The 115,343-nt window shown below is 55.7% G+C and carries 97 protein-coding genes, 2 rRNA genes and 2 pseudogenes (2 of these 101 only partly in view); 32 read left to right on the top strand and 69 right to left on the bottom strand.

Annotated features, from left to right (window positions below; all coding sequences use genetic code 11):
- From QMQ05_RS05325 to argH, 7 genes are all read right to left on the bottom strand, one after another.
- Nucleotides 1-1,969: ribosomal RNA gene (locus tag QMQ05_RS05325) — 23S ribosomal RNA — on the bottom strand; it reaches 1,157 nt to the left of the window's first position.
- A 612-nt stretch (nucleotides 1,970-2,581) separates the two neighbouring features.
- Nucleotides 2,582-4,107: ribosomal RNA gene (locus QMQ05_RS05320) — 16S ribosomal RNA — on the bottom strand.
- The 16S and 23S rRNA genes sit together here, the layout of an rRNA operon.
- A gap of 521 nt (nucleotides 4,108-4,628) precedes the next feature.
- Nucleotides 4,629-5,948, bottom strand: coding sequence for a tyrosine--tRNA ligase (tyrS, locus tag QMQ05_RS05315; RefSeq protein ID WP_345473602.1), 1,320 nt, complete (start codon nucleotides 5,946-5,948; stop codon nucleotides 4,629-4,631).
- Nucleotides 5,949-6,124: 176 nt separating this feature from the next.
- Nucleotides 6,125-8,377 (bottom strand): HelD family protein, encoded by a 2,253-nt coding sequence (locus tag QMQ05_RS05310; protein ID WP_345473600.1) that lies wholly within the window; start codon nucleotides 8,375-8,377, stop codon nucleotides 6,125-6,127.
- Between the two features lie 272 nt (nucleotides 8,378-8,649).
- Nucleotides 8,650-9,198, bottom strand: a complete 549-nt coding sequence (locus QMQ05_RS05305; protein WP_345473598.1) for an adenine phosphoribosyltransferase — start codon at nucleotides 9,196-9,198, stop codon at nucleotides 8,650-8,652.
- Nucleotides 9,199-9,281: 83 nt separating this feature from the next.
- Nucleotides 9,282-10,022, bottom strand: coding sequence for a maleylpyruvate isomerase family mycothiol-dependent enzyme (locus QMQ05_RS05300; RefSeq protein WP_345473596.1), 741 nt, complete (start codon nucleotides 10,020-10,022; stop codon nucleotides 9,282-9,284).
- A gap of 104 nt (nucleotides 10,023-10,126) precedes the next feature.
- Entirely contained in the window at nucleotides 10,127-11,542 is a 1,416-nt protein-coding gene (argH, locus tag QMQ05_RS05295) for an argininosuccinate lyase (protein WP_345473594.1), read from the bottom strand.
- Nucleotides 11,543-11,759: 217 nt separating this feature from the next.
- On the opposite strand from argH, the gene QMQ05_RS05290 reads away from it, so the two are divergent.
- A complete protein-coding gene (locus tag QMQ05_RS05290; protein ID WP_334123902.1) occupies nucleotides 11,760-12,311 on the top strand; it encodes a macro domain-containing protein in 552 nt (183 codons plus the stop codon).
- A gap of 145 nt (nucleotides 12,312-12,456) precedes the next feature.
- On the opposite strand, the gene QMQ05_RS05285 is transcribed toward QMQ05_RS05290, so the two are convergent.
- The 7 genes and pseudogenes from QMQ05_RS05285 to argC all read right to left on the bottom strand — a co-directional run bounded on the left by QMQ05_RS05285 (nucleotide 12,457) and on the right by argC (nucleotide 20,328).
- Nucleotides 12,457-14,256, bottom strand: a complete 1,800-nt coding sequence (locus QMQ05_RS05285) for an HNH endonuclease signature motif containing protein (RefSeq protein WP_345473592.1) — start codon at nucleotides 14,254-14,256, stop codon at nucleotides 12,457-12,459.
- 96 nt (nucleotides 14,257-14,352) lie between these two features.
- Entirely contained in the window at nucleotides 14,353-14,856 is a 504-nt protein-coding gene (locus QMQ05_RS05280) for an arginine repressor (RefSeq protein ID WP_334123904.1), read from the bottom strand.
- A gap of 1 nt (nucleotide 14,857) precedes the next feature.
- Nucleotides 14,858-15,817 carry an ornithine carbamoyltransferase gene (gene argF, locus QMQ05_RS05275; RefSeq protein WP_345473589.1) on the bottom strand — a complete coding sequence of 320 codons (960 nt, stop codon included), beginning with the start codon at nucleotides 15,815-15,817 and terminating at the stop codon, nucleotides 14,858-14,860.
- Nucleotides 15,818-15,868: 51 nt separating this feature from the next.
- Complete coding sequence (locus tag QMQ05_RS05270) at nucleotides 15,869-17,086, bottom strand: acetylornithine transaminase (protein ID WP_434063192.1); 1,218 nt, start codon at nucleotides 17,084-17,086, stop codon at nucleotides 15,869-15,871.
- Nucleotides 17,087-17,133: 47 nt separating this feature from the next.
- Nucleotides 17,134-18,074, bottom strand: a pseudogene (gene argB, locus QMQ05_RS05265) (acetylglutamate kinase).
- Between the two features lie 11 nt (nucleotides 18,075-18,085).
- Nucleotides 18,086-19,300: a bifunctional glutamate N-acetyltransferase/amino-acid acetyltransferase ArgJ gene (gene argJ, locus QMQ05_RS05260; RefSeq protein ID WP_345473585.1), complete on the bottom strand. Its 1,215-nt coding sequence runs from the start codon at nucleotides 19,298-19,300 to the stop codon at nucleotides 18,086-18,088.
- On the bottom strand, nucleotides 19,297-20,328 hold the full coding sequence (gene argC / locus QMQ05_RS05255; protein ID WP_345473583.1) for an N-acetyl-gamma-glutamyl-phosphate reductase: 1,032 nt from the start codon (nucleotides 20,326-20,328) through the stop codon (nucleotides 19,297-19,299). The genes argJ and argC overlap by 4 nt, the downstream gene beginning before the upstream one ends.
- 175 nt (nucleotides 20,329-20,503) lie before the next feature.
- On the opposite strand from argC, the gene QMQ05_RS05250 reads away from it, so the two are divergent.
- From QMQ05_RS05250 to ppk2, 4 genes are all read left to right on the top strand, one after another.
- Entirely contained in the window at nucleotides 20,504-21,472 is a 969-nt protein-coding gene (locus tag QMQ05_RS05250; protein WP_345473581.1) for a quinone oxidoreductase family protein, read from the top strand.
- A gap of 248 nt (nucleotides 21,473-21,720) precedes the next feature.
- A complete protein-coding gene (locus QMQ05_RS05245; RefSeq protein WP_345473579.1) occupies nucleotides 21,721-25,656 on the top strand; it encodes a Pls/PosA family non-ribosomal peptide synthetase in 3,936 nt (1,311 codons plus the stop codon).
- 12 nt (nucleotides 25,657-25,668) lie between these two features.
- Entirely contained in the window at nucleotides 25,669-26,970 is a 1,302-nt protein-coding gene (locus QMQ05_RS05240; protein ID WP_345473577.1) for a M1 family metallopeptidase, read from the top strand.
- Between the two features lie 74 nt (nucleotides 26,971-27,044).
- On the top strand, nucleotides 27,045-27,941 hold the full coding sequence (gene ppk2 / locus QMQ05_RS05235) for a polyphosphate kinase 2 (RefSeq protein ID WP_345473574.1): 897 nt from the start codon (nucleotides 27,045-27,047) through the stop codon (nucleotides 27,939-27,941).
- Between the two features lie 6 nt (nucleotides 27,942-27,947).
- On the opposite strand, the gene QMQ05_RS05230 is transcribed toward ppk2, so the two are convergent.
- Together QMQ05_RS05230 and QMQ05_RS05225 are read right to left on the bottom strand one after the other, a co-directional pair.
- Complete coding sequence (locus QMQ05_RS05230; protein WP_345473572.1) at nucleotides 27,948-28,625, bottom strand: 4'-phosphopantetheinyl transferase family protein; 678 nt, start codon at nucleotides 28,623-28,625, stop codon at nucleotides 27,948-27,950.
- A gap of 9 nt (nucleotides 28,626-28,634) precedes the next feature.
- Complete coding sequence (locus QMQ05_RS05225) at nucleotides 28,635-30,149, bottom strand: DUF5129 domain-containing protein (RefSeq protein WP_345473570.1); 1,515 nt, start codon at nucleotides 30,147-30,149, stop codon at nucleotides 28,635-28,637.
- Between the two features lie 324 nt (nucleotides 30,150-30,473).
- Between QMQ05_RS05225 and QMQ05_RS05220 the strand changes: the two genes are divergently transcribed.
- Both QMQ05_RS05220 and QMQ05_RS05215 read left to right on the top strand, forming a co-directional pair.
- Complete coding sequence (locus QMQ05_RS05220; protein ID WP_058255151.1) at nucleotides 30,474-30,992, top strand: phosphoribosyltransferase; 519 nt, start codon at nucleotides 30,474-30,476, stop codon at nucleotides 30,990-30,992.
- 100 nt (nucleotides 30,993-31,092) lie between these two features.
- Nucleotides 31,093-31,542 (top strand): GNAT family N-acetyltransferase, encoded by a 450-nt coding sequence (locus QMQ05_RS05215; RefSeq protein WP_345473567.1) that lies wholly within the window; start codon nucleotides 31,093-31,095, stop codon nucleotides 31,540-31,542.
- Here QMQ05_RS05215 and QMQ05_RS05210 read toward each other — a convergent pair.
- The 9 genes from QMQ05_RS05210 to infC form a co-directional block, all read right to left on the bottom strand.
- Nucleotides 31,539-31,766, bottom strand: coding sequence for a hypothetical protein (locus QMQ05_RS05210; protein WP_345473565.1), 228 nt, complete (start codon nucleotides 31,764-31,766; stop codon nucleotides 31,539-31,541). The two genes, QMQ05_RS05215 and QMQ05_RS05210, sit on opposite strands and share 4 nt — an antisense overlap.
- A 153-nt stretch (nucleotides 31,767-31,919) precedes the next feature.
- A complete protein-coding gene (gene pheT, locus QMQ05_RS05205; protein ID WP_345473563.1) occupies nucleotides 31,920-34,460 on the bottom strand; it encodes a phenylalanine--tRNA ligase subunit beta in 2,541 nt (846 codons plus the stop codon).
- A 3-nt stretch (nucleotides 34,461-34,463) separates the two neighbouring features.
- Nucleotides 34,464-35,543, bottom strand: a complete 1,080-nt coding sequence (locus tag QMQ05_RS05200) for a phenylalanine--tRNA ligase subunit alpha (RefSeq protein ID WP_345473561.1) — start codon at nucleotides 35,541-35,543, stop codon at nucleotides 34,464-34,466.
- Nucleotides 35,544-35,685: 142 nt separating this feature from the next.
- Nucleotides 35,686-36,327, bottom strand: a complete 642-nt coding sequence (locus QMQ05_RS05195) for an LppM family (lipo)protein (RefSeq protein ID WP_334123284.1) — start codon at nucleotides 36,325-36,327, stop codon at nucleotides 35,686-35,688.
- A 78-nt stretch (nucleotides 36,328-36,405) separates the two neighbouring features.
- On the bottom strand, nucleotides 36,406-36,843 hold the full coding sequence (locus QMQ05_RS05190; protein WP_345474645.1) for a (deoxy)nucleoside triphosphate pyrophosphohydrolase: 438 nt from the start codon (nucleotides 36,841-36,843) through the stop codon (nucleotides 36,406-36,408).
- Between the two features lie 12 nt (nucleotides 36,844-36,855).
- A complete protein-coding gene (locus QMQ05_RS05185) occupies nucleotides 36,856-37,755 on the bottom strand; it encodes a TrmH family RNA methyltransferase (RefSeq protein ID WP_334123286.1) in 900 nt (299 codons plus the stop codon).
- A gap of 109 nt (nucleotides 37,756-37,864) precedes the next feature.
- Nucleotides 37,865-38,515: a 50S ribosomal protein L20, sunset domain variant gene (rplT, locus tag QMQ05_RS05180; protein WP_334123287.1), complete on the bottom strand. Its 651-nt coding sequence runs from the start codon at nucleotides 38,513-38,515 to the stop codon at nucleotides 37,865-37,867.
- 104 nt (nucleotides 38,516-38,619) lie between these two features.
- Nucleotides 38,620-38,814, bottom strand: a complete 195-nt coding sequence (gene rpmI, locus QMQ05_RS05175; protein WP_013348480.1) for a 50S ribosomal protein L35 — start codon at nucleotides 38,812-38,814, stop codon at nucleotides 38,620-38,622.
- A gap of 169 nt (nucleotides 38,815-38,983) precedes the next feature.
- Nucleotides 38,984-39,634 carry a translation initiation factor IF-3 gene (gene infC, locus QMQ05_RS05170; RefSeq protein ID WP_058255160.1) on the bottom strand — a complete coding sequence of 217 codons (651 nt, stop codon included), beginning with the start codon at nucleotides 39,632-39,634 and terminating at the stop codon, nucleotides 38,984-38,986.
- 326 nt (nucleotides 39,635-39,960) lie between these two features.
- Here infC and QMQ05_RS05165 point away from each other — a divergent pair, with 326 nt between their 5' ends.
- Both QMQ05_RS05165 and QMQ05_RS05160 read left to right on the top strand, forming a co-directional pair.
- Nucleotides 39,961-40,326, top strand: a complete 366-nt coding sequence (locus QMQ05_RS05165; protein WP_058255598.1) for a DUF1844 domain-containing protein — start codon at nucleotides 39,961-39,963, stop codon at nucleotides 40,324-40,326.
- Between the two features lie 131 nt (nucleotides 40,327-40,457).
- Nucleotides 40,458-40,901, top strand: a pseudogene (locus tag QMQ05_RS05160) (GNAT family N-acetyltransferase).
- A 104-nt stretch (nucleotides 40,902-41,005) separates the two neighbouring features.
- Here QMQ05_RS05160 and QMQ05_RS05155 read toward each other — a convergent pair.
- From QMQ05_RS05155 to QMQ05_RS05120, 8 genes are all read right to left on the bottom strand, one after another.
- Nucleotides 41,006-42,343 carry an MFS transporter gene (locus QMQ05_RS05155; protein ID WP_334123289.1) on the bottom strand — a complete coding sequence of 446 codons (1,338 nt, stop codon included), beginning with the start codon at nucleotides 42,341-42,343 and terminating at the stop codon, nucleotides 41,006-41,008.
- Between the two features lie 40 nt (nucleotides 42,344-42,383).
- Nucleotides 42,384-43,265, bottom strand: a complete 882-nt coding sequence (locus QMQ05_RS05150) for an SseB family protein (RefSeq protein WP_345473556.1) — start codon at nucleotides 43,263-43,265, stop codon at nucleotides 42,384-42,386.
- A 224-nt stretch (nucleotides 43,266-43,489) separates the two neighbouring features.
- Nucleotides 43,490-44,227, bottom strand: coding sequence for a bifunctional 1-(5-phosphoribosyl)-5-((5-phosphoribosylamino)methylideneamino)imidazole-4-carboxamide isomerase/phosphoribosylanthranilate isomerase PriA (priA, locus tag QMQ05_RS05145; RefSeq protein WP_058255164.1), 738 nt, complete (start codon nucleotides 44,225-44,227; stop codon nucleotides 43,490-43,492).
- Nucleotides 44,228-44,252: 25 nt separating this feature from the next.
- On the bottom strand, nucleotides 44,253-44,402 hold the full coding sequence (locus QMQ05_RS05140; RefSeq protein WP_176715362.1) for a hypothetical protein: 150 nt from the start codon (nucleotides 44,400-44,402) through the stop codon (nucleotides 44,253-44,255).
- 2 nt (nucleotides 44,403-44,404) lie between these two features.
- Nucleotides 44,405-45,040 (bottom strand): imidazole glycerol phosphate synthase subunit HisH, encoded by a 636-nt coding sequence (gene hisH / locus QMQ05_RS05135; protein WP_058255165.1) that lies wholly within the window; start codon nucleotides 45,038-45,040, stop codon nucleotides 44,405-44,407.
- Nucleotides 45,041-45,661: an imidazoleglycerol-phosphate dehydratase HisB gene (gene hisB, locus QMQ05_RS05130; RefSeq protein WP_058255166.1), complete on the bottom strand. Its 621-nt coding sequence runs from the start codon at nucleotides 45,659-45,661 to the stop codon at nucleotides 45,041-45,043.
- A 22-nt stretch (nucleotides 45,662-45,683) separates the two neighbouring features.
- Entirely contained in the window at nucleotides 45,684-46,790 is a 1,107-nt protein-coding gene (locus tag QMQ05_RS05125; protein WP_345473552.1) for a histidinol-phosphate transaminase, read from the bottom strand.
- 80 nt (nucleotides 46,791-46,870) lie between these two features.
- On the bottom strand, nucleotides 46,871-47,224 hold the full coding sequence (locus tag QMQ05_RS05120; RefSeq protein ID WP_058255168.1) for a LysM peptidoglycan-binding domain-containing protein: 354 nt from the start codon (nucleotides 47,222-47,224) through the stop codon (nucleotides 46,871-46,873).
- A 258-nt stretch (nucleotides 47,225-47,482) separates the two neighbouring features.
- Between QMQ05_RS05120 and lexA the strand changes: the two genes are divergently transcribed.
- Nucleotides 47,483-48,202 (top strand): transcriptional repressor LexA, encoded by a 720-nt coding sequence (lexA, locus tag QMQ05_RS05115; protein ID WP_058255169.1) that lies wholly within the window; start codon nucleotides 47,483-47,485, stop codon nucleotides 48,200-48,202.
- Between the two features lie 150 nt (nucleotides 48,203-48,352).
- Here lexA and QMQ05_RS05110 read toward each other — a convergent pair whose 3' ends face one another.
- Complete coding sequence (locus tag QMQ05_RS05110) at nucleotides 48,353-50,350, bottom strand: ATP-dependent DNA helicase (protein WP_345473551.1); 1,998 nt, start codon at nucleotides 50,348-50,350, stop codon at nucleotides 48,353-48,355.
- Nucleotides 50,343-52,004: a GTPase HflX gene (hflX, locus tag QMQ05_RS05105; RefSeq protein ID WP_434063174.1), complete on the bottom strand. Its 1,662-nt coding sequence runs from the start codon at nucleotides 52,002-52,004 to the stop codon at nucleotides 50,343-50,345. The genes QMQ05_RS05110 and hflX overlap by 8 nt, the downstream gene beginning before the upstream one ends.
- Before the next feature lie 327 nt (nucleotides 52,005-52,331).
- Between hflX and QMQ05_RS05100 the strand changes: the two genes are divergently transcribed.
- Nucleotides 52,332-52,937 (top strand): class I SAM-dependent methyltransferase, encoded by a 606-nt coding sequence (locus QMQ05_RS05100; RefSeq protein WP_345473548.1) that lies wholly within the window; start codon nucleotides 52,332-52,334, stop codon nucleotides 52,935-52,937.
- Nucleotides 52,938-53,005: 68 nt separating this feature from the next.
- Here QMQ05_RS05100 and dapF read toward each other — a convergent pair whose 3' ends face one another.
- The 3 genes from dapF to miaB are packed head-to-tail and all read right to left on the bottom strand — an operon-like array spanning nucleotide 53,006 to nucleotide 56,329.
- A complete protein-coding gene (gene dapF / locus QMQ05_RS05095; RefSeq protein ID WP_345473546.1) occupies nucleotides 53,006-53,941 on the bottom strand; it encodes a diaminopimelate epimerase in 936 nt (311 codons plus the stop codon).
- Between the two features lie 26 nt (nucleotides 53,942-53,967).
- A complete protein-coding gene (gene miaA, locus QMQ05_RS05090) occupies nucleotides 53,968-54,876 on the bottom strand; it encodes a tRNA (adenosine(37)-N6)-dimethylallyltransferase MiaA (protein ID WP_345473544.1) in 909 nt (302 codons plus the stop codon).
- A 4-nt stretch (nucleotides 54,877-54,880) separates the two neighbouring features.
- Complete coding sequence (gene miaB, locus QMQ05_RS05085) at nucleotides 54,881-56,329, bottom strand: tRNA (N6-isopentenyl adenosine(37)-C2)-methylthiotransferase MiaB (protein WP_345474643.1); 1,449 nt, start codon at nucleotides 56,327-56,329, stop codon at nucleotides 54,881-54,883.
- Nucleotides 56,330-56,648: 319 nt separating this feature from the next.
- Between miaB and QMQ05_RS05080 the strand changes: the two genes are divergently transcribed.
- Complete coding sequence (locus tag QMQ05_RS05080) at nucleotides 56,649-56,885, top strand: hypothetical protein (protein WP_345473542.1); 237 nt, start codon at nucleotides 56,649-56,651, stop codon at nucleotides 56,883-56,885.
- Here QMQ05_RS05080 and QMQ05_RS05075 read toward each other — a convergent pair.
- The 14 genes from QMQ05_RS05075 to QMQ05_RS05010 all read right to left on the bottom strand — a co-directional run bounded on the left by QMQ05_RS05075 (nucleotide 56,882) and on the right by QMQ05_RS05010 (nucleotide 69,798).
- Complete coding sequence (locus QMQ05_RS05075; protein WP_345473540.1) at nucleotides 56,882-57,748, bottom strand: regulatory protein RecX; 867 nt, start codon at nucleotides 57,746-57,748, stop codon at nucleotides 56,882-56,884. The genes QMQ05_RS05080 and QMQ05_RS05075 overlap by 4 nt on opposite strands.
- Nucleotides 57,748-58,800, bottom strand: coding sequence for a recombinase RecA (recA, locus tag QMQ05_RS05070; RefSeq protein ID WP_058255177.1), 1,053 nt, complete (start codon nucleotides 58,798-58,800; stop codon nucleotides 57,748-57,750). The genes QMQ05_RS05075 and recA overlap by 1 nt, the downstream gene beginning before the upstream one ends.
- Before the next feature lie 242 nt (nucleotides 58,801-59,042).
- Nucleotides 59,043-59,267 (bottom strand): DUF3046 domain-containing protein, encoded by a 225-nt coding sequence (locus QMQ05_RS05065; protein WP_058255178.1) that lies wholly within the window; start codon nucleotides 59,265-59,267, stop codon nucleotides 59,043-59,045.
- Nucleotides 59,268-59,379: 112 nt separating this feature from the next.
- On the bottom strand, nucleotides 59,380-59,793 hold the full coding sequence (locus QMQ05_RS05060) for a helix-turn-helix domain-containing protein (protein ID WP_058255179.1): 414 nt from the start codon (nucleotides 59,791-59,793) through the stop codon (nucleotides 59,380-59,382).
- A 195-nt stretch (nucleotides 59,794-59,988) separates the two neighbouring features.
- On the bottom strand, nucleotides 59,989-60,474 hold the full coding sequence (locus tag QMQ05_RS05055; protein WP_345473536.1) for a CinA family protein: 486 nt from the start codon (nucleotides 60,472-60,474) through the stop codon (nucleotides 59,989-59,991).
- Between the two features lie 10 nt (nucleotides 60,475-60,484).
- On the bottom strand, nucleotides 60,485-61,087 hold the full coding sequence (gene pgsA / locus QMQ05_RS05050; RefSeq protein WP_345473534.1) for a CDP-diacylglycerol--glycerol-3-phosphate 3-phosphatidyltransferase: 603 nt from the start codon (nucleotides 61,085-61,087) through the stop codon (nucleotides 60,485-60,487).
- A gap of 5 nt (nucleotides 61,088-61,092) precedes the next feature.
- On the bottom strand, nucleotides 61,093-64,089 hold the full coding sequence (locus QMQ05_RS05045) for an FtsK/SpoIIIE family DNA translocase (protein WP_345473532.1): 2,997 nt from the start codon (nucleotides 64,087-64,089) through the stop codon (nucleotides 61,093-61,095).
- 99 nt (nucleotides 64,090-64,188) lie between these two features.
- Nucleotides 64,189-64,440 (bottom strand): hypothetical protein, encoded by a 252-nt coding sequence (locus tag QMQ05_RS05040; RefSeq protein ID WP_345473530.1) that lies wholly within the window; start codon nucleotides 64,438-64,440, stop codon nucleotides 64,189-64,191.
- Between the two features lie 102 nt (nucleotides 64,441-64,542).
- Nucleotides 64,543-65,034, bottom strand: coding sequence for a hypothetical protein (locus tag QMQ05_RS05035; protein WP_345473528.1), 492 nt, complete (start codon nucleotides 65,032-65,034; stop codon nucleotides 64,543-64,545).
- 53 nt (nucleotides 65,035-65,087) lie between these two features.
- The gene (mtr, locus tag QMQ05_RS05030) at nucleotides 65,088-66,488 is read right to left on the bottom strand and encodes a mycothione reductase (protein ID WP_345473526.1); all 1,401 of its coding nucleotides are present in this window, start codon (nucleotides 66,486-66,488) and stop codon (nucleotides 65,088-65,090) included.
- 172 nt (nucleotides 66,489-66,660) lie between these two features.
- A complete protein-coding gene (locus tag QMQ05_RS05025) occupies nucleotides 66,661-67,563 on the bottom strand; it encodes an ABC transporter substrate-binding protein (RefSeq protein WP_345473524.1) in 903 nt (300 codons plus the stop codon).
- Nucleotides 67,560-68,291 carry an ABC transporter permease gene (locus QMQ05_RS05020; RefSeq protein ID WP_345473522.1) on the bottom strand — a complete coding sequence of 244 codons (732 nt, stop codon included), beginning with the start codon at nucleotides 68,289-68,291 and terminating at the stop codon, nucleotides 67,560-67,562. Before QMQ05_RS05020 ends, QMQ05_RS05025 begins: the two co-directional genes overlap by 4 nt.
- Nucleotides 68,288-68,974 (bottom strand): ABC transporter permease, encoded by a 687-nt coding sequence (locus QMQ05_RS05015; protein ID WP_345473520.1) that lies wholly within the window; start codon nucleotides 68,972-68,974, stop codon nucleotides 68,288-68,290. Before QMQ05_RS05015 ends, QMQ05_RS05020 begins: the two co-directional genes overlap by 4 nt.
- Nucleotides 68,971-69,798, bottom strand: a complete 828-nt coding sequence (locus tag QMQ05_RS05010; protein ID WP_345473518.1) for an ABC transporter ATP-binding protein — start codon at nucleotides 69,796-69,798, stop codon at nucleotides 68,971-68,973. The genes QMQ05_RS05015 and QMQ05_RS05010 overlap by 4 nt, the downstream gene beginning before the upstream one ends.
- A 165-nt stretch (nucleotides 69,799-69,963) precedes the next feature.
- On the opposite strand from QMQ05_RS05010, the gene QMQ05_RS05005 reads away from it, so the two are divergent.
- Complete coding sequence (locus QMQ05_RS05005; RefSeq protein ID WP_345473516.1) at nucleotides 69,964-70,302, top strand: hypothetical protein; 339 nt, start codon at nucleotides 69,964-69,966, stop codon at nucleotides 70,300-70,302.
- Nucleotides 70,303-70,384: 82 nt separating this feature from the next.
- Here the strand turns inward: QMQ05_RS05005 and QMQ05_RS05000 are convergent, their stop codons facing one another.
- The gene (locus tag QMQ05_RS05000; RefSeq protein WP_058255190.1) at nucleotides 70,385-72,091 is read right to left on the bottom strand and encodes a ribonuclease J; all 1,707 of its coding nucleotides are present in this window, start codon (nucleotides 72,089-72,091) and stop codon (nucleotides 70,385-70,387) included.
- 19 nt (nucleotides 72,092-72,110) lie between these two features.
- Nucleotides 72,111-73,022, bottom strand: a complete 912-nt coding sequence (dapA, locus tag QMQ05_RS04995) for a 4-hydroxy-tetrahydrodipicolinate synthase (protein ID WP_345473513.1) — start codon at nucleotides 73,020-73,022, stop codon at nucleotides 72,111-72,113.
- Nucleotides 73,023-73,089: 67 nt separating this feature from the next.
- Here dapA and QMQ05_RS04990 point away from each other — a divergent pair, with 67 nt between their 5' ends.
- On the top strand, nucleotides 73,090-74,271 hold the full coding sequence (locus QMQ05_RS04990; RefSeq protein WP_345473512.1) for a heparan-alpha-glucosaminide N-acetyltransferase domain-containing protein: 1,182 nt from the start codon (nucleotides 73,090-73,092) through the stop codon (nucleotides 74,269-74,271).
- 168 nt (nucleotides 74,272-74,439) lie between these two features.
- On the opposite strand, the gene QMQ05_RS04985 is transcribed toward QMQ05_RS04990, so the two are convergent.
- The gene (locus QMQ05_RS04985; RefSeq protein ID WP_334123432.1) at nucleotides 74,440-74,892 is read right to left on the bottom strand and encodes a tetratricopeptide repeat protein; all 453 of its coding nucleotides are present in this window, start codon (nucleotides 74,890-74,892) and stop codon (nucleotides 74,440-74,442) included.
- The gene (gene dapB / locus QMQ05_RS04980) at nucleotides 74,889-75,647 is read right to left on the bottom strand and encodes a 4-hydroxy-tetrahydrodipicolinate reductase (protein WP_345473511.1); all 759 of its coding nucleotides are present in this window, start codon (nucleotides 75,645-75,647) and stop codon (nucleotides 74,889-74,891) included. Before dapB ends, QMQ05_RS04985 begins: the two co-directional genes overlap by 4 nt.
- 195 nt (nucleotides 75,648-75,842) lie before the next feature.
- Here dapB and QMQ05_RS04975 point away from each other — a divergent pair, with 195 nt between their 5' ends.
- The gene (locus QMQ05_RS04975; RefSeq protein ID WP_058255195.1) at nucleotides 75,843-76,253 is read left to right on the top strand and encodes a hypothetical protein; all 411 of its coding nucleotides are present in this window, start codon (nucleotides 75,843-75,845) and stop codon (nucleotides 76,251-76,253) included.
- A gap of 92 nt (nucleotides 76,254-76,345) precedes the next feature.
- Entirely contained in the window at nucleotides 76,346-77,080 is a 735-nt protein-coding gene (locus QMQ05_RS04970; protein ID WP_345473508.1) for an alpha/beta fold hydrolase, read from the top strand.
- Between the two features lie 69 nt (nucleotides 77,081-77,149).
- On the opposite strand, the gene QMQ05_RS04965 is transcribed toward QMQ05_RS04970, so the two are convergent.
- The 5 genes from QMQ05_RS04965 to QMQ05_RS04945 form a co-directional block, all read right to left on the bottom strand.
- On the bottom strand, nucleotides 77,150-78,520 hold the full coding sequence (locus QMQ05_RS04965) for a M16 family metallopeptidase (RefSeq protein ID WP_434063173.1): 1,371 nt from the start codon (nucleotides 78,518-78,520) through the stop codon (nucleotides 77,150-77,152).
- Between the two features lie 139 nt (nucleotides 78,521-78,659).
- Nucleotides 78,660-80,120 (bottom strand): PucR family transcriptional regulator, encoded by a 1,461-nt coding sequence (locus QMQ05_RS04960; RefSeq protein ID WP_345473506.1) that lies wholly within the window; start codon nucleotides 80,118-80,120, stop codon nucleotides 78,660-78,662.
- Between the two features lie 184 nt (nucleotides 80,121-80,304).
- Entirely contained in the window at nucleotides 80,305-81,813 is a 1,509-nt protein-coding gene (locus tag QMQ05_RS04955; RefSeq protein WP_345473505.1) for a peptide MFS transporter, read from the bottom strand.
- Between the two features lie 467 nt (nucleotides 81,814-82,280).
- Nucleotides 82,281-82,664: a hypothetical protein gene (locus QMQ05_RS04950; RefSeq protein WP_345473503.1), complete on the bottom strand. Its 384-nt coding sequence runs from the start codon at nucleotides 82,662-82,664 to the stop codon at nucleotides 82,281-82,283.
- Nucleotides 82,665-82,795: 131 nt separating this feature from the next.
- Nucleotides 82,796-83,287, bottom strand: coding sequence for an S-ribosylhomocysteine lyase (locus tag QMQ05_RS04945; protein WP_334123963.1), 492 nt, complete (start codon nucleotides 83,285-83,287; stop codon nucleotides 82,796-82,798).
- A gap of 124 nt (nucleotides 83,288-83,411) precedes the next feature.
- Between QMQ05_RS04945 and QMQ05_RS04940 the strand changes: the two genes are divergently transcribed.
- The gene (locus tag QMQ05_RS04940) at nucleotides 83,412-83,969 is read left to right on the top strand and encodes a purine-nucleoside phosphorylase (protein WP_334123964.1); all 558 of its coding nucleotides are present in this window, start codon (nucleotides 83,412-83,414) and stop codon (nucleotides 83,967-83,969) included.
- Nucleotides 83,970-84,176: 207 nt separating this feature from the next.
- On the opposite strand, the gene QMQ05_RS04935 is transcribed toward QMQ05_RS04940, so the two are convergent.
- Nucleotides 84,177-86,405, bottom strand: a complete 2,229-nt coding sequence (locus tag QMQ05_RS04935) for a polyribonucleotide nucleotidyltransferase (RefSeq protein WP_345473501.1) — start codon at nucleotides 86,403-86,405, stop codon at nucleotides 84,177-84,179.
- Between the two features lie 322 nt (nucleotides 86,406-86,727).
- Nucleotides 86,728-87,123 carry a hypothetical protein gene (locus QMQ05_RS04930; protein WP_345473499.1) on the bottom strand — a complete coding sequence of 132 codons (396 nt, stop codon included), beginning with the start codon at nucleotides 87,121-87,123 and terminating at the stop codon, nucleotides 86,728-86,730.
- A gap of 361 nt (nucleotides 87,124-87,484) precedes the next feature.
- Here QMQ05_RS04930 and QMQ05_RS04925 point away from each other — a divergent pair, with 361 nt between their 5' ends.
- The 4 genes from QMQ05_RS04925 to QMQ05_RS04910 all read left to right on the top strand — a co-directional run bounded on the left by QMQ05_RS04925 (nucleotide 87,485) and on the right by QMQ05_RS04910 (nucleotide 93,107).
- Nucleotides 87,485-88,732, top strand: coding sequence for an MFS transporter (locus QMQ05_RS04925; RefSeq protein ID WP_345473497.1), 1,248 nt, complete (start codon nucleotides 87,485-87,487; stop codon nucleotides 88,730-88,732).
- 246 nt (nucleotides 88,733-88,978) lie between these two features.
- Nucleotides 88,979-90,025: an NAD(P)-dependent alcohol dehydrogenase gene (locus tag QMQ05_RS04920; RefSeq protein ID WP_345473495.1), complete on the top strand. Its 1,047-nt coding sequence runs from the start codon at nucleotides 88,979-88,981 to the stop codon at nucleotides 90,023-90,025.
- A gap of 101 nt (nucleotides 90,026-90,126) precedes the next feature.
- Nucleotides 90,127-90,420 carry a DUF1883 domain-containing protein gene (locus QMQ05_RS04915; RefSeq protein WP_345473493.1) on the top strand — a complete coding sequence of 98 codons (294 nt, stop codon included), beginning with the start codon at nucleotides 90,127-90,129 and terminating at the stop codon, nucleotides 90,418-90,420.
- Between the two features lie 473 nt (nucleotides 90,421-90,893).
- Nucleotides 90,894-93,107: a hypothetical protein gene (locus tag QMQ05_RS04910; RefSeq protein WP_345473491.1), complete on the top strand. Its 2,214-nt coding sequence runs from the start codon at nucleotides 90,894-90,896 to the stop codon at nucleotides 93,105-93,107.
- Between the two features lie 143 nt (nucleotides 93,108-93,250).
- On the opposite strand, the gene QMQ05_RS04905 is transcribed toward QMQ05_RS04910, so the two are convergent.
- The gene (locus QMQ05_RS04905; RefSeq protein ID WP_345473489.1) at nucleotides 93,251-94,822 is read right to left on the bottom strand and encodes a glycoside hydrolase family 68 protein; all 1,572 of its coding nucleotides are present in this window, start codon (nucleotides 94,820-94,822) and stop codon (nucleotides 93,251-93,253) included.
- A 533-nt stretch (nucleotides 94,823-95,355) separates the two neighbouring features.
- Here QMQ05_RS04905 and QMQ05_RS04900 point away from each other — a divergent pair.
- On the top strand, nucleotides 95,356-96,765 hold the full coding sequence (locus QMQ05_RS04900) for a glycoside hydrolase family 32 protein (protein WP_345473487.1): 1,410 nt from the start codon (nucleotides 95,356-95,358) through the stop codon (nucleotides 96,763-96,765).
- A gap of 4 nt (nucleotides 96,766-96,769) precedes the next feature.
- Here the strand turns inward: QMQ05_RS04900 and QMQ05_RS04895 are convergent, their stop codons facing one another.
- Nucleotides 96,770-97,804, bottom strand: a complete 1,035-nt coding sequence (locus tag QMQ05_RS04895; RefSeq protein ID WP_345473485.1) for a LacI family DNA-binding transcriptional regulator — start codon at nucleotides 97,802-97,804, stop codon at nucleotides 96,770-96,772.
- A gap of 303 nt (nucleotides 97,805-98,107) precedes the next feature.
- On the bottom strand, nucleotides 98,108-99,073 hold the full coding sequence (locus QMQ05_RS04890) for a hypothetical protein (protein ID WP_345473483.1): 966 nt from the start codon (nucleotides 99,071-99,073) through the stop codon (nucleotides 98,108-98,110).
- 1,012 nt (nucleotides 99,074-100,085) lie between these two features.
- Between QMQ05_RS04890 and QMQ05_RS04885 the strand changes: the two genes are divergently transcribed.
- From QMQ05_RS04885 to QMQ05_RS04870, 4 genes are all read left to right on the top strand, one after another.
- Nucleotides 100,086-101,111, top strand: a complete 1,026-nt coding sequence (locus QMQ05_RS04885; RefSeq protein ID WP_334121731.1) for a 3-oxoacyl-ACP synthase III — start codon at nucleotides 100,086-100,088, stop codon at nucleotides 101,109-101,111.
- A complete protein-coding gene (locus QMQ05_RS04880) occupies nucleotides 101,108-103,696 on the top strand; it encodes an alpha/beta fold hydrolase (RefSeq protein ID WP_345473481.1) in 2,589 nt (862 codons plus the stop codon). Before QMQ05_RS04885 ends, QMQ05_RS04880 begins: the two co-directional genes overlap by 4 nt.
- Nucleotides 103,693-104,703 carry an NAD-dependent epimerase/dehydratase family protein gene (locus QMQ05_RS04875; RefSeq protein WP_345473479.1) on the top strand — a complete coding sequence of 337 codons (1,011 nt, stop codon included), beginning with the start codon at nucleotides 103,693-103,695 and terminating at the stop codon, nucleotides 104,701-104,703. The genes QMQ05_RS04880 and QMQ05_RS04875 overlap by 4 nt, the downstream gene beginning before the upstream one ends.
- Nucleotides 104,704-104,828: 125 nt before the next feature.
- Entirely contained in the window at nucleotides 104,829-105,689 is an 861-nt protein-coding gene (locus QMQ05_RS04870) for a prephenate dehydratase (protein ID WP_334121729.1), read from the top strand.
- A gap of 38 nt (nucleotides 105,690-105,727) precedes the next feature.
- Here the strand turns inward: QMQ05_RS04870 and QMQ05_RS04865 are convergent, their stop codons facing one another.
- Nucleotides 105,728-106,744 carry a LacI family DNA-binding transcriptional regulator gene (locus QMQ05_RS04865; RefSeq protein ID WP_345473477.1) on the bottom strand — a complete coding sequence of 339 codons (1,017 nt, stop codon included), beginning with the start codon at nucleotides 106,742-106,744 and terminating at the stop codon, nucleotides 105,728-105,730.
- Between the two features lie 158 nt (nucleotides 106,745-106,902).
- Between QMQ05_RS04865 and QMQ05_RS04860 the strand changes: the two genes are divergently transcribed.
- Together QMQ05_RS04860 and QMQ05_RS04855 are read left to right on the top strand one after the other, a co-directional pair.
- Complete coding sequence (locus QMQ05_RS04860) at nucleotides 106,903-107,838, top strand: dihydrodipicolinate synthase family protein (RefSeq protein WP_345473475.1); 936 nt, start codon at nucleotides 106,903-106,905, stop codon at nucleotides 107,836-107,838.
- 108 nt (nucleotides 107,839-107,946) lie between these two features.
- Nucleotides 107,947-109,242, top strand: coding sequence for an Nramp family divalent metal transporter (locus QMQ05_RS04855; protein WP_345473473.1), 1,296 nt, complete (start codon nucleotides 107,947-107,949; stop codon nucleotides 109,240-109,242).
- 157 nt (nucleotides 109,243-109,399) lie between these two features.
- On the opposite strand, the gene QMQ05_RS04850 is transcribed toward QMQ05_RS04855, so the two are convergent.
- Nucleotides 109,400-110,074: a response regulator gene (locus tag QMQ05_RS04850; protein ID WP_345473471.1), complete on the bottom strand. Its 675-nt coding sequence runs from the start codon at nucleotides 110,072-110,074 to the stop codon at nucleotides 109,400-109,402.
- A 10-nt stretch (nucleotides 110,075-110,084) separates the two neighbouring features.
- Nucleotides 110,085-111,692, bottom strand: coding sequence for a sensor histidine kinase (locus tag QMQ05_RS04845; RefSeq protein ID WP_345473469.1), 1,608 nt, complete (start codon nucleotides 111,690-111,692; stop codon nucleotides 110,085-110,087).
- 203 nt (nucleotides 111,693-111,895) lie between these two features.
- On the opposite strand from QMQ05_RS04845, the gene QMQ05_RS04840 reads away from it, so the two are divergent.
- The 4 genes in view from QMQ05_RS04840 to QMQ05_RS04825 are tightly spaced (each overlapping or abutting the next) and all read left to right on the top strand, a layout consistent with a single transcriptional unit that may run on beyond the window.
- A complete protein-coding gene (locus QMQ05_RS04840) occupies nucleotides 111,896-112,909 on the top strand; it encodes a Bug family tripartite tricarboxylate transporter substrate binding protein (protein ID WP_334121725.1) in 1,014 nt (337 codons plus the stop codon).
- On the top strand, nucleotides 112,906-113,409 hold the full coding sequence (locus tag QMQ05_RS04835; RefSeq protein ID WP_345473467.1) for a tripartite tricarboxylate transporter TctB family protein: 504 nt from the start codon (nucleotides 112,906-112,908) through the stop codon (nucleotides 113,407-113,409). Before QMQ05_RS04840 ends, QMQ05_RS04835 begins: the two co-directional genes overlap by 4 nt.
- Complete coding sequence (locus QMQ05_RS04830) at nucleotides 113,410-115,005, top strand: tripartite tricarboxylate transporter permease (protein ID WP_345473465.1); 1,596 nt, start codon at nucleotides 113,410-113,412, stop codon at nucleotides 115,003-115,005. It begins immediately after the preceding gene.
- Nucleotides 115,002-115,343: the 5' portion of a universal stress protein gene (locus QMQ05_RS04825; RefSeq protein WP_345473463.1), read on the top strand. The gene runs 60 nt beyond the window's last position; 342 of the gene's 402 nt are visible here — the first part of the coding sequence; the start codon lies at nucleotides 115,002-115,004; its stop codon lies off the right edge, out of view. Before QMQ05_RS04830 ends, QMQ05_RS04825 begins: the two co-directional genes overlap by 4 nt.

Genomic DNA, 115,343 nt, shown 5'->3' with positions numbered 1-115,343 from the left:
CCCACACCCGCTCACAACTGCAAGAGCTGATCACGAGGCAGGCCCCCCTTCTTCCGAAGTTACGGGGGCATTTTGCCGAGTTCCTTAACCATGATTCTCTCGATCGCCTTAGTATTCTCTACCTGATCACCTGTGTCGGTTTGGGGTACGGGCGGACTGGGACCTCACGCCGATGCTTTTCTAGGCAGCATAGGATCACCGAATCACCCCACAAATGGGGCGCCTATCAGGTCTCAGAAACATGAGTGGCGGATTTGCCAACCACTCTTCCTACACCCTTGGACCAGGTCAATTCCATTGCCTGGCTCGGCTACCTTCCTGCGTCACACCTGTTAATACGCTGACCTCACTGCATCGGTTCCCACAACACCACACAACAAACAACCCGAAGGTCATCACGCCATGATCCGTCATGGTTAGCATCCACAGCTCAGTATGGGCGGTCCTTCGCCGGTACGGGAATATCAACCCGTTATCCATCGACTACGCCTGTCGGCCTCGCCTTAGGCCCCGACTAACCCAGGGCAGATTAGCTTAACCCTGGAACCCTTGATCATTCGGCGGACGGGTTTCTCACCCGTCATTCGCTACTCATGCCTGCATTCTCACTCGTATAGCGTCCACCGCTGGTTTCCACCGCGACTTCACCCGCTATACGACGCTCCCCTACCCATCCAAACACCCAATCGAAACCGGGTTAATATTTGAATGACGCAACTTCGGCGGTGTGCTTGAGCCCCGCTACATTATCGGCGCGGAATCACTTGACCAGTGAGCTATTACGCACTCTTTCAAGGGTGGCTGCTTCTAAGCCAACCTCCTGGTTGTCACAGCAACTCCACATCCTTTTCCACTTAGCACACGCTTAGGGGCCTTAGTTGGCGTTCTGGGCTGTTTCCCTCTCGACTATGAAGCTTATCCCCCACAGTCTCACTGCTACGCTCTCACTTACCGGCATTCGGAGTTTGGCTAAGGTCAGTAACCTTGTAGGGCCCATCGCCTATCCAGTAGCTCTACCTCCAGCAAGAAACACGTAACGCTGCACCTAAATGCATTTCGGGGAGAACCAGCTATCACGAAGTTTGATTGGCCTTTCACCCCTACCCACAGCTCATCCCCTCCATTTTCAACTGAAGTGGGTTCGGTCCTCCACACGCTCTTACACGCGCTTCAACCTGGCCATGGGTAGATCACTTCGCTTCGGGTCTAGACCGTGCCACTCAAACGCCCTATTCAGACTCGCTTTCGCTACGGCTACCCCACACGGGTTAACCTCGCGACACAGCACTAACTCGCAGGCTCATTCTTCAAAAGGCACGCCATCACAACCACAAGTGGCTGCTCTAACGGATTGTAAGCACACGGTTTCAGGTACTATTTCACTCCCCTCCCGGGGTACTTTTCACCATTCCCTCACGGTACTGATTCACTATCGGTCATCAAGTAGTATTCAGGCTTACCAGGTGGTCCTGGCAGATTCACACAAGGTTTCACGGGCCCCGTGCTACTCGGGTATCAACACTAGAACGGCAGACACGCATTACACCTACGGGACTATCACCCTCTATGGTCCGGCATTCCAACCGATTCACCTATACGCCTGCACCTCATCCCACCAGCAAGATAGCACTGGTACATGTTGACCCCACAACCCCGATGATGCAACGCCTATCCGCTATCACACACCAACCGGTTTAGCCCCATCCGCGTTCGCTCGCCACTACTAACGGAATCACTATTGTTTTCTCTTCCTGCGGGTACTGAGATGTTTCACTTCCCCGCGTTCCCTCCACACAGCCTATACATTCAGCTGCAGGTCACACCACATAACATGGTGCGGGGTTCCCCCATTCGGAAATCCTGGTCTCAACGTCCGGTTATCGACTCCACCAGGCTTATCGCAGATTCCCACGTCCTTCATCGGCTCTTGATGCCAAGGCATCCACCGTGCGCCCTTAAAAACTTCAACACAAAATCAAAGTTCCCAAAAATAATTGAGCAATAAAACAATCTAACAAAATCACACAGACAAGACTCAAACACCCAACAACCCCAGGAAAAGGATCATCAGACTCATCTCATCTGCAAGATGCTCGCGTTCACTATACAGTTCCCAAACAACAACCCCACACCCCCACAACAACACCCCAAACCAACACCAACCCAAAGGCCAGTATCAATCCACCAGGACATCACCGCAGCAAACACAGGACAAACACCGAAACACCAAAACCCAACCCACAACAACAACCCCAAAGATCATCACCACGGTATTAGAGGCTTGTTGCCTCAAAACCCAACAGCATGCCAAACCATACAAACCACACACCACTCACACACCACGTTCCAACACCACCAACAACAACCCCCAAGAGGACCATCATCACCAGTGCGTACTAACAGCACACAAACACCATGCAGCCAGCCAGTACCCCACACACACCACACAACCCCCATATAAAGGACTGATCAGGCATGCATGCTTTCCAGTACTGAGTTCATTGATATTCCACCCATGAGCAACCCACCCGTACAACACTCGTGCACAGACATGGGCAACCAAAAATGGTTAGCTCCTTAGAAAGGAGGTGATCCAGCCGCACCTTCCGGTACGGCTACCTTGTTACGACTTAGTCCCAATCGCCAGTCCCACCTTCGACGACTCCCCCCACACAAGGTGGTTAGGCCATCGGCTTCGGGTGTTACCAACTTTCGTGACTTGACGGGCGGTGTGTACAAGGCCCGGGAACGTATTCACCGCAGCGTTGCTGATCTGCGATTACTAGCGACTCCGACTTCATGGGGTCGAGTTGCAGACCCCAATCCGAACTGAGACCGGCTTTTAGGGATTAGCTCCACCTCACAGTATCGCAACCCATTGTACCGGCCATTGTAGCATGCGTGAAGCCCAAGACATAAGGGGCATGATGATTTGACGTCATCCCCACCTTCCTCCGAGTTGACCCCGGCAGTCTCCCATGAGTCCCCACCACTACGTGCTGGCAACATGGAACGAGGGTTGCGCTCGTTGCGGGACTTAACCCAACATCTCACGACACGAGCTGACGACAACCATGCACCACCTGTGAACCAGCCCCGAAGGGAAAGACCATCTCTGATCCGGTCTGGCACATGTCAAGCCTTGGTAAGGTTCTTCGCGTTGCATCGAATTAATCCGCATGCTCCGCCGCTTGTGCGGGCCCCCGTCAATTCCTTTGAGTTTTAGCCTTGCGGCCGTACTCCCCAGGCGGGGCACTTAATGCGTTAGCTACGGCGCGGAAAACGTGGAATGTCCCCCACACCTAGTGCCCAACGTTTACGGCATGGACTACCAGGGTATCTAATCCTGTTCGCTCCCCATGCTTTCGCTCCTCAGCGTCAGTAAATGCCCAGAGACCTGCCTTCGCCATCGGTGTTCCTCCTGATATCTGCGCATTTCACCGCTACACCAGGAATTCCAGTCTCCCCTACATCACTCTAGTCTGCCCGTACCCACCGCAGATCCGAGGTTGAGCCTCGGACTTTCACGGCAGACGCGACAAACCGCCTACGAGCTCTTTACGCCCAATAAATCCGGATAACGCTTGCGCCCTACGTATTACCGCGGCTGCTGGCACGTAGTTAGCCGGCGCTTCTTCTGCAGGTACCGTCACTCTCGCTTCTTCCCTACTGAAAGAGGTTTACAACCCGAAGGCCGTCATCCCTCACGCGGCGTCGCTGCATCAGGCTTGCGCCCATTGTGCAATATTCCCCACTGCTGCCTCCCGTAGGAGTCTGGGCCGTGTCTCAGTCCCAGTGTGGCCGGTCACCCTCTCAGGCCGGCTACCCGTCGTCGCCTTGGTGAGCCATTACCTCACCAACAAGCTGATAGGCCGCGAGTCCATCCCCCACCGATAAATCTTTCAACAACCCACCATGCGGTAAGAAGTCATATCCGGTATTAGACCCAGTTTCCCGGGCTTATCCCAAAGTCGGGGGCAGGTTACTCACGTGTTACTCACCCGTTCGCCACTAATCCACCCTGCAAGCAGGGCTTCATCGTTCGACTTGCATGTGTTAAGCACGCCGCCAGCGTTCATCCTGAGCCAGGATCAAACTCTCCATAAAAAACAAAAAGCCACCGAAACCCCTCGGAAAATAAGGGAGAATCAATGAAAAAATCCTGGCGAATAAAAAACACTCAAGAACACTACACGGGGGTGTAATGCCTCAAGCAAATGTTATGTATTCACCAAATAAAAATAATTCGGTATCAACAAACTTGGCACACTATTGAGTTCTCAAACAACAAACACTCTCGACACCACAACCACCACAAAACCAGTGACTGCTTCGCTCCGGAGCAACTTTTCAAGCTTACCACCGCGTCAACCAAAGTCAACTCGACGTTTCCAGCTCGTTCACCCCACTGTTTCCTTCAGACCATTTCGGCCCGTCCGGATCAGCGGCGCGAGATAAAACTTTACACGGATTCCCACCAGAGGCAAAATCGGCAAACGTGTCGCAAATTCAGGCTAATTCCGTGGGTGACTTGGAGTTTTCGTTACCGGATACAACAAAACCACCAAAAAAGTGTGCTGGTTCACAACATTTTTTGGTGGTTTCGTGTAGTGCGTCGGTATTTATGGCTATTGAGCTAGCTCGACCACTGCCATGTTCTTCTTACCGCGACGCAGGATTGCGTATCGGCCGTGCAGGAAATCCGATTCGCTCAGAACAGTGTCGATGCCGTCAGCTTTTTCGTTGTTCACGTAGGCGCCACCCTCGGTGACAGTACGTCGAGCCTCAGACTGCGACTTGCTCAGACCCGAAGACTGCAGCACGTTCAAGATGCCGAGATCGTCGACGGTGACCTTTGCCGTTGGCAATTCAGCAATGACCGATTCCAAAGTTGGCAGGTCGATGGCGCTCAAATCACCATTGCCGAATACCGCTGCGGAGGCAGCGATAACCTGCTCGGTCGCCTGCTCACCGTGGACCAAGGAAGTCACTTCCCAAGCTAGGGTGCGCTGGGCAACGCGCTTGAACGGACGCTCGGCAACCTCGGTCTCCAGTTCGGCGATCTGCTCTCGGGTCAGGAACGTGAAGACCTTCAAGCGGTCGATCACATCGGCATCGGCAGTGTTCAACCAGAACTGGTAGAAGGTGTACGGGCTGCACATGTCAGCATCCAGCCAAATCGCATTACCCTCGGACTTACCAAACTTGGTGCCATCCGAGTTGGTGATCAGCGGGGTGCCATACGCATGTACGGAGTTGCCCTGAACCTTGCGGATCAGATCGGTGCCACTGGTCAGGTTGCCCCACTGGTCCGAACCGCCGGTCTGCAAAGTGCAACCGTACTGACGGTTGAGCTCCAAGAAGTCGTAGCCCTGAAGCACCTGGTAGGAGAACTCGGTGTAGCTGATGCCTTCGTCGGAGTTCAGACGCGCGGCGACGATCTCCTTCTTGACCATGGTGCCCACACGGAAGTACTTGCCAACATCGCGCAGGAAATCCAGAGCCGAAAGCTGTTGAGTCCAATCTAGGTTGTTCACCAGGCGCACTGCGTTGTCCCCCTCAGCGGAGAGGAAGCGGGAAACCTGAGACTGCAGCTTGGCGACCCATTCGTTCACGGTCTCTTTGGTGTTCAAGGTGCGCTCTGCGGTTTGGCGTGGATCGCCAATCAGACCGGTGGAACCGCCGACCAGAGCCAGTGGCTTGTGGCCGGCCAGCTGCAGGCGACGCATATTCAGCAACTGCACGAGATTGCCTAGGTGCAGGGAGGGCGCAGTCGGATCGAACCCGCAATAGTAAGTCACAGTCTCTTCGGACAGGGCTCGTTCCAGCTCGGTCTCATCGGTAGAAACGTGCACGAGGCCGCGCCACTTCAGTTCCTGCCAGACGTTCGGAAAAGATGCGTCGTTACTCTGTCCCGCAATCACGGGGTTCTGCTTGGTATCAGACATGCTCACTGTGACCATTTTCTGTCTTCGATCTGCCCCTAATACGTGTGATCAGCTCACACGCATCTGCTGGTGCGCCGAAAGTTGGGGTTGCCTCATCGGCGCGCAGTTTCCAGATTATCCCGTGGCCCTAGGCAAGTTCCAGTTACCGGTCTCAGCCCTTGGTCACATGTGGGTGTTCAGTTCATTCCCTGTGGCAACGCTTGGCTGTGCACCACATGAAGCCGCTGGGTGGTACGCGTCATGGCCACATACAAGTCGCCCACGCCACCATCAACTTCGGCAACTAGGGCCGCCGGTTCGAGAATCAGCACACCATCAAATTCCAAGCCCTTTGATTCGCGCGCGGAAATCACCACGATGTCCTGGCTCATACCGCCCGAACCGCTTCCCACACGATCGCCATAGACATCGGTGACCGCCGAACGGATCCGGGCAAGCTCGTGTTGCGGAACAATGACCGCTTGCAGACCACCGGCTGAATATTCCAGCTCAGTTGCCAGCGTTTCAAGGACCGTTGCTTCTAGATTGTCCGGCGTAGTTTTGGTGATGACCGGTGGCCAATCCCCTTCGCGCACCGCCTGCGGGGTGGTGATGCGCAAGCCGGCAGCCTGCGCTACGCGAACTGCAGCATCGGCGATCTGCGCCGGCGTACGGTAATTGACCGTCAATTCTTCTAGCTCAAAACGGTCGCCAAAGAAGGGTTCTAGGGCTTGGGCCCAGCTACTGGCGCCCGAAGCCGCAGAGGTCTGCGCAATATCGCCCACAATGGTGAAAGACTTCATCGGGCAACGACGCACCAATAGGCGCCACTGCATGGGCGAAAGCTCCTGCGCTTCATCAACGACGATATGCCCGTACGCCCAGGTACGATCGGCGACCGCGCGTTCGGCGGAGGTCAGTACAGCAGCTGTTTCCTGGTTCACCCCGGCCACCTGCTCGGCGGTGACGACCCCGTCGATCCCCGCGTTTTCCAACATGGTGTGCATGTTGTTCAACGCAGCCTTAGCGTTTTCGACATCTGCCTCGTACTGCGCGGTGTGGGCCGCCGCGTGCGGATCGGCGAAATCACCGAGCAATTGTGCCGCCTCATCAAGCAGGGGCACATCAGCTTCGGTGAACGGCTCGGTCCTGCGCCGGTACAGGGCGTCACGCTCAGACTCTTTGAGCTGCGGGGCGGCGGCCGCCAAAAGGTGCGGGGCGGCCAAGAGCTCGGCGACCAGTTGTTGCGGGGTCAGCGGCATCCAGCACAGGTTCAGCAGCACGCGCACGTCGTAGGACTCACGAACTTCCTGCGGCAAATATGAGCGGTCAGTGGTCGAAGACTGCCCGGCAGATTCTTCGAGTTTGCGACGTAGCTGTTCAGCTAGGTCACCCACGAGTACTTTCACGAAGGTTTCGCGGGCTTCGTTATACGGCTTGTGGGTGTGGCGGGCGCGTTCGCGGGCATTTTTAACCATTTTGGGGGTCACGGTCAGGCGGGTGCCCTCCACCACGACGATCCGGTCTTCGGGGATCAGTCGCTGGCGATTGCGCACCGCGTTAGCGATAACCTTGGCCATCGAAAGTTGACCCTTGAGCCGAGCCACCGTGCGGTTGGTTTCTGGCACCGCGTACACCCCGTGGTACAGCTCGCCCACCGAGGACATCACGACGCCGGTTTCGCCCAGGGATGGCAGCACGCGTTCGATATAGCGCATAAAAGAGTTTGACGGGCCGACGATCAGCACGCCGGCGTTTTTGAGCCGTTCGCGGTATTCGTAGAGCAAAAACGCCGCACGGTGCAGGGCCACCGCCGTTTTACCGGTACCCGGACCACCTTGGACGACCACCGCTCCGGGAAGTTCGGCACGGATGATGGCATCCTGTTCGGCTTGAATGGTGCCGACAATATCGCCCATGCGTCCGGTGCGCTTTTCGCGCAGCGCAGCCATCAGGGCGCCCTCACCGTGATGGGTATGCCCCTCATCCAGCCAGGTTTCATCGAGCACGTCGTCTTCGATCCCGGCCACGGATCGGCCTTTGAGCATCAGGTGGCGACGACGGCGCACCCCACGCGGGTTCAGCGCGGTGGCTTGGTAGAACGGTGCGGCCTCGGTGGCTCGCCAGTCGATCATCAGGCGGTTCAGGTCCTCATCGGACAGGCCGATGCGCCCGATGTAGCGTGGACCTTGCTCTTTGGCGGCCCCACCCATATCGAGTCGCCCAAAAACCAGCCGGTCCTGAACCGCATCAAGTTGGGCGATCCTATCCTCGTAGAGGGTGGCGAAGGAATCACGTTCGGACATATTCTGGAAGGTTCCGATCGCCCCCTGGGCGCGGGTACGTTCCAGCTGCTCAACCTTTTCGGCGCGCAACTCATCTAGACGCTCATACAAGCGCCCCACATATTCGGATTCAGCTAACAAGTCGCGTTCGATCGTCTCGGTCAACCTAGTTCCCCTCGCGCTCACAATCGGCTCCTGCGCAAAATCACAGGACAGATAATGATACGCGCCTTTAATCGCTGTCCGGTAATCTACCTACCGCGCCCGCACCGAGCAGTTAAGCCTGAGACACCGGCGGTTGGCCTGACTTCAGCCTGTTGCTCGCCCATTGTGCGCCACTGGGTCGAGGAATGTTCGTTCCGTGTTCCACTCGTGGTCGCAGGTTGTTCGCCAGAGGCGTGAAACACTGCGCACTATTACCGGGTTCGGCACTAGTTTTAGGAGTGTACGACCTGCAGTGAATGCACGCGGTGGCCTTCTAGCTTGCCGCGACCGTCCAGGCCGTCGAGCTCTAGCACCACGCCGATCCCAGCGACGGTGGCGCCGGTCTTTTCGATCAAACGTACCGATGAACCCACGGTTCCGCCGGTGGCCAAAACGTCGTCGAGGATCAGTACCCGGGTTCCGGGAGCGATTTCGTCTTTATGCACTTCGAGGCAGCTGGTGCCATATTCGAGGGTGTACTCATCGCGGTACACCTCGCGCGGTAGCTTGCCGGCTTTGCGGATAGTCAGCATGCCCTTGCCCGAAGCGTAGGCCGCGGCCGCAGCCAGGACGAACCCGCGGGCTTCAAGACCGGCGACAATATCGAACTGTCCTTCAAAAGGAGCGATCAGTTCATCCACCATGCGACGCAAACCCACCGGATCGGCGAAGACCGGAGTCAGGTCCTTGAAGGAGATTCCGGGCTGTGGGTAGTCCGGGACGATCTTGCTTAGTCGGTCCAGCAGGTCGCTAATGTTCTCAGAAGTAGTCACGCCTAGCAATTTTAGTCCTTTTGCGCCGCAGATGATGCGTCAGAGTGCATAATCATGAGCACACTTTGAGTCCAGCTCATGCAATCGAGTGGTTAACGTTGCATCAGTCGGTCGCTGGGCCAAGGTAATAATTCTGGATCGGCAGCCCCGTCGGCCGCGGCCGTGACGCGGATTGAACCTGGCATTTCTCGACCTGCGAGCCAGGCCGCCAGATCGAAATCGGTCCCCGAAAGCACCCAGGATTTCTCCCCTTCGCCCAAGACAATCCGGGGTTTACCATGAGGTTGCAGAACCAGACGCATGCTTTGAGGCACGCGGGCTTCAAGCGCCCGGAACAGGTGAGCGCAAAATTCAGCAGGCCACGAGGCTGCAGGGCGCACCATATGATCCAGATCGGTGGCGTGGATGAGCATTTCTCGCCAGGTCGCGTACACCAAGTCGGCCACTTGCGCTCCCGGACGATAGCCCACAGCAGCGTCCCATTTCTGTTGTGCAGACGGTAGCGTCAAGCGCAGTTGGCTCAGAGCATCGAGGGCTAAAGCTTGTAAAGACTCGGGGCGCATCAACGCTGTCATGTTGATAGCTTCGATCCGCCCCTCGGCTCCCCCGTCGTACATCGGCGGCAATTCTTGCTGCCCGGCGCTGTCAAATTGACGCACTGCAGCCTTGGCAAAGGACGCCAGATGGGCAACGAGCTGAGCCGTGTTCCATCCCGGCAATGAGCTGGGCTTGGAATAATCGGCTAGCGCCAGCTCGCGCAGCTGATCAGAAAGTTCGTCCAATGCAGTGGTGACTTGTGCAATGAGGTCCGCGGGAGCCAGAAGTTGTGCCATAGGACACACTTTAGCGTGGGTGGTCGGGTAATAAGCAAGCGGCCACCGCACAAAAGTCTTTGCACGATGGCCGCTAAGCTCAGGCGAAGCGCCCGAAGTAGTGTTTACTGTGCCCAGGATTTGATGTCAGCGAGCTGACGCTCGAATTCTTCAAGCTGAGCTGCTACAGCGCTTGGGGCGGTACCGCCCTGGCCATTGCGCGCATTCAGCGATCCTTGTGTGGAGAGCACTTCGCGAACCTCTGGGGTCAAATGTTCGGAAATACCGGCGTAGTCTTCGTCGGTCAAGTCCCACAATTCCACGTCACGCGATTCGGCCAGCTGCACCGCAGCCCCGGAGAGTTCATGCGCATCGCGGAACGGCACACCCTGTCGGACCAACCATTCGGCGATGTCCGTTGCCAGGGCGAAACCCTGCGGGGCGAGTTCGGCCATGCGTTCGGTATTAAACGTCAGCGTGCCCATCATGCCGGCAACCGCCGGCAGAAGAATTTCCAGGGTATCCGCAGCGTCGAACACCGGTTCCTTGTCCTCCTGCAGATCGCGGTTGTAGGCCAGCGGTAGTGCTTTGAGAGTGGCCAGCAAGCCGGTGAGATCGCCGATCAAACGCCCTGCTTTACCGCGAGCAAGTTCAGCGATATCCGGATTCTTCTTCTGCGGCATGATCGAGGAACCAGTAGAGAAGGAATCGTGGAGCTTCACGAAGCTAAATTCCTTGGTCGCCCAAAGGATGACTTCCTCGGAGACCCGCGAAAGATCGACGCCGATCATCGCGGCAATCCAGGAGAATTCAGCAAAAACATCACGGGCTGCGGTCCCGTCGATCGAGTTATGCACGGCCGAGTCGAATCCCAGCTCTGCTGCGACGAAGTTCGGGTCCAGACCCAGGGTCTGCCCAGCGAGTGCGCCGGAACCATACGGCGAAACTGCCGCACGCTTGTCCCAATCGATCAGGCGCTGCACGTCTCGCAGTAGCGGCCAGGAGTAGGCCAGCAACAAGTGCGAGAGCAGAATCGGTTGCGCGTGCTGCAGGTGCGTGCGTCCAGGCATGGGCGCATAAGGGTGAGCCTTGACCTGCTCCACCATGGCATCGAGGGTGTCGATCACGCCACGGGCAATGATGCGGGCATGGTCGCGCAAAAACATCCGACCCAGGGTGGCAATCTGGTCGTTACGTGAACGACCGGCACGCAATTTTCCGCCCAACGCGGTACCCGCGCGCTCTAGCAGTCCGCGTTCCAGCGAACCGTGCACGTCCTCGTCCGTTTCGGCAGCAACGTAGGCACCGGACTTCACATCGTCTTCCAGCTTATCCAGGGCGGCAATCATGTCGGCGAGCTCAACATCACTCAGCAGCCCAGCACGGTTCAGGACCTTGGCATGGGCGCGGGAACCGGCGATGTCGTAGCTGGCTAGTCGCCAATCGAAGTGGGTTGACTTGCTCAGCGCCGCCATTGCATCCGCAGGGCCGCCGGAGAAGCGACCGCCCCACAGCGATCCTTCATTTGTTGACGAGGCCATGGCCTGTTCCTTTCTGCCGGTAAAAATTGCACTGAACCCTACTCTAGCAAAGGTTTATGCAATGTTGCTCATAAATATTCATTCGGTTACCGATTCATGCAATTTTTTCTTTCCACTGCGACACGCAGGAAACTCGATGTTTAACCTCTTCCAGTCCACAGCACCCGGGCGTATGGTGTTGCCATAACCGAATCGGATCTAACTTCGGAGGTACGAAATGGAAATCCAGTTGTACCGGGGTGACATCACCACCCTGCACGTTGATGCCATTGTGAACGCCGCAAATCCTTCATTGCTCGGCGGTGGCGGTGTTGACGGAGCGATTCATGAAGCAGCTGGCCCTAGCCTGTTGGCTGCCTGCCGCGAAGTTCGTGCACAGCGCTATCCGGACGGTATCCCCTCGGGAATTGCTGTGGCAACGAAGGCCGGGGCCTTGGACGCGAAATGGGTCATCCATACGGCCGCACCTAATCTGGCGCTGATCAAGCCGAACCCAAAAATTCTCGGCGATTGCTTTGTGAACTCGCTGTACGTGGCTGCACGTCATGATGCGCATTCGATCGCGTTCCCCGCAATCGGGGCCGGGGCTTTCGGCTGGGATCCACAGCAGGTGGCCGACATTGCTCATGAAGCCATTGAACGGTGGATCGACACCAACAAGCATATTTCGCCGATCCACAAAATTGTGTTGGTCGCGCACACCGATGAAGTTCAGGCCGCTTTCGAGCGGGCCTTTGATCTAGACGCCATTGAAGAAGTGGCGGCCTGATGTTCGGAATGCTCTAGACACAAATGTTGCCGCGCCCCTTCATCAAGAACGGGCGCGGCAATTTTCTGCCTCCAGACAGTGTGATGCCGTGCGGAAGTTAGTCAGCGCGTGCAGTCAAACGCGTGCGCTCAAAAAAGGTGGCGTGCTATCCGGCGCGGGAGAAGTAGGTATTGCGCCGCGGTTGCTGATCGGGGTCGAGATGCTTGGGCAGTATGACGTAGGGCAATCCCTTGACCTTCACAAGCCTTAAATACCCGTTATGGACCATCACGTGATGACTCCTACACAACGGACAGCAATCCTGCAGGCGCGTATGCCCGCCTTTGGACCAGGGTTTGAAGTGGTGGTAGTCCAGTAGTGCTGGCTCCTCGGTACAACCGGGGACCAAACAGCCACCGTCTCGGTCACGAGCGGCCAGCTTCATCCAGCGTGGGAAGAGCCGGGCGTCTCGACCGATGTCCATGATGACCCCATCGGCGTTGTAGATCGGGCTTAAGACTTTCGCTTCGCATAGCATGATGCGTAGTTCGCCCGCGGAGAGTTTCACCCCGTGCGCGGTGACACCGCTCAGCGAGCCCAGATCGGCCAGGTCTTGATAGCTGGCATGCACCACAATTTCCGGAGTGATGCGTTTTGTGCTATTTTCCGGATCGATATTGCGTAGTACCGCGTTGAGCGCGTTCATTCTCCGCTGAGCCACGGTGCAGTTGCTTGGCATCGTTGGTGCGGGTCCTCCCGAAGCTGCTTCATCGGAGGCAGCTGCGGGGTCGGCAGGTGTTTGTGCTCCGCGCGCCCACTCAGGAATCGGCTGATCGCTGTGCCAGAGTTCGTCGACCTGAGGTTCGACCTCTGCGGTATCTTGCTCTGCGGTTGCTGCAGAAGTTTGTTCGGATTGTCCGGCCTGATCGGATGCTTCGGGCTGGGAGTTTTGCTCCGTTTGGCGGGCAGCTGCTCCGGCTTGGGTGCGCTTGTTATCGGCCTGAGCGATGAGCGAGTTCCACAGTTCGGCATCCAGGGAAGTTACGCGAACGATAAATTCGTGGACACCGTTGATGACCTTGCCTCGGAAAAGCCCCAGTGCTGGTGTTTGAGTCTCCTGGTGCAGGTCCTTGTATTCCTTAATGAGGGTGTTCAGGTGCTTTTGCCGGCTGCGCACCGAGGGTTCAAGCAGCATTTCGCTGGCGTGTTCTTCAAGTAGTACGCCGTCGGGCCCGGTAGCGGTGGCCGTGGTCGGCAGGCCGTCAAAGGTGGTGTCTTCGGGTTCGAACCTATCTAAGGCTCGCGCGGCTTTGAGCACTTCACGTGGGTCGCGCAGGTAGTGCAGGTCTGGTGGACTCCACGGCGCGGATGCGGAATCGGATGAAGAAGCCGAAACGTCAGTTGGAGCATCATCCTCCGGCGATGGTTGCGCGCCGGTGGCAAAATGTTCGGCCAAGAGCCCGAAGCGCGGGGCGCAGGGCGCAGAGTTCTGATCGCGTCGTGCGTGAAGCAAATGCGCATCCTTCACCCGGCGTGCGGCCTCAAAATAGTTCATATCCAGCAGGTTGGAGAGCACACTGGCAGCGTCTTGATAGACCGTGCGGCCGGCGGCGAAGCGTGGTTCTGCGCTGAAGTCGGTGCGACCAGCGTGCAGATCGTCAAATTCATCCAGATCCAGGCCGTGCGCGGCGGTGGTTTCAACCAGGCTGGCGGCGATGATGTTCGAACGGGTGGCTTGGTAGCTAAAAGCCTGCGCGAAATGGGCATAGGCCAGCGCGGCTCGCGGATCATTCAGGTGCTCGGCCTGGGCGGACAGTTGATTCAGCAGTTGCAGGCAGAGGGATTGAGCGTGCAGTAGTTCCGGCGCGGTCAGCTCTGACGCGTTCAGGTCCGGGCGCTGACCGGCGCGTTGGGCCACGTCGGTGGCCAGCTCGGTGAGCCGGTGCGAGAGCTGCAATAGATCCATGGGTCGATAGTGCGGCGGATTCGACCGGTTAAACAGCACACCGCCACGCACTGTGGATAAGTGCGTGGCGGATAAGCGCGGGGCCGGAGGCGGGTGCTAGCGCGGTTCGGCCAATTGCAGGAAGCGGGCGGCGACTTCTGCGCCACCGGCAACGTCACGGGTGGTCACCATGATGGTGTCATCCCCCGCGATGCAGCCTAGGATCGAGGGCATCTGCGAGTGGTCGATGGCCAGGGCCAGCAGGTTCGCCGCGCCCGGCGGGGTACGCAGCACCACGATGTTCCCGGAGGCTTCGGCGGTGACCAGCTGTTCGGCACAGATCTTCGCCAGTCGCGCGTCGAGCACTTCCTGGGTGATGGCGGTCTGCGGGGAGCGATCCCCACCTTCCTGGCGCACCGCGTAGATCAGCTGACCGGAATGGTCGCGGATACGCACCGCGCCAATTTCCACCAGGTCCCGAGAGAGCGTGGCCTGGGTGACTTCAAGACCGTCGTCTTTGAGCAACCCGAGCAACTCGGCCTGGGACTTGACCGAATTATTTCCCAAAAAGGCTCGAATGCGGGCCTGCCGGGCAGTTTTGGTACTTGGCTGGCTGGACATCTTAGAGCTCCACTCGCGGATCTTCGGCCAAGCCCGAGGCGACCATCAGCCAGGTCATGATGGCTTTTTGAGCGTGCACGCGGTTTTCGGCCTCATCGAAGACCACCGACTGTGGCCCGTCGATCACCTCGGCATCGATTTCGTAGCCGCGGTAGGCCGGCAGGCAGTGCAGCACGATCGCATCCTCCTTGGCCAGCTTCATCGCCTCGCTGGTCACCGAGTAATCGGTGAACAACTTCAGGCGTGCTTCCTTTTCATCTTCTTGCCCCATGGAGACCCAGGTATCGGTGACCACCACGTCGGCATCCTTCAGCGCGGCGGTGGCGTCGGTGGTGATGGTGACCGATCCCCCGGTGAGCTTCGCGCGTTCCTGGGCGGCGGTGACGATCGATTCGGCGGGCAGGTAGCCTTCGGGGCCGGCAATGCGCACGTGCATTCCGGCGGTGACCCCGGCCAGCAGGTAGGAGTTGGCCATGTTGTTCGCCGCGTCGCCCAGGTAGCTCATGGTCAGCCCGGCGGTGGCTCCCTTGTGCTCGCGCACGGTGAGTAGATCGGCGATCAACTGGCACGGGTGGTAGTCATCGGAGAGCGCATTGATCACCGGCACCGCAGAGTTCGCAGCCATTTCTTCCAGCCCGGACTGGGCGTAGGTGCGCCACACGATGGTGGAGACCATGCGTTCGAGCACCTTCGCGGAGTCTGAGATGGACTCCTTATGGCCTAGCTGGGATTCACCGGAGTTGATGATCAGTGGTGATCCGCCCAGCTCGGCAATGCCGGCGTGGAAGGAAACGCGGGTGCGGGTGGAAGTTTTGTCGAAGAAGACCGCGACGGTTTGTGGGCCGGCGAACGGGGTGAAACCGTACTTGTCGGCCTTCATCTTGGCGGCCAGATCGAGCACCTTGGACTGCTCGTCGGGGGTGAAATCCAGATCGGTCAAAAAGTGGCGGGTTGCGCTCATCGTGGGGATCCTTTTCGTACGTTAAGGTCGCAATCGGTGGCTGCGAATTTTTTAGGCGTTGGCGATCAGCTGTGGCAGGGCGGTGAGGAAAGTTTCCAGCTGCTCTTGGGTGATCACCAGTGGTGGGGCCAGGCGGATGGTGTTCTCGTCGGTGGCGTTGATGATGAACCCGGCATCCAGCGCCACCGAAACCAGCTTCGGCGCATTGGCTTCGGCCAGTTCAAAGGCCGTGAGCAGTCCTGCCCCACGCACCTGGCTGACCCCGGGGATCCCTGAGAGCTGTTCGCGCAGCCAGGTCCCGTTGGTTTTCACCGCTTCGAGCAGGTTCTGGGATTCGATGGTGTGAATCACCGCGAGCCCGGCGGCGCAGGCCATCGGGTTGCCGCCAAAGGTGGTGCCGTGATCGCCCGGGGTCAACCGCGCGCAGTTCTCTTCACCGAAGACGATCATCGCGCCGATCGGGAAGCCACCGCCCAACCCCTTAGCCAGAGTCATCACATCGGGAATGACCGGGGTGGAGGCGAAGAAGGAGCCGGTGCGGCCCATGCCGGTTTGTACCTCGTCGAAGACCAGCAGGGCGCCGGCCTCACGGGTGATCTCGCGGGCTGCCTGAAGGTACCGTGCCGAAAGCATTTTCACCCCGGCCTCGCCCTGGATCGGCTCGATGAACACCGCAGCAACGCTCTGATCTACCGCAGCGCGCAGCGCCTCGATGTCGCCGGCCGGGATCCAGGTGACGTTTTCGGGCAGCGGTGCGAAGGGTGCGCGGTACTTTTCTTTATGCGTCAGCGACAGTGCGCCGAGGGTTCGTCCATGGAAGGCCTGTTCTAGGGCGATCACCTTGGTGCGCGGTGCTTCAGGGGTACCGGTGTTGCGTCGAGTCAGCTTCAGTGCGGCCTCATTGGCTTCGGTGCCGGAGTTAGCGAAGAACACCTTGGAGCCGGCCGGGGCGCCGGAGATTTCGAGCAGTTTCTCGGCCAGGGCGATCTGGCTTGGGGAGGTGAAGAAGTTGGAAACATGCCCCAAGGTCGCCAATTGGCTGGTGATCACACTGGTCAGCAACGGGTTGGCATGGCCAAGGGTGTTGACCGCAATGCCGCCAAGCAGATCGAGGTACTGTTTACCGTCGGCATCCCACACGTGGCAACCGGCGCCTCGTACCAATACCCGCTGCGGGGTGCCAAAAACACCGAGCAGGGACTGCTGGTAGCGCTGTGAGAGGGCCGATGAGGAAAGCTGGGAGAGCTCATGGACCTCATCGCTGGCCAAATCGGCGGCCAAATCGGTGGTCTGTGGCGTGTGCGTCGCTGGATCGCTCACTGGTTTTCCTTAAAGTTGTGGTGGGAGGCCGGGAGCACCTGGGTGCCCACGCCGGCGGTGGTGAAGATTTCTAGCAGCATCGAATGCGGGGCTCGGCCGTCGACGATGTGGGCCTGGCCCACGCCCTCGTCGACGGCTTTGAGGCACGCCCCCATTTTGGGGATCATGCCGGATTCGAGGCTGGGCAGCATTTCGCGCAGCTCGTCGTTGGTGATCGAGCTGATCAGCGAGGACTTATCCGGCCAGGCAGCGTACAGTCCCTCCACGTCGGTGAGGATCACCAATTTGGTGGCGCCCAGGGCACTGGCCAGGGCGGCCGCTGCGGTGTCGGCGTTAACGTTGAGCACCGCGCCGGTGGGTTCGCCGGCTTCATCAAATTCCGGGGCGACCGTGGAGATCACCGGGATCATTCCGGCATCCACCAGCGAGTCAACCTGGTCGGTGCGCACCCGGGTGACTTCGCCAACCAGACCCAAATCCACCGGCAGGCCGTCGACGATGGTTCCGGTGCGGACCGCTTGCAAGGGTGGCCCCATCTTCACCGGACATGCCCACCGAGTACGGGCCGTGCGAGTTGATCAGGCCCACCAGGTCACGTTGCACCTGACCGGTGAGCACCATGCGCACCACGTCCATGGCTTCGGGGGTGGTCACGCGCAGTCCGCCACGGAATTCGGATTCGATCCCTAGGGTGTCGAGCATCTTATTAATCTGGGGCCCCGCCACCGTGCACGACCACCGGGTTGACCCCGGCGTGGCGCAGGAACACGATGTCTTCGGCGAAGGCGCGACGCAATTCATCGTTGACCATAGCGTTGCCACCGTATTTGATGACCATGGTGGTTCCGGCGAAACGCTGGATCCAGGGCAGTGCCTCGATGAGCGCTTCGGCTTTGGACTGGGCAGAATCCAGGTTGGTGCGGATGCTTTGAGCCATGTGGATCGTTCCTAGCTGGAGTAGGCGGAGTTTTCGTGAACGTAGTCGTGGGTCAGGTCGTTGGTCAGCACCGTGGCTTCGGCCGTGCCGGCGTTCAGATCGATCTCGATCGACACATTGCGTTCTTCGAGCGAGACCAGGTTGCGGTCTTCCCCTACCCCACCGTTTTTGCAGACCATCACGGAGTTGATGGACACGTTCAGCTCATCGGGTTCGAAGGCGGCCTTGGTGGTGCCCACCTCGGAGAGCACGCGCCCCCAGTTGGGGTCCTTGCCAAACACCGCGGTTTTCACCAGGTTGGAACGCGAGACGGCTTTGGAGACTTCTAGGGCGTCGGCCTCGCTGGCGGCATTGTAGGTGCGGATGGCGATCGTGTGATCGGCCCCCTCGGCGTCCTCGATCAGCTTCGCTGCCAGTTCGCAGCAGGCATCGGTCAGTGCGGCGGTGAATTCGGCCATGTCAGGTGTGGTGCCCGAGGCGCCGGAAGCCAGGAGCAGCACGGTGTCATTGGTGGACATGCAGCCATCGGAGTCGGCCCGGTCAAAGCTCATGGCGGTGGCCGCGCGCAGGGCGGTATCGGCCTGTTCGCTGGTGAGTACCGCGTCGGTGGTCAATACCACGAGCATCGTGGCCAGGGCTGGGGCCAGCATGCCAGCGCCCTTGGCCATGCCGCCGATGGTGATCTGGGTGGAACCTGCTGGGCCCACCACACGTGAGACCAGTTTTGGCACGGTGTCGGTGGTCATGATGCCGGCGGCTGCCTCATCGGAGGCACCCTGATCGGTGGCTAGCGCCGCGGCGGCAGCCTTTACCCCGGGCAGCAACTTATCCATGGGCAGCTGCACGCCGATCAACCCGGTGGAAGCCACGGCCACATCGGACGCGGACACGGACAGCAGCTCGGCGACGTATTCGGCACTGCGGTGGGTATTGCCGAAGCCTTCGGCGCCGGTGCAGGCATTGGCACCACCGGAGTTCAGGAGGACTGCATCGACGCGGCCATCACTTAGCACCTGCTTGGACCAGTGCACCGGGGCTGCTGCTACGCGGTTGGAGGTGAAGACGCCGGCGGCGGTGAAGTTCGGGCCGTGGTTCTGGACCAGGACCACATCGTTTTTGCCGGTGGATTTCAGGCCAGCTGTGACCCCTGCGGCACTAAAACCGGCCGGAGCGGTCACTCCGGTGGCAGTGGCTGAGGGATGGGTATTGGTGTGGGCGAGGCTCACGGTGCGACTCCTTGCATGAGCAATCCGGTGTTTTCTGGTAGGCCCAGGGCAATATTCATGGACTGGACGGCGGCACCTGCGGTGCCCTTGGTGAGGTTATCCAGGGCAGCGGTGACGATTACGCGGTTGGCGTGGGTGTCGAAGGCTAGCTGCAGTTGGACGTGATTGGAGCCTTGGACCGCACCGGTGGTGGGCCACTGGCCTTCGGGAAGCAGGTGCACAAATTGCTCGTTGGCGTAGGCCTGTTCCCAGGCGGTTCGCAATTGGGCTTCGCTCACCCCGGCCTTGACCTTGGCGGTGGCGGTGGTCAAGATGCCACGGGGCATCGGGGCCAAGGTAGGGGTGAAGGAGACGGTCACTTCTTCCCCGGCCAGTTTGGAGAAGCCTTGTTCCATTTCTGGAATGTGGCGGTGGATGCCACCCACGCCGTAGGTGCTCATCGAGCCCATGACTTCGCTGCCGAGCAGATTGGGTTTCAGCGATTTGCCGGCGCCGGAGGTGCCGGAGGCCGAGACGATCACGACATCATCGGATTCTAGTAAACCAGCGCCGAAGCCTGGGGCGAGGGCCAACTGGCCACCGGTGGGGTAACACCCTGGCACGGCCACGCGTTTTGTTCCGACAAGTTTTTCGCGTTGTCCGGGAAGTTCGGGTAGCCCGTAGGGCCAGAAGCCGGCATGCTCGGATCCGTAGAACTTCTCCCAGGCGGCGGCCGATTCGAGGCGGTGATCCGCCCCAGCATCGATGACCAGGGTGTTTTCTGGCAGGGCTGCGGCCACGGCGGCTGAGGCGCCGTGGGGTAGCGCCAAAAATACGACGTCGTGCCCGGCGAGGTTTTCTACCGTGGTATCAACCAGGACGCGGTCGGCGAGCGCGTGCAGGTGCGGTGCGATCGAACCAAGTCGTTGTCCGGCTTGAGAGTGCGCCGTGATGGCACCGATCTCTACTTCTGGATGGGCCGCAAGAATGCGAAGGACCTCGCCGCCGGCATATCCGCTGGCGCCGGAGACAGCTACTGAAATCGTCATGACCAGATTCTATCGCGAATTATGCATGGACGCTAATAAATATTCATAAAATACTTCGTCACCTACCGCGACATCCGCAAAACCTACCCCCACCACAGCAAGCAAAGTCCTAAACTGACCATAGAGACCGACCAAAAATCCCCCGGGACACCGCGCATTTGAGGAGCACCACACCATGCAGCAACAAGCCATCGTGGTTAACGAGCCAACCGACGCCACTGGATTGCAGCAAACCCAAATCCCGGTTCCTACCCCGGGCGCCGGTGAGTTACTGATCAAGGTCGCAGCCACCGGAGTGAACTTTATTGAAACCTATCAGCGCAGTGGCGTGTACACCGTTGACTACCCCTTTGTCCCGGGCTCAGAATTCTCAGGAGTGGTAGAGCAAATCGGTGAAGGCGTACAAAACTTCGCGCTCGGCGACCGGGTTGCCACCGCCTCAGGCGTCGCTGGGTATTCGCAATACGCCCTGGTCCCTGCGGATTTGACCGCCAAGGTCCCGGACTCAGTTGATCTACATATCGCTGCGGCCCTACCGCTACAGGGAATGACCGCGCACTACCTGGTTCACTCCAGCTATATGGTCCATGAAGGCGATGTCATCCTCACCTATGCTGGCGCCGGCGGTGTGGGACTGATCCTCACCCAGCTGCTCAAGCTCAAGGGCGCCACCGTGATCACCACTGCGTCCACCCAAGAAAAGAAGGACCTGGCCAAGGCCGCCGGTGCCGACTACGTGGTGGACTATGACAAGGTCGCCGAAACCGTCGACAAGGTCACCGACGGCCAAGGTGTTCATGCGGTCTATGACGGGATCGGTAAAGATACCTTTGATACCTCATTGGCAGCATTACGACGCCGTGGAACCTTGGTGCTCTTTGGCGGGGCCAGCGGTCAGGTCCCCGCCTTTGACCTACAACGCTTAAACGCCGGCGGATCCTTGACCGTCACTCGCCCAAAGTTGGCAGACTTCCTCACCTCACAGCAGGAAATGCACTGGCGCTTTGGCGACATGGTCGGCTGGGTGGCCACCGGCAAGATCGATGTACGCATCGGAGCCCAGTATCCGCTTTCTGAAGCGGGCGCCGCACACACGGCACTAGAATCGCGCACCACCACCGGAAAGGTCATCTTGTTACCGTAAGTACCAGTTTTGAGCCCGGGGCACAATGTACCATCAAATGTCCCGGGCTCGCCACGTAGCAGAAGCGAAACCAATGAGACTTAGCCGACAGTTCAGCTTGATTACGCTAAAACGCTCACGTAGATCGTATTAAATAGTTGCTGGATCTTAGATCCACCCCCTCCAGGATCCATTTCATTGTTGGAACGCTCTCCCCCAGTGTTCCGATTCCACTTACGCAGTTAAATGAAGGGATGGATCCGTTCATAATGAACAACGATCAAACTCCTGCGCCGGATGAAGAGATTTACGCCCCCCAATTTCCTTCCGGTGCCCTAGCCCCGGCTCCCCGGACCCTCATCGACATCCTCCAGGCCACCGCACAGGCACACCCTGATGCGCCGGCCATTGATGATGGCGAGCGGACCGAGAGTTATGCCGAGCTACTTGATGAGGTCAAAGCCAAGGCCCTGCGCCTGCATGAGCAGGGCCTAGGTGCCGGTGACCGCATTGGCGTGCGCGTCGAATCGGGCACCCGTCACCTGTACGAATGGATCCTCGCGATCCTTTGGATCGGCGCCGCTTACGTACCAGTGGATGCCGACGACCCGGATGAACGAGCCAAAACGGTCTTCACCGAGGCCGAAGTCGCCGGCATCGTCAAGGGCACCGACACCATCGTGGTCAACGCCCAGAGGCCCAAGCCTTTTGCTTCGCCTCGGCTACCCGGGCTTGAAGACGACGCCTGGATTATTTTCACTTCCGGTTCCACCGGCAAGCCTAAGGGTGTTGCCGTATCCCACCGTTCGGCGGCAGCCTTCGTCGACGCCGAAGCGCAGATGTTCCTTCCTGCTGACCCGCTGAACACCACCGACCGTGTGCTCGCCGGACTCTCGGTAGCCTTCGACGCTTCCTGCGAAGAAATGTGGATCGCCTGGCGTAATGGCGCCTGCCTGGTCCCGGCCCCGCGCGCCCTCGTTCGCAGCGGCATGGACCTAGGTCCTTGGCTGATTTCACGTTCGATCACCGCGGTCTCCACCGTCCCCACCTTGGCAGCCCTCTGGCCAGCCCAAGCCTTGGACTCGGTCCGCCTGCTGATTTTTGGTGGCGAAGCCTGCCCACCAGAACTGGCCGGACGTTTGGCCACCGACGGACGCGAAGTCTGGAACACCTACGGTCCGACCGAAGCCACAGTAGTAGCTTGTGGTGCCACCATGGATGGCAGCCTGCCGGTCCGCATCGGCCTACCACTAGCCGGCTGGGACCTTGCAGTCGTTGACCCGCAGGGCATCCCTGTGGCCGAGGGCGAATCCGGTGAACTGATCATCGGCGGCGTAGGACTAGCCCGTTACCTTGATCCGGAAAAGGACGCAGAAAAGTATGCGCCGATGCCCACCCTCGGCTGGGATCGCGCCTACCGCTCCGGCGACATGGTGGTCAACGACCCGCTGGGTCTGATCTTCATCGGACGCGTGGATGACCAGGTGAAAATCGGTGGACGCCGCATCGAACTCGGCGAAATTGATGCGGCCCTGAATTCCTTGGCCGGTGTCTCCTCCGCCGCGGTGGCCGTGCGTGAAACCGCGACCGGCAACAAGATCCTCGTCGGCTACCTCCAAGCCCCCGAAGACTACGATCTTTCCGCGGCCCGCACCGCACTGCTCGAAGACTTGCCAGCACCCATGGTGCCTATCTTGGCAGTCATGGATCACCTGCCGATGAAAACCAGTGGCAAGGTCGACCGCAACGCCTTGCCTTGGCCTTTGCCGGGAGCCGAAAGCAATGACTCTTCCGGGGAACTTCCACAGCTTGATGAAGTTGGTGAGTTCATTGCCGAAGCCTGGCAAGGTGCTTTGGGTGCTTCGGTGTCCGGCTTTGACGCGGACTTCTTTGCTGCCGGTGGTGGATCGCTCTCAGCAGCCCAATTAGTCTCCGCGTTGCGCGTTCGCTACCCGGATATGACGGTGGCAGAGCTCTATGACTACCCACGTTTTGGTGCCCTGGTGGAATACCTCGGTGGGCAACAGGTGAGTAGTGAACCGGTAGAACCACGCACCGTGCGCCGTACCAAACGCATGACGCAGCTGGCGCAGACCTTGGTTTCCTTCCCACTCTTTATCCTTTCAGGCCTACGTTGGTTCACCTACCTCCTCATCGGCCACGCCGCATTGGTCGCTCTGGGAGTCTTTGAAGAAGCCCTACCCACCCCGTGGTATGTGATCGCCGGATTGTGGCTGCTCTTTGTCACACCGGTAGGACGAATGGTCCTATCCATCGTGGCCAATAAGTTGTTGTTGCACGGACTAACACCTGGTGTTTATCCGCGTTCCGGTTCGGTGCACCTGCGACTCTGGTTAGCGCAGCACGTAGCTGATGTGGTGGACCCAATTTCACTGTCCAGTGCGCCACTTCTTCCGTGGTACGCCCGCATGCTGGGTGCGAAGATCGATAAGACTGCCACCTTGCACAGCTTGCCACCGGTGACCGGCATGCTCACCGTGGGCCCCGGCGCGACCATCGAACCCGAGGTCGATGTCAGTGGTTACTGGATCGACGGCGATAAGCTGCACGTTGGTGCCATCGAGGTCGGTGCCCACGCCTCCATCGGTGCCCGCAGTATCTTGGTTCCAGGAGCCGTGATCGGCGCCCACACCATTGTCGATGCTGGTTCCGCGGTGTACGGCAGCACCCGCGATCATTCACGCTATGCCGGTTCCCCGGCCACCCGTCAGTCCAAGGCCAAACCAAAATGGCCAGAGGCCGAACCGGTCTACCGCAAGCTGCCACGTGTTCTGGCAGGTCTTGGTTCCATCGTATTGAATCTGTGGCAGTGGATCCCTGTGGTGTTGGCGTTCTCCGCCGTCACCCCGATGCTGCGCCCGGTACATTCACTGGCCGACATTGGTTGGCGTTTCATCCCTGCCGTCCTTCTGGCAGCAATCGTCTGGTTCCTGTCGAGCATGGTGTTGACCATCCTCATCGTGCGTCTGCTGTCTATCGGCCTGGTTGAGGGGTGGCACCCGGTCACCTCACGGGTCGGTTGGCAGGCATGGGCCACCGAACGTGTACTTGATACCGCCCGCGATCAGCTCTTCCCGCTCTACGCTTCACTGTTCACTCCAATCTGGCTGCGCCTCTTGGGAGCGAAGGTGGGACGCGACGTGGAAATCTCGACCGTCCTGTTGATCCCGAAGATGACGACCATCTCTTCGGGAGCGTTCCTGGCCGATGACACCATGGTCGCCTCCTATGAGCTTGGTGGTGGCTGGATGCATATCGCCCCGGTTCGTGTGGGCAAGAAGGCCTTCCTGGGTAACTCCGGCATCCTGCATGCTGGTCGTCGAGTCCCGAAGCGTTCATTGATCGCGGTGCTCTCGGCCACCCCGAAGAAGATGAAAGCCGGTACCTCGTGGATCGGTTCGCCACCTAATAAGTTGCGCCGCACCACGGTGGAAGCTGAGTCCGAACGTACCTACCGTCCTGGGTTGAAACTGAAGATCATGCGTTCGTTCTGGGAGCTGACTCGTTCCTTGGCGGTCTTCACTACTGTGGCGATTGCCGGAGGAGTGCTCTGGGCCCTTGCCGCTATGGCTAGCTTCACCAACATTTGGGTCAGCATGCTGCTTTCTGGTGCTGTTCTGGTACTTGCTGGGGCCGTGGCCGCAGCGGTTGCCGTAGTAGCTAAGTGGCTGGTTGTTGGTCCGATCCGTTCCGGTGAGCACACCCTGTGGAGCTCATTTATCTGGCGCACCGAAATGGTTGATTCCTTCACCGAATTGGTCTGTGCTCAGTGGTTTGCACGCCTGGCTTCAGGAACTCCGGCACTGGTCTGGTTCTTGCGTGCACAGGGCGCCAAGATCGGCCACGGTGTTTGGTGCGAAAGCTATTGGTTCCCCGAAGCGGATCTGGTGACCCTGGAAGATCACGCCACGGTGAATCGTGGCTCCGTCTTGCAAACCCACCTCTTCCACGATCGCATCATGTCCATTGACGCGGTCACCTTGGGAGCCGGTGCAACCCTGGGCCCACACAGTGTGATTCTGCCGGCCGCCCAGATTTCTGAGGGTACGACCACCGGTCCTGCCAGCTTGATCCTGCGCGGTGAAGTCTTGCCTGCCAATACCTACTGGCGAGGTAATCCCGCTGTACGCTGGAACACTACCGCCGAAACGCAAGAAGCACAGCCAGTACCACAGGAAGCCTGAGGCAACCCACCGATGCACCATCGCATTTTAGATGAGTACACCAAGCACTACGGCTCCGGAACCTATACGGTGGAACATTATGATGTGAACCTCGTGGTGAAACTTGCCAGCAACTACCTTGATGGGCGAGCAATGCTTCGCATTCGTGCCCTCGAAGACCTCAACGAGATCGCCCTGAACCTCAAGGGGCTCAGGGTCATCAAGGCCACCTGTCAGGGACGCAAGGTTTCCGTGAGCAAAAAGCACCACCGTATTGTGCTCTCCACCCCGCAGCGGGTCAAAGCCGGAGAACACTTGGAGCTTCAGCTACGTTATGGTGGCAACCCCAACGTAGATAACGGGCAATGGGGAGAAGTGGGATGGGAAGAACTCACTGACGGGGTTCTGGTCTCAGGTCAGCCGGTCGGCGCGTCAACCTGGTTCCCGTGTAATGATCACCCCAGCCATAAGTCCTCCTACCGTTTTGAGGTGTCCACCGATGCCGGGTACCGGGTAGTGGCCAATGGCGATATGGTTGCTCACCGCCGTTCTGCCAGCCGAGACACCTGGGTGTACGAACAGCGTGAACCCATGGCCACCTATTTGGCGACCCTGCAGATCGGACGTTATAACGAAATCGCCTTCGATACTGGCCATCGCCTGCTGGCATATTCGGTGCCGGGCAGCGATCTAGCGGTGCGTGGCGCGTTCGCCAAGCAAAGCCAGATGGCCGAGATCTTTGAACGTAAGTTTGGGCCCTACCCCTTTGAGAATTACAAGATCGTGGTGGTTGACGACGAACTTGAGATTCCATTGGAAGCCCAGGGGTTGAGCATTTTCGGGCGCAACCATCTGTCCGTGGATTGGGAAGCACAACGGCTGATTGCTCACGAATTCGCGCACCAGTGGTTTGGCAATTCGCTGACTCCGACACGGTGGAAATACATCTGGCTCAACGAAGGCTTCGCTTGCTTCAGCGAGTGGGTCTATTCGGAATACGCCAAGATTATGCCACTACAACAGCGTGCCCGCGATGCTTGGGAGATGCTCGAGGCCCTACCTCAGGACATCAACATCGGGGACCCTGGGCCCAAAGATATGTTTGATGATCGTGTCTACAAGCGCGGTGCCCTGACGTTGTATGCCTTGTATGTTGCATTGGGTGAGAAGGATTTCTACGAGATGCTGCGTGATTGGACGGGCACATATCAGCATGGCAATGTCGATACGCCGAAGTTCATTGAGCATATGAAAAAGCATGCAACCGGTGTAGATGTCGATCGCATCTTGCAAGCTTGGCTCAACGAGCTGCCCCTGCCGGACTTCCCAGCTTAAACTCCTTCGAAGCTCGCGTACGCGTTCAGGCACCGTTCAAAAACCGTTCATCCATAAAAATTAGGCTTGCCACCATGAGTATAGAAATACCCCTCCTCGACGAAGCATTCCGCGGATTCACGGTACTTGATGACGATGATGACGATCCATTGTTGCTCCGCGCCGATGGCAGCGTAGTTGATACCTGGCGTGAGGACTACCCTTACGATGAAAAGCTTGACCGCGACACCTATGAGGTTGAAAAGCGCGCACTGCAGATTGAGCTGCTGAAACTTCAGAAGTGGGCCAAGGCCAACGGCCGACGCATCATGATCGTTTTTGAGGGCCGTGACGCCGCTGGTAAGGGTGGAACGATCAAACGCTTCACCGAGCACCTGAATCCACGTGGTGCCCGAGTTGTTGCTTTGGAGAAGCCCAGCGAGCGTGAGTCCACCCAGTGGTACTACCAGCGCTATGTGCAGCATTTCCCGTCAGCCGGCGAGATCGTGCTCTTTGACCGTTCTTGGTACAACCGTGCCGGCGTGGAACGCGTCATGGGATTTAGCACCCCTGAACAGGTAGATCATTTCCTGAATCAAACCCCACTGTTTGAGAAGCTTGTGGTGGATGAAGGCATTGATCTGATCAAGTTCTGGTTCTCGGTCTCTGCTGGCGAACAATTCACCCGCTTCACCATTCGACGTATCGACCCGGTACGACAGTGGAAGCTCTCCCCTATGGACCTCGAGTCCCTAGATAAGTGGGATAAGTACACGGAAGCTAAAAAGGAAATGTTCCTCAAGACGGATACAGATCATGCTCCGTGGACTGTGGTGAAGTCCAATGACAAAAAGCGTGCTCGCCTACAGGCAATGCGTCATGTGCTGAACCTCTTTGATTACAAAGGTAAAGACCACGAACTGGTCGGCTCGCCCGACCCACACATTGTGGGACGTGCGGCGAAGGTCATTACCCACGGCGAAGAATTCTGAGTAGTTTCAGTTTGATCGCACGGTGATCGCGGTGGCCAACAGGCCCTGACCCACACTCCCCTCGGCCATCCAGGTTCCAGTAATCTGGGACAGGTCAACGCCTTGGTGAAGGGTGTCGGTGCGCAGTAGGTGCGCGGAGAATGTTCTCGCCTGCTGGTCTATCGTGATTTCACATTCGAGAAAATCTAACCATTTCCTCGCTAACGGGAACCAGGTCTTAAAGACGCTTTCTTTGGCGCTGAAGATCAGTTTGTCCCAGGCGATGCTCGGATCTTCAGCCGCTAACTGTGCCACCGCCTGCTGTTCGGCAGGCAAGAGGATCAGCTCGACCGCTTCTGGTGGCAACACCTCGTGTGGTTCAGCATCAATTCCGATGCCGCCGAACTGGCTGGAGCTAGCCACCGCAGCCGCTCGCATGCCAGGACAGTGCGTCATACTGCCCACAATATTGGCAGGCCATACTGGTGCCCGATGCGCATCAGGCACCAGCACATGATCCCCATACCCAAAGTCCGCCAAGGCCTCTCGCGCGCAAATCCTCACGGTGCGAAATTCTTGTTGGCGAGACTCTACAGCGGTGGCGACGTACTGTTCTTCTTGCCAGTATCGTTGCCCATGGTCCAATTCTGAACGCGTTTCAACTACACGTATGGACTCGGGTAACAGCGTGTGAAAAATCTGCATGTTTCGCGGTTAGAAACGAGACGATCCGCCGGAACCGGAGAAACTGCCGCCTCCGGAATATCCTGTCGAAATCGATCCAGAAGAACTAGCGGATTCACGGGCTTGAGCCACAGAGCTGGTGCCTGAAGAATATCCGGCGTTATAACTGTTGACGCTCCAAAACAGTGCTCCTGGATTTAGTACGTCGAGGATTGTTCCACCTCGTGAGCCGTGATAATCCGTTGACTGGCGAGAGCGTTCCATTGCTTCTCGCATTTGTTCCTTCTCGTCTTCGTTCTCGGCAAAGGCCTCAATTTGAGCCTTAGCAAATTCGTCGAGCCGCTGCGTTAGTTCTTTGCGAAGATCCGAAAGCTGGTCCAAAGCTTGGTCAACATCGATATCTTCGGTCTTGAGCTTGGTGCTGAGCGAGGCCAACGTGGCGGTTGCATCCTCACGGTAAGAAGCTAAAGCTGCTGCGCTGGCCTGCAGTTCCGGTTCGACATTATCAATGAGAGTCGAAATCTGGGTGAGGTCATCTTCTAGTGGCTGAGTTTGTGCGCGCCAGGCCTCTTCCCACGAGGCCGAGCGAGTGTATAACGCGGCAGCAGCAATGATCGCGTCGTCGGTGCGGTCCAGGTTTTTTGCATCCGTCTTGAATTTCTTGGTTGCCTCTACGCCTTCACTCGAAGACCGGTACTTCTTATCCGCAGCATCAAGTTTGGCTTGCGCGTCGAAGGACTGACGGTAGTTCACCATGAAGTCAGCAAAACGGCGTTCAAGTTCTGCGGCATGGCTCGACCCGGTAGGTAGGGTCTTGGCAGCGAGTTCGGTTTCGTCGAGGTCCATGGTCACGTTGGTCAGATGCGTTGTTCCGCTCTGAAGTTCCTCAGCGAAGCTCTTGCGACGGGAGGAACGCACTGCAGCCACACTGGCGACAACGATTCCCGTGCCACCGCCACCGGCGGCCACGGTCCACCAGAGCGCTGGGCTCTTGTACCACGGACGGTTCATGATGCTCGATGCCTTGGTGGCTACTGCGATCACACCGTCGGTCCACCTCGATAGGTTGAAATCGTCGTAGCCGGCTTCATGAATGCTGTCCATTTGGCCGGTTGAGACTTTTCGGTCTTCACCAAAGTACGTACCAATTTGTCCATCACCAGAGCCCTCAACTGACAGGGTGATGATCAACAGTCCATCGGCCCAGTAATCCCCGTAGTCTTCAGTCTTGGATGAGATCCAATCGGGATGATGTTCTCGAGCGTATTCCAGTGTTTTGGTATTGATGTCATCGGAGTATTCACCTTCGCGCGTGTATACAGCAACGTTGGTTGGCTCATAAAAATCAACATCGTCCAAGGCATCTAGGAGTCGATCGCGGTTGATGACTCCGGCAGTGTCATCGATGCTTACCGTGCCCAGATTTTCACCGGCACGAATTTGAACACCCGATACGGCGTGAGCCGGGGTCACCACGCTCAGCAAGCCGAAGGTGAGGACCGCTAAGGCGCTAACCACTCGTTTACTTAGAATGCTTCGTGCCATGTTCGCTTCTCCTCAAGACCTGTTCTGGATGGTTAGTGAACGACCACTCATAGTAGTTTATCGATCAAAGGGGATTTTTTGTCGCAGTTGCATCTGACGTGCCGGATAGGCTTAGTAGCACGAGGGTAGTTCAAGCTTCTCTCGGCTTGCTCGTAGGTTTCCTAAGGCCACTACCCTACCGCGTGATGCATTGCTCAGAACCTGCGTTTGATCTTCGCTTTTTACCTTGTCAATCAGCAAAAGAGCATCGGCGTAGTGATCGAAAATTTGGCTGGAGCACTAATGACTGCACCGTCGAATCGAAAACGGCGGTAAAATTGCAGAATGACTAGCATTGACGATTCCGGGGCATCCGTCCTTTCAGAACCAGAACGCGAAATCCTCACCTGGGATACCTTCGGTGAAGCCTCCCGCGAACTTGCACAGACCATTGTTGATAGTGGCTTCGAGCCTGAAATTGTCTTGGCGGTAGCACGTGGCGGCCTGCTCTTGGCCGGCTCAATCTCCTACGCACTGGGCGTCAAGGCCTGCGGTGCCCTGAATGTCGAGTTCTACACCGGCATCGGCACCGTTCTCCCTGAGCCAGTAGTTCTTCCACCGATGTTGGACGATGGCCATCTGCGCGACAAGAAGATCCTGATCGTTGACGATGTTTCTGACTCGGGCCGCACCTTGGAAAAGGTCGTTGATCTCGTTTCAGCATGGGGCGCCAATGTTAAGACCGTGTGCCTCTACACCAAGCCACGCACCATCATGGTTCCAGACTACGAATGGCGACGCACCGACAAGTGGATTACCTTCCCTTGGTCGGATATGCCACCAGTAACCGCAACCGCAAAGTAGTGCACACAGCAGGGAACGATATGACTCGTTCCCTGCTTTTGTTTAACCTGCATTTCTTACCCCATTGCTCCTGCCATACGCTGGGGACATGGGTTCTTCATTGAAGCTACAAAAAATTACTGAAACCGACACGGATTTCATAGTGAACCTCGGGGCAGACCCCCGAGTGACCGCACACATTGGTGACGGCAAGCCTTGGAGCCGAGAATATTCAACACAACGTGTCACCCTAGCCATGCAAAGCACGGACATATCGTGGTTTATTGTGTGGCAAGATCAAGTGCGCCTCGGACTATTCACTGCGATGCGGAGAACTCACGCGACAGAAATCGGGTATTGGCTAGCACCGGAGTTCTGGGGCCAAGGATTGGCCAAACTTATAGTCTCCCGCGGCATCGAGGAACTCCACGAAATGGGATGCACCGATTTGATCGCGAGGGTAGCTCCAGGAAACCTAGCGTCGCTCAAAATCTTGGAACGCCATGGTTTTATTGCTCAAAGTCAGGATGAATCGATAATCACCCTCACCAAGGCAACGCCACAGCTCTAGACGGTTGCCGATTCTTGGAGCAGGCCGAAGCTCGTTGGTCGCATAGGATCTGGTGCTTCTTCTTCAGGCTGATAGGTCGGTGTCGGCTCATCCTGCAGGTGTGCACCGGCTCCACGTTCGATAAAGACGACCACGCCCCAGCCAGCTGCGATCAGCACTGCGACAGCTACTAGGCCGAGGAACAACACCAACAGCACGGCACCGCAAGAACGCAGTCCCTTCACGACCCATCACTTCCTTGAAGCTCAAATTTTCAGAGGTTTCCCAGAATAAGTGTAGTCGCCTTCTCGCCACTAGTTCACCGCGATAAACAGCAATGCCCCGGTGCTTGGTCGAAAGTCATCCGAACAAGCACCGGGGCATCGATTAAGGCGTGACTAGCGCTGGGTAGCTCCGAACTTCTCGGTAGCCACAGCCACTGCTGCGGCGCGAGCCTCGGACGCCTCATCAGCGGTCAAGGTACGGTCGGTAGCACGGAAGCGAAGGCCGAAGGCCAAGGACTTCTTGCCTTCTTCAATGCCCTTACCCTCGTAGACGTCGAACAGTGCGATGTCTTCGAGCAACTCCCCTGCACCCTCACGTAGTGCAGCCAGCACTTCGCCTGCGACAACATCCTGGTCCACAACCAATGCCACGTCCTGGGTGGCTAGTGGCTGGGTGGACAGGTGCTCGGCGACGACCACTGCAGGTGCAGCTTCCATCAGGGCAGCAGCGTTCAATTCCATGGCAACGGTGCGTGCTGGAAGGTCCCAATCCTTGAGTAGCTGCGGGTGCAATTCACCGGCATAACCGATGACTTCACCGGCCACCGAAAGCTGCGCTGCACGTCCCGGGTGGAAGCCTTGGTGGCCACCCTGAGCCACTTCGAGCTGGACACCGAGAATGCCGGCAACACTCTGCGCTACGTCCAAGGCGTCAGCCCAGTCCCACGCGCGTGGTGCGAAGCCTGCCGAAGCTGACGCCTCATGGCCGGTCAGAACCGCGGCAAGATGCCATGGCTGGTTTGGCACGCCATTGAACAATTCGGCCAGTACTTCATCACTTGGCTTGGCGCCCAGTGGAGGAAGTACGGTGGATCCGAGCTGTTCGCCTGGTAGGAACACCAAGCCACCCTCGTACAAGGCAAGGTCGCGGAAGCCACGGCCGATGTTACGGCGCGCAGTATCAAGCAGACCCGGCAGCAAGCTGGTGCGCAGGAAGCGGAATTCCTTGGAGATCGGATTCGCCAAGGAAATGGCCTTCACCGTGGTTCCGGACTGAGCAGCACCAAAGGTGTTGTTCTGTAGCTCAGAAACGAATGGGTAGGTCAGAACCTCGGTCAGACCAGCATCTGCGAGGCCCTGCAGTACACGGCGACGCTGCGACTGGGCGCGGGTCAGGCCACGGCCTGGAGGTGCTACCGGCAGGGTTGCTGGAATCTTGTCATAGCCCACGACACGGGCTACTTCCTCAACCAGGTCTTCCTTGATGGCTAGGTCTGGGCGCCAGCTAGGGGCGGTGACCAAAAATCCGGTGCTGTTTTGCTCTACGCTGGCCCCGATGCCTTCCAAGGAAGCAACGGTCTGCTCATCGGTGTAATCCACGCCGATCAGTGCGCTAGCAAATCCAGCCGGCAACTGAATCTGCGTCGGTGCAGGCTGTGCCCCGGCGTCGGTGATCTGAGCGGTTTCAGTACCACCGGCAAGTTCAACCAACAGGTTCACTGCTCGCTGGGCTGCAATCTGCATGATCTGCGGATCAACGCCACGCTCGAAGCGCTTGGAAGCCTCAGAAGGTAGCTTGTGGCGGCGACGCGAACGACCGATGGAGACCGCATCAAAGTGTGCAGCCTCAATCAAAACGCGTGAGGTCGTCTCCGAGACTTCAGTCGAAGCCCCACCCATGACACCTGCGATACCCAGGGCACCGGACTCATCGGTGATCAGGAGGTCTTCAACCGAGAGTTCACGTTCCTTGTCATCCAGGGTCGTCAACTTCTCGCCAGCTTCAGCGCGGCGCACGGTGATCGCTCCGTTGAGCTTGTCAGCATCGTAGAAGTGCAGTGGTGCACCGAGTTCAAGCATCACATAGTTGGAGATGTCCACCGGCAAGGAGATGGAACGCATGCCAGCAAGCTGCAGGCGCGAAGCCATCCAACGTGGAGTTGGCAGCGAAGGGTTGATGCCGGTGACTTCACGGGTGACGAAGCGGGTGCAACCTGGAACACCGTAAATCGGTGCCTGATCGGCCAGCACGACTTCGTGTCCAGCTTCGCTGGCTTCACTCACGGCAACGGTGGTTGCTGGGTCGGTGAAGGAGGTACCGGTAGCCAGTGCGTATTCGCGCGCCACACCACGGATGGAGAAGCAGTAACCGCGGTCCGGGGTGACGTTAATTTCAGCGGCCTGGTCGTTCAGGCCGAACAGCTCGAACACATCGGTGCCCAGTTCCGGATCTAGCCCGTAGTTTGATAGCACGATGATGCCGTCGTGGTCATCGCCGATGCCCAGCTCACGGGAGGAAGCGATCATACCTGCCGAGGTGTGGCCGTAGGTTTTGCGTGGGGAGATCTTGAAGTCTCCAGGCAGCACGGCTCCTGGCAAGGTGACAACAACCTTGTCGCCTTCCACGAAGTTGTGGGCACCACAGACAATGCCCTGCACGCCGGAGGGGTCGATGCCCTTGCCGGTCAGGGTCTGCTCGGCACCTTCTGGAACCACACGAACCTGGCACCAGTTGATGGTTTTGCCGTTGGAGGCTACTTCCTTTTCGAGCGAGAGTACCTGGCCGACCACAATCGGGCCAGAAAGCTCGTCGGTGGGGCGGTGAACGTCTTCTTCTTCCAGCCCAACCTTGACCAGGTCTGCCATGACGTCCTCAGCCGTTGCTTCGGCTGGTACCTGCGCGTACTCGCGCAACCAAGATAGTGGAATACGCATTACTTAGATCTCCATCCCGAAGTGCTGGCTGAAACGGACGTCGCCCTCGATCATGTCGTGCATGTCAGGTACGTCGTTGCGGAACATGAGCGTACGCTCGATGCCCATACCGAAGGCAAATCCGGAGTATTCTTCCGGGTCGATGCCTGCCGCGCGCAGCACGTTCGGGTTGACCATGCCACAGCCACCCCATTCGATCCAACGCGGTCCGCCCTTGGCACCTGGGTGCCAAATATCCAGCTCTGCCGAAGGCTCGGTGAACGGGAAGTACGCTGGGCGCAGGCGGATCTGTGCTTCTTCACCAAACATCTGACGGGCAAAGTGCTCCAGGGTGCCTCGCAGGTCAGCCATGGTCAGGCCCTTATCTACGGCCAGACCTTCGAACTGGTGGAAGACCGGGGTGTGGGTGGCGTCCAGCTCATCGGTGCGGAAGGTGCGTCCCGGGCACAGCACGTAGACTGGCACCTCACGTTCGAGCATGGAGCGGACCTGTACCGGTGAGGTGTGGGTGCGCAAGACCAGGTGGGCGTCGGCTGGCTCGATGAAGAACGTATCTTGCATTTCGCGGGCCGGGTGATCTGGCTTGAAGTTCAGCGCGTCGAAGTTGAACCATTCGGATTCAACTTCTGGACCCTCGGCGATTTCCCATCCCATACCAACGAAGATGTCGGCAACGCGGTCCTGCAGGACCGAGAGTGGGTGGCGTGCGCCAATCGGGCGACGGCGAGCCGCTGCGGTAACGTCAACGGTCTCTTCGATGAGGATGCGGGCAGCTTCGGCTTCTTCGAGCACGGTGGTGCGAGCAGCAAGGGCCTTGTTGACCCGTCCGCGGGCGGAACCGACAAGTTTGCCGGCCACGGCCTTTTCTGACTTGTCGAGCTTGCCGATCTGGCGGTTTGCCAGGGACAGTGCTGACTTTTCACCAGTATGTGCCAGGCGGGCTTCTTTTAGTTCGTTAAGGTCGCCAGCAGCCTCGATGGCAGCCAAAGCAGCTTCAACGGCGGCCTGGATTCCTGCTTCATCGGTTGGGTGCGGAACGTTGGACTCCCCGTCGGGAGCTTGTCCAGTTGTCTGATCAGACATGGGATCGATCGATCCTTACTCTTATCTTGTACTTACGCGTAGAACACTTTGGTTCCATTCTATTGCCAAGGGCCCGTGATCGTTTCACCGATGACGGGCCCTTGGCGTGAAGCTTCTTACCTCGAAGCTAGATTTTTGCTACTTAGTGCGTTTCCTTAACACCCTTAGGTGCGAAGGCCAGCACGAAGACGAGGGTCAATACCAGCAATGCTCCACCGAAAATCGACGAGTAGAACAGTGAGTGGTCAAACTTGCCGGTGGCCTGGTAGACCTGAGCGCCCTTGATCATGTCAAAGGTGACGGTGTGGTGCTCAACTTCGCCCGGGGTGTGCGAGGTGACTTCACCGGGGAAGTTCACCAGGAGGTTAGCTTCGGTGAAGGAAGAATCAACGGTGGCCTTGTCCCCTGGCATGGAGAAGGTAACTTCCTGGCCATCATCGGCAAGGTTGATCTCAAATCCGAAGACCTTAAACGCGTCCTTGAGCTGGGTGTAGGTCTTGACGCCATCGGTTTCGAAGCGCAGGCCGACGTTCTCACCTTCATTGATCTTGGAGTAAGTCCACTTACCGTCAAGTTCCTTTTCCATGGCTTCGGTGTCTACCTGAGTTGCCAGAAGCTCGTCCAGGCTCATGCCCTGAAGGTTTTCCTTGTTCAAGGTCACTTCAACGACGCCGGTCGTCTTATTTTGACCCTGAACGTTGACTTCTGCATTCATGTTGACGCAGCCGGACAATGCTAGGACAGCGGTAAAGACCAGCGCGATCACGCTCAAAAGTCTCTTCACGGAAAAGGGCTCCTCAAAAAGTTGGGGTTCAGAATTCGTGCAATGCCACGAAGGGCGCTACTTCAAGTTTACGCGTCTTTATTTGCTCACACTTGCACGTACTTGTTCTAGGCAAGCCGCAACAATAGGTGCGTCCGCGGGAATCCACTGAACTACGTTATTCAAGGTGTCATCAAGGGTCAGCCATGCCAACTGATCATGCCCATCGAGGGTATCTGGTTCACCGTGAATAATCTGCGCGAACCACATGCGCATGGCGGCCTTTTCATTCAATTGCCATCCTTGCGGATGTGGACCTGGGATCGATGCGCCGAGTCGGATTTCTACGCCTAGCTCTTCGCGTAGTTCACGGTGCACCGCCTCGACTTCGCTCTCCCCTGGCTCAACTTTTCCTCCGGGGAATTCCCACAGCCCGGCCAGGGATTCGGGGCGGTTGCGCCGGGCAGCCAAAAGTTTGCCTGGTGCTGCCAAATCGTCAACGATGGCGACCGCAACAATCTGCTTCAACAGTGGTATTTGCTCCACGGCTTAGCTCCGCTGAGAAGTGTGCTGGGCGCGGGCTGATGCGTACAGGCATACGGTTGCTGCGGTTCCGACATTCAGCGATTCGGCGACGCCATATAGCGGGACGGCAACCGCATGGTCGGCAGACTGTTTTTCATGCTCATCAAGGCCTTGTCCTTCATTGCCAAAGAGCCACAGCGTAGGGGCTTCGAGTTCTGGCTGGCCATCACTTTCCTGTTTGCTATCCCCCGCTTGGTGGGCGCGCAGCACAGCGGCGTCCTGTAGTGCATCGAGATTCAGCGCACCGTAGCCATCAGCTGCCAATACTTGGCTACCGGTGGTTTTTGCGGCTTCGATCAGGTGGTCAAATTCGATGTTGTTGAGTACCGGCAGGTGGAACACGGAGCCTACGGTGGAACGTACTGCCTTCGGGTTGTAAATATCGACGCTGCCCTTGGTGAGGATTACCGCGTCAGCTCCGGCGGCGTCGGCTGCTCGTAGCACGGTTCCGGCGTTCCCGGGGTCTTGAACTCTGCACAGTACTGCGATGAGTTTTGGCTTGGAGCTAAGCACTTCGCTCAGCTGTGGCTGCGAAATCGCAGCAACGGCAAGAATGCCCTGTGGCGTCTGTGTGTCAGCCATGGCATGGAGAACCTCGCCGGTGACAATCCGAGGATGGATCTGGGCTTGTTCGAGTAACTGAGCGAATTCTTCATGGCTTTCAAGGAATCCGCCGACCACATATACGGCTTGTACTAGGTTGTCATCTAGTAAGTGCGCTTTAAGAGCTTCACGCACCGCTTGGGGACCTTCAACGAGGAATTCCCCTGTGGCTTCACGTCCTTTGCGGTTGGCAAGGCGAGCGACCGACTTGACTCGTTCGGCGCGCGGATTGGACATCACTTCAGGGGAAAAACTGCTCATACTTCGAGAATACCGGTAGAAACACTAATGGGTGGGTTCGCGCCCTGCGCGATACCCACCCATTGGTGTGATCTGTCCTACCTGAGCTTCAGCTCAAAGGGGGAAAGATTTACTTCATCTGCTGGCGGGATTCTCCACCAGCTGGTTCGAAGCCTGCAGCCTTAGCAGCTTCAACCGAGTTGAACCAGAATTCAGCTTCGGTCTGCTCGTACCAGGTCGAACCTGGAACGTGGTACTTGTTCGAGCCGGCGTTGCCCTTGATAACGAAGCCCTCAGGAGCGTCTTCGCCTTCAACAGCCTTGATAACACCTTCGCCCTCAACGGACTTTGCAGCAGCAGCCTTAGGAGCCTTTGCAGCCTTTGGAGCAGCAGTCTCAGCAGCAGCGCGTGGAGCGTTGACGTCAGCTGGCAGTGCTTCCTTAGCAACCTTAACCAGGGTTGCGAATGCGTTGGAGTCCGATACAGCCAGCTCGGCCAGCATACGACGGTCAACCTCGATCTCAGCAGCCTTCAGGCCCTGGATCAGACGGTTGTAGGTCATGCCGTTAGCGCGGGATGCAGCGTTGATGCGCTGGATCCAGAGGCGACGGAAGTCACCCTTACGCTTACGGCGGTCGTTGAAGCTGTAAACGAACGAGTGGAGCAGCTGCTCCTTGGCCTTACGGTACAGGCGCGAACGCTGACCGCGGTAACCCTTTGCGCGTTCCAGAACGACGCGACGCTTCTTGTGGGCGTTTACTGCCCGCTTCACACGTGCCACGTGTGTACTCCTTCAAGTCAGTTCCCCAGTGCCCACGGTATTGCGGGATGGGAGAAATCTATGGGTGGTGGGGTATTGCTTCCCCGAAATGCGAAAGGGAGAGCTTAGAGGCCCAGCATCCGCTTGATGGTCTTTACATCGGCCTTAGCGACGATCTGGTCAGAAGCCAGGCGACGGGTAACGCGCGAGGACTTGTGCTCCAGGTAGTGGCGACGGTTGGCCTGCTGGCGAGCGAGCTTACCGCTACCGGTGAGCTTGAAGCGCTTCTTGGCGCCACTGTGAGTCTTGAACTTCGGCATAGCTGCCGTTCTCCTTACGTGCTCCACACGGTGAAATTACCGCATGGGGATCATCCGAAGCGGGCCCCTTTTTATGGTGACCGCTGTTGTTCTCTTGTAGTTGGATCTTCCCAAAAGGCAAGATCCTTCACCGTAAACGGTGACGGGCTCGAAAGCCCAACAGGCTTGGCTAGGCGTCGCCTTCAGCTGCTTGGCGTGCCTGCTCCAATTTGGCGCGGGCTTCGTCATCCATAGCTGCTGCAACGTTCTGGCCCTCGGTCTCAGCTGGAGCGTCGGTGCGAATCTTACGCTTGGCCGAATTACGACCACCCGACTTCTGCTGCTGTTCGCGGCGAGCCTCTGCCTTGTTCTTCAGCGGACCAACAACCATAACCATGTTTCGGCCATCGATGCGTGGGCTGGATTCAATGATTCCGGCCTCAGCTACGTCTGCTGCAAACTTTTCCAGCAAGCGGATACCCATCTCTGGTCGCTGCTGTTCACGACCGCGGAACTGGATCATGGCTTTCACCTTGTCGCCAGCGCCCAGGAAGCGCAATGCATGCCCAACCTTGGTCTCGTAGTCATGAGTATCAATCTTTAGGCGGAAGCGAACTTCCTTCAAGACCGTGTTGGTCTGGTTCTTACGAGCTTCGCGAGCCTTGACAGCGGCTTCGTACTTGTACTTGCCGAAGTCCATCAGTTTGCACACTGGAGGCTTGGCGTTGGGTGCCACCTCGACCAAGTCCAGATCGGACTCGTGAGCCAAACGAAGCGCGTCCTCGATGCGGACGATGCCTACCTGCTCACCATTGGGGCCGACGAGACGTACCTCTGGCACGCGAATGCGCTCATTAATGCGTGGATCGCTGATGTGTCACTCCTGAAATTCGTAATCCATAACCACAAACGAAGAAGGCCCCCGTCTGCGATTGCAGGCGAAGGCCAAAGTGAACGACATGACGAAAGGCGCAAAGAATTGCGCCTACATCTTGGGATTGCATACATGCGATCCTGCCGAAAAACCCGGAAGCCTTGAAACGGCGACGGCGGGTGGGAGTTGGCCTCCACTTGCATGGCTCAATACTAGTACGAATCCCCATTCAGAGCTAACTGAACGTCATGAGAAGTACCGGCATCGAGTCGGTCTGTGACAAGCTTAGCAGTATGAGTACCGAAGACACCAACTCGCATCAGCACCTCGTCGACCAGCAGGTGCGCGATATCGCCGAAGTTCCGGCAGTAGAAATCATCACCACTGCAGCCGTTCACCTGATGAGCGCAGCAGCAGTTAAATGTGGTCTGGCTGAGGGCGAAGACGCCACTGAGCTGAAGGATCTGGACGAAGCACGCAAGCTCATCACCGCCCTTGCTGGCCTAGTCACCGCAGGTGCACCGGAGATCGGTTCGCAGCATGCGGCCCCACTGCGCGATGGTCTGCGTAGTCTGCAGCTAGCCTTCCGCGAGGCCTCCTTGATCCCAGATGCACCAGGCAAGGGCCCGGGTGAGAAGTACACCGGCGCCGTCAACTAAGCAAATATTCTGGCATTTTTAAGAGATTAACATCATGGGCTCGCTTCCTTGGGAAGCGAGCCCATCGTTGCTTAAATCACAAGAATCATACAAGCCGCACGAGGCCAAGTCATCGGGTTAGTCTTGGTGCCATGGAATTGATCGAGCAACCTGTGCTCAATGCCGGCACCTTTCTCTTGCGCCCATTTCAAGATTCGGACCTCGATCTGATCCACGGGGCTTCGAAGGATCTGTACATCACGCAGATCACCACCGTCCCTTTTCAGGGATCACGCCAGCAGTGTTTGGACTTCATTGAGCGTCAGCGCCAGAGGACCGTCGATGGCACTGGTTACTCTTTTGCCATCGCTCAGTCAGCGACCAACCTTGCAGTCGGACAAATCGGCCTCTGGCTACGCAATGCGGATCGCGGGCGGGCGAGTATTGGCTATTAGGTATCTCCCCAGCATCAGCGACGGGGTGTTGCCAGCACTGCGCTGAAGACAATAAGTGAGTGGGGATTAAGCTACCCGGGCATCCACCGCGTTGAGCTCTACGTCGAACCATGGAATGAAGGTTCCTGGCGAGCTGCCTAACGCTGCGGATTTCAGCGTGAAGGTTTACTTCGCAGCTGGGAAATTATCGGCGGCGAAGCCAAAGACCTGTATATGTACTCACGGATACCCCCTACCCTCAAGGATTAAGCCGTCGTTTCCCAACGCTGCCTGCGACTGCGGCGCAGGCGCCGCCGAATCTGCTGGGCGATCAGGGCAGCGAAAACCACAATGGCAGCCATAATACCGATGCCTACGAAGGCGTAGGACGGACCAATGCTGTCAACAAAGAGACCGGTCACCGGCGAACCCAAGGCAGTACCGGCAGTCATCGCGGAGCCATACCAACCCATGGCTTCACCACGACGCTTTTCAGCCACCAGATCCGTAAGCCATTCTGAGGCTGCCGACAGGGTGGGCGCGCACAAGAACCCTGGCAAAGCCGAGAACAAAGCCAATGACCACGTATCCCAAGCGAAGAACATTGGAATGGTCAAAATCGCCATAAACAGCAACAACAGTAGAGGTGAAATCACGCGCTTCATGGAGCCGTAGATCAAACCACCGATCAGTGAGGCACCACACCAGAAGAAGAAGACCAACCCAAGACGGTGGCTTTGCATCGCAGCATCAAGTTCGGCCACGATGGCCACCTCGGTTCCGGTCAGCAACATCCCTGCACCGGCCGAAGCAATGAAGACTGCCAGAACTGAGGCGCTAATCCAGTTGAAACGGCTCTTGAAGGCGCGTCCGCGTTTCTTGATTCTGGCCCGTGCTGACTTCCAACCAGCAACAATGAGCTCACCTTCAACCTCTGGTACACCCATCGGTGCGGCTGCGATAAAGCTAGCTTCAGCACCCAAGCGCTCCTCATGAGCATTGGCTTGCATGCCGATAGCCTTGGGATCATCACTTCGTGTAGGTGGATTAAGTAGCATCAATGCCAGACCGGCCATTGAGGCAGTCAACCCAATGACGCTCAGGCCAATCACGCTACTGATTTGGGTAGCCACGATGCCAGCGGTGGCAGGACCGACAATGAATACAAGTTCAGTGGCGGTCGCGTCCAGGGCGAAAGCGGTTCGACGCTGTTCACCAGTGGTCATGATGCCCAGCGCTGTACGGACCACAGAAAATACCGGGAGGGCGAACAGTCCGCCGATAAACGCCAGCGGATAGACCCACACCAGTGGTACGTGCGGGACAGTGCACCACACAGCAGTTTCCACTATTACCGAGGGCAACATGGCCCGGCGTAGTCCCCACATGTCCACGCGTGCGCCGCGCCATGGGGCGCCGATAGCGATGCCCAGAGTCATCAACGCGGTCACCAAACCGGCCGATACCCAGCTCTGGTCGAGGTTATTGACCAGGTGCAGCAGCAAGAGCATGCTCAGCGCTGAGTGAGGAAGTCGGGCAATCATGCCAATGAGCAGCAACATCGCAATCTGCGGTTGACGCAAAATCTGCCAATAGCTTTTCATGCCCGACGTGTTCCTTACTTTTCCAAGGAGCCCGCCGAGTTTAACTTGGCGCGCTGTGCAAACTGAGTTCTAGGGAATCCACTGCTTCAGTGAATTGTGTGTTCTGGGACAACCGTCCCTGAATAGCGCCGGCAATTTCCTGCGCTTGGTTTTGGCTTGTTCCCGGTGCGAAAACAAACTGCAAATTAAGTTCTGGTCCTGAGCCACCGCCGGGGACCATTTGGCCATCTCGGGATCTTGAGCCTACTCCTCTGCCGGGAGCCAGCTTCACGGTCTGTAGTTGGCTAAAGCCTTCGGTGGCGTCCTGCACAAGGTTGGCGATCTGCTGATTCTGATAGCTCGGAATCCAGTCGACCTGTTTGGCAAGGTTCCATACGCCCGGTCGTCGAAGCACGAACGTAAAGTCGCTGCCAGGATCAAGAACCAGTAGCTGACATTCTTCACTGACTGCAGAGAGTGCCGCGCGCGGAGCAAATACAGCTACCGGTCGGGCTTCCTTATGCCACGCTTGCAGGCGCTCCACCGTGGTGAAGACAGGCAGTGCCATGCGTCCATCTGGTGCTTTGATCTTCACCAACGCCATGTCGGCTTCTTTATCCGAGGCGAAACCGTGATCGGTCAGCGCTTCCTCGCCCAGTTGCGCAACCACGGCAACAAAAACTCGGGCGGTGGCCAAGGCCTTATGTACTTCGGATTCCGAGCCTTCGCCCGCACGCAGTTGCGCCAATACCTTCATGGTTTTAGCGTCGGCGCTGCCATCGTCTTTGTCGAAGTTATGTAGTGGGTTCCCCTCACCGCTGAGGTCTCGCCCTTCCCAACTCTGCCCCGCAGAGTCGGCAGATGAACCGGCCTGAGCCAGCGCAGCGACAATATGTCCAGGCAGGTGGCGTTGAGGCGCTGATTCAGAATGCTCCGTACTCATAACTCCATGCTATCGGTGGATCTGCTTCTGTTGGAGGGAAGAGCGGAATCTTCTCTCATGAGCTTGAACACCACCAGAAAGTTGCTTCAGATCTTTTTTGTGTCGTTTCGTGGGAAAGGACCGTAAACCGGGAAGCTGATTCCCTTGCCCACTTCAGAAAACAAACGACGGCTTGAAAGCAATGGAGCTTTCAAGCCGTCGTATTCACAAGGGCAGTGCTGGACTTAGCTTCGTCCTGCTACGTCCAGGGCTTCTTGCAAGGTGAACTGTCCCGAGTAGAGGGCCTTGCCCATGATGGCGCCCTCAATGCCCTCCGGAACCAGCTCGCGAAGTACGCGTAGGTCTTCCAGCGAAGAAATTCCGCCGGAAGCTACAACAGGTTTGTTCGTCTTTGCAGCTATTTCTCGCAGTAGTTCAACGTTGGGTCCACGCAAGGTGCCGTCCTTCGTCACGTCGGTGACGACGTATCGGGCACAGCCTGCATCTTCCAATCGTGCAAGGACCTCCCACAGGTCTCCACCGTCTTTGGTCCAACCGTGGCCCGATAGCGTGGTGCCACGAACATCCATGCCGACTGCGATCTTGTCGCCGTGTCGGGCAATGGCCTGCTTGGTCCATTCTGGATTTTCCAGTGCTGCAGTCCCCAAGTTGACGCGGGTGGCACCGAATTCCAAGGCACGATCCAAGGAGGCGTCGTCGCGGATACCACCGGAGAGTTCGACCTTAATGTTCAGTTCCTTGGCGATACGCTGAACGATATCAACGTTGCTACCTCGGTCAAACGCAGCGTCCAAGTCAACTAGGTGCAACCATTGTGCACCGGCGTTCTGCCAAGAGAGTGCTGCTTCTAGTGGGTCGCCGTAGCCGGTCTCGGACCCAGCTTCGCCCTGAACCAGACGAACTGCCTGTCCACCGGCGATGTCTACTGCAGGCAGTAGTTCGAGAATTGGTTGCTCGCTCATGATGTCCTTAGTGAAGTAATAATTTTTAGAGGGTCAATACCCACGCGGCAACGATGCTCATGACGGCGAGCACCCATAGCGCGATGATCCAAGAAATATGGGCCTTCTGGCTTTTGAGCGAGATCGCTCCACCGGCCAGAAATGCACCAACGAATCCAAGCACGATAGTCCACATACTTACAGGGTGCCCAGCCAGTTACGCAGTAGTTGTGCACCGGCTTCGCCCGACTTTTCCGGGTGGAATTGCACAGCAGAGAGTGGACCGTTTTCTACGGCAGCGATAAACGGCGAGCCGTGAGTACTCCAGGTGACTTGTGGCGGAGTCATCGCTGGCTGGGTGACGTCGAATTCCCACTTCTGCACTGCGTAGGAGTGGACGAAGTAGAATCGCTCGTTCTCGACACCGGCAAAGAGTTTGCTTCCCTCGGGAGGCTGCACGGTATTCCACCCCATGTGCGGAATAACATCGGACTGGAGCCGCTCGACCTTCCCTGGCCACTCACCGATACCGGCGGTCTTCACACCGTGCTCAACGCCTTCTTCAAAGAAGACCTGGTGACCGACACAAATTCCGAGCACTGGTTGTCCACCAGCAATACGGCGTCCGATCCAGCGCAATGCTCCGATTTTGGTGAGTTGTTCCATCACAGAGGCGTAGGCACCTACGCCAGGCACAACCAGTCCGTCGGCATTCATGACTTTTTCAGGATCTGCCGTCAGTTCAACTGAAGCTCCTGCGGCTTCAAGTGCTCGGACAGCGGAACGGACATTCCCCGAACCGTAATCCAGAACAACTACATTCTTCTTTTCCACTTACAGTGCACCCTTCGTGGATGGAATCTTGTCGCCCATGCGTGCATCTAATTCGACAGCTTCACGTAGTGCACGTGCAAAGGATTTGAACTGAGCTTCGACGATATGGTGTGGATCGCGGCCCGAAAGGACTTCGATATGAGCACAAATCTGGGCGTGGAAGGTAATCGCTTCGAATACGTGACGGGTCATAGAACCGGTGAAGTGTCCACCAATGAGGTGGTATTCCTGACCAGCTGGCTCGCCTGAGTGGACCAGATATGGGCGTCCAGAGACATCAACGACAGAGCGTGAGAGTGCCTCATCCAAAGGGGCGTAGGCAGTGCCAAAGCGTCGAATGCCGGCCTTGTTGCCCAGTGCTACTCGCAGTACTTCACCAATGGTGATCGCAGTGTCTTCCACCGTATGGTGCACGTCGATATGGGTGTCACCAGTGGCTCTTACCGTTAGGTCAATCAGCGAGTGCTTGGATAAAGCGGTGAGCATGTGGTCGTAAAAAGGCACTGAGGTGCTGATCTCTGACACGCCCGTGCCATCGAGATCGAGCTCGACAAATACAGACGATTCGCTGGTGACGCGTTCCATACGGGCGCGACGTGCGCCAATCAATTCGGCAGACATGTCTTCCTTCACTTATTCTTGCTTATTTTTCAGCGCCGAGTAGCTCGGCAAGACGGTCCAAAAACGCGGTAGTTTCTGATTCTGTTCCGGCAGTCACGCGCAATGTACCTGGGATTCCATTGTCGCGGACAATAATGCCTGCTTCTAGCAGTCCTTCCCACACCGCATGCGGGTTATCGAGCCCGCCGAAAAAGACAAAGTTGGAATCCGAGACCGATGGCTGAAGGCCCAGCTCTTTCAAGTGGGAAACGATTCGGTCGCGTTGCGTTTTGATGTCTTCGACCTGTGCTAAGAGCAATTCGATGTTCTTCAGCGCTGCTACAGCGGTAGCTTGTGTCACCGCAGAGAGGTGGTAAGGCAATCTCACCAAGCGAATGGCATCGGTAACTTCGGGCGCAGCGGCAAGATAGCCAACTCGGGCACCTGCCAGGCCGAAAGCCTTCGACATCGTGCGCGAGACAATCAGTCGCTGACGCCCTTCAAGCAGAGTCAGTGCCGATTTGGTACTGGAGAGGGAAAATTCGGCATAGGCCTCATCAACGATCACCATGCCGTTGTGTTCACTCATGGCATCGTAAACGGCGGTGATCACGTCAAGGCCAAGTGCGGTGCCCGTAGGGTTGTTGGGGGAACACAGAAAAACAATGTCCGGCTGGTGTTCGCGAACCTGCTGAGCAGCAGATTCTGCAGACAGCGTGAAGTCGTCCGCGCGCACTCCTGGCACATACTTTGTGTCGGTTCCGCTAGCAAGTAGTGGGTACATGGAATAAGTTGGCCCGAAGCTCATGAGGCTTCGCCCTGGTCCTCCGAAGGCCTGCAGGATTTGCTGAAGGATTTCATTGGATCCGTTGGCGGCCCAAATATTCTCAGAAGTTAAACTGTGACCCAAGTAGTCGGCTAGTAGCTCGCGCAATTCAGTGAATTCGCGATCTGGATACCGGTTGAGGTTTGTTGCTGCTTTCGCGACTTCTTGCGCGATCGCTTCTACCACCGTAGGAGGAAGCGGATGGGTGTTCTCGTTGACGTTCAGCTGAATGGGCACATCGATTTGAGGTGCGCCGTATGGAGATAGCCCGCGGAGATTCTCACGCAAGGGCAGCTGACTCAAAAGTTCACTGCGGTCATTCACGTGTTAAGTCTACGTGTGGACCAGCTTGGCGGGTGAATCCGCTACGAGCCAAGGTAACAATCCTAGACTCGTTGGTGTTGCTATTCAGCTAGTACTGGAATGGACAGTGAATCGCCGACGCGGATTTCGCTTCCGCTGAGGGAGTTCAATTCAGAGATGTGGTTCACGGCAGAAGTGATGTCGTAGCCATGAGCATATTCTTTGGCCAGGCTCCACACGGTGTCCCCCGGGATGACTGTAACGTCAACCGTTTCGACTCCTGTCGGAAGGTCGGATGAGGCGTGCGCGTCAGAAGCGAACATGGAGACCAGGAATGCGGCAATCACGGTGAGTACAAAAACGGGGACACCTACCAAGATGGCCCAGCCGCGGCGGTTGATGCGGATCTTCATGGGTGTCTGGCTTTGATTTGAGTCAAGTGCGATGGTTGCCATGACTTTATCTCCTCAAGATTGGTGAGCGAAGCGAAGGTGTGTTCGACACTAGTGTTTCGAAACAGTGTTCGAATCTAGTACATCTGTTCTAACAGAGCTTCGTCCGACTTGTCCAGAAGTTTTCGAACAAATCTTTGAAAGAAGCTCCACTATCGACTAAGATTTCGAAGTAGACGAGCAATGAAAACATCACATCATCTGGCTCCGACAGTTTGGACTATCGAACTTTCGACAGAACGCTAGGGAAGGCAAAATCTCATGTCAGCTTCACAACGCACTCCCCGATCGAATGCACGCTCGCTGACGATTCGCCAAAAGAAGATTCTGGAAACCATCCAGCGTGCCATTGGCAAGAATGGTTATCCACCATCCATGCGTGAGATTGGCGACTCGGTGGGACTCAAGAGCCTCTCTAGCGTCACGCATCAGTTGAGCCAGCTAGAAAAGCTCGGATACATTCGTCGAGATCCACGCCGTCCGCGCGCGATGGAAATCTTGTTGCCTCTGCAACTGACAGATGATGCAGAAAACGCTACGCAGTCTGAGAGCGCTGATGCTAAGACCAGCGAAGATGCCATGGTGATTGAGCTCAGCACCTCGGCCGACACAACAATGGTTCCTTTGGTCGGACGAATCGCAGCAGGTGGGCCAATCTTGGCCGATCAGTCCGTTGAGGATGTTTTCTCGTTGCCCCGACAACTGGTCGGGCACGGAGAATTGTTCATGCTCAAGGTTTCTGGCGATTCAATGGTCGATGCCGCAATTTGCGATGGCGACTGGGTGGTAGTCCGACGTCAGCAGAACGCGGAAAATGGTGACATTGTCGCCGCCTTGCTTGACGAAGAAGCCACCGTCAAAACTTTCCGCCAACGAGACGGTCACACGTGGTTGTTACCCCAGAATTCGCGCTACGAGCCAATTCTGGGCGACGCAGCGACGATTATGGGCCGTGTCGTTTCGGTGATGCGCTCGCTCTAGCCACGTAATGCCAAGAAGGGTGTTGATGCATGTGCATCAACACCCTTCTTGGCATTTGGTCTTACTTGACACTCCACGTATCAGCCATGGCACGGAGTCAGTTCAAGCCATTGTGCATAGACCATAAAGTGGTCTGGAGTGCTGTTCGGTCTACTTCTTGGTGGGCTTCAAACGCTCTAGAACACCAGAAATAACTTTCTTGTCGACTGTTGGCCACATCGGTGGCAACGTTGCTTTCAAGAAGCTCCCATAACGTGCGGTTGCCATGCGTGAATCCAAAATGGCAACAACACCTCGGTCATTAACCGATCGAATCAATCTACCCGCACCCTGTGCCAGCCGAATGGCAGCATGCGTAGCCGAAACCTGCATAAAGCCATTGCCGCCGTGTTTAGCAACGTCCTCGGTACGTGCCTTCGATATCGGGTCATCAGGCCGCGGAAAAGGAATCTTATCGATGATGACCAGGCGGCAAGAATCGCCCGGGACATCAACTCCCTGCCACAGTGTCATCGTGCCGAACAGACAAGTGTCGCGTTCCGTTGCGAACTGCTCCACCAAGGATTTCATGCTGGCTTCACCCTGACACAAAATGTCCACGTCCAACCGTTCGCGCAAGATGCTGGCTGCTTCTTCCGCTGAGCGTTTTGAAGTAAACAGGGCCAAGGCCCCGCCGCCGGAGGCCTTGATAAGGTCTTCGATCTCGTCCAAGGTTTCTGCGGCTAGTTGTCGGCCCGGTTTTGGCAAATGCTTGGCCACATACAAAATGCCCTGCTTGGGGTAATCAAAGGGACTGCCCACATCAACACCCGTCCAAGAGGGTGCACCGGCTCCCATCAGGCCTAGAGAGCCTGCGACAGCATCAAATTGCGAACCAATGGCCAATGTTGCACTCGTTAGTACCACGGTGCGCCCATCGAAGAGGCCTTCACGAAGCTTGCCTGCAACCGACAGCGGCGCGACGTTCAAAGTCGCTGGTTGTGATTCTTCCGCCTCAACATAGCCTCGGCCTTCGACAAACTCCCTAGGACGCGTTGTGTAAAGCACTTCACGTCGTTCCTCGGATTCAAGCATGCGAATCGCGTCATCCATGACAGCCTGAAGCTGAGACCGTGCGGTCTGACGACCGCCATCAGCAGGTGCATTAGCCTCTGGTTTAGATAGCGCCAACGCGAGACGCGCCTGCTCAACAATGTCGTTGAGGGCAATGCCCATATCCTCGCGCAGGCCTTGCTCCAAGAGACCAGTTGGAATCCCGGTGAGGGACTTTTCCAAGCGATTGGCAGCCTTGACCATTTCGTCAACGTTCACGCCACAATGACGCTTCGCTCCGCCGGCAGCGGTCATCACCATGCGCGCCGATAGCGCGCCAGAGACCGAACTGGTGACGCGGTCTTGCAATTCGTGGGCCTCATCGATGATGGCCACATCAAAGTCAGGCAATACCGACAGACCTTCGAAGGCAGATACAGCGAGCAACGCGTGGTTGGTGATGACCACGTCAGATTCGGAGGCTCGTGCGCGTGCCATTTCCGAGAAGCATTCATCGGCCATCGGACATTTTTGGGAACCTAGACACTCCATCGCAGAAACGGAGACTTGTTTCCATGCTTTATCACTGACGCCAGGAACCAATTCGTCCCTGTCACCTGTGTCGGTGCGCTCGGCCCAGTCCCGAAGTTTCATCACTTCACTGGCAAGTGGTGAATAGGTTGTCCCCGCAGGTACCGCCGGTTCGTCCATCGAGAACAGGGTGCCTTCATCGTCAGGGTATCCCCCACCGAGTTTGTACTGGCAAAGATAGTTAGAACGGCCTTTGAGTAGGGCAACGTCCATCGGACGGGAGAGCTTGCCCTTGAGCGACTCAAGTAATCGTGGCACATCGCGACCAACAATTTGCGACTGCAGCGCGAGTGTTGCGGTAGAAACAATCACTGGTTTAGCGCTCGTTTGCGCGTGAGCTAGTGCCGGAATGAGATAGCCCATCGACTTTCCCGTACCAGTACCTGCTTGAACCAATAAGTGTTCCTCGTCTTCTAAAGCAGTCACCACGTGCTTGACCATTTCCTGCTGGCCAGTACGCATGGCGCCACCCATGGAAGTTACCGCGGCCTCGAGTAGCTCAAGGGCCTGCTCTTGCTTATCCATGAATGTTGAAAGTCTCCAACTCTGCAGCGAGGGAATCTCGTACCTTCACGATCATCCGCGTGCCATTTTCTAGGTGTTCGCTTTCCAAGATTTCGGACTCACTCTGGTGCAACTTAGCAATCAGATCCCCACGCTCGTAAGGAATAAGAACTTCAAGCTGGATACCGGGACGCGGGATTGAGGTGCTGATCTTTTCTAGGAGCTGGTCAATGCCCTCGCCGGTGTGAGCCGAAACAACCGAAGTGTTCGATTCACGGTTTCTGATTCGTTCAATAACAAACGGATCAGCAACATCAGCCTTATTTAGGACGATGATTTCCGGAATATTCAACGCATCAACTTCTCCAAGGACCGTACGAACAGCCTGGATCTGTCCTTCCGGGTCAGGGTGTGAAGCATCAACAACATGCAAGATCAGATCTGAATCCGCGATTTCTTCCAAAGTCGAACGGAAGGCCTCGACCAACTGTGTAGGCAGGTTCGATACGAACCCCACAGTATCGGCCAGTGTGTAAGTCAGTCCGTCTTCGGTCGCAGACTGGCGTACGGTCGGATCCAGGGTGGCGAACAGTGCGTTCTCAACCAGGACGCCGGCGTTAGTCAGGCGATTGAGCAACGAAGACTTTCCAGCGTTCGTGTACCCAGCGATTGCTACTGCCGGAACTTCATTGCGCTTTCGGTTCGCTCGTTTGGCTTCACGTGCAGGTTTCATCGCTTTGATCTCACGACGTAGTTTCGCCATGCGGTCACGAATACGACGACGGTCCATTTCGATCTTGGTTTCACCAGGACCACGGGAGCCGATACCGCCACCGGCCGCACCTACACGACCACCAGCCTGACGCGACATGGATTCACCCCAACCGCGAAGTCGTGGCAAAAGGTATTCCAGCTGAGCCAGTTCGACCTGTGCTTTACCTTCTCGGGACTTCGCGTGTTGTGCAAAGATGTCCAAGATCAAGCTGGTGCGGTCAATAACCTTGACCTTCACGATGTCTTCGAGCGCACGGCGCTGCGAAGGAGCCAGTTCGGCGTCAACCACCACGGTATCGGCGCCGGTAGATGCCACAATTCCGCGCAGTTCCTCAGCCTTGCCTGAGCCGAGGAACGTCGAAGGATCCGGCTTACTGCGTCGTTGGACGACCCCGTCCAAAACTTCGGAACCTGCGGTCTCAGCTAGAGCCGCAAGTTCACGTAAGGAATTTTCGGCGTCGTTGACGGTTCCCTCGCTCCAAATACCAGCCAAGACAACTCGCTCAAGGCGAAGCTGGCGATACTCGACTTCGGTAACGTCTTCGAGCTCAGTGGACAGGCCAGCTACACGGCGCAAGGCGCGACGCTCGGCGAGGTCGTCTTGGTCCCCGTCATATTGGCTTAAGCCTGACGAAAAGCGATTGAGCGCAGTGGCCTGTCCGGAGAAGATTGAGTTTTCTTCTTCGCCGAAGTGTTGGACTTGTGGGCTCTGGGCATCGTCGGCTTCGAGGATCCGGTCGATGGCGGCCTGGATCTGGGCATCATCCATTGATGCCGAATCGTGCTCGTGTGACTCGGAGTTAGTCATGGTCTCCTTAGAAGTACTTCGCATTCCAGAATAGTGCGGGTGACCCCCACTTCGCGACGTGGCGCGTGAGGATTCAGTCGGTTCATCAAACATTCGCGGTCCTTTTCAGAGCACTCGAAACATTAGTGAGGCAGGTGAATGCGCGGTTACCAAGGAGCAAAGGCGAATGGCAGGTGTGTGATACACAACGTGCGGAAAACAAAAAAATGACTTTGCTGCCTGCTGATTTCAATATCCGCGCGCTCGAAAAGCACGCGTGGATATATCTGATCGCGAGGTAACCACTGCGGTTACGTATTAGACGAAAACGAAAGTCATAGAGAAAACTCTATCAGTCATTGTTCCGGTTGCCTATATAGCTTTGCTCACGTTGATTGCGCTGGTCTTTGGCCTCGGGATACACAAGGATAAACTTTGGCTATGACCTCGGATCACTACTTCACGGCCACCCCTGCCTCCGCTGATGAGCGACGCACCATTGAAGTCGAACTCAACGGCAAGGTGCGCAAGGTTCAAACTGCCGCAGGCATCTTCTCGCCTGCTGGTTTAGATAAGGGCACCGCAGTGTTGTTGCAGTACGTTCCAGCGCCCCGCGGCCGCGTACTGGACATCGGTTGCGGCTGGGGACCTATCACGCTGACCGCTGCTGAACAGTCACCGGAATCTACCGTGTATGGCGTAGACGTGAACGAGCGTTCGATTGAACTAACACGACTAAACGCCCAACAGTTGTCATTGAGCAACGTGGTGGTCGGAACCCCTGAATCTGTGGATCCGACGCTTGAGTTTGATACGATCTGGTCCAACCCACCGATCCGCATCGGAAAAGAAGCACTACACGAACTGCTGATGCTCTGGCTACCGCGCTTGGCTGCCGGTGGAGATGCTTGGTTAGTCGTACAGAAGAATCTGGGAAGTGATTCTCTGCAGAAGTGGCTCATCGAGCAGCTTCCTGCCACCTGGTCAGTCACCCGTGAAGCCACGGCCAAGGCCTTCCGAGTATTAAAAGTTTCCCGTCCAGCTTAGGACAACCATTAAAACGTTGCAGTCATCTTGTTCATTGAACAAGATGACTGCAGTTTTTACGTCTTAGACTACTTGGCGCCAATTACTCCTCGGGCAACCAATTCGGCTGGCCCGGACAGAATCGTGTCCTCGCCACCTGCTTCGTTGGCACGGAATTCGACCCCGACAACACCGCCTGGCACCGTCACGGCCCACTGATTGATAAGCGCTGTGCCACGAGCCCAATATCGTACTGCGGCGGCCGCTGCACAGGCCCCGGTCCCGCACGAGAGCGTCTCCCCCACCCCGCGTTCGTGAACACGCATCTTTATCTGAGCGACGCCGTCTTCTTCAATCAGGGGCTCATTGGGAACAACAAACTCCACGTTCGTGCCATGTTCAGGCTTTGGAGCAACCTCTGGTTCTTCAAACAGATCAAGAGCATCGAGCATGCCCCCATCTGGAAGGGCCACGACCGTATGTGGGTTGCCCATAGTGATGCTCAAAGCCGGTAGCGCTTGGTCCCATCCACGAGGCTTAACCAGTGAATCAATGGAATCTGCTTCAGCTTTATCTTCAAAGATCAGTCCCCACGGCCCAAGATTCACCGCGTATCCGTCGGCGATCCTGGTGATCATCTTGATCCCAGCACGGCTGCCAATGTAGAAGCTTTGACCGACAAGAAGTTCTATCAAGCCTTCAGCAATCAGGAAGTGCGCGAAGGCACGCACGCCATTTCCGCACATCTCTGCAATTGACCCGTCGGAATTTCGATAATCCATAAACCAGTAAGCGTCAGGATTTTGATCTGCTAGTTGCTCGTATCCCGGCATCTTCGATGTAGGTACTGCGCGGATCATCCCGTCTCCGCCGATACCAAAACGTCGATGGCACAGCGCAGCAACTTGCTGGGCGCTGAGATCAATTTCTGCGTTCGGATCAGCGATTAAAACAAAGTCATTACCCGTGGCATGCCCCTTGGCGAAGGGCTGCCCCGCCAATTGACCTAGTTCAGTGCTGTACATCGATGCTCCTAGCGTATTGGTGAGTCTTATGACTTGCCGACAAGGGACAGGGCCTTGCCAATAAGATTCGGCTCGGTGGGGTTCAGCCAGTTGACCCGGGGGTCAGCATTGAACCAAGTGATCTGTCGTCGAGCAAATTTTCTGGTGGCGATTACCGTCTGCTCAATGGCTTCAGCCCGAGTAATCTTGCCGTCAAGATAATCGGTGTATTGCTGGTAGCCGATCGCGCGCGAAGAGGTCTTCCCCTCGCGTAATCCTTGCTCCAAGAGTCCAGCAACTTCTGCAGCCAATCCCATGGAGTCCATTTTCTGCACACGAGTTTCTAGTGCCTCGTGTAACGCTGAACGATCGTAGTTTAGTCCGATTTGAAGCGCCGGGGCCACGTACTCTCGCTGTGGCATATAGGAGCTAAACGGACGCTGCGAAATCTCGTAGACCTCCATTGCCCTGATAGCCCGTCGCAGATCTAGATTGCGTTCAGCCGACACCGGATCCACACTGGCCAATCGACGACGTAGATCGCCATCGCCATGTTCCTGGACTTCTGCTTCCAGTCGTTTTCTGACGTCTGGGTCCGTGGGCGGGAAATCGATCACGTCGAGGGCTGCTCTGACATAAAGCCCTGAGCCTCCCACCATCACTGGAACCTTACCGCGAGCACGAATCCGCGAGAACTGTTCGCGGGCCTGCTCTTGGAATGCGGCCACCGATGCTTCTTCGGTGATCGATAGGGTATCCAATAAATGATGTTCGATTCCGCCACGTTCAGATACCGGCAATTTTGCCGTCCCGATATCCATTCCGCGATAGAACTGCAAAGCATCAGAATTGACGATTTCACCGCCCAGTTCTTGGGCTAGGGCAATCGCTAAATCTGATTTGCCGGTACCGGTAGGTCCAACGATTGCGATCACCGGCAAATTAGTTTCGGTCATCGGGTTAGCTACGAACCTTGAGCGTTGGCATACCCAGACTTGTGCGTCCCGGCGTGCTCGAAGCTCCTGGGGTCGGTACACCACAGCTTTCTGCCTGGGAGCGATCCCATGCGTCACCTGCACGCGAACGACGCAACGAGTATTGTTCTAGCTCTGGATCAGAAATCAGGTGGAACGCTGCGACCTCGGTAATCGGCAGGGTCACCAGATCGCCGGGGCGTGGCACTTCAGCTGTCGGTGGCACCGAGAAGTGCACGAGGCGTTGGTCCTGGGCACGGCCAGCAAGTCGGTGAGTTTCCTCAGCTTTGCGACCTGATTGCTCGGTCACCATTACCTCAACGGTTCGGCCCAGCTGTTTAGCGTTTTCTTCCTTGGCAATACGATCTTGAAGCGCGGTCAAACGCTCGTAGCGTTCTTGAACGACTGCCTTGGGCAGCTGGTCGTCTAGGTTAGCTGCCGGTGTGCCCGGGCGCTTCGAGTATTGGAAGGTGAAGGCCGAGGAAAAACGCGAAGCTTCTACGACATCCAAAGTTGCTTGGAAATCCTCTTCGGTTTCTCCCGGGAACCCGACAATGATGTCGGTGGTAATCGCAGCGTGTGGAATGCGTTCGCGGACCTTATCGAGGATGCCAAGGAATTTCTTGGAACGGTAGGAGCGACGCATGTCTTTGAGGACCTTGTCGGATCCAGACTGTAGTGGCATGTGCAACTGTGGCATTACATTTGGTGTTTCAGCCATGGCTTCGATGACATCATCGGTGAACGCTGCCGGGTGCGGGCTGGTAAAACGAACGCGTTCGAGCCCTTCAATTTCGCCACATGCACGTAGGAGCTTGCCGAAGGCCAATCGATCTCCGAATTCGACGCCGTAAGAGTTAACATTTTGGCCAAGCAAGGTGACCTCAATGGCGCCGTCATCTACCAGCGCTTGGATTTCAGCCAGGATTTCACCGGGTCTACGGTCACGTTCCTTACCGCGTAGTGACGGAACGATGCAGAAAGTACAGGTGTTGTTGCAACCAACGGAGATCGAGACCCATCCGGCGTAGACGGACTCACGGCGGGTGGGCAATGTCGATGGGAAGACATCGAGGGATTCTAAGATCTCGAGTTCTGCCTGCTTGTTGTGCTCCGAACGGGCCAAAAGGGTAGGCAACGATCCAATGTTGTGGGTACCGAAGACGACATCGACCCATGGGGCCTTCTTCAAAATGGTGTCTCGGTCCTTTTGAGCCAAGCAACCGCCGACGGCAATCTGCATGTTAGGGCGTTCTGCCTTAATAGCTTTGAGAATGCCAAGGTTTCCGTAAAGCTTGTTGTCCGCGTTTTCGCGCACTGCACAAGTATTGAACACGACGACGTCGGCGACCTCGTCCTTGAGTTCTTCAGGCTTGCGGTTTAAACCAGCGTCTTCCAAAAGACCTGAAAGTCGTTCGGAATCATGGACATTCATTTGGCAACCGAAGGTACGCACCTCGTAGGTACGCGAGGTTTCTTCAGTGTCCGGGTTGCTCACGGTATGTTGCTCAGTCACCCTTCAAGATTACCGAAGTTTCGATACAGCTGAAATGTAGGTGAACCTAGGGAACATGTTCAGTACCGTGAGCTTCAGCTTGAAGAAACATCGGAGCAACGGCACAGAGGTTACCTGTAGGATCATGTTGTTTCGTCCACTGACGATTCTTAAGCCCACAAACAGGACGATAAGTCACTTGCCCGATAAGCAGCCATCAAAAAGTTCAAAGCCGCGTTCGTCCAAGATGTCACGCAGGATGAAGACTTTCCATTGGTGGATGGCATCGCTCACTGCACTGTTCGTCATTGTCATTCCGGTGATCATCGGCGTGATTCCGCCAATAGATTACAAGACCGATGATCTACTGTTCCAAGTCGAAGTAGGCGCGGTGTTGATGGGAATCCCTACGATCGTGATCTGGGTATGCGTTGGAGTAGATGCCTGGATTACCAGTTGGAGTAGCGGCGCACCTATTCGGTGCAACAAGCGTTAATTCTCAGCCCCAAATCGGTCATTCCATTCTTCGCGCGCAACTTTGAACGCCATTGACCCGTTATAGCCCTTGCGACCCAGCATTCCAACGAGTCTACGTAAGGCCCTGTCCCGGTCTACTCCCATGTATTCCGGGCGGAGTTTTACACGGACTAGCTCTCTGGCGCGTTGTTCTTCTGCTTCATCGTCGATCTGCTCTAAGGCTTCAGCAACGAGTTCATCGTCAACGCCTTTGGAACGTAGTTCATGTTTGATGGCGCCGCGAGCCAACCCCTTTGAACGGGCGCGAGCGACAGTCCAGGACTTAGCGAAGCGTTCGTCGTCCACGAGATTAATCTCGGCGTACCGCTCGATAACTTCCTCAGCAATATCCTCCGGACATTCCTTTTCAATCAGCTTGTCTTTGAGCTGCTTTGCCGTTTTGTCACTGGCAGTGAGCTGACGGAGTAAGATTCCACGTGCTTTCTCACGCCATTGATCGTCGGTGAGTTCTTCTGCTTCTCCCGACTCACGCGCGACTTTACGAGCTTCCCGTGCCTCACGCCGCTCCTTTTTCGTCGGTGCCGGCGGTGGTGGTGTGGCCTCAATGCGCGCCATGGCGGCACGTAATTCTTCAACACTTTGAGGTTGTTTACTTTTACGTGAAACCGGAATGATGATCGGTTGGCGTCCTCGTTCGGGACCGTCCGATTCTAAGGAACTGCTGACGTTTTCATCCGCATCGGCCCTTGTTTCCGCCGGATCTGGCTTAGCCCAGTCCGGCATGTCATCAAGGTCCCCTTGAAACTCTTGTGAAACGGACGTAGCGTCCGACCCGGATTTGTATCCGGGTCGGACGCTACGTCGTTTGAAGTTTGAAGACACTACTTGTCGCCCTCGACAACTCGCAGTTCTGTCTCGTCTTCTTCAACTTCGTCCTTTGGTAGGACGCCGAGCTTCTGCAAGATCTGGCGCTCAAGCTCGTCGGCCAGATCTGGGTTATCGCGAAGGAATCGACGGGCATTTTCTTTACCCTGACCCAGCTGATCACCATCGTAAGTGAACCAAGCACCGGACTTCTTGACCAAGTTGTGCTCAACACCCATATCGATCAAGGAACCTTCACGGGAGATTCCGTGGCCGTACAGGATGTCGAATTCAGCCTGCTTGAAAGGAGGAGCCATCTTGTTCTTGACGACCTTGCAACGGGTACGGTTACCGACCGGGTTGGTTCCCTCCTTCAAAGTCTCGATACGGCGGATATCGATACGAACCGAGGCGTAGAACTTCAGTGCCTTGCCACCGGTAGTGGTTTCAGGACTGCCGAAGAAGACGCCGATCTTCTCACGCAGCTGGTTGATGAAGATGGCCGTAGTCTTGGAAGCCGACAAACGGCCGGTAATCTTTCGCAGAGCCTGCGACATCAGACGAGCTTGCAGGCCGACGTGGCTGTCGCCCATTTCGCCTTCAATTTCGGCACGTGGTACCAGTGCAGCCACGGAGTCAATGACGATAATGTCCAACGCACCGGAGCCTACGAGCATGTCCATGATCTCCAGAGCCTGCTCACCAGTATCTGGCTGCGAGACGAGAAGAGCATCGGTATCTACGCCAAGCTTCTTCGCGTATTCAGGATCCAGAGCGTGCTCGGCGTCAATGAATGCTGCAACGCCGCCAGCCTTCTGTGCGCTGGCAACAGCATGCAGTGCGACAGTGGTCTTACCCGAGGATTCTGGACCATAAATTTCCACGACACGTCCGCGTGGCAGTCCGCCAATACCCAGAGCGACGTCCAATGCGACCGAACCAGTAGGAATGACTTCAATGGGTGCACGAGTTTCATCACCCAGGCGCATAACCGAGCCCTTGCCATAGGCCTTGTCAATTTGGCCGAGGACAGCCTCTAGTGCTTTTTCTCGATCATTATTTGCTGCCATGGTTCACCTTTTGCTCGTGCAAGTCGGTAATGACTTGCTCATGATTTATGTCCTGCTGTAGACAGTATGCTCGCCCACCGACACTTTGGACCCTGATAGCCCGCCAGTGTGGACATTCTCAGTGCTTAAGTTTTTTAGTGCAGTTTCCTGCGCCGTTTCTAGAATAATCATATCCGAACAGATGTTCGAAATCCAACACGCCGTTTCCTAAGTATCGAAAATACAGACTTCGAATTCGCCGCTCAGGAATCCTTGGGTTCAATATCCACGCCAAGCCAACGCTCAACGGGAACATCCTGGGCGCGGCACAGAGCCTCCCAGATTTGCTTGGGTTTAATGCCTTTTTTCAGGGCTTCGGAAGGTGTGAGACTATCAAGCTCGGTCAATGCCATTGAGTCAGCAAGAACATGAGAATACCTTGCCCCGAACTCGGCCTCCATATTGCGCCAAAAATCGCTGATTTTCACCTAACCATTCTCCCATGACATAGGCAAGGAGCCCACGCATTAAGCGTGGACTCCTTGAGCGGCTCCGGAAAACTCGATTACTGAGTAGCGGACACCAAAAGATTTTTTGAAATTAGACGGAAGCCAGTGGCTTGCCGGTGGCCTTGTCAGCGAATTCGTTAGCCATGTCCGTAGGCACGGTATCAGGGATGGCGATACCTTCAGCTAAAGCTACGCGTTCGGATACCTCACGAAGCATCAGGGACAGTGGAATTTCCAGCGCCACGCAGATCGAGGAAAGCAACTCTGAAGATGCTTCTTTCTGACCGCGTTCAACTTCGGAAAGATATCCGAGGGAAACTCGGGCGCTATGTGAAACCTCGCGAAGTGTGCGTCCCTGGCGCTGACGGACGTCACGCAGAACATCGCCGATTTCATGACGGAGTACTACCATTTTGTGCTCCTCCTTCTCGGGCTGGACCGTATGGGCTTCTCCCATATCGCGCCAACGGACAACACCATTGACAGTAACGGGTTGCTTGACCATAAATTTAGCCTTTGCTCCTAGGTCCATCTCGAAGATCTGTTTAATACGGGGGCCAACCTTGCGACCCTGTAATTCGTACAACGGTGGGTCATACGATTTTGTTCCCCGATCTTCAGCCTAATCTGAAAAATGCGATACATGCCACATAAAGATCGATTTTTGCGTAATGTCTCGGGAGAAATAGTCTTACGCGTCTTACTGTGAAGAAGCTTTATTCAGTATGACAGCCAACTGTTGAAGGGCTGCTTGCGTACTCTGCTCCCGAATCTGGGCGCGGTCGCCAACAAAGTGATGTTCCTTGGACCCCGACTCTTCGCCACGAGCCCAGCCGATGAAGACGGTGCCAACGCTCTTGCCATCATGAGCCTCTGGGCCGGCCACGCCCGTTGCTGAAACCGCCAGGTCCGCACCACAAGCCTGCAATGCTCCTAGGGCCATCTGCCTAGCGACCTCAGGGTCAACGGAACCATGGGTTTCAAGCAAATCAGCATCGACCTTGAGCAATTCTCGTTTAACGTCCGAGGAGTAGCTAACGACTCCCCCACGTAATACTGCCGAAGCCCCAGATACTTCTGCCAAACGAGCGGCAACCATTCCAGCAGTTAACGATTCTGCCGTGGCCAGCTGTACGCCTTGTGCAATGGCCTCGGCGATGACAGCCGGAGCTTGAGATTTCATCATGAGCGAGTGCCTACTTTTGCTTCTTGGAATTAGCAACCAATTGGCCTGCCTTGATGAGGTACTCGACGCCCGTCACGACGGTGACAGCAACGGTCAACAGCATCAGCCACCAAGCGACGGTATGTAACCATTCAATGGTGTGAGTGTAAGGAAGCAGGTAGAGCCCGATCACGACAGACTGCAGCACCGTCTTGATCTTTCCGCCCATATTGGCTGCGATGACACCATAGCGAATCACCACAACACGCAAGAGCGTGATGCCCCATTCGCGAACCAAAATCACGATCGTGACCCACCATGGCAATTCCGCCAAGATGGAGAAGCAGACCAGAGCCGAACCGGTCAGCAGCTTGTCAGCGATCGGGTCGGCGATCTTGCCGAAGTTCGTGATCAGCCCACGGCTTCGAGCCAGGTCTCCATCGAGCTTGTCGGTGTACATGGCCAAGACGAAAAGCACCAAGGCTACCCAACGCCACAGGCCCTGTTCGCTATTATCGGCCAGCAGGGCCCAAACGAAGAAGGGCACCATGAGGATGCGGATGCTGGTGAGCACGTTGGCGATGTTTAGCGTTGGAACCGGTGGCTGGGCGCCGTGGCCAGCTTGCTCGCTCATAGGATTTAGTTTCTTCCTGTCAGGTCCCAGGCGTCTTCGCCGGGTTCGTCGGAGCCGTCAAAGTAGTCTACGGCTTGCGGGCGATTATCCAGATCCTTAGCCACCAGGTCTTCAGCATATTCGGTGACCGGTTCAGCGTGATTCACATTAGCTTCTTGCACCAGCGCTGCTTCGGTGGCTGAAGGCGCAGTGGTCGCCGGATCATCCCCACGCATAGCTGCCAAAACCATTGGTAAGTCATCGGGCTGGATGAGTACATCGCGAGCCTTGGAGCCCTCGGAAGGGCCCACCACACCACGTGATTCCATCAAGTCCATCAAACGCCCGGCCTTGGCAAAGCCCACGCGCAGTTTACGCTGCAACATCGAGGTGGAACCAAACTGGCTGGTGACCACCAATTCGGTGGCCTGCAACAGCAGGTCCAGATCGTCTCCGATATCCTCGTCGATCTGCTTCTTCTTCTCGGCGGCCGGGATGACGTCTTCACGGTATTCCGGAGCCAACTGTGTCTTCACGTGTTCGACCACGCGTTGGATTTCAGATTCGGTCACCCATGCACCCTGCACACGCATCGGCTTAGAGGTACCCATTGGCAGGAACAGCGCGTCACCCTGACCCAACAGCTTCTCCGCACCGGGCTGATCCAAGACCACGCGGGAGTCGGTGACCGAGGAGGTCGCGAAGGCCATACGTGAAGGCACGTTGGCCTTGATCAAACCGGTGACAACATCCACCGAAGGACGCTGGGTCGCCAGCACTAGGTGAATACCTGCCGCACGCGCCAACTGGGTGATACGAACAATCGACTCTTCGACATCGCGTGGAGCCACCATCATCAAGTCGGCAAGCTCGTCGACAATCACCAACAGGTATGGGTACGGCTTGAGCACACGCTGGGAACCTTCCGGTGGGTGCACCTTGCCGGCCTTAACAGCCTTGTTGAAGTCATCGATGTGCTTAAAACCGAAGTTCGCCAAGTCGTCGTAGCGTGTGTCCATTTCACGCACTACCCACTGCAAGGCTTCGGCAGCCTTTTTAGGGTTGGTAATGATCGGAGTGATCAGATGCGGCACGCCCTCATAGGCGGTCAATTCCACACGCTTAGGGTCAACCATAACCATGCGTACTTCGTCCGGGGTCGCGCGCATCAAGATCGAGGTGATCATGGAGTTCACAAACGAAGACTTACCAGCACCGGTAGCACCGGCCACCAACAGGTGCGGCATCTTCGCCAAGTTGGCAACTACGAAGCCACCTTCAACGTCCTTGCCCACACCCATCACCATGGGGTGCTCGGTCTTACGCGCGTTATTGCTGCGCAACACGTCGCCCAGGGCAACAACTTCCTTATCGGTATTGGGAATCTCAATACCGATGGCGGACTTGCCAGGAATTGGCGAAAGGATACGCACGTCGGAAGACGCAACCGCATAGGAGATGTTCTTGGCCAGCGCGGTGACCTTTTCCACCTTGGTGCCCGGGGACAGCTCGATTTCGTAGCGGGTCACCGTTGGACCTCGAGAGAAACCGGTGACTTGGGCGTCAACCTTGAACTGCTGCAGGGTGTTGGTCAGCGCATCAACTACTACCTGGTTAGCTTCAGAGGCTTCCTTGGCTGGTGGACCAGCTGGCAGATAATGATCTTCGGGCAGGGTATAGGTGACATCGCCTGAAAGTTGTAGCTGCTCGCTACGGGCCGGAATCGGGGCCTGTGGGCTGGAAGATAAACCAGCTGCACGCGAGGAAACCTGGTCCATGGCAGAGGTTGCTGCTTCTGGTTCTGCCTTGAGGCCAATATTGGCCATGATCTCGGCCATTTCGCTTTCGGCCTTGGTAGGTCGTTTCACCCCGGGAGGTGGCCCGGCAGGTTTAGGGATCGCGGCAGACGGGATCGCTTGGGTGGCAGCCTCAGTGGCATCCTGTTCGTCAAAGTTCGGCCGGGCGATAGCCTGGGTGGCCGCTTCATCGGCGTCGAAGATCTTACCGGAGTTACGGTTAGACACCGGAAGTGCGGTAGTCGAGGCTTCCGAGGCATCTTCTTGATCGATCACGGCCTTGTCATAGGCGACGTCGCCGGAACGTTCGGTGCTTTCGTGACCGTCCACGTCATAGACTTCAGTCACCTGACGAGCGGCGGCGGCACGGCGTTCGAAGAAGCCAGGCTTCTTCTTTTTTGGCGCCGGTGCTACCGGTTCTTCCTCTGGGTAGAGGTAGGACTGATCGTGTTCTTCGCTATGCGGATCCAGCTCGGACTTAGCCGAGGAACGCGCTGGCTTAGGAGCCTGAGGATCCTGACCCAAAAGACGGTTGTAACCGGCACGGATCCGCTGAGGAATCTGCATCACCGGTGTTGCGGTGACAATCAGGATGGACATGAAGGCCAAGAAAATAAAGACCGCCATGGCGCCTGGAACCGAGATTAGCAGTCCCAATGGTGTTCCGAGGATGGAACCAGCCATGCCACCGGCGTTCCACAGAACCTCAAAGTCGTCGGTGACCGAAGGCGAACCTTGAGCCAATGAAGCGATCGAAGAGCCCGAAAGCGTCATGATCAGCAGGCCAATACCAATGCGGTTATTGGCGGTGACTGCTTCTGGGTAGCGGAAAAGTCGGAAGGCCCCGATAAAGAGGATGACTGGCAGGAGCACTGCCATGAAACCTAGGGTGCCGCCAACGACGGCATGGACGCCCTGTCCGAACCAACCTGATTCCCGCAAGCCCCACCATTCAATGATGGCAACAGTAATTGCGATCAGGGCAAGGAAGAGGCCTGTGCCGTCACGGCGCACTTCGTAGTCAGGGCTGACCGTTCCGCCGATGCGACGGAAGGCGCCACCAAAAATCCGAGCAATGCCCATCCATACGCTGCGCAGGACGCGCAATGGTAGAGCGAGTTCCGCATCCGGATTCTCGGGCGTTTTCTTGGAGGACGAAGAGCTGGACGCCTTGGGTTTACGCGTCGTTGGCTTCTTTGTCCCCTGAGACTGAGTACGTGGGGCCATACTTCAAGGGTATCGCCATCAGCTGTATGCACCCCGAATTTACACGTCTGCACGGGGTTTGGCAGGTGCTAGAGAATGATCACGTCGTGGGCTGGTGAGTTACTTTGAGTAACTGATCATCAGGGTATAGGTTCCAGAACTTTTTAGGCATGCATGGCTTTTGACCTTATAGCCCGAAGATTTAAAGGCTTGGACCGTGGCCGTCTCCATTTTTGCGCACGTTCCGGCGCTGGCCACATCCTGTGTGTAGGTTTTGTTGCTTGCTTGGGCTGCCGGAACGGCAAGCAGGCCCATTCCTACGGCCAAGATTCCGGCCGTGGCACACGCTGCAAGGTGGCGTTTGAATTTCACTTTTCCTCCTCGTCCACTGTGGGATCAGTACTTAAGTCTTTGGATCTGTTGAGCAAAGTCAGCCAGGCTTGAGCATGCATCGAGCAGGTCTCAGCCTAGCAACTAGCCCTTAATACCGTATCCCGACGTAACTGAATCGAAGGAATTGCGCCGATTAAGCCAGGCCACTACGGCGAATCCCGAGGCGAAGCTTAGGGCCAAAAATCCCAAGGCAGTAGCGATGAACGCAGCCGGGCTGGCTTCACCGAGTCCAGCGACGACAATCAGGAGCGCCGGAACAAGTGCTGCGAGCATTGAGCCGAATCCAGCCGCGGTTGCTTGGCTCTGAGCGGAAGGCTCCCAATCGTTGATGTTTTGGATCCAGAGGCCAAGGTAAGCATCGGTACCGCACAAAATTCCCATCAGCAGTCCTGCAATTGCCCCATAGGTTAAGGGCAATGCGAGATCGTACGGACCGGTGCCGTGGCCATCTTCAGCAAGCGGCCAAAACATCAACAGGGTTGCCAGCATTCCCAAGCACGTTCCCACGAATGCCGAAACCAGGAGCATCCGAGCGAGCGTTGAAGACAAGAACCTTGCTAGTTTCTGATTCATGGCTCAACTCTAGGAGGACTAGGGATCAATTCAAACGTTGACACCTCTGAGGTTTAAGAGAAGTCCAAGCCAAGCAAGGCGTTCTCGGTGACCTCAGGCAGGGCAGGATGGATCCAGTATTGTTCCGTGGCAACATCTCGGACATCAAGGCCGAAAGCCATCACCGTGATCATCTGCTGAATCAGCGTTGAGGCTTGAGGTCCCATGTAATGAGCACCCAGCAATTTGCCGGTGTTCTTATCGGCAATCAGCTTGGCAATACCGCTTTGGTCTTCCATCGCCCACCCATAGGCCACATCACCATACTTTTGCACCTTGACCGTGATGTCATGCCCAGCTTCCCGAGCTTCTTGCTCAGTCATACCGACGTAAGCAATTTGTGGGTGCGTGAAGACCGCTGCAGGAACATGCTCGTGCGGCATCTTCTTCATGTTTTCTGGGTTCAAGAGATTGTGGCGAACAGCGCGCATCTCCGCGTTAGCCACGTGCTTAAGCAAGTATGGGGAGGAAATATCGCCCAGCGCCCAAACGCTTTGTGCCGAAGTGGACCGCCCAAATTCATCAATGCTGACGCGCCCGTTAGTGGATTCAATGCCGCCCAGCTCTAAATCCAGTTCATCCCCATTGGGAGTGCGGCCAGTGGCAACCAGCATGACTTCTGCGCTGACGATACTTCCATTATCAAGCGTCACGCTCACTTCTTGCTCGTTCTGGCTCACTGCAGTGATATTTCGCCCGCGATGCACATCGTAGCGTTGGTCAGCCAGCTCATTAAAAGGCTCACGCAGGTCAGTATCTAGGTGTCGGAGGAGTTCTGAACGGGCAATGATGCTGACCTTGGTGCCTAGAGCTTCAAACACATGCGCAAATTCCATAGCGATGTAGCCGCCACCGATAATGACGATCGACTTCGGTTGTCGAGTCAGGCGCATGATGTCTTCGTTGGTGTGGAAATGGACACCAGACTCTGCGATGATCTCAGGAATAAACGGACGGGAGCCAGCAGCCAGTACGATTTGATCCGCGCTAATGGTCTTCGTCTGCGCACCTTGTCCGGTTTGCAAGGTGCGAGGTGCGACAAAACGGGCATGCTGATCATAAACGTCGATGTTCGGCGTCTGCTCACCGCGGCGGTATTCTTCCCCGCCTTTGGCAATGAGGTCAATACGCTGGTCAAAGACTCGATTGACGATACCGGGCCAATCCACTGCATTCACTTGAGCGTCAATGCCCAAGCGTGAAGACTCTCGGGTTTCCAACGCCAAATCTGCAGCGTAAACATACATTTTGGTGGGGATGCAACCTACGTTCAGGCAGGTGCCACCGAAAGCACCCTTTTCGATGATGGCAATTGATTTGTCATCAAATTCGGGGCCAGGGATAGAGTTACCCGAACCTGTGCCGAGAATAATCAGATCATAGTGCTGATCTACCGAAACGGAATTGGAAGTCATCTTTGGTTTGTCCCTTTCACAGTGACTGTTGGCCCCTATCGGAGGCTATCACTGAGGAAAAAATTCAACGTATCTTAAGTTGTTTTTGACGCAGTCCAACGGTTAGTAACTGATCATTCGACCAGGTACTAACCGTTGAAGTAATCCTTATATCACGTCAGAGGTAAGAGGCCTACAGACCTTGATCTGACAGCCACGTCTTGGCAATGTCAGCAGCCGATTTCTTATCAACCGTGCTCTGCACATTTAGATCCACGAGTGCCTCCGCCGACAATTTCTCACTCACTGGATTCAAGATCTCGCCCAATTTTTCAGACTGATCGGCGGAGACTACCGGCACCACATTGGATGCAAGGAACAGCGACTTCGGATCCTTAAGAACGACAAGATCTTCGGTCTTAATGCGTGGATCCGCGGTGAAAACGTTAGCCACGTTGACCGTTCCAGCAACAAGGTCTTCCACCGTGGTATCGCCCGTAGCCGAGAACTCAGTCTTCACACCATAGGTGCTCTCCAGACCTTTCGGGCCGTAAGGGCGTTCGGCAAGTTCTGGTGGGCCACCAAGGGTCAGCTGGTCTTTGACCTTGGACAGGTCCGCGATGCTCTTCAGATCGTTATCCTCGGCAAATTTTCGAGTCACCGTGTAGGAGTCTTGATCAGATGCCTCGGCCTGATCTAGAACAGCCAAAGAATCAGGCAATTCTTTTTCAAGTTCTTGATAGACATCGGTGGATGAGCGGGCCTCGGTGTCTTCCTTGAAGAACTGCAGCAGGTTACCGGTGTATTCCGGGAAAACGTTGATACTGCCGTTTTCCAGCTGGGGCATGTACGCGTCGCGCTGCCCGATGTTAAATTGGCGCTCAACTTCCAGTCCCGAGTTTTCTAGGGCCTGCGCATAAATCTCGGCAACGATCTCGTTGGAATAGTAGGCCTGAGAGCCAACCACGATTTTCTCGGATCCCGATTTTTCGGAATTGCTCTGCGTCGCTAAGGGATCAGAGCTTGAGCAACCAGCCAAAGCCAGAGTTCCTGCCGTCACCACTGCCGCTACTCGAAGTGCCTGTTTGATTCTCATGTCAGTTCCTTATCTTGTACTGGTAAGTGATCTGCATCGTGATTTTTAGTTGTAGTTTTTCTGTGGCCCAGCCCGCGAGGGACCGAAGCCTTCTGCGCGATAGCTAGCACCAAATCCAATAGCAGGGCTAGAACCGCAACCATCAACGCGCCGCCGAGCACCATGTCAAAGCGTCGAAGGTTCAATCCGGTGATAATCGGTAGTCCCAGTCCCCCAAGATTTACATAGGCGGCGATGGTCACCGTGGCAACAACCTGTAAGGTGGCCGCCCGGAGTCCTCCAACCAATAATGAAAGCCCTAAGGGGATCTCAACTTTCAACAAGACTTGCCATTCAGTCATTCCCATGGCTCGTGCTGCATCAATCGTTTTGCGATCAATAGCTTCAAAGCCGGTATAGGCCCCGGCAAGCAGTGATGGGATGGCCAGAACCACAAAGGCCACCAGTGCAGCGGCCGGTTTATGAGTAACGCCGAAGAGCAGCACTAGGAGAATCAGTAGCCCGAAGGACGGCACCGCACGAGCGATTCCCGCGGCAGCCACCGCAATTTCGCGCCCCTTCCCTGTGTGCCCAATTGCCCAGCCAGTCGGGATGGCAATAACTCCGGCGATCAGCACGGAGAGTACAGTGAAGAGCAAATGCTGTCCCAGCAACGCTTGAAGACCGTCTTTGCCTTCCCATTGCTCCGGAGCAAAAAGCCAGGAGATCGCTTCGCTGAGCAGGTTCACGGTGCCACCGCCTGGACGCTCTGCGCCAGATCTGCTGGCTTCTGCTTCCGGTCTTTACGGCTCCATGGCATAAGCCAACGCCCGAGCAAAACCAACAGCACGTCAATAAGCAAAGCGATGATTGCTACGGCCACCAAGCCCGAAAATACTTCGACGATGATGCGTCGCTGGAGACCGTTGGTGAAGAGGTATCCGAGGTTGGTGACGCCAACCAAGATTCCGACGGTGGCCAGCGCGATGGTACTCACTGCCGTCACTCGCAGCCCTGCCAAGATGACCGGCCCAGCCAGAGGAAGGTCAACAGCGAAAAAGCGACGCGTGTTTCCGTAGCCCATCGCGGTGGCCGCCGAACGTGCTGCAGGATCCACCGAGTTCAGTCCATCAACCACGCCTCGGACCATGATGGCCACCGCATAGATGCTCAGAGCAACGATCAAGTTGGCTTCGCTAATGGCGCTCATTCCGGTGATCACCGGAAGGATCATGAGTAAGGCCAACGACGGAATGGTGTACAACAGTCCAGTCAGGGTGACTATTGGGCCACCCACTAGCTTGTAGCGCCAGGCGACCCAGCCCAAGGGAATGGAGAGCACAAATCCGATGAGGATCGCTATCAAAGATTGCCGCAAGTGCTCAACGGATAACGAGGCAATCAACGCCAGATTATCTGAAATCCAGGTCATTGATTTAGCCCGCCTTCGACGAGTCGGCCCTGAGTACGTCCTTGGGCATCGACCAACACTGGTCCGTGAGCTGTTTGCTTGACTCGCAGGGCGCGGGAACCTCGCTGGGCGCCAATAAAGGATGCAACAAAGTCATTGGCGGGATTCTCGATGATCTCGCTCGGACTGCCTACCTGAAGCTTTTGAGCACCGGCGGCAAGGATGACGACCTGATCCCCCAACAAGAACGCTTCATCGATGTCGTGGGTGACAAAAACGATAGTCTTGTCCAGTTCCTTTTGAAGTCTCAGCAGCTCATTTTGCAGCTCTGCACGTACGATCGGATCCACCGCGCCAAATGGCTCATCCATGAGCAGGATATTCGGATCAGATGCCAAGCCCCGGGCCACACCTACACGTTGTTGCTGCCCACCAGATAACTGATGCGGATATCGATCTGCCATAGTGACTGATAGTCCGACGGTATCCATCAGTTCCAGCGCCCGCCGGCGTGAAGTCTTCCTGGACTCCCCCATCAGTCGTGGCACCGTGGCGATGTTATCGGCCACGCTAAAGTGTGGAAGCAGTCCCGAATTCTGCATGACGTAGCCAATACTGCGACGCAATTCGACAGCGTTCTTGGTCGAAATATCTTCGCCGTCAATGCGTACGGTACCTGCGCTGGGGTCAACCATGCGGTTAATCATTCGAAGCAGGGTCGTTTTGCCACAGCCAGATGATCCGACAAAAACGGTTGAGCTGTGCGCCGGAATCTGCAGATTGAAGTCGCTGACCGCTTTGGTGCCATCAGGATAGTGCTTGGAAATATTTTCGAATTCGATCACTGCTCGACTCCTCAAGATGGCTCTGAGGTTATTCTGCCTCATAAATGCGCTTCACGATACAAATCGGAAGGTCAACACGCCAATCACCACGCTACGCAGCGGAAGAATAACTCGCTGGTCAACGCTAGGATCAAGTTATTGTCATCAATTTTTAGAAGGACCAGCATGAAGCTTCACACCCTACTGGTGGCCCCGGCCTTATTACTCACGGCAGCATTCGCGGTAGCGACGCCAGCATCGGCCAGCGATAGTTTTCCGGCGCCCTCGGACGAGGTAAATTCAATCATCGTCCAAGAGGTCACCACGGGAAAGATCCTGAGCGAATGGGTTCCAGCACAATGGGACTCAATTGTTGAAATGGAAGCAGGAACAGGACGGATCCAACAGATCACTAAATGCGACCCATGGCAAGATGCCAGCACACCTGAAGCCTGCGTCGGCCAGAAGATGGGTCCGGCTCTCATCGCACCTGCCAAGCTCGCGACCCTATTGGGATTGCAATAGGTTTTAGCCCGCCGGATCAGGAGTTCAGACAAAAATATTGCCCCAAACCAGAAATTAGTTTGGGGCAATACTTGTACGGAGCCTATGCTTCGAGCACGACCGGAACGATCATTGGGCGACGACGCAGTTTGCGCGATACCCATGAACCGATCACACGACGGGTGATCTGCTGTAGCTGGTGTGTGGTGTGGTTCGGGTTATTCGAAACCGCCTCCACAATGGCAGCAGCAATCTTTGGCTTGATTTCATTGAAGACCGAGTCTTCTTCAGCCACACCGCGTGCGTGAATGTCTGGGCCGGAAATAATGGTGCCATTTTGTCGGTTGATCACGGTGATCACCGAAATGAAACCTTCTTCACCCAGGGTGACACGGTCCTTGAGGTCATCATCGGTAATGGTGCCAACCTTGGAACCATCAACGTAGACGTAACCACATTCAACCTGGCCAACCAGCTGAGCGACGCCATCCTTCATATCAATGACGGAACCGTCTTCGGCCAGCAAGACATTTTCTTCCGGCACGCCGGACTGCGCAGCCAAACGGCCGTTGGCAATCAGGTGGCGGGTTTCGCCGTGGACCGGAAGTACGTTCTTTGGACGCAAGATGTTGTAGCAGTACAGCAACTCACCGGCCGAGGCATGACCGGAAACGTGCACCTTGGCCATGCCCTTGTGAATGACCTCTGCGCCCAAGCGCATCAGTCCGTTGATCACGCGGAAGACAGAGTTCTCGTTACCTGGGATCAGGCTGGAGGCCAGGATGACGGTGTCACCCGGGTTGATCTGAACCTTGTGCTCACCATTAGCCATACGCGAAAGCGCTGCCATTGGCTCGCCCTGCGAACCGGTAGACATGAGCACAACCTTGTGGTCCGGCAGGGTGTCGATCTGCTTCAGGTCCACAAGGACACCCTGTGGGATATCGAGGTAGCCCAAGCGCTCGGCGATGCCCATGTTGCGTACCATCGAGCGGCCGATGAAGGCCACCTTGCGGCCGTGCATTGCTGCAGCATCGAGCACCTGCTGCACGCGGTGCACGTGCGAGGAGAACGAAGCAACGATGATACGGCGACGGGCGCGCGCAAACTTGGCCTCAAGGACCGGGCCGATTTCGCGTTCTGCCACGGTGAATCCGGGGACTTCAGCGTTGGTGGAGTCTGGCAGGAACAGGTCCACGCCTTCTTCACCCAGTCGTGCGAAGTGACGCAGGTCGGTGATGCGACCATCAAGTGGCAGCTGATCCATCTTGAAGTCACCGGTGTGCAGCACGGTACCGGCTTCGGTGCGCAGGAACACAGCCAGTGCGTCCGGGATCGAGTGGTTCACGGCCACGAATTCACATTCGAAGTTGCCGATCTGTGCGATCTCGCCTTCCACCACGATGTTGGTGTTGGCCTTGATCCGGTGTTCTGCCAGTTTTGCTTCAACGAAGGCCAGGGTCAGCTTCGACCCGTACAGTGGGATGTCTTCGCGCAGGCGCAACAGGTAAGGGACAGCACCGATGTGGTCCTCGTGGCCGTGGGTGAGCACTACGCCCACCACATCGTCCAAGCGGTCCTTGATGTACGAGAAGTCCGGCAGGATCAGATCCACGCCAGGCTGGTGTTCTTCGGGGAAGAGCACACCGCAGTCAACGATCAACAGTTTCCCGTTGAGTTCGAAGACGGTCATGTTGCGTCCGACCTCACCCAAGCCTCCGAGAGGAACAATGCGCATTGTTCCCTTCTTCAGCCGGGCCGGAGTCTGCATGCGTGCAGAATCGGCCTTGCCTACTGAACTCTCAGTCATATGTAGTTAGTCCCTTTCGTTACAGATCCCATCCACCTTCACGTAGGTCCGCGCGGATGGCATCGAGCTCTGCGTCCGACGGTGCCACAAGCGGCAGTCGGACGACGGTGTTCGGCAGGACACCCTGCCAGTGAAGTCCATATTTTGCGGCTACAGCGCCCTGAATGTGGCCCATGATGCCGCGCTGGATCGCGTCCAGCTCAAAGTGAGTGGTGCGTGCGGTGGGCAAATCACCTGCATGCATTGCATTAACAAGCGTACGGTACTTCCCGGCTGCAACGTGAGCAGTGACCGAAACCACGCCGACAGCACCAGCTGCCATGAGCGGCAAAGTCAGTCCGTCGTCACCCGAGTAGACGTGCAGATCGGTATTGGCAAGCACGGTGGTGGTGGACTGGTAATCGGCTTTAGCGTCCTTGAGTGCGATAACCTGTGGAATCTGGGCAAGTTCAATAATTGTTTCTGGTGCCAGCGAGATTCCGGTACGGCCTGGGATGTCGTAGAGCATGATGGGCAGCTCAACGGCTTCGGCAATGGCTTTGACGTGCGCGATGACGCCTGCTTGGCTTGGCTTGTTGTAGTACGGGGTGGTCAACAGCACACCGTCAACGCCCGCTTCCTTGGCTGCGAGCGAGAGCTTGATCGAGTGACGGGTGTCGTTGGTGGTTGAACCAGCCAGCACCGCGGCGCGATCGCCGACGGCTTCAACTACAGTGCGGAACATCTGAATGTTTTCGTCATCGCTCAGAGTTGAGGTCTCGCCGGTAGTACCGGTAACAACTAGACCGTCGCATCCGTCGTCGACGAGCTTCTGGGCCAGTTTAGCTGCGAGCGCATAGTCAACTTCCCCGTCTTCAGTAAAGGGGGTGACCATTGCAGTGAGCACGGTGCCGAATGGGTATGCCTGATTATCAATTGCACTTGTAGCCATGGCTTTAAATCTACACTCGCGCATGTTGCAATGGCATCCGCGCCCATAGACGTGATGCGATGTTTCCATGAACATTTTGGGTAAGCCACGTCGCATTATCGCGGTCGATGTAGCGCGCCTCGTGGCCATCCTCGGGATGTTCGCAGCGCATGTTTTTTCGCTCTATCAATACACGGGTCCAGAGGCCTACTCCCCAACGTTCACCGGGGCTGTAGCCTCGGGACGAGCCTCGGTGTTGTTCATGGTGCTTGCCGGATTGTCGCTATCTCTGCTGAGCGATTCGCTGGCTCGAAAAGGCTTTTCTCACCCTAAGATTTACTCAGTCCTTGCCCGGAGAGCATTAATTATTGCCGTGCTCGGAATGGGAATTGGGACGTTAAATGAACGTATTGCAGTCATTCTTGTCCACTATGGGCTACTTTTTCTGTTGCTTCCTCTGGCTCTCAGGCTCTCAAGAGCAACCATTTGGGTAGTCTCAGTGCTTTGGTTGCTCCTCGCACCGGTGATTTGGCGTCCGCTGGCTGCCGACACATTAGGGCAGACGCTGGGGCACAATCCAGGCCTTTTGGACCTACTGACCCCAGGACTTCTAATCCAAGACCTCACCGTCACCGGCTACTATCCACTTTTAGTGTGGTTTGGATACGGTTTGCTGGGCGTGGCATTGAGCAAATTCAATCTAACTAGCCGCAAGACTGCTTCGCTACTCACCATTGTTGGTGGGGCCATCGCCGCCGTGAGCTACATTGCCGGTCGTGTTCTAAGCCTAGGATTCACCGAACAGATTTCGGCGGCCTCCATGGTTCCTCTTTCGCAGGTTGCTACGCTCATTACCGCCGGCCGGTTGCCCGGGAAATCTCTGGACCCCTACTTGGCCAACACCGAATATCTGTGGTTGCCAACAGGGCACAGCAACGGGCTACTGGCCACAGTGCACGCGGCAGGCTGTGCGGTAGCGATCATTGGCCTGTTGCTCTTGATCGTTCCTCTGCTCGGCCGAGCAGGTCAGGTTCTTGCGGCCGCTGGGCGTGCCCCGCTCACTTTGTACGTGGGCCACCTGATTCTGCTCCCGTTCTTACAGCAGGTATTAGAACCAGCAACTATCTGGTGGATCCTGTGTGCGGCCACCGTTTGTTGCGCGCTATGGCTAAGCTTCACCAAGTCACCGGGCCCACTCGAATTTGGCGTCAGGGTACTGAGCGGAGCCGATTCCACACCAGCATCCAACAACCTGGCCAAAGGTGAATAGCCACCTAAACGGTTGATGCGAACAATCGAAGCTGGTTGCCCAACATCTATGGCAGCAATGGATCATTAAACGGGGAAGGCCGTGTCTGCTCACCCATCGGTGAGCAGACACGGCCTCATTGTTTAAACCTGGGACAGCGCAGTTTCAGGCTGCTGACTGAGGCAAAAACTAGTTGTTAACTTTTTCGTCCTGGAGCCAGTACCCAATCGCGGTACGCATGGACTTACGCGCCCGTGTTTTATCTCCGCAAGCTTCATAAGCCAAGGCCAGTCGGTACCACGACTTCCAAGACTCGGGGTTCTCCTCCACATCGCGCTGATGGTTAGGAAAGTCTTCGTCAGCAGCTGAACGCACAAAACGTCCAGAGGGCGTGCGTGGCAGATCCATCGGGAGCTCACCCGAAGCAGCTAGGGATTTGCCCATCTTTTCGGTTCGTAGTCCAAAGAGAACTTCACGAATCAAGATCCACGTGCAGAAGGCTGGAATCACCAAAATGGCTACGCCCATGATCTGAGCAATCAAGGTTCCGGTACTCAGGAAACGTACCGCTTGGGTGAAGGTCATGCCGATGTACAGGGCGAAGAGCAGAAGGATTCCTCCTACCCAGAGTTTGGTCTTCACTGGCCAAGCTCCAAGTACCCATCCAAACCATAAGTCAGGCCCGGACGCGTTGCTACGGTGCGCAGGCCCAATAGGACACCTGGCATGAATGATGCGCGGTCAAATGAATCATGGCGCAGGGTCAACTGTTCGCCAGGGCCTCCGAGCAAGACCTCCTGGTGAGCGACCAGACCACGAAGTCGCACGGAGTGAACATGAACTCCATCAACGACGGATCCGCGGGCACCATCTAACTGAGTTTCAGTTGCGTCCGGGCTGGCTGGTACGCCGGCCTCTTCACGCGATTTGGCGACAAGTTCTGCGGTACGCACGGCAGTACCACTGGGCGCATCGACCTTGTTTGGGTGGTGCAATTCGATAATTTCGACCGACTCAAAGTATTTTGCGGCGGTTGCTGCAAATGCACTAGTAAGTACCGACCCCAAAGCGAAATTCGGGGCGATCAAGACGCCAACTTCGCTGTGTTCGTTGAGTAACGACTCCAATTCAGCGCGGCGGTCATCGTCCCAACCCGTTGTTCCCACCACTGCGTGAAGACCGTTTTCTACGGCAAATCGGACGTTTGCTTCTGTGACAGCCGGAACAGAAAGGTCAACCACGTGGGTTGCTCCAGCTTCAAGAATCTGGGACAGCTCGTCGCCACGCCCCAGGCTTGCTACCAATTCCATGTCGGAAGCTTCAGAAACAGCTTTTACAGCTTCGGCTCCCATACGTCCGGCCGCACCGAGCACGGCCACCTTGATCTGTGCACTCATGAACTCAAGCCTATCGTTTTCTGGGGCTCTGCTTTGCCAACGATGACGTGCAATCGCGTCCGTTTGACGATGGTTTGTGCCGATAATGAAGCAATTTATTTGAATCGGTCATGGTGCTTCGGCCAGTCCAGCTTGTATTGCCCTACGACACGGGGAAAAATGTGTATCAGGAGTCTCCAAGTAGTTAGCAGGGCCATGGGTCAGAAATTTGGGCGTTTAAGTCTAGGCATCAGCGTCGTGCTGGCCATTAGTTTTGCGGTGACGTCGTGTGGTTCAGACAACGAGCCCCTTTCGCTTTCCGACCAAGAATTGGCTGATGTAGTCAAGGTGGTCCAAGACCAAGGGACAGTTCTTGACTCGGCTTCCTGCCAAGTAGAAGTCTTCCGTATCGAGGGATCCACTACCTACGGCTGGGCCACTTGTGCTCCCACCAACGAAGATGCTTCGGGTACGGCAACTCAAGTGGATGCGTTCCCGTTCCGCCTTGATGGCCAAGATCTCCGCCGTCCCGAAGAAGGCAAAAACTATCAGAAGGACATCGAAGAGCTCTTCCCCGAAGATCTTCGCTCTGCAATTAGCCAACACACGACCGGCTTAGCCAAATAGGACTAGCTGGCGTCCTGCACTGACATTTTCTCATTCTGAGATCCGACACTACCTATCGTTTGAGCGCACGTTTGGCGCAAGGAAAGGCCACCGTGCGCCACGAATATTTCGGGCATTTACCCGAGACTTTAAAAACTCGTCTATCTGTACGCGTGGCGGGCCAAGGGCCTGACGTGGTTCTCATCCATGGTTTAGGCGCATCAAGCCGTTATTTCACTCCGCTGGCCAATATTCTGGCGAAAAAGTATCGAGTGATCGTTCCCGAACTTCCCGGACACGGTAAGAACCTCGACGATGGTCGTCCGGTCACAGTTCCTCGGTTTGCTCATGAGGTTGCCCTGGCGCTACGTGAGCTCAAGGTGGACAACGCCATCGTATTGGGTCATTCGATGGGGGCCCAAGTATCCATTGAATTGGCCCGAACCTGGCCAGATTTGGTCAAACACCTCATGATCGCCGCCCCGGCAGTTAACGACCGTGAGGCAACATTGTTTCGACAGGCACGTCGTTTGATTCAAGATTTTCCCAACGAACTGAACTCGGTGAAATCTATTCTGCTTGTCGACTATCTTCGTTGTGGCATCCCTTGGTGGGCCAAGAGCTGTGAACAAATGTTGAACTACTCCACCATCGACTTACTCAAGACAGTTCGTTGCCCCATTGACGTGGTCTGCGGGACGCAAGACCCGCTGTCCCCTCCCGAATTTGGGCTTCGCCTCGTGGCTGGAATTGAGCATGCCAAGCTCACCGTCATGAATAAGGGCGCTCACGGATTCAACTTTTCACATGCCCCGGAACTTGCTGAATTGATTGACGCTGCGAGCTAGCTGTTGAAGCTTCTTAAACGAATGATCGTGGCCTGACTTTCCAGTCAGGCCACGATCATTCGTTTTGGGCTATAAACCCAGCGCGTCTTCGTTTTCGAACGGACCAACGACAGTGATCACTCGATCTCTACCCGCCAATTCTTGAGCAAGTTCTTGAACCTGCTTGGCCGTCACGGCGTTGACACGGTCAAGGGCCTCATCGATATCTTGGAATTCTCCGGTCACCATTTCAGCCCGCCCCAAACGGGACATGCGGCTTCCTGGGTCTTCAAGGGCCAGGACGGTGCCTCCGGCCAGTTGTCCCTTGGCCTGAACCAATTCTTGTTCCGTAATGCCTTCACTGGCCAGGCGGTCAAGCTCAGCACCGAGCAGGGTAATGACTTCGGCGGCCTTTGCTGGCGCGCATCCGGCATACATGCCGAAGTAACCAGCGTCCGTGTAGGCGGCGGAGAAGGAATAGGTGGAGTACACCAGTCCACGCTTCTCTCGAATCTCTTGGAACAAACGCGAGCTCATCCCACCGCCCAGCACTGCGTTAAGTACAGCGAGAATTTGACGGCGGTCATCATGTCCCGTAATTCCGGCGCAGCCCATGATGATATTCGCCTGTTCAACCGGGCGATTAATGACTTCAACGCCAGCCTTGGAAACAATCTGGGCTGGTTCTTCGCCACGTCGCGGTTCAGGCACAGCCAGAGGATCTAGCTCCCACCCGGCTTCGGACAGAGCGTTGAGGACCATCGAGCACAATTTGTCGTGTTCCAGAGAACCGGCAGCCGTGATGATCAGTTCGCTGGGCCGATAATGCGCACGGTAGTGTTCCATAACCGCTTCGCGGCTGATCTTATTGATTTCATCTGGGGTGCCACCGATAGGGCGCCCCAGTGGGTGATCTCCCAAGACGCGGGCAACAAAGCGTTCATGGGCGACGTCGGTCGCATCATCCGCATCCATCGCGAGCTCTTCGATGATGACGCCACGTTCTTGTTCCAACTCTTGTGGATCGATCGTCGCTGAAGTCACCATATCCGCGATAACGTCCAAGGCCATCGGAAGGTCGGTATCCAGAACACGAGCGTAATAGCAGGTCGACTCTTTAGCGGTTGCAGCGTTCGACTCGCCGCCGACCGCATCGAAGGACTGCGCAATTTCCAAGGCGGAACGGTTCTTGGTGCCCTTGAACAACAAGTGCTCAAGGAAGTGCGTGGAGCCGTAGTGTCCTGCCTCTTCGTCTCGGGAACCTTCAGGTATCCAGAATCCAACGGTCGTGGAACGTTGTCCTGGCATCGCCTCGGTGAGAACTCGTACACCACCTGGCAAGATACTGCGCCTGACCTCAGATCCACCTTCGCCACGGTGAACCAAGGTAGGGTCTGCCGGGTCGATCGGAGAGAACTGAGTCGTCTGCACCGAATGTAACGGCAACGGAATCATGGCCACGAATTACGTCCTTCGATCTTCAGTAATGAACCCTTCAGGGCTCGGAACAGTGCCCTCATTCTCCCACAACACCGACACCACTCAGCAATTCACCGGCCGCCCCAACAGGCACTGTAGTTTCAGGATCACAGCAACTTCCTTAGCTTCGCTTCAGCGCAGTTCTTGCCACCCACAGTTCAGCCAGATCCTTGCTTGACTTTAGGTTTCGGCCCGTCAACTGCTCGATCCGTCCAATACGATAGCCAAGGGTTTGCCGGTGAATACCAAGCCGAGCCGAGGTAGCGTTCCAGTTCCGGTCTTCATCTAGATATGCGCAGAGCGTATCGATCAGCGTTTGTTCCGAGGCGCCCGCTTGTCGAAGTGGCCCCAATACTCGTTCGACGATTTCCTTGGCTTCGCTCTCAGAACGAGGGGCGATGGAGAATCCCACATCTTCATAGCTAATGACTTCCGCACTGGAACCATCCCAAGACTCATACGCTAATTGTGCACGCAGTAATCCGTCTCGGACTCCTTCCAAGTTGGCGATGGTAGGAGAAACACCGATTCCGAAGTGGTGATATTCGGCCAGCTTCGCCAAAGCCTGGACGTCTTTGGTGCTTACTAACGAAACGTAATGCCCATTGTGTCCGTGGCTGGCATGTGCAATTCCCGCCAGACTCAGAGCAGTGAACAGTAACTCTTCATTCTGCATCGAGGTGACTGCCACGGTGAGGTCGTGGATTGGTTGTTGCAGCTGCGCTGCATCGCGCAGCAGTCGTTCCTGAACGATGCTGCTGTCCAAGGCATCGGTCAGAAGATGGCTACGTTGGTGTGCTAAACCTAGTGTCGTGTGGGTACGCCGGTTAGCTTCACCGGCAACTACTTGACTCAAGTGAGTCATGGTGAATGAGTCGAGCATTGAGCCAGGACTTTCTTCGACCAATAGCGCTGTGGGGCGTTGGGTGGGCAGGCTCCAGGCTGAAACTTCGCCTGCTCTCAACGAGCCCATGCGGTTGATCATGGCTTTCCCGTACGGCAATGCCCCATTAGCCAGCTGCTTGATTTCCTCGCTGTGCAGGCTTAATGTTCCTGGGAGAATTTCCACGCCAGTCAAAAGATCCACGGTGGTCATTGCTACTTTAAAGACGCCCTCAAGCTGTCGTTTGAAACCGAGCGGGTCATCAAAGTTTCCTAACACGGCACGATAGAGCTGATTTAGTGTCATCAGTTGCTGTGCCTGGTTGCTATCGTTAGCCGCCGCTACCATTCGCGCAATACTTGCGAATGGAATAGCACGCTTCATCAGTATCACCGGCAATGCCAGGCGGTCAGCAGCGAGCAATGCGTCGGGGTGAAGCTTGGGTGGCTTCTCGCTGTCTTCCATCACCATGCCGCTGAGCCCGGCCCGCTCCAAGCGACGAATAAAGTCGACATGTTCTGCGGGGTCTGCGGGCAGACAGTGTCCGATGGTCATGAGTAATTCGTTCTGCCCAAGCCACCGGTAGGGGTCCGGCAATTCGCAACTGTGGGCCCAGAGAATTTCCCGGTCCACTCCCCCGGCTCCGGCAATGATTCGACATCCGGCTGCTTCCATGTCGAGCAAGTCCGAAATTTTCATGTCTACAGCTCCCCTCTGGAACTCAGGCACCAGCTGAGGCGACGCATCGGATCAAGAATCATGGATTAAACCGTACTCTCGTGTGGGATGGATCTTGGAGAAAAATACTTGTGTACTTGTTCACCTCGACCAGTGCAGGTGCTGCAAAGCCCGCTGGATCAACTGATCCAGCGGGCTTTGATTTCTAGAGACCTGCGTAGAGATTCCGCTGAAGCTTACGGCGGAAGACCCACAACAAAATGCCGACAATTACGCCCGAGGCAATGATGCAGATGAAGTATGCATAATCGTTGATTACCGTATACAACTGTCCGAATAGCCCCGAGAACGCTGAACCCAGGGATAGGGTCAAGAAGTTCAGACCGACCATCTGGGAGCGGAAGCGCTCGGGTCCGATTCGAGTTGCCAGCGATAGGCTTACCGGGCCAACAAAGACTTCCGAGGCTCCGGCTGCCATCATGACCAGAACAATGAGCAGCAGTGGGATGAGCGCACCCTCATAGATTTTGAGGATGAACAGCATGATGATGTAAGCGCAGCCCATGTGGAACATACCCACAGCAAACTTGGATGGCGCGCCGGGTCCGTCGTTTCCAGACTTGCCCCAGAAGTAGGTCACAAAGGGAGTGATCAGTACGGCTGCAAACTGTGCCAGCATGGTGATCCACGCGACCGGTACGCTCCACCCAGCAATCACCAAGTCCACACGTTCTGAAATGAGAATCGCAATAGTAGTCGACTGCTGGAACAACAGACCAAAGAATAGACCGCCAGCTAAGAACAGTGGAAGGTAGGCACCAACACGGTGCTTCTCGTCAGACGTTACTTCCTTGCTGCTGAGCATCATGATGAAGTACCACGCGGCACTGGCCAAGATGAGCACCGTCGTAATCGCTGACAAGGAAGCAGCTGGAAGCAAGTTGGAAGACAGCGCAAAGATGATTGCCAAGAGGACAACAACCGCGATGATGCTCAAGCGAATTAGCTGAGCTTTTTCAATTGGGCGCTCAACAATTGAACCCTTAGCCGGGAGCTTTGGCATAGACGCAACGTACACGCCCAAAGAAATGAGCATACCTACGGCGGCCAAACCGAATCCAACGTGGAATCCCCACTCATTCTGAGCAAAGCCGGAAGCTAACGGACCAGTCACTGCGCCCATATTGATGGCTAGGTAGAAATAGGCGAACCCGACATCGCGACGTCCTTCATCTTGGCCTTCAACTGCCAGGCCGACGATGTTAGTGATATTCGTTTTGAGTGCGCCGGTGCCCAAAATGATAAGGCCCAATCCGACAGCCAAGCCCGACATGCCCGGAATGAACGCCAAAGCCACGTGTCCAATGGCGATGATCACGCCACCAATAAAGACCATCCACTTGGGGCTAATAACTCGTTCGCCCATCCAAGAACCCAGTAGCTGGGCAAGGTATACCGAGCCACCATAGGCGCCAACAATGCCGGAGGCGGAAGCAGCATCAATGCCTAGCCCACCTTCTGCTGCGGTGTACAGAAGGTAAAAAGTCAAGATGCCATTGAGGCCGTAAAAGGAGAAGCGCTCCCAGAATTCGGTAAAAGCGAGCGTTCCTACTCCGCGTGGAACGCGGGGCTTGGCCCCGTTATCAGCTGTTTCCAGGCGCGCTTGAACAGACTCCGATTTCAGCTGTTGCTGATCGAGTTCAGTGTTTGGCATGTTGGTCGGTCTCCGCTTTCCAAGAGGTGAAGATCAGCCTTGGCCCTCGGGCACTGCGGGAAGTCATATCGAGACAGTCACTGCTCTCAAGGTGACTTTCTGGCTTCCCGTGTTTCTCAAAGCTCATTTGTTACCGGACTCACTCTAGGGCTTTGAAGGTGCTCCAACCCTCATACGGATTAATAGTTTGGAAGATCAAAATTATCCGTTATTACAAGACCACGGTCACAGTTGTGCCAAGAATTACTGAAATCTCGGACTTTTTGCGCCGATCACTCCATGATGAAAAGTGAGTAAAGATGAGCAAAATTTGTGTCACTCATCATATTAAAATTTCGGATAGTCGGTCACAATCCACATTGCTGCCCCTGAAGTTCGACACGATCGCAACATCCGAAGTTCTTGTAGATCTTGAGATCTCTCGGTCAGTTACCCGTGCTAGTTACCCACCTAGTTGATCGCAGACCTTAAGACTCGTCGAGGTAGCCACGCTTACCGGCATCGATACATACCGGGGTCTTGTTTTCAGAATCCACTGAAGAGCAAGCCAAATAGACTGAGTTTGCTGCTTCTTCAAGGCTTAGCTCGTCATAGCCGACGGAACCAGGGTTATAGGAAACCGCGGTACTCCATTCGTCCAAATCCTTGCATGCCTGGAGCCCTTTGGATTCCGCTTCTTGAATTTTTGATTCCGAGGCGTCGTGATCCGACCAGGCCTCGTTTTGCTGCTGAATGGCCTGTTGGCAAGCATCACTGATGGTGGTTGTTCGCGCTGACTCCAGATCAGCACATCCGCTGGCTGAAAAAACAATGAAGGCAAGTACGGCGGCTGAAGGAAGAACTTTGCGCATATCAACCATGCTACCTAGAGCAGATATGGTTTTGCTGAGTCCGACATCGTAGCTTCGACTCGAGGAATTCAGGAACCAAAAATCCCGCACTTCAATGCTGAAGTGCGGGATCTTTTGAACTTGAAAGTTTGTTAAGCAATCTTGGATCGCTTAAAAGCATCAAGGCTAATGCCTTGCTCCAAGATGACCTTGGCCCATTCACGGGCAGAATGTAGCGAGTGGTCACGGTAATTACCGCAGCTCTTGGCTTCAGTACCCGGCACGTCCTCCCAGGTAATCCGCTCCGCAATATCTTCTAGTGAACTTTTCACTGCGGCCGCGACCTCGGCAGGCTCTGGTTCACCCCACAAAATCATGTGGAAGCCCGTACGGCAACCAAATGGGGAGAAGTCAATCAAGCCGTCAATGCGGGTGCGCAACAGACCGGCCATCGTATGTTCGATGGTATGCAAACCTGCCGTTGGAATTTCACCGTGGTTGGGCTGCACGAAACGAATGTCGTAGTTAGTGATGGCATCGCCCTTGGGACCACGCTCCACACCAATCTTGCGTACATATGGTGCCTTGACCTTGGTGTGGTCTAAGGCAAAGCTTTCAACTTCTGCAAGTTCGATATCACTCATAAATAAAGTGTATCGGTTGGGTCAATGGCGCCTGAACCATTGTTAATGCGCCGTAACCGGTAGACTTCTTAGGACGTTCGGGCACAGTAGACTTCCCGAACTGACTTCTTTAGAGGGGAAATTCATGTCGGAACAGAAGTCCTTACTCGTCTTCGCACATTCGGATGAAGCGGTAGCTTTTGCAGATGTTGACCACTTGATTTCAGGTGTAGGCAAGGTCAACGCATCTGTGGCTTTGGCCGGCGCTATTGCCGACGGAAATATCAAAAACGTGATCGTGTTGGGCACCGCAGGGGTCGTAGGACACGCGGGCGAAGACCGCCCAAGCCTGGATACCATCTATCAGGTCACGAAGCTCATTCAACACGACTTCCCATTGCCCTCGGCCACTGTGGAGACGACCGGCGACATCGTGCTCGAGACTCAGGCAACGATGGCCACTGGCGACGTTTTCGTCTCAGACGAGAAGCAGCGTAATCATGTCAAGGAGCTCGGGGCTTCCCTAGTGGACATGGAAGGCTACGCCTACGCCAGTATTTGCCAGCGTTTTAACGTTCCATTGCAGATCTTCAAGATCCCTTCCGACTACGCCGACGATTCCATTTCGATCGATGCATGGGACGACATTGCCAAGCAGAAGAGTGTCCAGCTGCGCGAGTTCTTTGACAAGCATCTGAGCTAACAACGGATCACCCATTGATCCTGTGCTGAAGCCACTGCCACAACGCCTGATCGTTCTTCGATCAGGCGTTTGGTTTCTGCAGAGTCAATGACAGGGACACGACAGGCTACTTCGGGCACGCAGCGGTTAACGCTCGCTTGGCGCCCAGGATAGCGAAAACCCCGGTCCACCACAGGTGGGCCGGGGTTTCGTTGCGGAGTCTAAAGACTACTCAGCAGCAGCTTCTTCTTCAGCTTCGTCGATCACTGGAGCCAGCGACAGCTTGCCACGGTCATCAATCTTGGTGATTTCAACCTGTAGCTTCTGGCCAACGCCGACGACGTCTTCAACGTCTTCAACGCGCTTGCCATCGTTGATCTTACGCAGCTCGGAAATGTGCAGCAGACCGTCCTTGCCAGGGGTCAGCGAAACGAACGCACCGAAGGTGGTCAGCTTCACGACGGTACCCAGGTAACGCTCGCCAACCTCAGGAACCTGAGGGTTAGCAATAGCGTTGATGGCCGAGCGGGCAGCTTCAGCAGCTTCGCCGCCCGTTGCGCCGATCAGCACGGTGCCGTCATCTTCGATCGAGATGTCAGCGCCGGTGTCTTCCTGGATCTGGTTGATCATCTTGCCCTTAGGGCCGATAACCTCGCCGATCTTATCCACTGGGATCTTCACCGAGATGATGCGTGGCGCGTTAACGTTCAGCTCATCTGGGGTGTCGATTGCCTGGTTCAGCACGTTCAGGATGTGCAGGCGGGCTTCACGAGCCTGGGTCAGCGCAGCAGCCAGAACCGAAGCTGGAATACCGTCCAGCTTGGTGTCCAGCTGGATAGCCGTGACAAACTCGGAAGTACCGGCAACCTTGAAGTCCATGTCGCCCATGGCATCTTCAGCACCGAGGATATCGGTCAGGGCAGCGTAGCGGGTTTCGCCGTCAACGGTGTCCGAAACCAGACCCATGGCGATACCGGCTACTGGTGCGCGCAGTGGCACACCAGCGTTCAGCAGCGACAGGGTCGAGGCGCAAACCGAGCCCATGGAGGTCGAGCCGTTGGAACCCAGTGCCTCGGAGACCTGACGGATCGCGTATGGGAATTCCTCGCGGCTTGGCAGCACTGGAACCAGTGCGCGCTCAGCCAGTGCGCCGTGGCCGATTTCGCGGCGCTTTGGCGAACCTACGCGGCCGGTCTCACCGGTCGAGTATGGAGGGAAGTTGTAGTTGTGCATGTAGCGCTTGGACTTCACTGGGGACAGCGAGTCAATCTGCTGTTCCATCTTCAGCATGTTCAAGGTGGTCACACCCATGATCTGGGTTTCGCCACGTTCGAAGATTGCCGAACCGTGAACGCGAGGCAGGACCTCAACCTCAGCGGAAAGCTGACGGATATCAGCCAGTCCACGTCCATCGATACGGATCTGCTCGGTCAGGATACGCTGGCGCACAATGTGCTTGGTGACAGCGCCGAAGGCCTTGGAGATTTCGCCCTCGCGACCTTCGAAGGTGTTACCTTCGCCAGCCAGCTGTGCAAGAACTTCGTCCTTGTAATCGCTAGCAGCGTTGTCACGTTCCTGCTTGTCAGCGATGGTGTAGATCTGAGCCAGGCGGGTCGAAGCAGCAGCTTCAACGGCAGCGAAAGCATCTTCTTCGTAATCGCGGAAGACTGGGAACTCGACGGTTTCCTTGGCAGCGCGAGCAGCCAGGTCAGCCTGAGCTTCACACAGAACCTTGATGAAAGGCTTGGCAGCCTCAAGGCCTTCTGCAACAACCTCTTCGGTTGGGGCAACCGCGCCGCGGTCCTTGATCAGTTCCCAAGCGTTGTCGGTTGCTTCAGCTTCCACCATCATGATGGCAACGTCGTCGCCAGCGATACGGCCGGCAACGACCATGTTGAACACAGCGTTCTTCAGTTCGGAGTGCTTAGGGAAAGCAACCCACTGTGCGCCGTTTCCGTCGTCAACCAGTGCAACGCGAACGCCGCCGATTGGGCCGGAGAATGGCAGACCGGAAAGCTGGGTGGACATCGAGGAAGCGTTGATTGCTACGACGTCGTACAGTTCGTCAGGCTCGATGGACAGAACGGTAACAACCACCTGAACCTCATTGCGCAGGCCCTTGACGAACGCTGGGCGCAGCGGGCGGTCCATCAGACGGCAAGCCAGGATGGCTTCGGTCGATGGGCGGCCTTCACGGCGGAAGAAGCTACCTGGGATGCGGCCAGCAGCGTACATGCGCTCTTCGACGTCCACGGTCAGTGGGAAGAAGTCGAAGCCTTCGCGTGGGTGCTTACCTGCGGTGGTTGCCGAGAGCAGTGCGGTCTCGTCATCGATGTAGACCATGGCCGAACCAGCAGCCTGCTTGGCAAGGCGTCCGGTTTCGAAGCGGATAGTACGGGTACCGTAGCGACCGTTGTCGATCTGCGCTTCGGCGAATTGGATTTCTGGACCCTCCATTAAGGGGGTGCTCCTTTCGATCGCTCCCAGCTAGGTGGATGAGCGAACCGCGTGGCCCTACCCAGATCTGGTCTTCGATCGAGACCCGCGCTGAGACCTTTAATAGTCCTAGCGAAAGTCACTACCGAGGACCGCGAAACTGGCGGTCGGGACCAACGGTCAGTCAGCCCTGAGAGTTATTTTCTTACGGGGACGGCACAGAACATGCAGACCCAGTAACTAGCCTACCGGGAATTGCCCAATGGTGCAGATCCCGACCTGCCACCTTTAGGTGAATTCCCGGGGTCTGCACCAGGCACGGGCAACGTCTTCCTACAGGCCGTTAGATCTTGACGTATCCGCAGGAGACAGGATTGCGATCACTTGACCACGTCACCACTCGACTCTTCAGACAGAAACGAATGGTGTCCCCGTTCCAAATACCAGAGTTTGTTCCCTTGACCAGGTTCAGGCAGCTCCATTTACGGTAGCCATTTGTTTGTAGATAAGAGGTGTCGTGGGAGCCGTAGAAAGTAGCGATCCCCTGATACTTCTTGCCGATGTTCTGCTTGATACAGAACTTATTGGTCCAGTGATTAAACTTGTAGGTGACTCCGGTTGCGCCATTGCGGGTTGAGCTGATGTGTTCTCCGGCCTGCGCGGCTGGCGCGATGACTGTGCCGCCAGCAATAAGCGCCATGGCCATCAGTGTGCTTGCTAGTTTCCTCTTGATGTTCAACAGAACCTCCTTTGATGAATGCGATTTTTTACCCCAAGGGCTCGAACAACCCTTTCAAGTACTCGGCTCGTCATTCAATATTTGTCCCTTCAAATTACGTTGCGGAAAATCCCAAAAATCGCCGTCCTCGCCCTTATAGATCGGCGACGCCGGCTGTCGATATTGCGCGAAGTTTTCAAAATCCTGCGTCTTGCCCACGGAATACCGTCGGTCAGCCAGCCCGGTTCAGGATCCAGGTGGAATCCTAAAATGACGTTTCAAAGAGGTACAGCCAGTACCGGTATGGACATACTCGTCCTCCACCTTGATTCTCCGGGTCTAATAGATATTGAAGGATTCCTACTTAATAGAACGGACGTTAATGAACGTTGACGAACCACGCGTGAAAGCGGCGCCTCGCACTGCAACAACACGCAAGGGCGGTAGCCCTACTATCCCCTTGGTTGTATACGTGCTTGCAGTAGGCACTTTCACGATGCTCACCACTGAGTTCATCGTGGCCGGAATTCTGACCCAACTGGCTGCCGAACTTGATATTAGTGTCGCGAAAGCTGGCCTTCTGATCACCGTTTTCGCTGCTGGCATGGTGATCGGTGCTCCACTGATGGCACTGTTGACGTTGCGCCTGCCTCAACGAATGACCTTGATCCTGGCTTTGGCCGTCTTTGCTGTCGGCCATGTGGTGGTTGCGCTGGGATCCGACTTCACCCTGTTGATGATTGCTCGTTTCATCACGGCGCTAGCCACCGGTGCCTTCTGGGCCATTGCCGGAGTTGTTGCGGCAAAGAGCGCGGGAGCCGGCATGGCATCACGTGCGCTGGGAATTATTAATGCAGGAGGCATGCTTGCCACAGTCTTAGGTGTGCCGTTAGGAGCTTTCGCCTCCCAATACTTTGGATGGCGCGGATCGTTCTGGGGTCTTGCAGTGCTCGCAGTGATCTCTGCCTTGCTCATTGCTCGCCACGTTCCGAACAATTTGTCGCAGCATTCCAATGTATCGATATGCGGTGAACTTGCTGGACTTCGTTCAGCCCGTTTATGGCTTACGCTGGCTGCCTGCGCCACCACCACCGGCGGCGTCTTAGCAACTTATTCCTATATTTCGCCCTTGCTAATCGACGGCACCGGATTCAGCGAGACCGCTATTCCATTGGTATTGATCGGTTTTGGCGTCGGTTCCTTGATTGGTTCTCTGGTTGGGGGAAGGCTCGGGGATGCACATCCACACTTGCTCACTATCATTGCCCCCGCAGCTTCAACCCTGGTTCTGCTGGCAATTTGTCTGCTCTCAGAGATGAAACTGCCGATGATCGTATTGATTACATTGCTTGGATTCTTTGGACTCGGGGCCAATCCGATCCTTGCCTCCCTTGCGATTAGTTATGGCAGGCATGCTCCAACATTGGCGTCGTCATTAACTGTCGCCGGTTTTAATGCAGGCACGGTGGTAGCTTCGTGGGCAGGCGGCAAGTCATTAGAATCCGCGTTAGGCACGACCGGACCAGTCGTGCTCGGTGCATGTGTTGCGGCGCTGACATTGATCCCGGTGATCACACTCTCAGTTCTTGCGAAGCGTTCCGCCCGCCAAGAACCAGCACTCAGCGTTTAATCCGCCTTCTATCCAAGCCCGTCTCAAATTCGGATAAAAAATCTCGTCCAGTTGGGATTATTTACGGATCGATTGAAGTTGTCCTTAGAGGGAACAAGTCACAACTTTCCTACTAAGCATCATTTCTCACACGAAGTGATAGCGACAATGCGCGAAAATCTGGATTCGCAAGTAACTGAATACCTCCGTGAGCCGATACCGGCTGACGGAATCACGTAAACAGATAAACAAAGGAAGAACACTCCTATGACTACTATGGCCAACGCATACGCAGCCCCGTCAGCAACCGAGCCTCTGGCTCCCATCCAGATCGAACGACGCGAAGTCGGTCCACACGATGTCCTGATTGACATCAAGTACGCTGGCATCTGCCACTCAGACATCCACACGGTCCGTGGCGATTGGGGACCACAGTCTTACCCGCTGGCTCCAGGCCATGAGATCGCCGGCATCGTGGCAGAAGTTGGCTCCGAGGTCACCAAGCACAAGGTCGGCGACCGCGTCGGCGTAGGCTGCATGGTAAATTCTTGCGGCAAGTGCGAATACTGCCTCGATGACCTAGAACAGTTCTGTGTTGAAGGCATGACCGGCACCTATGGCGCCATTGATCGCGACGGAACCGTCACCCAGGGTGGATACACCACCAATGTCGTCGTCACCGAGAAGTTCGTCCTGAGCATTCCTGACAGCATTGAACTTGATGTTGCTGCTCCCCTACTGTGCGCAGGCATTACCACCTACTCCCCACTGCATCACTGGAATGCCGGCCCAGGTAAGAAGGTTGCCGTTGTCGGTCTTGGCGGTCTAGGCCACATGGCGGTCAAGATTGCCAGTGCCATGGGTGCCGAGGTAACTGTGTTGTCGCAGTCGCTGAAGAAGAAGGAAGACGGTCTGAAGCTTGGTGCCAGCGACTACCGCGCCACCAGCGACGAGGCTACTTTCAAGGACCTGCACAAGACGTTCGACCTGATCATCAACACGGTCAGTGCATCGATCAACATCAGTGCATTCCTGCAACTACTTCGCGTTGACGGTACCTTGGTCAACGTTGGTGCACCAGCCGAGCCACTTCCGGTGAACGCTTTCGCTCTGATTGGTGGTCGTCGTTCATTCGCTGGCTCCAACATTGGCGGGATCAAGGAGACCCAGGACATGCTGGACTTCTGTGGCGAGCACGGAATCGGTGCAGAAATTGAAGTAATTTCCGCAGACAAGATCAATGAGGCTTACGAACGCGTTTTGAAGTCGGATGTTCGCTACCGCTTCGTCATCGACACCGCAACGATGGCCTAATTTCTTATTGCTTGAGGCGTGTGGCCCAACAGCTCAATGTTGTTGGGCCACACGCCTTTCTTACATTCTTGTACTAGCGGACCAATAAGGAGGTCAGGGACTTGAGCGAGAAGAGTTTCGTCGAATACGCATGGGATTTTCTTGAGCGTGGCAGTGTTCTAGTGGTGACCCTCAGCGGGCCGGCAAATCTACGCTTGATGGACCCAGAGAATTTTGCAGCCTATCAAGATGGCGAACAGCATAAATTCCATGGTGGTCTTGCCCGTCGAGCACCGTACCGAATCAAGGTTCCGCATTCAGGACCTTGGTACTTAGCCATCGACCTTGATGGACTAGGCGCGCGTGGAGTCCGCCATTCCGTGGACGTGCAGGAACCAGTGAAGTTTGAACCATAGGAAATAGCCCGCACCCTCAGTCTATAGCGAGCGACGGCGAACTAACTCTGCCCTACACAGCGATAACTGCACTGCGAGCCTGAGAACGCTGCCGATGTTCAAGGAAATTCTCCGTTAGGACGTTTCAATAGGACGTTACCGTCGTAGCTTTGCATCCAAGCCTTTGAGATCAACTCAGATCGAAACCAGAGCTAGCCATGAAACCAGGACCGCATTTCGCCAACGGTTAATGACATGGGTGCATCGGGAATTGAACTTTGAATCCCCACAGGTGAAGCCACTCTAAAAAACTACGCTTTAGCAATCAAATAAAGTTCAGCCTGACTAGGTAATCCGAGTAGTCAGCAAGATTGCATATCAAATCGGTTGTTGAACCTGTTATCAAATTGTGATCTACTGATCGAAGTTTCGCTGGTGAAATCTTGGTGGAACTAGTTCTGCCCGCACTGCACTGAAGCTGAAGGTTACTCCCAATGAACCGCATCTCTCGCAAGCACACACGCTCCACGCGCCTACCCCTCGCCGTAATCACCGCAGGTTCGCTAGCCATTAGCGGAATATCCGTCGGAGTCGCATCTTCCACTCCTGCAGAAGCAGCATCAAAAGTATCTATTTCTGTAGCAAATCCAGCCAGCGATGCCCCACCAATTTACAATCTTCATCCCGTGACCGCCGTGAACAACGGGGAGGAAAACTTCAAATACAATGACGCAGCAACTGATTTCAAGGCCGGAAAAATTGTTTTTGACACTCTTCCCGGACTCATCAAGGATGGGACTCCTATCTCAGGCAGTGCGAGTGTATTCCCAAACTCCGGAGAGGCCTACGACAACGTTTCTGTTGCCAACGATCAAGTGACGATCACCATTGATCCGAATCCCAATCCCACTGCCCCGAACGAAGAAGGTTATATTACCCGGCAGGTCAATTACGGATTCAACTTAGAAAATGCGGACCGCACATATCTCGGTGGCGCGATTAACAAACCTGCCGACGGGCTCCGCCTAGTGACAGGGTCTATAGAAAAGCTTTCCGGCACACCTCTGATTGAGACAGGATCAGCATCCTGGAAATTTGATGTACCAGCGGATTTCTTCTCCTTGACTGGAGCCACCGCCACAATTTCTTACTACTCGAAGGATCCCGCAGCTGAAGAGACCAGCGGATTTGTTGATTTAGACGTTGAAGATATCGCGCTTGTCAATAATCAAGTTGTTCTTAAAGACAGCCGACTTCCACAACTCACCGAAGGTGACGGCTACTTCGTGAGACTCAATGGAGCCAATGGCAAGGACTACGCAACGAGCTATGTGGGACTGTACGACAAGTCGCCGGAACCAACGGCAGAACCCACTGAAACCACGGAACCAACAGTAGAACCTACCGAAACCACGGAACCAACGGCAGAACCTACTGAAACTTCGGAACCAACCACCGAACCAACAGTAGAACCAACCGAAACCACCGAACCAACGGCAGAACCTACTGAAACTTCGGAACCAACCACCGAACCAACAGTAGAACCAACCGAAACCACCGAACCAACGGCTAAACCTACTGAAACTTCGGAACCAACCACCGAACCAACAGTAGAACCAACCGAAACCACCGAACCAACGGCTAAACCTACTGAAACTTCGGAACCAACCACCGAACCAACAGTAGAACCAACCGAAGTTCCTGAAGCTCAAGATCCGGAGTCAGGCGACCACGTCGCGCCGGGGGAAGAGAATCTTTCCTACGACAGTGAGTCTTCGTCTGTTGCCGAAGGAACTTACGTATTCAATACGAATACGCATGTCAACGACGGCGACGTTGCTGTCACGTACCGAACTTCTCCTGAGGCGAATCCACAAATCATTACCGGGTCAGTCAAAGACGGCAAGCTAACCATCACTGCTGATGATTCGTTCGCGAGTAGCCTCAAAGACCATAACCAGTTACTGGTTTCCGTTGAGGACTCAAACGGGCGTGTAATCTCTGCACTTATCGCTGGTTCAAGCGCTTTGTCGCTGGACTCGAAGATCGTAGATAGCCGACTCGGCGTCCTACTGGCTGAAACCGGCCAAAAGGAACTTACTTTCAAGATTCCAAATGAGTTCCCACAGATCACTGATGACAACTACGACTACGAGTTGCAGTACGTCACTTCGGATGGCAAACCTACGGCGCTCAACTCAGTCGACTTCACTGTCAACGATAGGTCTCTGGTCATAAACGATTCTCGGACGCCCGAGCTAACTGCCGGAACGTACTATCTGAAGGGAACGAAGAAGACGACTTCTGGTTCCGAAGATGATGCTACTGGTGCAAAGTCACGTGTAGCGGCTGAGGATTCAGCAACCGTTTCTACCTGGTTTGGGCTGTTTGCTTCTGCTCCAGAGCCTACGACTGAGCCAACCGAGAACCCAACAGTCGAGCCATCGGAAGATCCTTCCAATACGCCTTCTGACGATCCAACTTCGGAACCATCAGATGATGAGAGCACGCCTTCACAAAATGCCACCGTCACGCCGACTGCTTCTGATGACCAACGAAAAACTTCCGAGGATGAGCACGGCAGGGATGACAAGCTCGCAGAGACCGGAGCTAGCTCTGGCTTACTGCTTGCAGGTGGCCTGGCACTGGGCCTAATTGCAGTGGGGGCTATCGCCATTTCCGTACGTCGACGGGGCCGCCACGGTTAGTATTCGCTTCGCCGACTAAGAATGCTCGTGGGCAGACAACAGCGGCTTCCCCAACCACAGTTGGGGAAGCCGCTGTTGTCTAACCGCAGTTCGCTTGGGATATTGCCCCTAGCGATATAACGGTCGTTGATGAAGTATTCGAGCTACTTCTTTTTGTTCTTCAGCTCACGGTTGGCTGGGATGTCTGCCCATCCGCCAAGTCCGTTGTTGCCATAGCTGTAGTCGACAGTTGCCGAGTCGCCCTTGATGTTGAGCTTAACGGTTGGGCCCAAAGTACCACCGCGAACAAAGTTGTCCTTGGTGCCAATGGTGTCGATGAAGGACTGAACTAGACCGCCTGGCATGACGTAGTGTGAGTATGCCTGGAACTGACCCGGGTGCTGGTTGTAGTCAGGAGCGAATGGGCTACCTGCTGCGAAGTTCAAGTTCGTTGGGCTACCAAGTGCTAGACCCGAGCCACGGTTCAGTGGCTGGTAGTCACTGCGGATACCGTTACCAACGAAACCGTAAACGCCTTCTGGACCGTCAATGCCGGTAGCGAAAGTCGAGCGGTGGCTAATGGTGAACAGGTAGTACTTGCCATCCTGCATGTAGATCTGCGGGCGCTCAGTCTGGTCGGTAACGCAGTTGGCCGACAAGATTGGTGGCAGGAATTCCCACTCAGTCAGTGCCTTGTTCTTGGCACGAGCCAGGCCAACGTTACCGATCTGGTAGGTTGCACCGGACTTGTTTACTTGATCAACGGTTTCACCGTTGGTTTCGCCCTCGCGGTAACCAAGATCTTCAGCAGTGCACTTGGCATCGTCACGATCCATGGCCGAGTTGCCTTCAAAGACCATGTAGGTCTCGCCTGGGTGTGCAGGATCTACGAAGGTGAATGGGTCACGGAAGTTGTAGTAGGAGTTCTGCGCAGCATTCTGGTAGTTCTTACCGTCTGCCTGCAGCAGTTCCTTGACCTTGTTGAAGCCGGTCAGCTTCACGCCCTTTTTGTTCGAGTGGACGTGACCAACACTCAATGCGATGCGTGAGTCATAAGGCTTGACGTCCTGGCCGTCCTTGTCGCGGTAGAAAGCAACGTCGGTGAAGAAGAGCTTGATTTCACCGTTCTTGCTCACGCGTGCGGAGCCCGACCACTGGGTCTGGTGGGTGAAAGACTGATCTTCAAAGATCTTGCCAGTTACGCCTTCGTCGAAGACCTGGCCGCCGTAGGTCCAGCCGCCATCTTCGGGACGCTCGTCAGCAGGGATTCCTGCTGGGCGGTAGAAGTAGCCGATGCGTGCGTACTGGTGACGCTCATCGAAGCCCAACTTGCGGTCGGCAACCAACGAGAAGATGATTTCCTGACCGTTGACGCTGTACTGGTTAGCGTTTTCGTCGATCAGTGGCCAGGTATCCCAGACCCAAACTTTTTCGTTGGACATGTCAGGGAAGTCCTGAGAAACGGTCGGCATGGTGTATTCCGTAGGCATGGAATTTTCACGCGAACCGGCATCTGGATCAGACATGGCCTTGAGCTGCTTTGCATCAGCACGAGTCCAACGCGAGGTGAAATTGTCCGTTGGGCTGTAAGCCTTCTGAGTATGCTCGGTTGGCTGTGGGAAGCCAGGTACTGCGTCGGTGGCAGCTACAGCTGGCCCCGAGATCAAGGTAGCACCAAGTGCCCCGATGCTCAGTGCGGCAGTAAGAATGCCACGCTTCGTACGTTGTTTGTTCACGATTGTTTGCCTTTGTTCGATATGGAATCGGACAATCGCTCTGACCGTGATACACGTTCTCTCCACAGTCGAATCTAAGGATTCGCATAGCTTGTGTCAACGTATCCAAAACGTTTTGGAAGCAGGATCACATTTTTTAGGATTCATAACGAAATCTCCGTCACATTGTTTGCAAATCGTTTTGGATATTCGTTAGCGTGGTTAGCGGTCACTCGTAGTGATGCACGATCTCTCCCCCAAAATCTCTGCGACGACGCTTCTGCGCCGTCCAACTAGTCTGGCGTTTTAAACCCCAACTATTGGAAAGACCGATGACAGAACCACAGCCAAAGAAAACCAGAAAGCTTATAGCGATAGCAGTACTCTGCGCATTGGTGCTCGGAACTGTGGTGTCATGGCAAATTTTGCATTCCACGCCGCAAGCCTCTGTTCCTGAAGAGACTCAACCACCTCAGGATGGCTTAACGTTTCAACGTTCTGCGAGCTGGTCTGAGTACCGCCCGGCAACACATCTCACTCCCAATTCAAATTGGATGAACGATCCGCAGCGGCCCTTTTTCCTTGATGGCGTGTGGCATTTTTACTACCTTTACAACGCTGATTACCCGGAAGGTAACGGCACTGAGTGGTATCACGCAACGTCAACTGACTTCATTCATTGGAAGGATGAAGGCGTTGCTATCGAGAAGTACAAAAACGGTCTCGGTGACATCTGGACTGGCAGTGCCGTAGTCGACACCGAGAACACTGCCGGTTTTGGCAAAAATGCGGTCGTCTCTTTGGTAACCCAACAGGTTGATGGTGTGCAGCGTCAGTCCCTGTTCTACTCAACAGACGGCGGTTACTCTTTTACTTCCTACGAAGGCAACCCGGTCATGGACAACCCAGGTGTCGAAGCTTGGCGAGATCCGAAGATCGTATGGGACAAGGAACGCAATCAGTGGCTCATGCTCCTGGCCGAAGGAAGCAAAGTCGGGTTCTACACGTCTAGCGATCTAAAGTCTTGGAACTACCAATCAGGTTTTGAAACCACCGGTCTTGGAATTGTCGAATGCCCCGATCTGTTCCAGATGTCCGTAGACGGAGATCCTGAACGAACCACGTGGGTACTGGGAGTCAGTGCCAACGGAGCTGAGTCAGGACGCACCACCGGATACACCTATTGGACCGGTTCTTTCGACGGCAAGAACTTCTCTGCTGACCAGAATGATCCGCGTTGGCTCGATGCTGGTTCCGACTTCTATGCAGCAGTCACCTGGGATGACCCCCATGCGCAAGACCAATTGGCACATCGCTACGCCATGGGCTGGATGAATAACTGGGCCTACGCAGGCGAACTGCCAATGAGCGATTGGTCTGGTGGAACGATGTCCACGGTACGCCAGCTTTCGCTGCGCGACGTCGATGGACAGGCTCAATTGTTCTCGGAACCAATCCCTGCCCTCAACGAACTCGAAGGCCAACCAGAAACCTCGGACCCGCAGTCTGTGACCGCAGATCAAAGCGCTTCGCTAGGCAAGGCAACTTCCGATGCTTATCGACTACATATCGATCTGAGCCAAGATAAAAACGCTCCCAGCGAAGAAACTCTCGTTGAACTCAATGATGCCCACGGAGCTAAAGTCACCGTTGGCTACAACTTCAATGAGCAGAAACTGTTCCTAAACCGAGGTGAGGACAAGATCGCAGGCTCCATGCCCGATCTCTACCGCGAGATTCGTAGCGAGCAGCTTCCGGTGCACGATGGGCAGCTTACCTTAGACATTGTTGTGGATACGACATCTGTTGAGGTCTTCGCACAAGACGGAGAAGTGTCTTTGAGCTCCAATGCCTTCCTGACCCCAGGGGGGCACGAAGTGACCCTCAAGTCGCTGGGCGGAACCACCGATGTGCGAGAATCACAAACTACGCCACTGGCGGTAGCTGAAACTCAACGTCAGTAATTTCTTATGACCGTGGTGCTTTGACGGATTCACGTTGAACCAAATGGCATCGAAGCTTCTCGGCGATGCGAGCGCCGTTCTGCGCCGTTGCCTGAGTAAAAAGCTGTGACACCGCCCAATGCCCCATCTGATAATGAGGCAAGGCTATAGTGCTAAGTGTTGGAACCAATGCTTGGGTGATCAGTTGAAGATCATCAACGCCAATCACCGACAGGTCTTCTGGGATTCTCAGTCCAAGGTCATTGGCTGCCTGATAAACGCCCATGGCTATTTCATCGTTAAAACAGAAGATGGCAGTAGGCCGGTCTTCCCGATCCAGGATGAGTCGTCCTGCTTCACGGCCGCCGGCAGCGTCACCAGTTTTCGCACAAACCCACGCTTCATTCACGGCAATCCCGGCAGCCCGCATGGCCGAGCGATATCCTTCTTCGCGCCCAAGAGCGGAAGGGACGTTTTCGTTAACCGTTGCAAAACCAACCCGCTGGTGACCGAAACTGAGCAAATGACCCGTGGCGTCAAGACCAATCTGTTTTTCATCAGGGACTACTGATGAAAACTTCAAATCAGGGCTGGAAGCATTGGCCAACACCACCGGAATTTCACCAAGCTCTTTCGGTACGTTGACCGATTGATGCGACATTCGCGCGTAAACCAAACCGTCAACCCGATGGTCAAGCAAGGTACGAATGCCAAGTAACTCGCGTTGAGGGTCCCCGGTGGAGTCAAGGGCAAGAACCACGCTTTGATGTTCGGCAGCCGCATCCTGAGCACCGCTGATAATTAGTCCTGCATAAGGAGTGACGGCGATGGTGTCACTGAGCAGGCCAACGGTGAAAGTTCGAGAGCTCCTCAGTCCTCGTGCACGCAAATCCGGTGAGTACCCCAGCTCTTGAGCCACTTCTAAGACCCGTGCTCGGGTTGCCGGGTTAATAGCGCGTGCTCCGCTTAATGCATGCGAAACCGTGGTGGGAGATACCCCTGCAGCGGCGGCAACATCTCGAATGCCAACCCGGGCAGACTTGCCGAGCTTTTTGTCCATACCTTATTTTTTCACATTCTCACGTGACATGTTAATCCGTGAATAAACCGACGCGTCGAGGTTTGTTAAAGAGGTGTGAGGTAGCACCATATTATTTACTGCACCATTAGTGCCAGGGGTCACTGTAGCCCTAGGTGCTCCTTGCTGGGCATCGTCGATCTTGATGGGAGTGAAAAGTGGAGGCACTCGCCGCGCTCCCCGATGGTTGGGGTGCACGGAGAGCGCCTCGTTGTGTGTTGCTGCAGGTGGGGTGGTAGGGCCGGAAGCTGGTGGGCCTCCGGCCTTTGCTGTTGGGGTGTGGGGTTAGGAGCGGCAGTTGACGATGCGTGGGGTGACTAGCGGCGGGACGTCGACTTGGAGACAGCGTCCATCGGCGGTGGCGTTGGAGGCGGTGGTGGCGATGATGCCTACTGCGGCGGCAGATCCTGCTGCGAGCGCGGCTCCGACAATGGGGGCTCCGGGGCCGAACATTGCTGCGATGCCTGCGCTTCCGGTGAGGAGGCCGGCAATGACGACGCCTTCGTCGCGCATGTTTCTGGTTTCGGCGCGACTGTAGGTTAGTCGTCCGTAGAAGCCTTTCCATTCAGCTTCGGGGTCAAGGATTACTGGGTAGGTGGTGTCTTTGGTGGGGGTGATGGTTTGGGTGAGGGTGTTGCCTTTGAGTGTGAACTTGGTGGGGACTTTTTTGCCGTTGGCGTCGATTGCCCAGGGGGTTTTGATTTCGCCGAAGGTAGCTTCAGCTTCTACTTCGGGACGTGAGTTGCCTAGTTTGGGGTCGAGGATGAACTTTACGCTGCCGTCTTTTTCTAGTTGTGGGACGATTCCGTCGGGGTAGTTCAGGTCGAAGTTGTAGGATCGGTCGGAATTGGCGTCGGGGACGGCAACGATTGCGCGAGCTGACAGTGAGGATTGGGCATCAGAGTCTTGTGCGCTGGTGGAGGATTGCATGGGCTCGGTGACGATTGCTGCGCCTGCGCTGCGATTAAGCTGATCGCTTGGACTACTGAGGTCTGCGTTTTGTGGCAAGCCTACGGTGAGCCAGGTTCCATCAGGGTGCTTCAGTTCGATCTGACCTGCATCTTCACTTGGTAGTGAGATAGTTCCCCTTGCTGGCGTGGAGGTTGTTGAGGTGAGGACGCGGCTATTTCCTGGGGCAGAGGTGAGAAGGTCGTCAATTTTTATTGAATTGTCATCAGCGTTTGCTACGGTACCACTGAGGAATATCGTTGAGACTGTAAGAATTGCAGTGATCCTGTAATGGGATTTCATTATTATTCTCCTATATTTTGTATTGAAAGATTGAGAGAGCAATGGGAATTGAGTATTTGTTGGCGCTCCTTTTTGGGCTGGCGTTTGTTGCCGCGTGCGCTTCTTACGGGCGGTACCGTCATAACCGTAAAAACAAGGATCGGTAGACCTTGTCTTAGGCCTGATGGTAGGTTCTCACTCTGGTGGAAAGTCCCCTACGAATGGGGTGCCCGCTATGTGTGATGAGTCAGCCTGAATGCCTGCAAATTTGTATATATTTTCAAACATGACAGTTGACTTGCCTTTTTGTTAACTAACAAAATGACTAAATCACATAAGGTGAAGTCTACCCACTGGTAAGCAAGGGTGTAGATCATACTTTTGTAGGAGGGTGCATGCTGACTCTCGGTATGTCGATTCCCCTCCCTTCCTCACCTTGCATGCGAGTTCCACGCCCAAGGCCTCTGGGGAAAGTGGATATATGTTCCCGTGCGCCCATGTCTCGCTCGGGAACATTGGTGCTCGTGTAGGTGCTTGACTTTTAACATAAGGGCACCCCCGACAACATCACCGTGTTTTTCTGCTCCCCTGCAACAACACAAGACCTCTAGGGCAGGAGCGCGGCAACTGGTCATAAGAAACCGCGATGCGCCTACCTTCGATGGTGAAGTCATCCGAAAACTACCCAATAATGCTTGTGGTCAGTGATCCATACTTCTCGGCAATCAGTGCACCACCATTCCACGAGCGCTGTCTCACTGCTCTTACGTCCACAAATTCAGCAAAATTTTCGGATAACAAATACGGATCTTTCCATGAATCTCAAAGGTCATCTCTGTAGGATCGATTTAGTCTGCGTTATTTCCGTTTCTTGCCCTCGGCTGAAATTGGCTGTTCAAGTTCTTCTCACAGCGGGTCAAGGAATAATGTAAGAAGAGCAAACATACCGTCAGCACCATAGGTGTCTGCCGGTAAAGACGTTTCATCGCAGTATGCACCGCACAGATAGTCCAGCAGAAACGAAGGCAACACTTTGAACGGCAATGCCACCTTTAAACACCATAACGTTGCGCTTTTATCAGTGAACAGCGTCCTCGCACCAGAGGTGGTGAGCTCAGCAGAATTTGATGAGCGGCTGGCTCCAAGTTTGAAACGACTGCGCCTTTCCAAAAAGCTCCTCGAGCGTGTTTCTGGGGTCAAAGAACGCCGCTGGTGGTCCGATGGTGTCGAATTCGATGACGCAGCCATCCTCGCCGGCAAAAAAGCCCTCGACCAGGCCGGCGTTGACGCCAGCGAAATCGGTCTACTTATTAATACTTCGGTGACCCGACGCAACCTTGAACCGTCCGTCGCGTCTAAGGTCCACAACGGCCTGGGCCTGCCTTCCTCAGCAATGAACTTCGACGTGGCCAATGCCTGCCTTGGATTCGTCAACGGCATGAGCCTGGCCGCGAACATGATCGACTCCGGGCAGATCAAGTACGCACTGATCGTAGCCGGCGAGGATGCCAAAGCCACTCAAGAAACTACTTTTGAACGCTTGAACGCCGAGACTTCCACGCGTGATGACTACATGCGTGAATTTGCGACACTAACTCTGGGCTCTGGTGCAGCAGCTGCCGTGATCGGCCCAGCCGATGCTCACCCAAATGCCCACCGGATCCTTGGCGGTGTCTCCCGCGCCGGAACCCAGCATCATGAACTGTGTGTAGGTGGCCCGGATGGAATGTACACCGACACCAAGGGCCTGTTGGATAACGGGCTCGACCTCGTGGTCAATGCTTGGGACGAAGCGCACCATTCTGGTTGGAACTGGAAGAGCATGGACCGCTACGTCACCCATCAGGTCTCCAAGTCCTACACCAACGCCATCATTAAAGCCGTGGGTTTGATCAAGGATCGCGTGCCCATCACCTTCTCGAAGTGGGGCAATGTTGGCCCGGCCTCGCTACCCATGACGCTGTCCCAAGAAGCTGAAACGCTCAAGCCTGGTGACCGCGTGCTGTGCATGGGCGTAGGCTCTGGATTAAACACCGCAATGATGGAGATTGTCTGGTGACCGAGATTTTCCCCGGCGTCAAGGAAATCTACTCAAAATACCTGAGCGTTCCGTCGACCTCCGCGATTGATGCTCAAGGCGCTTCCTACCGCTGGCACGTGCTGGATAATCAGGAAGAACTAACACAGCGCGGCATCACCCCGGTGGGCACACTCGTTTGTGTCCACGGAAATCCTACGTGGTCCTATTTGTGGCGCAGTCTGTTCAACCACGTCTCAGATCACCAGTTGGCTTGGCGAATCGTCGCTGTTGACCAACTAGATATGGGCCTTTCAGAACGTACCGGAAAATTCCGTCGTTTGGCTGACCGTGTTAATGACCTCGGCGATGTCATTGACGCCTTGGATCTTGGCAATAACGTCACCACCGTCGGTCATGACTGGGGCGGGATCGTCTCTCTAGGGTGGGCCGTGGCACATCAGGAGAGACTGAATAATGTTGTCCTGACCAATACCGCAGTTCACCCTGCCGGCTTTGAACTACCTGCTGCCCTGAAATTAGCGACCCACCCCGCCGTCCATGGTTGGGGCACCAAGTCCACTCGTGCTTTCCTTCAGGTCACTCATTCGCTGGCCCAACCTGCCTTGGACCCACAGGTGCGTCAGGCGTTTATGGCCCCTTACACCAGTGCCGAACAGCGTGAAGGCGTAGCCAATTTTGTCGCCGACATCCCGTTCCTTCCCGAACATCCAAGCCGGCGCGCCTTGGATGAGATCTCTGAAGCAGTACGTTCCTTGAAGGTACCTGCACTGATGCTTTGGGGTCCCAAGGATCCGGTATTCTCCGATCGTTATTTGCGCGATCTGTTGGGCCGTCTGCCTCAGGCTCAGGTGCACCGTTTTGAAGGTGCCAGCCACCTGGTGGGCGAGGACCGCGATATCGCTACCCCAATTTTTGAATGGTTGGATAGCACGCCAGATTCTGCGCACTCCGCACGCGTCCAAAGCGAAGATGCCTACCTTCCTATGCTCGCCGAGTTGGACTCTCGACAGGATGATCCAAGCGCAGCGGTGGTTGATATCCATCCGCCGCGTTCCTTGTCATGGGCTGAGCTTGGACAGCGCGTTAATGCGCTAGCTTCCGGATTGCAGCAGATCGGCGTGAAGTCTGGGGACCGGGTAAACCTGCTGGTACCACCTGGCATCGAGCTGACCTCACTGATTTATGCCTGCTTGCGTTTGGGCGCAGTGATAGTTGTGGCAGATGCAGGATTAGGCACCAAGGGTCTGGGCCGGGCCATCAAGGGTGCTGGTCCCAGTTTCCTCGTGGGCATTAACCGTGCACTGACCGGTGCACGAGTCCTAGGCTGGCCCGGCACCAAGATTGCTGTTGAGGAACTTTCCTCCGCCAAGCGCAAGGTACTGGGCGTGGAACACACCCTGGACGAATTGCTGGAGGCCGGAAGTTCAACCGGGGCCACAGCAGGTAGTTTTACTGCCCCGGATCCCGATGCCGACGCGGCGGTGCTGTTCACTTCTGGTTCCACCGGACCGGCCAAGGGCGTTGTGTACACGCACCGACAGCTCTCCGCCATGCGCGATACCCTGCGTGAAACCTACCATTTGAAGGCTGGTTCCTCGCTGGTTGCTGGCTTCGCACCGTTCGCTTTGCTTGGCCCGGCGCTCGGCGCCACCTCGGTAACCCCAGATATGGATGTCACCGCTCCGCGTACGCTCACGGCCAGCGCCCTGGCTGATGCCGCCGTCGCGGTCAATGCAACTACGGTCTTTGCCTCCCCCGCAGCGCTAGCTAATGTGCTTGCGACCAAGGCCGAGCTGAACACGGCACAGCGTAAAACACTGTCCAATGTTGAACTGATGCTCTCAGCCGGCGCCCCGATCCCAGAACCGCTTTTGGACAAGGTGCAACAGCTTGTGCCCAATGCCAAGGTGCATACTCCCTACGGGATGACCGAAGCGCTGCCAGTCACCGACATTGACCTTGATGGTATCCGTGAAGCAGGACAGGGCAATGGCGTGTGCGTTGGTACCGCCGTTGCCGGTGCCACCATCGCTATCGCACCGATCGATGACCTGGGGGTTGCTGGCGATCAGCCAGAATACACTCCCAATGCCACCGGCGAAATTTTGGTCCGCGCTGCGCACGTTAAGGACCGTTATGACCGTCTGTGGATCACCGAACAGGCCAGCAGTTCTATCACCGGATGGCACCGTACCGGCGACGTCGGTCATTTCGATGCCGAGGGACGTCTGTGGGTTGAAGGCCGACTGGGCCACGTATTGTCCATGGCTCAGGGCGCCGTGACTCCGGTGGCAGCGGAACACGCCGTGCAGTCGGTCGCCGGTGCAGGGCGTGCTGCCCTGGTGGGTGTCGGCCCGGCAGGCACACAAGCTGCAGTAGTGGTCATGGAAACTGTTCCGGCTGCCCCCAAAGCAGGTCCAGCGTCGAGTGAGCTAACCAAGTTGGTCCGCTCGGCCGTCGCAGCCACTGGCATTGAGGTGGCAGCCGTGCTGGTGGTGAAGACCCTGCCCACCGATATTCGCCATAACTCGAAGATTGACCGTGCAGCTCTAGCGCAGTGGGCCAGTTCAACGCTTGCCGGTGGAAGGATCCGCACACCATGAGCACAATTCAAGACTCACTAACCGCGCGAAGGGTTCTTGTCACCGGCGCCAGCGGCCTGCTCGGCGGTGCAGTGGCTCAGCTCCTTCGCGACACGGGCCACCATGTACGCACTTTTCAGCGCCGTGCCTCGACCGGCGCCAGCGATGAAGTTCAAGGCTCACTGACAGATCAAGAGGCTGTAGCCCGAGCCGTTGAGTCCATGGACGCGGTCATCCACCTTGCCGCCAAAGTGTCCTTTACCGGTCACTGGCAAGAGTTTGTTGATACCAACATCACCGGTACCAATAATTTACTCACCGCTGCACGAAGCGCAGGCATTAGAGACTTCGTTTTTGTTTCTTCTCCGTCGGTGGCCCATTTCGGGGATGCGTTAGCCGGAGCTGAAGCAGGAACCGCTAACCCACAGTTGGCTCACGGTCACTATGCCCGTTCTAAAGCGGCAGCTGAACTTGACGCGTTGGCTGCGGATTCCGAGGACTTCCGAGTGACCGCTATCCGCCCGCATGTGGTGTGGGGGCCGGGTGACACCCAGCTCGTGGAGCGCGTAATCCAGCGTGCTAAGGCAGGACGACTTCCGTTGCTAGATCATGGTGCGGCCTTGATCGACACGACCTACATTGATAATGCTGCTTCGGCGATTGTTCGTGGATTAGAACGCATGGATCACGCCCATGGACGTGCCTTGGTCGTAACTAACGGCGAACCGAGGCCTGTGGGTGAGCTGATTGCAGGGATCTGCCAGGCCGGTGGCGCCCCAGCCCCGAAACTCAACGTGCCAGGTTGGCTGGCTCGTGGCGCGGGCTCCGTCATTGAAAAAGTCTGGCTCGCCGCAGGCTCCAAGGGACTCGTTCATGATGAACCACCCATGACCCGCTTCCTGGCCGAACAACTGTCCACCGCCCACTGGTTTGACCAGCGTGAGACCCACAAGGTGCTGGATTGGAAACCAGTGGTGAGCATCGACGAAGGCATCGCCAAGCTGCGCGCACACTATTCAACGAGCTAAGGCTTGTTCGGCTTAGAAACCAACTGAACACCGCGATGCCCCGGCTTACTGCCGGGATGTCGCGGTGTTTGTCATGAATCGGCACCAACAACGCCCTGCACGTGAAATAGCGATACCTTAAAATGATGAGCAACAAGATTTCTTACCAAGGCGAAGCAGGGTCCAACTCCAATATGGCCTGCACTCAACGATTCCCCGATATGCAGGCTGTACCTTGCGCCAGCTTCGAGGATGCCTTCGCCATGGTAGAAAACGGTGAAGCAGATTTGGCGATGATCCCCATCGAAAACTCCTTGGCCGGACGCGTCGCAGATATTCACGTGCTGTTGCCCGAATCGAATCTACAGATCGTTGGCGAACACTACCTACGGATCCGTTTTGATCTCTTGGGACTGCCAGGTAGTACCGTTGCGGAAGCCACCGAAGTACATAGCCATATTCATGCATTGGGTCAGTGCCGCAAGATCATTAGAGAACACCAGTTGACCCCGGTGATTGCAGGCGATACCGCCGGCTCGGCACGTGAAGTGCGGGACTGGAATGACCCGAAGAAACTTTCCCTCGCTCCCCCTCTGGCTGCAGAATTGTACGGACTCGAAGTGCTTGCCTCGGGTGTGGAAGATGATCCGACAAACACTACTCGCTTCGTGGTGCTTGCCCGTAAACAGGAATTGCCATCGCGTTCTGCGCTTCCCGAGTCTGCAGTGACCACGTTGGTTTTCAAAGTGCGCAACGTACCTAGTGCTTTGTACAAGGCACTGGGTGGCTTCGCGACCAATGGTGTGAACATTACGCGGCTTGAAAGCTACATGGTCGGTTCATCCTTCGCTGCGACGACCTTCATGATCGATGTCGAAGGTCATCCTGAAGACTTGCCGGTACGTCTTGCCTTAGAAGAGCTCGAATTCTTCACGTGGGAGATCAAGATCCTTGGCACCTACGCGGCCAGCGAGCATCGCCAAAGCGTGTCAGCAGCTTTTGTTTAGGAATTAAAAAACCGTGGGCTTCGTTATGTTCGCGTTACTTATTGTGGTTTCCCGCTGGATTCACGCGGAATCAATGTTGGCATGAACTTACGGATTTCGTGCTCACTCGTGGGCGCCAAGACAAAGTCAATTGCCCTACTGGCGATTTGCTCAAGTGGAATTCGAACAGACGTTAGCGGAGTTGGTAGCAATGCCGATTGAGGGATGTCGTTATATCCGACAAGCGATAGATTTTCTCCAATGATCAAGCCCTGTTCTTTTGCCGCGGCCATAACGCCCATTGCAAGATTGTCATTCGCGGCAAAAATCGCGGTAGGTTTTGAGCCATGCTTTTCACTTAGCAGCTCTCTGCCAGTGCTAAATCCGCTCTGAATTCCATACCCCACAGAAATCATCCGTCGCTTGGGGACATGCAGGCCTGCTTCGGCCAACGCTCGTTTGGCTCCTGCCAATCGTGCAATGCCCGTAGACGTGAACGACGGACCAGTAATCACCGCGATATCTGTGTGGCCCAGATCCACCAAATGTCGCACCGCGAGATACCCTCCGACTTCGTCGTCACCGAGTGAAGAAGGGCTCGTCCCGTCGGTACGCAATACCAATGCGTGGGCCACAGAAGATTCTCGCAAGTATTTAGGTAATTCATCTTCAATTCGAGATGTAGCCAAAATGAGCCCGTCGACGCTTCTGTCGAGCAAAGTCTCTGCTGCTTTCCGTTCATCATTCGGATCGTCGCCACTAGTAGCCACCATAGCGAAGTATCCACGGGAGGAAGCCGCACGTTCGATCTCTTCAAACATCAGCGCCATGACAGTATCGCTGAGCCTTGGCACAAGTACACCGAGGGTTCGGGTTTGCCCTCGGCGCAGATTCGAAGCAAAGGCATTGCGCCGATAACCGAGTTCTTCTGCAACTTTTCGAACACGATCCGCGGTTGCTGATTGCGACGGTTTCCCCCGGTCATCAAGAGCCCTGCTAGCTGTTGACAAGCTAACTCCACTAGCGACAGCTACGTCTTTCAGGGTGACTGGGGCGTTGGGGATCACCGGTTCCATATGCTTTCTCCTCTTCGCTTCTTTCCTAGTAGACACTCTATTTACGATCTTTCAAAAATCACCTGTTGACAGTGACGTGAATCATAGTTCAGAATGAAAACGTTCCCGCAATCGTTTTCATCCTAGCGGGTATTCCGAACTACATGGAGGTAGCTCTCATGAACATCGATCTTCGCGGTCTTGTCCCCGCTCCTGTCACCCCTTTCAATCGAGACGGAAGCGTGGATGTCGACAGCATCCACCGTTTGGGCTCATGGTTAGCAAGTGTCGAAGGAGTCAAAGGTCTTGTCGTGTTGGGTCATGCCGGCGAAGGAACCTTCCTCACCCAGGACGAACAAGCACTGGTTATTCGCGAATTCAAGAACGCCGTCAACGGAGAAATCCCGATCATTGCAGGCATCACGGGCGAGGGTAATACCGTTGCAGCGTTAGAAGCGCAGCGAGCTGTTGACGCCGGAGCATCAGCAGGCCTGGTCTATCCTTCGCATGGTTGGCTGCGATTCGGCTACCAGCAGGGTGCACCGCAGACTCGCTACAAGGAAATCTACGAGACCAGTGGTCTGCCCCTGATCTTGTTCCAGTACCCGGATGCCACCAAAGCAACTTACGATTTGGACACGCAGCTGGAAATCGCTGGACAGGAAGGCGTATTCGCTACCAAGAACGGTGTCCGCAACATGAAGCGCTGGGATACAGAAATCCCAGTACTCCGCAAGACTTATCCAGAGCTTCAGATCTTGACCTGCCACGATGAATACCTGCTTCACACCATGTTCGATGTTGACGGTGCGTTAGTTGGATACGGCGGCCTGGCACCGGAACCACTAATCGAATTAATCGCCGCGGGCAAAGCTAAGGACTACGCTGCGGCCCGGGCCATCCACGACCGAATTCTTCCTGTAACGAAGAATGTTTACCACCGTGGCTCGCACATGGAAGGTACTGTTGCCCTGAAGGAAGGGCTGGTAGCTCGTGGCATTCTCGAACACGCGACGGTCCGTCCGCCATTGCTTCCGCTTCAAGCGGGCGCCGATAAGGAAATTGCAGCTGCTTTGGCTTCCGCTGAGCTGGGCAAGGTTACTGTTTCCGCCTAAACAATAACTTTGGTGGGGCGGCACTGTTCAAGGCCGCCCCACCATTCGTATCTAGTTTTCAACCGATCAGTACCGTCCGTGAGTTAAAAGCAAAAAGGAGGACTCGTAATGAACGAGCCGCACAACGCCGTCATGGCTTCGTCTAATTACAGAAGTCAACGTAAGCCAGCACAGGACAACAAGCCCTCCGAACAAGGTAAACGGCGTACGTTCCTTGGCTATCTGGCGCTCATGGGACCCGCCTTTGTTGTCGGGGCGTGGCAGTTTGGTCCGGGCAACCTAACCACAGCGGTACAGGCTGGCAGTCGATACGGCTACACCTTGCTATGGGTTATTGCAGTTTCCACTATTCTGATGATTTTCTTCACCGACATGAGTGTTCGACTAGGTTTAGCCACTCCAAAGTCTTTGATTACCGAAATAAAGGAGCGTCTTGGCAAACCCGTAGGCGTCGCCGCCGGAATCGGTGTGTTTGGGATAACCCTGATGTTTTCCGTTGGAAATGCCGTTGGTTCAGGCCTCGGGCTATCAATGGTGTTTGGAGGATCCCCAGTTCTCTGGACAATCGTCTGTACCGCCGGTGTTGGACTGATCCTTGCCTTTCGAAACGTATACGGAATTATCGAAAAGATACTCTTACTGATCGTCGCATTGATGGCAGTTGCTTTTATCGCCAGTGCTGTAATTGCCAAGCCAGACTGGTATTTATCGATGACCGGCTTAGTTCCCACACTCCCTGCAGGTAGCGAAATTCTGGTGATAGCCCTCGTCGGTACGAATTTCTCGATCAACGCGGCGTTCTACAACTCCTACGGAATCAAAGAGAATTCGCGGACACGGAGCGATTATCGAGACATCACTTTAGTAGATACGATTCCCGGAATTATCGCCCCAGGAATTATGACCGCTCTAGTCATCATGGTTTCTGCTTCAGTGTTGGGCGCAACCGGCTCAGAAGCTTCAACTATCAATGGCCTCGCAGCCATTTTCGAACCACTAGCTGGGCCCTTCGGTACGATAATTTTTGCTCTGGGGCTCTCCGGTGCAGCCTTTTCTTCTATGATTGCGAATGCAACGGCTGGCGGCACAATGATGTCAGACGCACTGGGGCGTGGGTCCAAAGGCGGTTCACCAATGGCCCGAGTCATCACAGGTATCATCCTGGCCTTCGGATTATTAGTCACGCTTACTTTCCAGGAATCACCTGTCGGACTAATCGTCGTTGCGCAATCGCTCACGGTTCTCATCGCACCGCTTCTAGGCATTCTCCTCGTTATGATGGCCAACAATAAAGAAATAATGGGTGACTTGCGAAACCGATGGTGGCACAACGTGTTTGGAATCATCGGATTGGTCGCGATTCTCGCATCCTCGATTCGTCTCGTATCCGCTCTCATTTCATAGTGAGTACCCGCTCGTAAGAGTCCCAAGGGCCATCTCAATATCCATCATGGATGAGATGGTCCTTGCCCTATGTTCACCCCAATCCTTCCCAAGCCAATTGAAGGCAGAATCTACTTTCGTATTAGCCGGGCTTCTACGTCGTGGCTCGGATTCGGGTTTAGCCATTCCACGAATAACGTCGTTCAGGCCGGCCTACTCCCCCATAGCGAAGGTTCACCTGCGCCAAGTTCTCTTCAGCAAGATACTCCAAGTACCGGCGAGCGCTCACCCTCGAGGTTCCGAGTTTCTCAGCAGTTTCGGTTGCCGAGATCGGTTCCGGCGTTTGCCTAACGATGCTTTCGACCAAGCTCATCGTTTCAGCGCTGCACCCCTTAGGAAGTGGGCGTCGACTTTGACTGCCCATACCGAAGAGGAGATTCACATCTGCTTGCTCTAACTCCTTGTCCCGGAGAACATGCAATGGCTGATATGTCTTGGCATAGTGCTTCAATCTTTCGCGCAAGTCGTCCCAGGAAAATGGCTTCATCAAGTAATGAACGATTCCTCCGCGCAGGGCTTTGCGTACAGTATCCATTTCACGCGCTGCACTAATGACGATGACATCTAACTCAGGTTGAACTTCACGAAGCCGTTGCAGCAGTTCAAGCCCATTCATATCGGGGAGGTGGATATCGAGCAAGGCTAGATCCGGCGATAAGGCGGTAGCCGCTTTTACGGCGTCACTGGCACTATGTGCTACCCCTACCACAGTGAAACCTGGCTCTTTGTTGACGAATCCGGCATGCACCTTTGCAACCATGAAGTCATCATCGATCACCAGAACTTTGATCACGAGTCTTGTCCTACTTTCTCAGTGTGGCGGTAAATTGTGCGCCACGGTCATTAACCACGGTGATATCTCCCTGACGGCGCCGACAGACTAATCGGCTCAGCGCCAGGCCGAACCCCCGCCCTCCAGAGACCGTTGTGTCTTTGGTCGAGAATCCCTGAGTGAAAATTTCTTTCATCGCCTCATCGGCAATCCCAGCCCCATTGTCTGTGACTTTCACGGTGACGATCTCATCGATTTCTTGAATCGACAGCTCAATCTTCGGCTCTGGTACTTCGGCGAGAGCGTCCATGGCGTTATCTAGGAGGTTTCCAATAACCGTGGTCAGGTCGCGGGCGATCTGTTCATCTCCGCGTTCCAATCGAGAGTCGCTGGAAACCTCGAACTTGATACCTCGTTCTGTGGCGACACTAGCTTTAGCAATGAGCAAGGCAGCAATTGTTGGTTCCGCTATATGGGCCGTGACATCTTCGAAGACCTTACTGCGGCTAAAACTTACACCGTCGATGAACCCAATAACTTCGTCGTATTCCTGCAGTTGAATGAGACCAGAAATTGCATGAAGGTGATTCGCGAATTCGTGGGTTTGTGATCGCAACATATCGGCTGTTGCTTTGCTGTCGCCCAACTCCTGCTCCAATAGTGTCAGCTCGGTACGATCACGGAAGGTGGTCACTGACCCGTGGTCTTTGCGTGCTGTTTTGACCGGCATGCGGTTAAAGACCACAACTCGTTCACCAATCAGAAACTGCCTGTCGGGTTGTTGCTGTTGGGTGGTGAGCGCACGGGAGACTTGTGGGGCAACATCCAGCTCGGTCAGTGTCTGCCCAACGCAATCTAACGGTAGTTGAAGCAGTTCAATCGCAATATCGTTGGCCAGCATGACTCGACTATCGGGTGAGACCGAAATGATGCCCTCTTTGACACCGTGGAGCAACGCTTCGCGATGCTCGAACAGTTCGGCAATTTCGCGAGGTTCCATGCCTCTGGTTTGGTGCTTGACCCTTCGCGAAAGTAATACCGAACCAATCGCGCCGAGCGCCACGGCGATCACGAGGGTTATGAGTGCGCTGGGTGCGATCTCTTGAATCAACTCTCGTGTACTGGGATAACTTTGACCAGCACTGACGATGCCAACCATGGAACCTTCATCGTTCAGGACTGGAACCTGAGCAATGAGCACATGTTCCCCATTGCGAGTTATGTCCCCGGTCCACCCGCGTCCTTGGGCTACTTGTGATTCCGGGTGCAGAATCGAGGTTCCCACGTCGTCTGGGAAGGTGGAGGTAATGACCGTCCCGTAGCGATCTGCAAGAACTACGAACTGTAATCCAGAAGTGCTTCGGGTTGTCTCGGCCATGGCAGGTAAGGCAGAGCCCATTTCCGGCGCAGCGTTGGGAATGAGTACTCTCAGAAGCGGATTCGCTGCCAAGGACTCGGCTGCAGACAAACTGCGACGCCCTTCAACTTTTTCAAAGTTATTCGTGGATTGGGTCAGTGATACCGCAACTACGCCGGCGAGAACCACGGCGATAATTAACAATTGAAGGATCAGGTATTGGCCTGCCAAGGAGAGCCGTTGAGCAAAAACGGTACTTAACCTTGAAGGTTTGATTCCCACCTAACCGCTCCTTGTTGCCGATTCCTGAGTTCCCATCATTGGGGCACTGGGCAACTTTACCGAACTTTTGAATGATTCAAGTCATAGTTTTTGGTTACACAATGAACAGTATTTTCTTTGAGTACGTAAGCGTGACCCAGTTCACACGCATGCCTACTGTGGAATTACTCGCAACTCAGATGAAAGCAACGAGGCTGAAATCAATGAAAAACTTCAAATCCTTCCGCGCCCTGACGGCACTGGCCGCCACTGCTGCCCTAGCCATTGGGGTCACGGGCTGTGGCGTGACCTCGGAGTCCTCTAGCAGCGATGCTGCAGAGTCCAATGCTCCCCTCACCAATCTGCGCATCATGGTGCCCAACACTCCAGGTGGAGGTTACGACACCACTGCCCGCGTAGGTGCCAAGGTTATGGACGAAGCCGGATTGGCCACCAATCCTGAGGTCTTCAACTTGGCTGGCGCCGGTGGAACCGTGGGTCTGGCGCGCATGATCAATGAAAAGGGCAACGGCGATTTGGCTATGCTCATGGGGCTTGGCGTTGTCGGCGCAAGTTACACCAACGACACCGAGGCTAAGCTGACAGACACCACGCCGATTGCAAAGCTGATTGAGGAGCCAGGAGCCATCATGGTCTCCAAGGATTCTCCTTACAAGACCATCGATGACCTGGTCGCAGCATGGAAAAAAGACCCTGCCAAGATTTCTGTCGGCGGCGGTTCCTCACCGGGTGGTCCTGACCACCTTCTGCCGATGCAGCTAGCCCAAGCGGTGGGCATCGACCCGAAGGACGTCAACTTCGTTTCCTTCGATGGTGGTGGCGATCTGCTCCCAGCCATTTTGGGTGACAAGGTAGGATTCGCTGCGTCGGGCGCCGGCGAGTACATGCAACAGATCGAAAAGGGTTCTGTTCGCGTTCTGGCTACGAGCGGCGAAGAACGACTTGAAGGCGTTGATGCTCCTACTTTGAAGGAATCAGACATCGACTTGGTGTTCTCTAACTGGCGCGGCCTGGTTGCCCCTCCGGAGATCTCCGATGCGGACAAGACAAAGTGGGTCGACCTGATGACCAAGATGCACGATTCCGAGCAGTGGAAGGAAGCACTGGAAACCAACGGTTGGACCGACGCGTTCATGACCGGAGATGATTTCTCTGCTTTCCTCACCGAGCAGGATGAGCGCGTTGCCAGCGTCCTGAAGACTCTGGGTCTGGCGTGAGCGAAGTAAGTACCGCTAAGAAGAAACGCGTCGAACTGCTGTTCGCCGCGTTTCTTCTTCTCGTCGGAATCATTGTGTTTGTTGACGCGTCGCAGTTACATTCGACGTACTCCCAGGCAGATGCCATCGGGCCCAAGGCAGTGCCCTTTCTTGTCTCTGGAATTCTGGTCCTCTCAGCCATCGCTTTGGGTATTACCGTTGTGCGCGGAAATCTTGCTGAAGGCGAAGAAGGTGAAGACGTTGATCTCAGTCAGCCCTCGGATTGGAAGGTCGTTCTTCCGCTACTCGGTTTTTTCGTTCTGAACCTACTCCTGATCAATTGGGCCGGGTGGGTGATCTCAGGAACGATTCTGTTCTTCGGCACGGCAATCAGCTTGGGATCGCGCCGCTGGGTCTTGACCCTAGTGATCTCATTAGTCTTGGCTCTGGGATCCTTCTACGGGTTCTACCTAGGACTGGGTATTAAGCTGCCGGCCGGAATTCTTTCGGGGGTGCTCTAAATGGATACACTCAATCTCTTGATGGATGGATTCGCCTCGGCCCTGACTCCCATCAACCTGCTCTTTGCCTTTGCAGGTGTCGTTCTTGGTACTGCTGTGGGCGTGCTGCCTGGCATTGGACCGGCTATGGCAGTGGCACTGCTCTTGCCGGTGACCTTCGGCATGGAGACTTCCAGTGCACTGATCATGTTTGCCGGCATTTACTACGGCGGCATGTATGGCGGGTCAACTACCTCCATCCTGCTGAACACTCCCGGTGAATCCGCGACCGTGATTACGGCCATTGAGGGCCACAAGATGGCCAAGGCAGGACGGGCCTCGCAAGCTTTGGCTACGGCTGCCATCGGCTCCTTTGTCGCCGGCACCATTGGCACAGCCCTACTGGTAACGGTCACTCCCATCGTGGTGAAGTTTGCTGTCAGTCTCGGTGCACCAAGTTATTTCGCCATCATGGTCTTATCACTGGTCACCGTCACAGCGGTTCTCGGCTCGTCCAAGATTCGTGGTTTTGCTTCCCTAGGGCTGGGTCTTGCCATCGGTTTGATCGGCATGGATCCAGTCTCCGGTCAGAAACGCCTGACCTTCGGATTTGCTCCGTTAGTCGACGGCATCGATATTGTTGTGGTGGCAGTGGCAGTCTTTGCCATTGGTGAAGCACTGTGGATTGCGGCGCACCTGCGTCTGACCCCGACTCGCACCATTCCGGTGGGCACACCGTGGATGGGCAAAGAAGACTGGAAACGTTCGTGGAAGCCTTGGCTTCGTGGCACGGCTTTTGGCTTCCCCTTCGGTGCACTCCCTGCCGGTGGTGCTGAAGTGCCAACCTTCCTGTCCTACGTGACGGAGAAGAAGCTTTCGAAGCATCCTGAAGAATTTGGTCATGGTGCCATCGAGGGTGTCGCAGGTCCCGAAGCTGCCAATAACGCTTCTGCTGCTGGTACGCTCACCCCGATGCTGGCCCTTGGACTGCCGACCAATGCCACCGCTGCGGTCATGTTGGCCTTCTTGACCATGAAGGGTATTCAGCCCGGGCCGTTCCTCTTTGAGAACGAACCCGATCTGGTCTGGGCACTGATCGCCAGCTTGTTCATCGGCAATACGTTGTTGTTGCTCATCAATCTGCCACTAGCGCCACTCTGGGCTCGACTGCTGAAAATCCCGCGCCCATATCTTTATGCCGGAATCCTATTCTTCGCTACCCTGGGTGCCTTCTCGGTGAACATGCAGGTCGCAGACCTATGGATCTTGTTACTCATCGGATTGCTGGGCTTCGCACTGCGTCGCTTTGGTTTGCCGGTATTGCCGCTGATCTTGGGTGTGATCATCGGACCGATGGCTGAAGAACAGCTACGCAAGACCTTCCAGCTCTCCGCAGGTTCCGTTTCTGGAATCTGGAGTGAGCCGCTGGCAGTCGGAATCTATATCCTCATCGCGATACTGCTGATCTTGCCGATGCTCATCTCCTTCATTCGTCGCTCCCGCGGGATCCAGAGTGATCTGGTTGAGACGGTGCTCGGTGAAGAACACGAGCCAGCAAAACACAAGGCCGAATTAGCCGGTGAGAAAGAGCAGCGCGTTGGAAAGGACGAGTCATGACGATCGTTGTGGGATACATTCCTTCTGAGGAAGGTGAGGCAGCTCTGGCGACCGCGATCGATGAGGCTCAACGCCGTAATGCTCGGTTGGTTGTAGTCAACTCGTCCAAGGGTGATCAGCTAGTTGATGACAGGCTCATAGATGCGAAGCAGTATCACGAGCTTGAAGCTCGACTCACACAATCGGGAGTGGACTTTTGGATTGAACGAAAGTCCCAAGGGATTGATGCAGCGGACCAGATTTTGCAGGCTGCAGAAGCACAACGTGCACAGCTGATAGTCATCGGGCTGCGAAAACGGACCGCCATGGGCAAGTTCCTCATGGGAAGTGTTGCCCAA

Origin of the sequence: Glutamicibacter sp. B1, assembly GCF_039602135.1 — a bacterium.
Taxonomy (GTDB): Bacteria; Actinomycetota; Actinomycetes; order Actinomycetales; family Micrococcaceae; genus Glutamicibacter; species Glutamicibacter ectropisis.
The sequence above is the reverse complement of the archived record's forward strand: the minus strand, read 5'-3'. Positions and strand labels throughout refer to the sequence as shown.

What these genes read in the sequence shown, in the direction of transcription:
- tyrS (WP_345473602.1), bottom strand. Translation starts at nt 5,948, where the DNA reads ATGTCTGATACCAAGCAGAACCCCGTGATTGCGGGACAGAGTAACGAC.
- QMQ05_RS05300 (WP_345473596.1), bottom strand. Translation starts at nt 10,022, where the DNA reads ATGGCACAACTTCTGGCTCCCGCGGACCTCATTGCACAAGTCACCACT.
- argH (WP_345473594.1), bottom strand. Translation starts at nt 11,542, where the DNA reads ATGGCCTCGTCAACAAATGAAGGATCGCTGTGGGGCGGTCGCTTCTCC.
- QMQ05_RS05290 (WP_334123902.1), top strand. Translation starts at nt 11,760, where the DNA reads ATGGAAATCCAGTTGTACCGGGGTGACATCACCACCCTGCACGTTGAT.
- QMQ05_RS05285 (WP_345473592.1), bottom strand. Translation starts at nt 14,256, where the DNA reads ATGGATCTATTGCAGCTCTCGCACCGGCTCACCGAGCTGGCCACCGAC.
- QMQ05_RS05280 (WP_334123904.1), bottom strand. Translation starts at nt 14,856, where the DNA reads ATGTCCAGCCAGCCAAGTACCAAAACTGCCCGGCAGGCCCGCATTCGA.
- argF (WP_345473589.1), bottom strand. Translation starts at nt 15,817, where the DNA reads ATGAGCGCAACCCGCCACTTTTTGACCGATCTGGATTTCACCCCCGAC.
- argC (WP_345473583.1), bottom strand. Translation starts at nt 20,328, where the DNA reads ATGACGATTTCAGTAGCTGTCTCCGGCGCCAGCGGATATGCCGGCGGC.
- QMQ05_RS05250 (WP_345473581.1), top strand. Translation starts at nt 20,504, where the DNA reads ATGCAGCAACAAGCCATCGTGGTTAACGAGCCAACCGACGCCACTGGA.
- QMQ05_RS05245 (WP_345473579.1), top strand. Translation starts at nt 21,721, where the DNA reads ATGAACAACGATCAAACTCCTGCGCCGGATGAAGAGATTTACGCCCCC.
- QMQ05_RS05240 (WP_345473577.1), top strand. Translation starts at nt 25,669, where the DNA reads ATGCACCATCGCATTTTAGATGAGTACACCAAGCACTACGGCTCCGGA.
- ppk2 (WP_345473574.1), top strand. Translation starts at nt 27,045, where the DNA reads ATGAGTATAGAAATACCCCTCCTCGACGAAGCATTCCGCGGATTCACG.
- QMQ05_RS05230 (WP_345473572.1), bottom strand. Translation starts at nt 28,625, where the DNA reads ATGCAGATTTTTCACACGCTGTTACCCGAGTCCATACGTGTAGTTGAA.
- QMQ05_RS05225 (WP_345473570.1), bottom strand. Translation starts at nt 30,149, where the DNA reads ATGGCACGAAGCATTCTAAGTAAACGAGTGGTTAGCGCCTTAGCGGTC.
- QMQ05_RS05220 (WP_058255151.1), top strand. Translation starts at nt 30,474, where the DNA reads ATGACTAGCATTGACGATTCCGGGGCATCCGTCCTTTCAGAACCAGAA.
- pheT (WP_345473563.1), bottom strand. Translation starts at nt 34,460, where the DNA reads ATGCGTATTCCACTATCTTGGTTGCGCGAGTACGCGCAGGTACCAGCC.
- QMQ05_RS05200 (WP_345473561.1), bottom strand. Translation starts at nt 35,543, where the DNA reads ATGTCTGATCAGACAACTGGACAAGCTCCCGACGGGGAGTCCAACGTT.
- QMQ05_RS05185 (WP_334123286.1), bottom strand. Translation starts at nt 37,755, where the DNA reads ATGAGCAGTTTTTCCCCTGAAGTGATGTCCAATCCGCGCGCCGAACGA.
- rpmI (WP_013348480.1), bottom strand. Translation starts at nt 38,814, where the DNA reads ATGCCGAAGTTCAAGACTCACAGTGGCGCCAAGAAGCGCTTCAAGCTC.
- QMQ05_RS05165 (WP_058255598.1), top strand. Translation starts at nt 39,961, where the DNA reads ATGAGTACCGAAGACACCAACTCGCATCAGCACCTCGTCGACCAGCAG.
- QMQ05_RS05155 (WP_334123289.1), bottom strand. Translation starts at nt 42,343, where the DNA reads ATGAAAAGCTATTGGCAGATTTTGCGTCAACCGCAGATTGCGATGTTG.
- QMQ05_RS05150 (WP_345473556.1), bottom strand. Translation starts at nt 43,265, where the DNA reads ATGAGTACGGAGCATTCTGAATCAGCGCCTCAACGCCACCTGCCTGGA.
- priA (WP_058255164.1), bottom strand. Translation starts at nt 44,227, where the DNA reads ATGAGCGAGCAACCAATTCTCGAACTACTGCCTGCAGTAGACATCGCC.
- QMQ05_RS05140 (WP_176715362.1), bottom strand. Translation starts at nt 44,402, where the DNA reads ATGTGGACTATCGTGCTTGGATTCGTTGGTGCATTTCTGGCCGGTGGA.
- hisB (WP_058255166.1), bottom strand. Translation starts at nt 45,661, where the DNA reads ATGTCTGCCGAATTGATTGGCGCACGTCGCGCCCGTATGGAACGCGTC.
- QMQ05_RS05120 (WP_058255168.1), bottom strand. Translation starts at nt 47,224, where the DNA reads ATGGCAACCATCGCACTTGACTCAAATCAAAGCCAGACACCCATGAAG.
- lexA (WP_058255169.1), top strand. Translation starts at nt 47,483, where the DNA reads ATGTCAGCTTCACAACGCACTCCCCGATCGAATGCACGCTCGCTGACG.
- QMQ05_RS05110 (WP_345473551.1), bottom strand. Translation starts at nt 50,350, where the DNA reads ATGGATAAGCAAGAGCAGGCCCTTGAGCTACTCGAGGCCGCGGTAACT.
- hflX (WP_434063174.1), bottom strand. Translation starts at nt 52,004, where the DNA reads ATGTTTGATGAACCGACTGAATCCTCACGCGCCACGTCGCGAAGTGGG.
- QMQ05_RS05100 (WP_345473548.1), top strand. Translation starts at nt 52,332, where the DNA reads ATGACCTCGGATCACTACTTCACGGCCACCCCTGCCTCCGCTGATGAG.
- dapF (WP_345473546.1), bottom strand. Translation starts at nt 53,941, where the DNA reads ATGTACAGCACTGAACTAGGTCAATTGGCGGGGCAGCCCTTCGCCAAG.
- miaA (WP_345473544.1), bottom strand. Translation starts at nt 54,876, where the DNA reads ATGACCGAAACTAATTTGCCGGTGATCGCAATCGTTGGACCTACCGGT.
- miaB (WP_345474643.1), bottom strand. Translation starts at nt 56,329, where the DNA reads ATGAATGTCCATGATTCCGAACGACTTTCAGGTCTTTTGGAAGACGCT.
- QMQ05_RS05080 (WP_345473542.1), top strand. Translation starts at nt 56,649, where the DNA reads ATGAAGACTTTCCATTGGTGGATGGCATCGCTCACTGCACTGTTCGTC.
- recA (WP_058255177.1), bottom strand. Translation starts at nt 58,800, where the DNA reads ATGGCAGCAAATAATGATCGAGAAAAAGCACTAGAGGCTGTCCTCGGC.
- QMQ05_RS05060 (WP_058255179.1), bottom strand. Translation starts at nt 59,793, where the DNA reads ATGGTCAAGCAACCCGTTACTGTCAATGGTGTTGTCCGTTGGCGCGAT.
- QMQ05_RS05055 (WP_345473536.1), bottom strand. Translation starts at nt 60,474, where the DNA reads ATGATGAAATCTCAAGCTCCGGCTGTCATCGCCGAGGCCATTGCACAA.
- pgsA (WP_345473534.1), bottom strand. Translation starts at nt 61,087, where the DNA reads ATGAGCGAGCAAGCTGGCCACGGCGCCCAGCCACCGGTTCCAACGCTA.
- QMQ05_RS05045 (WP_345473532.1), bottom strand. Translation starts at nt 64,089, where the DNA reads ATGGCCCCACGTACTCAGTCTCAGGGGACAAAGAAGCCAACGACGCGT.
- QMQ05_RS05035 (WP_345473528.1), bottom strand. Translation starts at nt 65,034, where the DNA reads ATGAATCAGAAACTAGCAAGGTTCTTGTCTTCAACGCTCGCTCGGATG.
- mtr (WP_345473526.1), bottom strand. Translation starts at nt 66,488, where the DNA reads ATGACTTCCAATTCCGTTTCGGTAGATCAGCACTATGATCTGATTATT.
- QMQ05_RS05025 (WP_345473524.1), bottom strand. Translation starts at nt 67,563, where the DNA reads ATGAGAATCAAACAGGCACTTCGAGTAGCGGCAGTGGTGACGGCAGGA.
- QMQ05_RS05015 (WP_345473520.1), bottom strand. Translation starts at nt 68,974, where the DNA reads ATGACCTGGATTTCAGATAATCTGGCGTTGATTGCCTCGTTATCCGTT.
- QMQ05_RS05005 (WP_345473516.1), top strand. Translation starts at nt 69,964, where the DNA reads ATGAAGCTTCACACCCTACTGGTGGCCCCGGCCTTATTACTCACGGCA.
- QMQ05_RS05000 (WP_058255190.1), bottom strand. Translation starts at nt 72,091, where the DNA reads ATGACTGAGAGTTCAGTAGGCAAGGCCGATTCTGCACGCATGCAGACT.
- dapA (WP_345473513.1), bottom strand. Translation starts at nt 73,022, where the DNA reads ATGGCTACAAGTGCAATTGATAATCAGGCATACCCATTCGGCACCGTG.
- QMQ05_RS04990 (WP_345473512.1), top strand. Translation starts at nt 73,090, where the DNA reads ATGAACATTTTGGGTAAGCCACGTCGCATTATCGCGGTCGATGTAGCG.
- dapB (WP_345473511.1), bottom strand. Translation starts at nt 75,647, where the DNA reads ATGAGTGCACAGATCAAGGTGGCCGTGCTCGGTGCGGCCGGACGTATG.
- QMQ05_RS04975 (WP_058255195.1), top strand. Translation starts at nt 75,843, where the DNA reads ATGGGTCAGAAATTTGGGCGTTTAAGTCTAGGCATCAGCGTCGTGCTG.
- QMQ05_RS04960 (WP_345473506.1), bottom strand. Translation starts at nt 80,120, where the DNA reads ATGAAAATTTCGGACTTGCTCGACATGGAAGCAGCCGGATGTCGAATC.
- QMQ05_RS04955 (WP_345473505.1), bottom strand. Translation starts at nt 81,813, where the DNA reads ATGCCAAACACTGAACTCGATCAGCAACAGCTGAAATCGGAGTCTGTT.
- QMQ05_RS04950 (WP_345473503.1), bottom strand. Translation starts at nt 82,664, where the DNA reads ATGCGCAAAGTTCTTCCTTCAGCCGCCGTACTTGCCTTCATTGTTTTT.
- QMQ05_RS04945 (WP_334123963.1), bottom strand. Translation starts at nt 83,287, where the DNA reads ATGAGTGATATCGAACTTGCAGAAGTTGAAAGCTTTGCCTTAGACCAC.
- QMQ05_RS04940 (WP_334123964.1), top strand. Translation starts at nt 83,412, where the DNA reads ATGTCGGAACAGAAGTCCTTACTCGTCTTCGCACATTCGGATGAAGCG.
- QMQ05_RS04935 (WP_345473501.1), bottom strand. Translation starts at nt 86,405, where the DNA reads ATGGAGGGTCCAGAAATCCAATTCGCCGAAGCGCAGATCGACAACGGT.
- QMQ05_RS04925 (WP_345473497.1), top strand. Translation starts at nt 87,485, where the DNA reads ATGAACGTTGACGAACCACGCGTGAAAGCGGCGCCTCGCACTGCAACA.
- QMQ05_RS04920 (WP_345473495.1), top strand. Translation starts at nt 88,979, where the DNA reads ATGACTACTATGGCCAACGCATACGCAGCCCCGTCAGCAACCGAGCCT.
- QMQ05_RS04910 (WP_345473491.1), top strand. Translation starts at nt 90,894, where the DNA reads ATGAACCGCATCTCTCGCAAGCACACACGCTCCACGCGCCTACCCCTC.
- QMQ05_RS04900 (WP_345473487.1), top strand. Translation starts at nt 95,356, where the DNA reads ATGAACGATCCGCAGCGGCCCTTTTTCCTTGATGGCGTGTGGCATTTT.
- QMQ05_RS04895 (WP_345473485.1), bottom strand. Translation starts at nt 97,804, where the DNA reads ATGGACAAAAAGCTCGGCAAGTCTGCCCGGGTTGGCATTCGAGATGTT.
- QMQ05_RS04890 (WP_345473483.1), bottom strand. Translation starts at nt 99,073, where the DNA reads ATGAAATCCCATTACAGGATCACTGCAATTCTTACAGTCTCAACGATA.
- QMQ05_RS04875 (WP_345473479.1), top strand. Translation starts at nt 103,693, where the DNA reads ATGAGCACAATTCAAGACTCACTAACCGCGCGAAGGGTTCTTGTCACC.
- QMQ05_RS04870 (WP_334121729.1), top strand. Translation starts at nt 104,829, where the DNA reads ATGAGCAACAAGATTTCTTACCAAGGCGAAGCAGGGTCCAACTCCAAT.
- QMQ05_RS04865 (WP_345473477.1), bottom strand. Translation starts at nt 106,744, where the DNA reads ATGGAACCGGTGATCCCCAACGCCCCAGTCACCCTGAAAGACGTAGCT.
- QMQ05_RS04860 (WP_345473475.1), top strand. Translation starts at nt 106,903, where the DNA reads ATGAACATCGATCTTCGCGGTCTTGTCCCCGCTCCTGTCACCCCTTTC.
- QMQ05_RS04855 (WP_345473473.1), top strand. Translation starts at nt 107,947, where the DNA reads ATGAACGAGCCGCACAACGCCGTCATGGCTTCGTCTAATTACAGAAGT.
- QMQ05_RS04840 (WP_334121725.1), top strand. Translation starts at nt 111,896, where the DNA reads ATGAAAAACTTCAAATCCTTCCGCGCCCTGACGGCACTGGCCGCCACT.
- QMQ05_RS04830 (WP_345473465.1), top strand. Translation starts at nt 113,410, where the DNA reads ATGGATACACTCAATCTCTTGATGGATGGATTCGCCTCGGCCCTGACT.